The sequence below is a fragment of the Temperatibacter marinus genome (genome assembly GCF_031598375.1).
Taxonomy (GTDB): Bacteria; Pseudomonadota; Alphaproteobacteria; order Sphingomonadales; family Kordiimonadaceae; genus Temperatibacter; species Temperatibacter marinus.
On the sequence record NZ_CP123872.1, the window covers coordinates 457,586 to 572,928 of the forward strand.

The window sequence follows — 115,343 nt, forward strand, 5'->3', positions numbered from 1 at the left end:
TGAAAAACAGGCTGTGAGACAAAAATTCGCCACAGGGGAAGCCGACGAAAAAGAGCTTCTTATGAGCGAAGCGCGTGCCTATCATAGCCCTGGTACATGCACCTTTTACGGCACGGCAAACTCAAATCAAATGATGTTAGAGATGATGGGCTTGCAACTGCCTGGATCAAGCTTTGTCCAACCTACAAAGGCGTTAAGACGCGCACTCTCAGATGAAGTGGCCCGATTGATGGTGGAGAAAGCCCATGATCAGAATGCCCTTGGTCTTGGCGAAATCGTTGACGCAAGATCCATCGTGAATGGCATCATCGCCCTCCTCTCAACCGGCGGATCCACTAATCATACTCTTCATATTGTGGCTATTGCTGCGGCCGCTGGCTATAAAGTCACCTGGCAAGATTTTAGCGATATATCGGCAAACGTACCCCTTTTGTCACGGGTATACCCAAATGGAACCGCTGATGTGAATGGATTTCATGACGCTGGCGGTGTTCCCTATGTCATGAAACAACTCCTTGACGGTGGCTTTATGAATAGTGAGGCGCTCACGATTACAGGTGAGACAATCGGCAACAGCTGCTTTGAGCCTGTGTTAAACGAAAAGAAGGAACTTGCCTTTTCACCAGCGCCTAAAACGCCTGGGGATGTGACAATTGTCAGACCTCATGCTGACCCCTTCCAAGAAAACGGCGGGCTTGCCGTTCTCAAAGGAAATATAGGGGAATGTGTGATCAAAGTTTCTGCAGTAAAAGAAGAGCATCAAGTGATTGAGGCCCCTGCCGTGGTTTTCCATGATCAAGATGAAATGATCGCAGCTTATAAAGCTGGGGATCTCGAGAAGGATTTTGTTGCCGTCGTTCGCTTCCAAGGTCCAAAGGCTAACGGCATGCCTGAACTTCATAAACTTACACCTTCTCTGGGTGTTCTCCAAGATAAAGGCTTTAAAATTGCCCTCATCACTGATGGTCGGATGTCTGGCGCTTCTGGCAAAGTGCCTGCGGCTATTCACATTTCTCCTGAAGCTCTTTTAGGGGGACAGATTGGCCGGATCGAAAATGGTGATATTATTCGCCTTGATGCGAAAAACGGCACCCTTGAAGTCATGGCTGATTTAGAAAGTCGCCCACAGGCGACACCCCCTTCATTTAGTGACACATATGGACGTGATCTTTTTGCGCCGTTCCGCAATTTGGTCGGCGCAGCTGGCTATGGGGGCAGCATCTTTAATCCAAATGGCATAGAATAAATATAAAGATAGTGGAATAAATAATGACATTTACTGTAGATGATATTTTCAATGCGGGCACCGTAATTCCTGTCCTGGCCTACCAATCCATTGAAGAGGCGTTGGTCACATCAGACACCCTCTATCAAGCTGGCATTCGTGTCTTTGAGATAACCCTGCGCCATGAAACCGCCCTAGAAGGAATCAATGCTGTCGCAAAGGCGCTGCCGAAAGATGCGATGATCGGTGCAGGCACAATTATGAATGCTACCGACCTGAATAAAGCCCGCGATGCAGGCGCAGGCTTTGGCATCTCTCCGGGTTTGACACGGGATTTAGCCATTGCCATTCAAAACACTGGCCTGCCTTTTTTACCGGGCACTGCTACGCTAAGTGAGGCGATGATGGCCTCAGATCTTGGATTTAAAGCCCTTAAGTTTTTTCCTGCTTCAGTCAGCGGCGGAGCCCCCTATCTGAAGGCTGCAGGGGCTGTACTGCCTTCAATTCAATTCTGTCCTACAGGCGGTATCAACATGCAAAATAAAGAGGATTACCTTGCGTTATCTAATGTCCCTGTTGTGGGAGGAAGTTGGATTGTTGTACGCGGCGCTGACGGGGCAATCGATCAAGAACAAACTTATAAGAATGCGGTTGCTGTCGCAAAAAATAAATCTTAGGGACTATGTAAAATTATGACTATCGAATTCAATAGAGACGATTTACTGAAACAATTAGAGAAAGACGGCCTACTTGAAACTTTTCAGGGCCACTTAGAAAAAGCCGCTTCTTATGCTGTAGAAATGATTAAGACACACAAACTAGGTTGGGTGCGTATCGCTGGTGAAGACTATGACATCGACCCGATGGACGAACGCGGCACATATATCCGCGACACCTATACAGATGTTGTTATTCTCGGCACAGGCGGGTCCTCTCTCGGGGCGAAAGCTGCAACAGCAATTGCGCCTATTATGGACAAAGAAGGGGTGGCTCTACATGTACCTGACAGCCTTTGCCCCTTCGAAATGGATGTCTTACTTAGAAAATTACCCGCTGAAACAACACATATTCTAGCGATTTCCAAATCTGGAACAACCGCGGAAACATTGTCACAAACCATCGTCATGATGAACTGGTTTGAAGAAAATGCGATCACAGATTTAAAAGACCGCTTTACCTTTGTCACAGAACCAGGAGAGCGTGTTCTTCGTAAAGTGGCTGAAAAACTTGGGTCTGTCACCATGGATCACGAGACAGATATTGGCGGTCGCTTCAGTGTCCTTTCAAATGTAGGCATGTTGCCAGTGGCTGCGATGGGCCTCAACCCTCAATGCTATCGAAAGGGCGCAAAAGATGTCATTGCTTCAATCCTTGAAGATGCACAATCAAGTGCATCTGTCTTTGGTGCCGCCCTTTTACATACCCTCAATACAGAACGCGGAATAACACAGACAGTTCTAATGCCCTACGCAGAAAGCCTAAGAGATTTAACACGCTGGTGGGGGCAACTTTGGGCGGAGAGTTTAGGGAAAGAAGGACAAGGCACGACACCCTTGGTCGCTGTAGGCCCTGTTGATCAGCATAGCCAATTGCAACTCTATTTAGATGGTCCTAGAGACAAAATGTACACCTTCATCACTATCCCTTCCTTCAAACAGGGTCCTGTGATTAGTGGTCAAGCAGCCAAAGAAATGGGATTAGATTATATGGCCGATTGTACAATCGGTGATGTAGTCACTCTCCAATCAAAAGCGACCCAAAATACTCTTAAGAATAAAGGCGATATTGTCCGCGAGTTTAAAATAGATCGCTTGAACGAATATAATATTGGTGCAATATTCATGTCCTACATGCTAGAAACAGGTATCACAGCAGGCCTAATGGGAATTGACGCCTATGACCAACCTGCTGTAGAAGAAGGCAAAATTTTAACTCGTCAATATTTAAACGAGCTAAAAGGGCAAAGCTAACATAGTTGAATTTGGGAGGCCGCGGTGGCACATCAACCGATAAAGAAGATCATTCTGCCTGTTGCAGGTCTAGGCACACGTTTTTTACCTGCAACAAAGGCCATTCCAAAAGAAATGTTACCGGTTGTTGACAAGCCCCTTATACAATATGCGGTTGAGGAAGCCATTGAAGCAGGCATTGAGCAAATAATTCTTGTGACAGGTCGCAACAAACAAGTGATGGAAGATCATTTTGATCATGCTTATGAACTTGAAAAAATTCTTCAAGAACGGAGCAAGGAAGAAGGGTTGAAAGCATCGCGCTCAATGCTTCAGCCTGAAGGCAGAATTGTCTATGTACGGCAAATGCGCCCTAGGGGACTTGGACATGCTGTTTGGTGTGCACGCCATATCACCAACGGTGATCCCTTTGCTGTAGCTTTGCCTGATGACTTGATTAAAGCCCCAAAAGGCTGCCTAAAGCAAATGATCGATTCCTACAATACTGTTGGCGGTAACATCATTGCAGGTATGTCTGTCGCTAAAGAGGATACATCCAAATACGGCGTGATCACACCTGGCGCTGTCTCTGGTAAATTAACCGAAGTCTTGGGCCTCGTTGAAAAGCCACATCCTGAAGATGCACCTTCAACGCAGGCCGTTATTGGTCGTTATATCCTGCAGCCTGAAGTTATGGATATCTTGAAGGATACTGAAGCCGGCGCTGGCAATGAAATCCAGCTGACTGATGCAATGGCCAAAATGATAGGGAGACAACCCTTCCATGCGCTCGAGTTTGACGGCAAGCGGTACGACTGTGGAAGTAAAGAAGGTTGGCTGATGGCTAATATCAGCCTCGCTATGGAGGATCCCGATTTAGCAAGCTTCTTGGAACAAGAAATAAAACTAAAATGACAAATTAGATTTTTTCTATTGATTCTCTTGTCAAGAAAGACCAAATAGAGATCAAATTTAAATTGAAATCGCAGATTGACCCATGAAAAATATAACCCACCTTAAAAAACTTGAGGCTGAGAGCATTCACATTATGCGTGAAGTTGCTGCTCAAGCTGAAAATCCTGTCATGCTCTATAGTGTTGGAAAAGATAGTGCTGTCATGCTCCATTTGGCAGCGAAAGCATTTTATCCGAGCAAGCCTCCTTTTCCTTTAATGCATGTGGACACTACGTGGAAATTCAAGGAAATGATTGAATTTCGCGACGCTATGGCCAAAAAGCTGGGAATGGAATTGATTGTTCATCAAAACCAAGAAGGCATTGATAAAGGTGTGGGTCCTTTTACGCATGGATCTGCTGTCCACACGGACATCATGAAAACGCAAGGCCTGAAGCAAGCTCTTGATAAATATAAATTCGACGCTGCCTTTGGCGGGGCTCGAAGGGATGAAGAAAAATCTAGAGCAAAAGAAAGAATTTTTTCTTTCCGCACAAAGAATCATCGCTGGGATGCAAAAAACCAGCGCCCTGAACTTTGGAATATTTACAATGCACGAAAAGCGCAAGGGGAAAGCATGCGTGTCTTCCCAATTTCAAATTGGACAGAGCTTGATATTTGGCAATATATTCATTTAGAGAATATAGATCTCCCTTCATTGTATTTCTCAGCCGAACGGCCCGTGGTAACCCGCGACGGTCAGATGTTTATGGTTGACGACGACAGAATGCCAGTTGAAGAAGGCGAAATAGAAATGAAACGCGTGCGCTTTCGTACGCTCGGCTGCTATCCTCTTACAGCTGCAGTAGAATCTGATGCAGATACTCTTCCTGCTATCATTCAAGAAATGCTTCTTACCACCACTTCAGAACGAGAAGGTCGCGTGATCGACCATGACAGTGCTGCAAGTATGGAAAAGAAAAAAGAAGAGGGGTATTTCTAATGGCTCATCAATCTGATCTCATCTCATCCGATATTCTCGGCTACTTAAAAGAACAGGAGGAAAAGTCTCTCCTTCGCTTTATCACCTGTGGCAGTGTTGATGATGGAAAATCAACCCTGATAGGTCGACTTCTGTACGACAGCAAACTTCTTTTTGAAGATCAAATTGCTGCCCTAGAGGCTGATAGCAAGAGAACTGGAACACAGGGTGAAAATATTGATTTCGCGCTACTGGTTGATGGCCTTGCCGCAGAACAGGAACAAGGCATCACTATTGATGTTGCCTATCGATTTTTCAGTACAGATAAGCGTAAATTCATCGTTGCAGATACACCGGGCCACGAACAATATACCAGAAATATGGCTACTGGCGCCTCTACGGCAGATCTCGCGATCCTTCTCGTGGATGCTCGCCACGGCCTGATGACACAGACACGTCGTCATAGCTTTATAGCTTCTCTTCTTGGCATTAAACATATTGTTGTTGCTGTGAATAAAATGGATTTGGTTGAGTATGACCAACGAACATTCCAGAATATCGAAGCAGACTATAGAGACTTTGCGAAAGATCTTGGTTTTAAAGATATCGTCGTAACACCGATCAGCGCCTTAGAGGGCGACAACATCGTTTCGAGCAGTGAAAAAACACCTTGGTATCAGGGTAAAAGTTTGATGGCTCATTTAGAGTCCGTCCAAGTTGAAGAAGATCTGCAAAATAACTCAATGCGAATGCCCGTACAGTGGGTCAACCGACCTAATCTTGATTTCCGAGGATTTTCTGGAACCCTTGCCTCAGGAACTGTGAAGCCGGGTGATCGCATTAAAGTGTTACCTTCCGCTGTTGAGAGCACTGTCAAATCAATCGTCACTTATGATGGCGATTTAGAGGAAGCTGTTGCTGGGGAAGCCGTGACCTTGACTTTAGAAGATGAGATTGACGCATCAAGCGGTGATGTCATTGTCACTGCTGACGATCCATCAGAAGTAACGGATCAAGTGAAGGCAAAGATTATCTGGATGTCTGACGAACATATGATTCCAGGTCGTCCGTATCTTTTTAAAACTGCCTCTAGAACCATTCCAGGTATTATCACCGGCCTTAAACATAAGGTGGACGTGAATACGATGGAAAAGCTTGCAGCCACATCCCTTGAACTCAATGAAATTGCCTCAGTCAAGCTCGCTTTTGATAATCGCGTTGTTTTTGATGCTTACACTGACAATCGTCAAATGGGTGCATTTATCATCATTGATAAAATGACCAATGCCACTGTAGGGGCGGGCATGATTGATTACGCCTTAAGGCGCGCAAGTAATATACACTGGCAAGCCATGGAAATTGATAAGACCTCACGTGCGACACAGAAAATGCAAAAACCTGCTGTCTTATGGTTTACAGGCCTTTCTGGATCCGGCAAGTCCACAGTCGCTAATCTCGTGGATAAAGCACTGCACGCGAGGGGACGTCATACTTATGCCCTAGACGGTGATAATGTACGCCACGGACTGTGTCATGACCTTGGGTTTACGGATGTTGACCGTGTGGAAAATATTCGCCGTGTTGGTGAGGTGGCCAAACTCATGGCTGATGCCGGGCTTATTGTTACAACCAGTTTTATTTCTCCTTTTGCGGCTGAGCGCGCCATGGTACGCCAAATGCTGGATGAGAATGAATTCATTGAAGTACATGTGAATACACCGATTGATGTCTGTGAAGAACGGGATGTAAAAGGGCTTTATAAAAAGGCACGAGCGGGAGAAATTAAAAACTTCACTGGCATCGACAGTCCTTATGAAGCGCCCAAATTCCCAGAACTCACATTGGATACTACCTCAATGAGTGCAGAAGCCTGTGCAGAGTTAGTCGTGGATTATCTGGAAGAAAAAGGCTACCTATCTTCCTGATTTTAATGTAAACTTATGATGAAGAGGCTCCTCTTTAGGAGCCTTTTCTATATCTATGGGAATGATTAGGCTGGGTTTATGACACGACATTATTTTGGCACTGATGGTATTCGCGGCCGTGTATTCGACGGAAAAATTACACCTGAAATAGCCCTGAAAGTTGGCCTAGCGGCTGGGAATCTTCTCTCAAGAGGGGACCACCGACATAAGGTTATAATCGGCAAGGACACCCGCCGATCTTGCTATATGCTCGAAGCGAGTTTAGGGGCAGGATTTTCCGCCGCCGGCATGGATGTTCTATACACAGGACCCATGCCTACACCTGCCATTGCCCGTCTCGTTACAAGTTTAAAATGTGACGCAGGAGTTATGATCTCTGCAAGTCATAACCCCCACTATGATAATGGCCTGAAATTCTTTGGGCCTGATGGATATAAAATTGCTGACACTCTAGAGACGGAAATTGAACGTCTTCTACAAAATGAAAGCGCCGAGCTCTATACAGGAGATCCCGCTACAATCGGCCATGTAGCACGTGATGACGAAGTGAGAGGCCGCTATATTGAATATATCAAGGCAACAATACCCGATCATATATCTTTCGAAGGCCTAAAAATCGTCCTCGATTGTGCAAACGGTGCAGGCTATAAAGTTGCTCCGACCGCCTTAGAAGAATTAGGGGCTGAAGTGATTCCTTTAGGCGTTTCTCCTAATGGTTTAAATATTAACGACAAATGCGGCTCCACCTATCCGGAAGCCATGTGCCAGAAAGTAATTGATGAAAAAGCCCATATTGGCATTGCATTGGACGGGGATGCTGATCGCGTCATCATCTGCGATGAAGAAGGCCGGATTATAGATGGGGATAAGATTATTGCTTATCTGGCGTCAAAATGGAAAGCAGCAGGGAAACTAAAATCTAATACGATTGTAACAACGGTCATGTCTAACAAAGCTTTAGAGCTCTATTTAAATGAAAATGGCCTCTGCTTGAAACGATCGAAAGTCGGTGACCGCAATGTTTTAAAAGACATGCTTGCGTTAGGTTCAAATATTGGCGGTGAGCAATCCGGTCATATTATCTTTACTGACCATGCAAAAACAGGGGATGGTCTTCTAGCCGGCATTCAAATTATTCACCAGTTGCTTGAGAACAAGCAAACTTGCAGTGAAATATACGAGATTTTCACCCCGCTACCTCAACGGCTAACAAACATTAAATATGGCAATAAAAACCCCCTTCAAGAAAATAGGGTTCAGGAATTTATTAGCCTGACGGAAGAAGAGCTTGGGGCGCAAGGGCGTCTTCTCATAAGAGAATCTGGAACCGAGCCACTAATAAGAATTTTAGTTGAAGCCGATACTGAGCACTCTGTACAGCAAACATCAGAAAAGTTAGCCTCCTTCATTCAAGAAGCAATTGACGATTTATGACCAAAGACACAAAAGAAGCCATCCCAAAACATGACGAAAGTGACCGTCCAATTTTCATCATTGGTCGACACAGGTCACGCTCAACGTTTGTACAGCGCATTCTAAACAGTCATCCTGACACACAGATAAGCGGCGAACATGCTGGTATACTTAATCACTTGGCAGAAATGGCGTCAGCTTTCAGAGGGGATTATACGAAAGAGACCCCGCAGCACCGGAAAAGCGAAGAGTTTAATATGGCCTTCAACCCGCTATCCCTCTTGTTCGACAAAGAAGATTTAATAGCGACCACCCGCCAGTTTATCACTCAGCTGTTTAAACCCAGTGCAGCCTGCCAGAGATGGGGATTTAAAGAAATCAGGTATCATGATCAAAAGAGTTTAACTTTTCTATTAGGCCTTTATCCCGCCTGCAAAATGCTATTTCTCAGGAGACCACTTCTAGAAATGTTTTTATCGGATATCAAAGTCTATTGGTCGAACTTTACCATTAAGGACGATATAGAATTACGCCTACAAATTAAAGAATATATAGAGTTAAATCAGTTATGGGATCATGTGGAAGATCTACTGCTAGTCCAGCATCCGAAGAGTTGTACTCGCCTTGAAGTGAATAGTCTTCAATCCCCCCAATCTATTCACGACTTATATAAAATTTTGGACCTATCAACAGCAAAACTTGAAGAGGGCCTTATAGAAAAGCTATTGGCGAAAAAGATTGGAAGCGCAGACAGTCAATCGGCTCGACGCAAAGAGTTGTCTGATGCGCAGACTGAGAAAATTGAAAAAATATTCCTTCAAGAATATGAAAAATTTACTGCTGATGAATAAATTTCTTGATCTTGCACCAGCATACCCTGCTCTATTGCTTATAAAATGATGATAAAATTGAAGAATAAAGTTATGGCAAAAAAAACACTTCTATTACATATTGGCTATCCCAAATGTGGGAGTACCTCTATTCAGAACTTTTTATTTAAAAATAAAGATGAACTTATCAGCCGAGGCTATGGTCTTCTTGATCAAGAGATGGCGTTTTTTTCAAAAAATTCTACTGACCAACCACCTGTAAATTTTTTAAAAAACCTCAGAGAGTCTGATCTAGCCTCTGAGAAATTAACAAAGAATTTTGAAAGCTTATCAATTCAGGCCGATAAAAAAAATATTCACACAATCATTCTTTCAGCGGAAAATCTATCCGATGCGCGCTTCCCTGAACTTTTCCGCCCCATCTCCGAACTGTTCACGATTAAAGTTGTCTTATATTTTAGACGCCATGATGATTGGTTTCTTGCCGCTTGGAAACAGTGGTTTGTTAAATCAGGTCAGAGTCTCAAAGATTATTTTATGAAATATACCAAGAATAAAAAGTTACATATAAAAAATGTGCTAAAGAAGTGGATCGATCTTGTTGGTATTGAAAATACAAGCGTGAATATTCTTAAGCCCGAAGCACTTCATAAAGGCGATTTGTTAGAAGATTTTTGCCATAAGTCAGGCATAGACTTCGACGGTTTAGAAAGAGTTAGCAATGCGAACAAATCAATTAATTACAGCCTACTTGAGTGTTTGTCTCAAACCCCCTTTATCTTCGATGGTCCGCATGACAATACACTCTTTGAATTGATCGAAAACCTTCCTGATGCTGAGCAGTACGGTCCGAAAGGGTCCCCTCTCACCATACCACAGCGCCAAAAAATCATTGACTGTCATCAAGAAGAAAACGAGTGGCTTGCAGAAAAATTTTTCCAGGGCCAATCTTTTGACAACTGGATGCATCCAAGTCAAAAGCCATATACACCTCTGGATGAAAAAGAAGGCCAAAGATTACTCAATGGCCTTCTCTTGATGAAATTATTAGACAAATAATCTTCAGGTTTCCTAAATGCGTAGCAATACACCGGCACTAACAGCAATCTGATAGAGAACCTGAGTAATATCCTTTGTCGCTTGAAGGTATTTTGTCTGAACTTTAGGCAAGATGATAATCTCATCGCCTGCGAGTACATCTGTCTTCCGGCTATCGACTTTTGCAATTTTCTCAAATGTACCATCCTGATGCAGAATAAGCACAATTGAGTTGCCGGACTTTTGGACAAAGCCACCAGCCAAGTTAATATAATCCAAAGGCGTGCGCTCACCGTTAAAGGCCATAGAGGTCGGGAACATCACATCCCCGTTAACATGAACAAGGTTGCTCACGGCTGGAATAACGATTTTATCATTGGCCTCGAGCAGAATCCGCTGTTGATCAGCGTTCTTCCCAAGGACAACTTGACCTTTCATCTCTATTTCTTTGGCTCTACTAACCCATTGCAAGATCATCGCCGCCTCTTGGTTCCTCAGGGCTGCTTCTTCCACAGTTCCAGAGCGCGCGGTTAGAACACTGCTCTCTAAGGCACGGAGCTGAGACATCAATCTTTCTTTTTGTCGCACTTTATTCGATTCACGGTACAACTGAATAGCGCCAGGCACTGCATGCGGTCCAAACTTAATCTTACGCATCAAGTCAGATAAGGTCGCTCCGTAAGGCAATATATGTTCCTGACTAGAAAGATGCTCCCCCTCTACTCTGATTGAAATGGTTCCAGGAAGTTTGTCAGACGTGAGTTCTAACACATCTCCTTTTGAAACAGACACCGATCCTAGCTCATCAAGGGCAAAATATTCGACTTCTTCTTTTTCACGGTTGTTCCTGTTAATTTTAACATGGGTGGCTTTCGAAGTTGGGCGCGCATAGGCAAGAACATCGGCGACTTTAACCTTGTCACGATTGAACTCATAGATATATGGATTTTGCGCTAGTCCTCTGACCCCAATTTGTCCTTTAAGAGGTTTCACAAGCAAAGTATCACCGTCAAACATTTGAAATTGAGGCATCCGGCCTTGCAGAATAAAATCATATAGATTTATCACCTGCTTGGTTTCCCCGTTTCGAACCAACTGAATGTCAATATAACTTCCACGCCGAGCATCAATTCCACCAGCTAAATCAAGAAATCTCAGAACACTATCTGCTGAATGTCCAGAATAAAGCCCCGGCTTATTGACAAAGCCTGTCACAAAAATTTTCACAGGCTCCGCAGCCATTAAAGAGGCATAAATACCCACATTACTTTTAAACGTTTTAGCCGCAGCTTTAGTAATATAGGCATTCAGGTCTTTATTCTTAATCCCTCTTACAAGAATGGGTCCGATTTTGGGCAGGAAGATATTCCCCTGGGCATCCACAGTTAGGTTAAGTTGAGATTCAAAACCGCCCCACATCTGCAGAATGATAGAATCTCCAGCTGATAGTGTATAATCAGGATTAAACCCAATAAATTTCTGCTCAGAGAAAGCCCCGTTAAACAGACGGTGCCCAAAAACATTCTGCCCTGTTTCTAAAGCTTTTGTGGTTTCAATTGGTTCTGGTTCACTAGAGCCAAGTGATGCTTTAAGCTTGGGCTTCTTTTTTTTCTGGGCGGCTTGAAACTGCTTAATATCTTCCTGACTAAACCCTGCTTGAGCTGAAACAGACTGCGCCATAACACCACATAGTTGGGCCAATCCAATCATCATAATCAATTTGAGTGAAAAGCTCATCTTACCCATCTCTTTGCTCCTTAATCGTCGCGATGACTATTGCAAACACACCGTACAATAAAGACAGAACGATTAATATGGTCATTAAATTATAGAAAATTCGCGGATAGGCCGCCTCATCCGGGGTTGTCGGATTTTGTACACGTACAACATGCTTGAGTTTTCGATATGCTTCGACACGCGTTTGTTCTAAAGCGGTAATCGTTGTCGAGTAAACTTGCGTCGCAAATTCAAGGCGAAGTTTAAGGGTTTGGAACAGAGAATTTTGTGCCCCGAGGGATCCTTGCCCTTCTGCAGTTGCAGACGCTTCAAGAATATTGATCTGTTCTTCTATGGCATCAATCTTGGCCATTAAAGAAGCGACTTCCATGGTATTGTCTGATAGAAAACTTTGAGACACTTTAAGTTCTGCCCGTGCCTGCACAACTTCGCTCCTCAATTCTGCAATCACTTTTAGCTGGGTGAGGCTTTCTTCTTCAGGACTAAGGGTAGAATTATTATTCTGAAAGTCCAAAATATCCTTTTTGGACTGTTCCAGTTTAGCCTCGGCACGGTCCACCTCTTTCGCCACAAAAGCGACCTCTTCATTCGCAATCTCTTGACCCACCTTGTTAATATATTTTTCGCCCTCGAGAATAAGAAGTTCCGTTAATTTGACTGAATATTGAGGGTCATATGCTTCAGCGCGCACAAACATGATACCTGATTGCGCATCCACATCGAGAGAGAGGTGATCTCTGAAATATGCTAAAAAGTCCTCATCTGAAGACCAAGGCTTTAGGCGCGATATAAAATCAACAGTATCCGATGTATAATGCGCCCGAAGGTTCAGCTTCTCCTCGACAATCATCAACATATCCTTTGATTGCATATAGGATTGTAAGAGGTATAGATCAGGCGATGCTTGCGAAACACCCATTGCCATCAAGGACAAATTAGGGATGCCTTCCATGGTCATACTCTTCCCAGACTTTACATAGACCTGCGCCTCTGGCACATAGCGGTGAGATGCATAGAGACCGTAGTAGATTAAACATACAAGCCAAATGAATACCACAAACCTATAATTTCCTAGGCTGCTAAAATATTTCTTTCCTAAATCGAAGTAGGTCACTCCAATTTCTCCCCTGACATCTTTAGACTACACCATGTATCATGGCTATATGCTCTCGTGCGTCTTCTGCTGAACTGTATAGACGCGACTGCTCATTATCAAGAACCAAGATTGCATCAATAAAATCTTTATTCATATTCACATTAGAGCTTGCAACAATAATCTGCTGAAGAGATTGTATTTTATCACGGAACAGTGTTTCAATTTCATCATCCATCTGGTTTTTGGGATAAAGCTGATCATCAAAAAGAAAAACATCAAATGGCAAGCATATGGTAGCGGCCACAGACAGCAGCCGTTTTTGAAGCCCCGATATCTCATGAACCTTAAGCCCAAAGTCTATCTGCCCTCTCAAAAGGTGATCGACTTCCTCTCTATAAGCTGTAAAATCATTTTGACCTGCGATCCGAGCATAAAATCTTAAATTCTGCACCAAAGACATTGTTTTCTCATATTTCAGAGTGTTAGCGATCCAGGAAAGCTTTCCTTGTCTCTCAACCTTCCCCCGAGAAGGATATTCAGTGCCGCAGATGAGTTTAAGAACCGTCGATTTTCCGGTATGCTCTGCTCCTATAATCTGAAGGGACTGCTTTTCTGACAGGTGGAAAGATAGATTGTGTACGACAGGGGCCTTAGCTCCCTTCCCGTAGGATTTGCTAACCTTTATAAACTCAATCATACCTATCTCACACTCTTATGTTTGAGGCGATAAACCATCAGGGCCAGCGCAAGAAGAACCAACGTCGAATATGACCAATAGTAAGGGCTCGCAACAGGGGAGACATAATGATCGAACCAACTCTCTCGGATAAGCTCCATAGGATGAACGAGGGGGTTCCATGCTAAATAAGACCGAAATGGTTCTGGAATAGATGTCATAGGGAAAAAAACAGCTGACAAAAGTAGTAACGGCAAAGAGAGCATATTCGCAAAGAGCTCAACTTCTTTCGCACTTTCCTGAACCAGGCAAATAATCATCCCGAATGCTAACCCAAAAACTGCAAGGGAGAGGATATACAGAACAGTCGGCAGGATATCTTTTGGGATCGGATTAAGGTCTACAGTCCAAAAAAGCAGCATACTAATAAGAAGCCAACTTAAAATTCCTGTCACAATCACATTCACCAACGATGCCAAAAAATGATCAAACAAACCAATCTGATTAAAATCATTAAAACTTTTCGACGTCTTTAAAGTCTTTTGGCATTCCTTCATGGTATTATTGAAAAAATGTTTAAAGGGGAGAAAGGCTGCTAGAACAAATAAAGGAGGTTCTATAAAACCAAATTCACCGCGCCCTCTCAGTCCAAAAAGAATAACAAAAAGCAATATGAAGAACAGCGGCTCTAAAACGACCCATATTGTCCCAAATTTGAAGGCTGAATAATTCTTAGCCATATTTCGAAGAATGATAGCAAAAATTATATCATATTGTTCTTTAATAATATTTCGCTTCATAAAGTCTCCGACCTTGACCCTTCAGTCCGTTTCATTCTAAATAAACAATAAATTCAATGAAATAAACACTAATAATTTCTTCTTCGTAAGCAGACTGACTGTATGAAAATCATAATCCACATTGGAACTCACAAAACTGGCACAACAGCCATTCAAAATTTCTGCTATAAAAACAATATCTTACTTAACAATGAGGGTTTTTTTTATGCCGGACCTGTCACAAATAATCTCTTAACGCAGCATTCTGAGTTAGCGCAATTTCTTAGGGAAAATAATTCAGAAGTTCTCGAAAGTTTTTTTGTTCAGAACATCAGTTCTGCAAAAAAATTGAATTGTCATTCCCTGATCCTCTCTGCAGAAAATTTATGTCACATGGGGCCAACAGCCATTGAACGGCTGTATGACTACACAAAAGAGCATGAAGTCGTCATTAAAATATACGTAAGAAATATTTATGATTATGTGATGAGTGCCCTCAGTCAACGTGTGAAAGTCATGCATACCCTTATGGAGGGCCCAGAACCTATTTCCCCGATTATGAAGAGTATAAATTATAGCATCATCCTTAATCGTTGGGAGAAAGTTTACGGAAAGACGGCGGTGCAGGTCGATAGTTTCGACCTTCATAAACATGATATGATAACTCATTTCCTAGAATCGCTAGATTTGGATACCTCCCCCTTAAATATTCCAAAGAAAAGGGAAGTTGCTGATCCCAAGCAAAATATCAATCCTGATATCACCACTCTCTCTTTCATGGCCCTCAGTGGTTTAATTCATAAGAAGAAAGACTTACGTACCTTCATGAAAAAATATGGGAAATCTTTTGGGCAAAGCGAGCGCCTTATCTCCCCCTTTCAAGTGAGGATCAGTGAGATGATTGTCAATAAAGCCAATCACACATACGATCATCCCAAGTTGAAGGCTTTTAAAGATATCTTGCTTAAGCGCCCGGAACATAATAATACTGACGAAAGAACACAAGAGTATCTGAGTAATATGGAGAAATTTATTTTCTCTTTAAGAATGAAGCGTCTCTCATTTTACGAGAAACTCAAACTCTTATTGGGAATAAACTAGGAGTGCAGCCAATCAGATGACTTTGGACTTCAATCACCCCCCATATCAACTGCAGAATGATACAGAACATGCAGGTGAAATTCCGCTCATTCTAAGTATTCCTCATAGTGGCACTATATATCCAGAGGATATGACCACAAGGTCCCATCTCAAGACACCTGAGCTTAGATCCTCTGAAGATGCTTTTGTTGGAGATCTTCTTGAGGCTGCGAGGTCACTGCCAGTCACAATGATCGAAGCTTCTTATGCAAGAGCCTATGTTGATTTAAACAGAAAACCAACAGAGCTAGACTTTGCCATGTTTGACGGCGGCCTTACACAACAGATCGAAAGATCGAAAAATGTCCAGGCTGGCCTTGGCGTCATCCCAAAAATTGTCGGCAAGGCCCAATCAATTTACATGTCAAAAATTCCAGCCAATGAGGCCTCAGAAAGGTTGAATGCTGTCTACTACCCCTATCATCAATGTCTGCAGACCGAAATCCAGCGGCTCTATAAAAAGTTTGGGTGCCTCTACATTTTGGATTGTCATTCTATGCCCTCAATTCCAAACCGACTGAATAGAAGACGGAAAAGCCTCTCTGATATTGTTCTCGGCGACATCTGGGGCAAAACTTCTGACAGAAATCTGCTCAAAGTCATTGAAACAAGTTTTATAAACCAAGGCTACTCCGTCTCTAGAAATACACCCTATGCCGGAGGTTTTATCACTAGAAATTACTGTGAGCCGGAGCATCATATTTATACTTTACAGCTTGAGTTGTGTCGGGACCTTTATATGGATGAAGAGACAATAGAAAAAAATGCTAACTTCCCTCATCTCAAGTCAGACCTTGGACAGCTCCTGCATCTTATTTACGATCATATTCACCAAGAAATTAACCAACCCCTTCACAAAATAAACCACCCCATAGCCGCAGAATAAAAAAAAGGGCCACACGAAGTGGCCCAGGCTCAGGGAGGAAACGCCCACGGAGGGCATTAAAGGCATGAAGTCTACAACTCATGCCTCTTATTAATATAACTATGACTTGCAGTTAATCAAGATGGCTGCTCTATAAATCAAGAGAATCAAAGAACTTTTCTTTCAAAGCACTGTAATTGCAAATAAAATTAATTCACTAAATTTACAATTCTGCAATGAACCCCTCTTCTGAAGGGAAAGATAACACGATGGCAGATCAAGGTAGGGCCTTAAGACTCAACAAGTTGATGAATGCATTTCTCTAAGGATTGTTCCCAATTGGGCAATCTGATGCCAAACGTGTCTTCTAATTTTTGACAGTTCAAGCAACTATTTTCTGGCCGTTTGGCAGGGGTCGGATAGTCCGCAGTTGTGATTGCGGAAACTTCAGGGATTTTATTGCTCGTCTTTTGAGAATACAATGCAAAAGTCTTGCAGGCAAGACCGAACCATGTGGTATCGCCCGTACCGGCAAGATGATAGAGGCCGCTATAGCTTGACTGCCATCCGTTGTCAGTTATTTGTATTATAATTTTGAAAATAGCCTGCGCAATATCCAAAGCCGATGTAGGATTGCCTTTTTGATCAGCCACAATCCCCAGACTGTCTTTTATCTCAGCTAAGTTAAGCATGGTTTTTACAAAGTTTTTGCCAATCGCACTATAGACCCATGCTGTGCGTAGAATAATAACCTTGTCATGCGTGGCCAGTGCATCCTGCTCGCCTGCCAATTTTGAATGACCATAAATGCCTTGAGGGTTGGTTGGATCACTTTCTAAATAGCTGCCTTGCTTTTGCCCATCATATACATAATCCGTGCTGACATGGATGAAAGGTATATCCAACACTTTAGCAGCCTCAGCCATTTGCCTGACTGCATGCTGGTTAACAGCATAGGCCTTCTTTTGATCTGTTTCCGCAGTATCAACCTGTGTATAGGCTGCCGCATTGACCAAAACGCTAGGCTTCTCTGCAAGGATTGCATCAAAAACCCCTTGCTCATCAAATAGATCCACTTCTGGGCGGCCAATAGTATGACAGGCCAGACTAAAGTCAGGTGAAAGCTGATTTAAGGCTGAGGCCAGTTGACCTGTTTTTCCAACAACTAACAGTTTAGTCATTTTTCTTAACAATTCCCTGGCGCTGACGAGAGACTTCCCTGAGAGGAGACCACCACCATTCATTGTCCAAGTACCATTGGATTGTCTTCTTAATACCCGTATCAAAATTACACGCGGCCTTCCAACCCAACTCTGTTTCTAATTTGGTTGCATCAATGGCATAGCGGGCGTCATGACCAGGACGATCGGCTACAAATTCGATCAAATCTCTGCGCGGTGACTCCCCTGGAATTAATTCATCAAGAATATCACAGATGGTTGTTACGACTTCAAGGTTGGTGCGCTCATTGCGTCCGCCCACATTATATTTCTCACCCAAACGTCCTTTTGTCAGGATCAAATAGAGGGCCCTTGCATGATCATCAACATAAAGCCAATCTCTAACATTGGAGCCATCACCGTAAACCGGAAGCTTGCGCCCATCCATGGCATTCAAAATCACGAGAGGTATAAGTTTTTCAGGGAAATGATAAGGACCATAATTGTTTGAGCAATTGCTTATCACCACAGGTAAGCCATATGTTTCGCGCCATGCTAAGGCTAAGTGATCTGATGACGCTTTTGAAGCACTATACGGCGAAGAGGGGTCATAAGGTGTTTCTTCAGAAAAGAGGCCTTCTGCGCCTAGTTCACCGTAAACTTCGTCTGTGGAAACGTGAAGAAATCTAAACTGATCTTTCTTCTCACCGGAAAGCGCATCGTAGTAGCTGCGAGCAGCCTCTAACAACTTAAAAGTTCCAACGATGTTGGTCATGATAAATTCTTCAGCACCAGTTATTGATTTATCCACATGGCTTTCGGCCGCCAAGTGCATCACAGCATCAGGCTGATGCTGAGTAAAAATGCGGTTCAATTCTGCAAGGTCACAGATGTCCACTTTTTCGAAGATATAATTTTCATTATTCTCTATGACTTTGAGGCTGTCAGTATTACCGGCATAGGTCAATTTATCGACATTAATCACTGTCGCCTTGACCTCGCTCACCAAATATCTACAAACCGCCGAACCAATAAATCCAGCGCCACCGGTTACAATAATTTTCATTTATGCCTCGTCCTAAAAGTTACTTTGAATAAGCATAGGTAATAGCATATTCTCTATAAAATTAAACAAAATAAATCGAGACTAAATCTTTAATTCTGGATGCCTCTCATGAAGCTTTCGGGTCATTTCTTCTCGGCGCTCGAATAGCTCATAATAGACCGCAACTCGGTCTTTTATAAGAGCAGATTGAAGACGGTGCCCGATCGCATCCCAGGCTGACTTTGAAACAGCATGGAGTTGCTCTGGACTATTTAACAAAGCCATCAAAAGCTGAGTCCATTCTTCTTGAGACCGGGCAATGAAACCGTCAGTGCCATGATTAACTGTTTCCTGATAGATGCAAGGGGAGCCAATGAAAACTGTCGACGCATTAGAACATTCTTGAAACTTTAAATCTGTTTTACATTGTTCTGTCGGGGTCCCTTCTAGGGGAGACAGACAAATATGGCAGCGTCTCAATAAATCTTTATATTCTTGGTAACTTAGATAATTATAAAGAGTAATTTTTTCCTCATAACGTTTAAGCGCCTTGTGTAATCCTGCATTATTCACAACATGAAGATGAACATGCTCGTGAGCCATGGCAGCTTCAAGCGCAGGTATAATTAGAGAGTTTGCATTATCACGATGCAGAGCAGCAACAACAATATGAAGCTTATCAAGGGGCTTTTCTGCATAATGCTGCCGCTGATGAAGTGCATTAGGCATGAGATAAACATAAGGATGATGCTCTGATATCACATCTTTCAGTCTCTGAGTTGAAACCTGTACGGCATGTTGTGAGGTCATAGGGTGCCATGGATTTGCATGCCACATTTCTACAATCCCCTCGGGCAGCAAGCCCGGATGGTCATCCCATTCAGCAATGGTCATCCAATTGTTTGCGTAAATGCGCTGCATCATTCGGGTATAACGTTCTCTGTCGGGAGCCAATTGCCGCTGAATAATCATTAATTTATTCTCAACGCTGGTTCTTGGTATTACAGTGGGTTTAATATGGTTCTGAGCACTAATATTAGGGATGGAATTAATGGCATCTACCCAAGGTTTATACCGTGCAGTCATCATCGATTTGGCATAGACCATTTGGTGAGCATGGATGAGGGGTCTGCTTGGCTGCTTTTGCGCGACAAGGATACAATTTTCAAACTTCTGAGATAAAGCGGAATTTGCCTGGATTGTTTTTTGTCGATAAAGATGCACCCCCTGCTTCTCAAGGAATTTTTTCATGCCGTCTATATTGACGAAATGTCTAAATCTCACATCAGTTGATAAGCGCATGAGCGGTTTTTTACTGGCGCCCGCCTTTGGCTCTATAAGAAATTCAAAAAGCAGCGTTGTCTCTGCCTTTATTAAGGTCAATAGCCCTCTTATGAGTTTTTGAATCTCAACGGTAAATTCAAAAAGATGGCTTAAGATAATTGTATCGTATGAGGACAAGTCCAATGCAGAAAGGACGGCTAATAGCTCATCTTTTGACAGAATATCCTGATCATTCACATAGGCCGCAATTGAGAGACTGTCATAGACTACGGTAGGATTAAGCATCCGATAAAGAGACGCAATATCTTCTTCCTCGTGGCTAATTTCCAATACTTTTTCAGCAGTCACAGGTATTTTACTAGCGATATATTTTTTTCTTTTACTCATTGAATACCGTTCGTTTCCTATTCTACTAATTAAAAACGCTACAATTTCAGTATTTCAGAATTGCATATCAATATTTCTATTTCACAAAGTGTTTTTATTATATATGGTTAGAGACCAATTATAATGAAACTGCCCAGAGCGAAAAACAACTTACAATAAACTATAAAGGATGCAAATGTCCAAAATTTATCCAGTGGTTTTATCGGGCGGCGCAGGCACGCGGCTATGGCCCATATCACGCTCAAAATATCCGAAACAATTTCTCAAAATCGGCCAAGACGAAAGTCTATTTCAAGAATGCCTCGAACGGTTGAGAGCTTGTGACTTTTTAGAACAGGCCATCATAGTTTCTAATGAGGACCACCGATTTATCATCAGCCAACAGGCGGAAGAAATTAATTATCCCCTGCAAGATATTCTTTTAGAACCGCTTGCCAAAAATACAGCTGCTGCAATCGCCGCGGCTGTTGCACACGTTGAAACTCTCGATCCCAACGCAAAGATAATAATTTTACCTTCTGATCACTATATACAAGACGCCCCTCTATTTGCAGAAACAGTCTCTAGAGCATCACAATATGCTGACACTGATAACATCATTTGTTTTGGTATCACGCCAACATTTCCCAGCACAGGGTATGGCTATCTAAAGAAAGGCCCTCTGTTCAAAGATCGCCGTGAAGTCAATACCGTAGATAGTTTTATTGAAAAGCCTAATCAGGAAACTGCTGAAACTTTTATGGAGACCAATGATTACTTATGGAACAGTGGCATGTTTCTTTTTTCTATTTCTACATTTACAAAGGAAATTGAAAAATATGCGCCTGAGACACTGTCCCTCTGTAAAGAGTCCGTAAAGCAGGCTACTGTGGATCTTGATTTTATCCGCTTAGATTCTGCCCCTTACGAGAAACTGTCCTCCATATCAATCGATTATGCTGTCATGGAAAAGACCTCAAATATTCTCTTGATCGAAGGGAGGTTTGAATGGTCTGATGTAGGCACCTATGGGTCTTTTATGAATAAGGTAGCTCACAAAGATATAAATAATAATTTCCGTGTTGGCGATATTTTCTCCGAAAGAACATCTGAGAGTATAATTTATTCTGAAAGGCAAATTGTAAATACGCTCGGCGTAAAAGATTTAATCATCGTTTCCACAGAAGATGTTCTTCTTGTTGCGGATAGAGCCGAGGAACAGAAGGTCGGCCAGATGATTAACGCAATGTCTGATACTAAAGAAACACAGTTCCACGTCAAAGTTTTCAGGCCTTGGGGGAATTATCATTCACTTCATATGGATGACAATTACCAAGTAAAAAAAATTGAAGTTTATCCTGGTAAAAGATTGTCACTTCAAAAACATAATTTCAGAGCCGAACATTGGATCATTCTGGAAGGCAGAGCAACAATCACCATTGACGATAAAACCTTCGATCTTACAGTGAATGAATCTACATTTATTCCATCACAATCCACCCATCGCTTAGAAAATAAAACGAATGACCCTGTCATCATGATTGAAGTGCAAACAGGCACTTATTTCGGTGAAGACGATATCATTCGCCTAGAAGATGATTTCGGAAGGTTATAATATGGCAATATTGGTAACAGGCGGTGCAGGCTATATCGGTTCTCATACACTCATCGAAGTATGCGATGCCGGGGAAGACGTTATCGTCGTAGATAATTTATCCACAGGTTTTAAAGAGGCGATCGATAGCCGCGCAAAATTTTTGCAGGGCGACATTGGTGACCAAGCCTTCATGCAGCGTGTATTTGAGGATCATTCAATCGAAGCTGTCATTCACTTTGCAGGGTCAGTCATCGTGCCAGAATCTGTTGAAAACCCTTTGTTATACTACCGTAACAATACTGAAAACACACGTCAAATGATTGAGCATTGTGTCACTCATCAGGTGAAGAAATTTATCTTCTCTTCTACAGCTGCCATCTACGGCATGCCAGAGGAATGTCCTGTTGATGAAACATATCAGAGAAATCCCATTTCCCCTTACGGCCACTCAAAATCCATGTCTGAATTAATGCTCGAGGATGCGTCAAAGGCCTATGATTTTAATTTTATCGCGTTGCGCTATTTCAATGTTGCTGGCGCCGATCCTATGGGCAGAACTGGCCAGTCTACAAAAAACGCTACTCATTTGATTAAAGTAGCCTGCGAAGCGGCACTCGGTTACCGTGATGAACTGCTCATTTTTGGCAGTGATTATGACACTTCTGACGGAACTTGCATTAGAGATTACATACATGTCAGCGATCTTGCAGCAGCACATCTTTGTGCCCTCTCCGCCCTGCGCAAAACAGCACAATCAGAAATTATTAATTGCGGCTACGGCACAGGATACTCAGTTCTTGAGGTACTTTCTACGGTGAAAAAAGTATCTGGTGTTGATTTTAACACACGCTTTACTGATCGGCGTGCTGGTGATAGTCCTCAAGTGGTCGCCAAATGCTCAAAAATTCACGAGCATCTAGACTGGATTCCAAAGTATAATAACCTTTCTCTCATTGTAGAACATGCTATAGAGTGGGAAAGAAAAATCAGAAGTTCCGCCCCATAATGTTGAGATGAAAAGATACTGTTATGAAACCAATCACTTGTTTTAAAGCTTACGATTTACGCGGCAAATTAGAAGAACAACTTGATAACGATGTAGCCTACAGAGTAGGTCGTGCTTTCGGTCAATATTTAGAGGCGAAGAAAATTGTTGTTGGGTGTGATGCTCGTTCTTCCAGTGAGCCTCTCAAAAAAGCCTTAATAGAGGGCCTTCTCGATTCAGGCACAGATGTGGTGGATATCGGGCAAACAGGAACTGAAGAAGTCTATTTCGCGACATCTTTCCTTGATTGTTGTGGGGGAATTGAAGTCACTGCCTCCCATAATCCAATTGATTATAACGGGATGAAATTTGTTCGTGAAAACAGCAAGCCCATCTCGCTAGACTCCGGTCTAAAAGATATTAAAGAAATGGCTGAACAAGAAAAGTGGCCAAGCGACAAAGAGAGAGGCTCTCTGAGCGAACAATCTGTCCTTGATGACTATGTGACACATTTACTTGGTTATATCGACCATCAAAAGCTTTCACCGATGAAAATTGTTGTAGATTCTGGAAACGGAGTATCCGGTCATGTCATTGATGCCATAGAAGAGCGCTTTCAAAAAACCAATGTTCCCATTGAGTTCGTCAAAATCAACCATGAGCCTGATTCTACTTTTCCAAATGGCATCCCCAATCCCATGATAGAAGACAATCGTACAATGACCATTCAGGCAGTTATTGATAGCGGCGCTGATATAGGCATAGCGTGGGATGGTGACTTTGACCGTTGTTTTTTCTATGATGAGCAAGGAACCTTTCTCGATGGCTACTATATCGTTGGCCTTCTATCTGAAGCATTCCTTGCTAAATCGACTGAGTCTGCTGTCATTTTTGATCCGCGAACCTACTGGAACACATTAGACATCGCGGCCACAGCTGGCGGGGAAGCCGTCATGAGCAAATGCGGCCATAGCTTTATTAAAGAAAAAATGCGTGAGATTGACGCAGTGTACGGCGGAGAAATGAGCGCGCACCATTATTTTAGGGACTTTTATTATTGTGATAGTGGCATGATCCCCTGGCTTTTGATCATTGAACTTCTCTCGCAAAAGAAACAAGCATTCTCTACAGTCTTAACAGACCGGATTGAGAAATTCCCGAGTTCTGGGGAAATTAACTTCAAAGTCAATGATCCCGACCAAATCATCCAAACTATTCTTGATCATGAATACCATGAAGAATACAGTTTGAATGAATTAGATGGCATCGATCTCATCTTTAAGGAATGGCGTTTTAACTTGAGAAAATCCAATACTGAACCTGTCATTCGACTGAATATGGAAGCCAGAGGGGATCAAGATTTGCTTGAGGCTAAACTCAAGATGATCGTTGACTTGATTAAACAGTAACATGGCGGAGATAAAGAAGCATCGGACAAAGATTTTACATATCGGTTGTCGCGCTTTCCCATGCGGGACAGCAGAGGCCTTTAGTTTCCAAGAGGTTATTCATCTCTCTGGGCAAAATCTTGGGAATTTCTTTATAGGGGAAGCTGTATGCCGTCACCTTCGGCACTATTATGCAGATGAAGTTGATATTAGCTACTATAGCATCGACGATTTAAAGGCCTGTTCCCTCCATGAGCTTGATAACAAATTTGATCATATTGTTATGGCAGCATCAAATTTACTAAGGCCGAATGCTTATTTTAATATTTATGAAAAACTACTTTCAGCAACCACCTTACCCATAACTGTCATGGGGCTGGGTGCTCAAGCCGCTGAAATGTCTGATGAGATTGTGCTAACACCGACCACTGAACGGTTTGTAAAAATGGTTTCTGAGCGCAGCTATAAAATTGGTGTCCGAGGAGCTTATACAGCGTCAATCTTAGAAAAACTCTCCATTCACAACATTGAAATTACGGGTTGCCCTACTCTCTATGTGAACCGTGCAGAAGACTGTGATTTTAACATCCCAAAGGACAAACCTTTAAGGCTGGCGCTGAGCACCACACATGACAACCACGACTACCGCCAGTATGATCAGGCTTTAGATCTATACAGAAAAATGTTTAAATACCTGCTGAACGCTCACTCATACCATATACTTCAGACGCATACCATTGATGCTCAGCTTGCTGCGCACGCTACTCTTTCTCAAAACGATTTGATGGCTACCAAAAAATTATATGGATTAGACAGCTTAGAAGACGCCGACCAATTAGTTTCACTCTCCAAAGTCTTTTATACCTACCAACAGTGGTCAGACTTTCTCAAATGTCATATCGATCTTGCTTTTGGGACAAGGTTACATGGAAACTTAATGGCCATTACAAACGGCATTCCTGCTCTTTTTATTGCTCATGATACACGCTTACTGGAAATATGTGACTATTTCTCCCTTCCTCATCTCACATTAGAAGAGTTGAAGGACAAACCCCTGACAGACGCGCTTATTAGGCAAAATACTGATTTTACCGCTTTCAAAACAAAACTGGCGTCACAAAGGCCTCTCTTTGAAGACTTTTTGCAAAACTCCCTGAAGTAGCATATTCAGCACAAAAAAAGGAGGCCGAAGCCTCCTCTCCCTAGATCTGTAGTCTTTTCTTAGGTATATATAATGTGGCCGTCAGCACTCATCGAGACTAGATCAAAGTCGTCGATCTGATTTAAGGAAAGATAATTCCCATCACCGAGGTCAATCACACTACTATTATCCCCAGAGACTGCACTCAGTAAATCCGACACATTATTTATCGTATCGATTTGAGAAAAATCTAGAATATCCTCATCCTCGTTAAGACCAATTATATGATCGAATCCATTCCCTTCTGTGATGACAAAGATATCACTTGCATGATCTGCACCTGTACCAAGCATATAATGATCATCTCCAGCATCGAGGACGAATTCCACACTAGCGCCACCGCTTGTAGAGAAACTATCATCTCCGTTTCCACCGGTAACCCTATGATCAGAACCTCCGGTAATGGTGATGATATCGCCGTCAGCGCCGCCATCAACCTCAGCAGATCCTGCTGAGATTAGGAAGGTATCATGCCCTGAATCTCCATCTAACGTGTCATTGCCACTTGAAGAAACAATCAAATCATCACCTTCTCCACCAGAAAGAAAGTCATTTCCAGTGCCGCCATTCAAGGTATCAGCACCGCCAACACCGTAAATCAGGTCATTGTCAGCATTTCCGTACACAAGATCATCTCCGGAACCAGCCCACAATTCATCATCACCAGAGCCGCCGAGAACGGTGTCATTGCCGGCAGCACCGTAAACAACATCATCTCCTCCTTGAGCCACAATATAATCGTTACCTGATGCAGCACCAATGGTGTCGTCACCCCCTCCGGCCCAAACTGTATCTTGACCAGACCCTGCCCAGAGAACATCTCCGACATCTGAATCGTCAGAGCGTACTTCGCTCAGTTCAATGTCACCGTCATTGTCATCGTCGTTCCAATATCCGCTGACAATAAGATCATCGCCTTTAACGCCAAAGACAAAGTCTTTGTCAGCATCCGCACCATCATCATTAAAGACCATTCCATCAGATCGGGCTCCTGATGCGAAGATAGTGTCATCTCCTGCGCCGCCACCGATTGTATCTCTACCATGGCCCCCATTGATAAGATCAGCATCTTCATCAATACAGTTATCAGAGGCTGCAGCAGCGAAAATCACGTCATTTCCATCACCGCCGTCAACAGTATCTTCTCCGTCACCGTGACGAATAGCATCATTACCAGCACCGCCAATAATAAGATCATGACCCTCGTTACCGCGCAATACATCCATGCCATCTTCGCCCATAAGGGTATCATCCCCGTAACCACCTGTCAGGCTATCTCTACCTGAGCCACCAATGAGCATATTGGCAAGGGAATTACCGCCTAGATATTCACCGTCTGGATCTGTAACGACTGTGCGGGTCTCATCGGCATCAATGACCATGTCAACATTATGGAAGATGGTTTCTTTGCCAGAGCCTGCATCCGGGTCGATCAATTTCACGGAAAGCTCTTCCGAACTATCATCAACGAGGTTAGACGAGCTCTCAAAAGGATCATAATCAATAGTATCTAAACTACCGTCATTATCCGTATCCAACACTGTAAAGATCCCGTAAGCCCCTTCGATGGTGTCTCCGTTAGACAGGCCATCATAGGTGTCACCGTTCACTGTCACTTGATCAATGGTATAATCAAGACCCAGATCCGTCGCCGTTTGAATATGTCCGGCATCCGTCCCATCAGTGTTATAAAAGGCAAGGTCATCACTTGAATAGGTCCAGCGCGTGTCTGCACCGTCATCTGAGACCATAGTACCGGTTTCACTGTCTACGGCCTCTGACAGAACGAGGGCTTGATCCGCCTCACCAAAAGTGATCTTGCCATTGATAAATTCAATGGTTTCAATGCCTTTGATTTGATCATTCCCTTCACTGGTGATGAGGTCTGCACAGTTATCACCATCCGCCCCGCCTGATTTGATAATACTGGTCGATGTATCAAGGAAATCTTCTACTTTAAGCGTATCATCGCCTGCGCCGCCTGAGATCAAATCATCACCTGCACCGCCTGAGAGACTGTCGTCCCCGTTCCCAGCGATCAGCGTATCATTGTCTGCACCGCCGGAAAGACTGTCAGAATCAGCACCCCCAACAAGACTGTCAGCCCCTGCACCGCCGAAGAGACTATCGTCACCGTTCCCAGCGATCAGCGTATCATTGTCTGCACCGCCTGTAAGGCTGTCGTCGCCGTCGCCGCCGAAGAGACTGTCATCCCCATTACCACCAGAGAGGCTATCATCGCCAATATTACCTTCTAGGGTGTCCTCTAGACCTCCCCCAATAAGAGCACCGCCGTCTGGATCTGTTACTGTGCGGGCCTCATCGGCATCAATGACCATGTCAACATTATGGAAGATGGTTTCTTTGCCAGAGCTTGCATCCGGGTCGATCAATTTCACGGAAAGCTCTTCCGAACTATCATCAACGAGGTTAGACGAGCTCTCAAAAGGATCATAATCAATAGTATCTAAACTACCGTCATTATCCGTATCCAACACTGTAAAGATCCCGTAAGCCCCTTCGATGGTGTCTCCGTTAGACAGGCCATCATAGGTGTCACCGTTCACTGTCACTTGATCAATGGTATAATCAAGACCCAGATCCGTCGCCGTTTGAATATGTCCGGCATCCGTCCCATCAGTGTTATAAAAGGCAAGGTCATCACTTGAATAGGTCCAGCGCGTGTCTGCACCGTCATCTGAGACCATAGTACCGGTTTCACTGTCTACGGCCTCTGATAGAACCAGAGCTTGATCCGCCTCACCAAAAGTGATCTTGCCATTGATAAATTCAATGGTTTCAATGCCTTTGATTTGATCATTCCCTTCACTGGTGATGAGGTCTGCACAGTTATCACCATCCGCCCCGCCTGATTTGATAATACTGGTCGATGTATCAAGGAAATCTTCTACTTTAAGCGTATCATCGCCTGCGCCGCCTGAGATCAAATCATCACCTGCACCGCCTGAGAGACTGTCGTCCCCGTTCCCAGCGATCAGCGTATCATTGTCTGCACCGCCGGAAAGACTGTCAGAATCAGCACCCCCAACAAGACTGTCAGCGCCTGCACCGCCGAAGAGACTATCGTCACCGTTCCCAGCGATCAGCGTATCATTGTCTGCACCGCCTGTAAGGCTGTCGTCGCCGTCGCCGCCGAAGAGACTGTCATCCCCATTACCACCAGAGAGGCTATCATCGCCAATATTACCTTCTAGGGTGTCCTCTAGACCTCCCCCAATAAGAGCACCGCCGTCTGGATCTGTTACTGTGCGGGCCTCATCGGCATCAATGACCATGTCAACATTATGGAAGATGGTTTCTTTGCCAGAGCTTGCATCCGGGTCGATCAATTTCACGGAAAGCTCTTCCGAACTATCATCAACGAGGTTAGACGAGCTCTCAAAAGGATCATAATCAATAGTATCTAAACTACCGTCATTATCCGTATCCAACACTGTAAAGATCCCGTAAGCCCCTTCGATGGTGTCTCCGTTAGACAGGCCATCATAGGTGTCACCGTTCACTGTCACTTGATCAATGGTATAATCAAGACCCAGATCCGTCGCCGTTTGAATATGTCCGGCATCCGTCCCATCAGTGTTATAAAAGGCAAGGTCATCACTTGAATAGGTCCAGCGCGTGTCTGCACCGTCATCTGAGACCATAGTACCGGTTTCACTGTCTACGGCCTCTGATAGAACCAGAGCTTGATCCGCCTCACCAAAAGTGATCTTGCCATTTAAGAATTGGATAACTTCAACACTATGAATACTATCCCTCCCATCCTCTGTGATGATGTCCGCGCAATTATCTCCTGCTGATCCCCCTTTTCTCAGTATATCACTCGCGTCATCCAGTATATCATTGATAAAGAGTGTATCTAAACCGTCCCCCCCAAAAACAGTATCATCACCGCAGCCTGCGAGGATGGAATCGTCATCTGATCCCCCTGAAATATAATCATTATTGTTCCCACCAGAGAGTGTATTAGAGCCAGAGCTCTCAAATATATAATCTGTGCCAGAACCACCTTCTACTAGGTCATCACCCTGTCCAGAGCTGATCGTATCTTTTCCAGTCCCCCCATATAGAGTGTCATTTCCCGAACTGGCAGTAATTCTATCGTTACCAGCCTCACCATAAATAAGATTATCCCCAGAATTCCCACTTACGGTGTCATTTCCCTCACCCCCATAAATAGTGTCATCATGAGAACCGCCATCAAGATAATCATCGCCGTTGCCTCCATAAATTAAGTCATTATTAGCCTGACCATATATGAAGTCGCTATTGGCGCCGCCGTAGAGGCTGTCATCCCCTTCTCCCCCATTCAGATAGTCTCGCCCTTCCTGACCAAAGGCCTCATCAACACCATCATCTCCGTCAAAACGATCATCCCCTAATCCGCCGATAAAGGTATCATCCCCTTCATTTCCGGCCGCAGTATCATCGCCGTTACCACCAAGGATATGATCGTCCCCACTGCCGCCAAGAAGGCTATCATCTCCGTTACCCCCAGAAAGTGTATCGTCTAAATTGCCGCCCGCTAAAGTATCGTCTCCGCTGCCGCCAATGAGGCTGTCTTCACCATTTCCCCCTGAAATAAGATCGTCCCCCCCGCGACCACCTAAAGTATCAGGGCCATTCCCGCCGTATAGGGTATCAGCCACATCAGTACCGCCGAGACTATCTCCGGCAGGATTAGAGACAGTGAAAGTGTGAATAGGGTGATTCACCACATCAAAATTATGAAAAATTGTTTCTTTACCAGCCCCAGCATCAGCATCAAAAAATCTTATGGAAAGTTCATCTGACTCGTCTTCCAAAAGGTTGACAGCATTCTCGTCAGCATCATAGTCAATAGTATCTAACGTACCGTCTTGATCAGCATCTATAACAGTGTATGTCCCATGGGAACCTGCTATGGTATCACCGTTTGAAAGACTGTCATAACTTATGCCGTTTACATTGATTTGATCTATCGAATATTTAAGGCCTAAATCATGCGCGGTTTGCAGGTTTCCAGCATCCGAGCCATCTGAATTGTAAAAAGCGAGATCATCTTCAGTATATGTCCAACGTAGGTCTTGCGCCGATTCTGAGATAAGATTCCCTGTTTCGCTGTCTATACAACTGGAAACAACAAAGGCTTGATCGGCCTCTCCAAAATTAAGGGCCCCATTTGAAAACTCGATTGTTTCAATGTTAGAAATTTTATCTAGACCATAATCAGTATCAAGATCAACACAGTTGTCTCCTGATGCTCCCCCCTTTTTGGTCAGAACACTATTTGAATCTAAGACATCTGCGACTGTAATGGTATCTTCACCATCGCCCCCGTCAATAAAATCGTCCCCATTACTTGCATAGATGAAATCGTAATTGGCCTCTGCATAAACAGTATCTGCGCCGTCGCCCCCATTTATGGTATCGCTTCCTTCACCGCCGAAAATATGATCATCGCCGGCATCACCAGATAACGTATCACTGCCACCGCCCCCTAGGAGTTCATCGTCATTATTTCCTCCGACAAGAGTATCGTCCCCATTGCCCCCGTTAAGTGTATCATTACCATCACCCCCTTCTAATAAATCCTGACCATCTAAGCCAGTTAAGCTATCATCCCCTCCATACCCACGGAGGTGATCATTCGATAAGCCACCTGTGATGTCATTATTGCCATTAGTACCGAACATACTCACCATTTATTTTACTCCAAACCAGACTTACTCAATACGAATTGGGTTTGAAGCAGACCTATTCATAGTCCCAATCTAACAAACCCATAACCCCCGCAGTAATGAGTATCTTTAGAGTTTCATTTATAAAAGTTCGATTTTTTTACCTATATTAGATAGTAATTTACCTATCTAAGGATAATTCTAGATATTCTGATGAGGTGTATATGCCGCCTATTCTTAACTTATATTGTGAGTCTCAATCTATAGACAAGTCAAAGGGTAATGCTTTGGGATATATGACTTAGAGCTATCTAAAATGCTTAAATCTAAATCTAACCAGCAAGGCTGGGTATTTCTGGAAGGGCGCGTTAGTTAATCATTCATTTATAGTAAAAAAAATTCCCTGGGTCTGAACAGCCCTGTTTTTAAATGCTTTTTATGTTTAAAGCGTCGGTCTATTTCTTGGGCGATTCGGCGGAATCTGCATAAACCATTCCGAACTGAATATCATTAAGTACAAAAAAAGGAGGCCGAAGCCTCCTAATTTTAAATCGTTTATTCTAATGGTATTAGAATGTGATCTGGTCGTTGATGCTCATTGAGATCAAGTCTGATTCATCGATATCGTTCAACAGTACATAGTTACCGTCGCCGAGATCAATCACAGCATTGTCGTTTCCAGATGTAGCGTCAAGAAGATCAGCAAGGCTGTTAATGCTATCGATTGAAGAGAAGTCTAGGACATCTTCATCAGCATTGAAGCCTGTAACTTCATCAACACCACTGTCTTCAATGAAGACAAATGTATCAACACCGTGATCACCTTTAGTTCCAAGTGTGTAGGTGTCGTTACCAGCATCTGTTGTGAAGGTAGCTGTACCACCACCAGATGTTGTGAACGTATCGGCACCAGCGCCACCAGTTACTGTGTGGTCATCACCACCAGTGATGTTGATTGTATCATCATTAGCACCGCCGTCGATGTCAGAAGTACCTGCAGATACATTGAATGTATCATCACCAGCACCACCATCAAGGTCGTCGTTACCGCTAGATGAATTGATCTCATCATCACCTTCGCCACCAGAAACAACGTCATTTCCAGCACCACCGTCTAGAGTATCGTCACCGGCATCACCGTCGACAGTATCCATGCCTGCACCGCCGTCGATGTCATCATTCGCCGCGCCACCAGAAACATCATCGTTTCCTGTACCTGCGTCGATTGAGTCAGCACCTTCGCCGCCCCAGATTTCATCGATACCAGAACCACCAGTAATAGTGTCAGCACCTGTACCACCAACAATGGTATCATCGCCTGAACCACCATCGATTGTGTCAGCACCTGCACCACCGTCTAGGTCGTCGTTGCCAGCACCACCAAGGAGGGTGTCAGCGCCTTCGCCACCAGAAAGTGAATCACCACCGTCGTTACCTTCGATGTCGTCGTTACCAGCGCCGCCACTTACAGTGTCATCACCAGAACCGCCGAGGACTTCGTCGTTACCGTCGCCGCCCATGATATCGTCGTTACCGCCGTTACCTTCGATGTAATCATCACATGATCCACCGTCGATTACGTCGCCACCAGCGTTACCGTAAAGCGAGTCAGCACCTTCTAGACCGTTGATAGTATCATTACCATCACCACCGATTACAGAGTCAGCGCCTGTACCAGCCCAGATCTCATCGTCACCGTCGCCACCATAAACTGTATCTGCACCAGCAGCAGCGTAAACTACATCGTTACCGCCTTGAGCATATACGAGGTCATCATTGGCACCAGCACCGATTGTATCATCGCCGCCACCAGCATAGACTGTGTCATCACCGTCACCGGCCCATAGTACATCACCAGCATCTGTTGCGTTTGAGCGCACTTCAGATAGTTCAACGTCTTGCTCGCCGTTGTTATCATCATCGTTCCAGTAACCACCAACGAGTAGATCGTCACCTTCAGCGCCAAAGATAAAGTCTTTTTCACCGTCGTTGCCAGCATCTTGGAATTGGTCGCCATTAGCACCAGAAGCAAAGATAGTATCGTTACCATCACCACCACCGATAGTGTCTTTACCGTCACCACCGTTGATAAGGTCAGCGTCTTCGTCAACACAGTTATCAGATGAAGCAGCAGCAAAGATCACATCATCGCCGTCACCGCCATCAACTGTATCAGCACCGTCACCGTGACGGATAGCATCGTTACCTGCACCACCATTAATAACGTCATCACCTTCGTTACCACGAAGAACGTCATTACCAGCACCACCTGTCATTGTATCCGCAGCAGCACCACCTGTTAGAGTGTCATCGCCAGCATCACCAACAAGGCTATCTGCGCTATCGCCGCCTTCAAGTGCACCACCAGTTGAATCTAGAACAACTTGTGTCGTATCAGCGTCGATTAGAACATCAACATTGTGGAAGATTGTCGACTGAGCAGGATCCGCATCGTTATTAGAGAAACGAATTGAAAGTTCTTCAGTTTGGTCTGAAGACAAGTTCACTGCATCCGCATCTGTGTTGTACCAGATAGAATCAAGTGTACCATCTTTGTCATCATCACGAACTGTGAATGTACCATGCTCACCGGCGATTGTATCACCACAAGAAAGACTATCGTATGTTGTACCGTTCACAATGACCTGATCGATGTTATAAGAATAACCAAGATCGTCTGCTGTTGCTACATCATTACCGGCCTGACCATCAGTGTTAAAGAACGCAAGTTCTGAACCTGAGTAATCCCAAGCAATGTCAGCACCATCAGTAGATACATAATTACCTGTAGAATCGTCATAATCGCCATCTGTTTCAGCAACAAAATCCTGATTACCTTCACCGAAGTTGATTGTAACGTTTGTAAACTCAATGCTATCAACGTTACCAATTGTATCTGTACCTTCAGATGTGGTTAGGTCATAACAGTTAAAGTTACTAGCACCACCATTTGGTGTTAGATCGGCATTTGAATTGAATACGTCTGCAACTGTAAGCGTATCATCACCAGCGCCACCGTAGATTTCATCATCTCCAGCACCACCCATAAGGTCGTCATTACCGTCACCACCGAGAATGGTATCATCACAACCACCACCAGAGATCGTATCGTTATTCCAACCACCGACAAGACTATCTGCACCAGCGCCGCCAGTGATAGAGTCATCACCGTTACCGCCTGAGATCGTATCATCGCCGCCCATACCTGACAGAACGTCATCATCATTGCCGCCGAAGATGTTATCTGCACATGCACTACCAGTAATGGTGTCATTGTCGTCGTTACCATAGGCTGTGTCGCCGTCAGCACCACCAGAGAGAGTGATTGTATCATCACCTGCACCGCCGGCCGCAATGTTAGAGCCTGTACCAGCACCAGTAGTCAGACTATCGTCGCCTGCGCCACCGATAAGTGTATCGTCGCCGTCGCCGCCCATGATTGTATCATCATCTGTATTACCAAGGAGCTGGTCATCGCCGGCACCGCCGTCAATGTAATCAGCACCAGAGCCACCATCTACAGTGTCATTATCTTTACCGCCGCGCACTGTATCAGCACCTGCACCAGCTTCGATATTATCAGTTCCACTACCACCGATTAGGGTATCAGCACCCCCACCGCCAGATAGTACATCATTACCGCCGCTACCGTTTAGGGTATCGTCGCCAGAACTACCGAGCAGGGTATCATTGCCACTTGTTCCAAATAAATCAGCCATCTATTTTTCCTCCTAAGAAAGCTATCTTAAATTTTTCTTGGGTGGAGTTAGATTGAGACACATGTCCAAACCAACAAACCCAACAGGTAGAAATTCAATAAATAAAGTTCATAAAAAAGCCGCAAGAATACGACGGAAACCATCATATTCTATATAATACTATATTCAAGCGTATTTTCTCACTTTCAAATTTTTACCTCTACCTATTTGCTGAGGCACCCTGCAAACCAGGATTTATCAGCTAGTTTCATTGGCCTCAATCGACCACCTATAAACCGCAAACCTCTCGATTCATGACTTATTAGGTACACATGAGCCGATTTTGAAAAAAAAATCAACCACTTTCTTTTAAAAAACATCATCTTTTTTTTAAAAAAATTAATTTGAGATAGCAATGTATTAAATTTGCCACATTGCACTGCATTATGAATGTAATTTGTTGGTAATATTGTAATTTTTCTTAAAATCTTAAATTAATATTTCAATATGTCAGAAAAATTGAATCATTATAGACTTAGCTGGATATGCTTTTTGCTAAGCCTATTTTCAAGATGGCATCGACCACTGATTCATTCAGCCTTAACTGCTCATCAATAGCATCTTGACCAATGTTAAATCTATCTGCGATTGCATAACTATACTCATTTCTGTCGTTTAAGAGAAGTTCTTTTGATTTTGTCTCATCAAAGATCTGGTATCCAAAATGATTAATCAGCAAATTTGCCTCTTCCAGCATACGCTCATACTGCTGTTCTGGGGTATAGTCATGACTATGATAAACACAGGCTTTATCAACATAAACCTTTTCATAGCCAGCAGTGATACAATCCATTGCCCATGCCTGATCTTCACCGTAAGAGATTTCTCTGAAAGGTATTGTCTCCCACATTTGTCGCCTGAGACAACTATTGTTATTGCTGAGAAAATGCAGGAATAACAACCACCTCTGATCTTTTGCATGCCAAAGCTTCTCTACGGTCTTGGCGGAAAGATTAACGGGCAAATGCGCATAGAGGTCAAAATTCTTCTTAATTTCTACCTGAGTGAAAGGGTTACAGGCCTCATAAGCGATATGCCGACCAAAAGCACCGGCCGCATTTGGGTATCGCTCTAAGCCGGACACAAGGTTAAAAAGCCAGTCATCCGTGGCAGGCATGGCGTCTTGGGTTATATAGGCGATAAACTCCCCAGTCGTATGGGATGCTCCAAAATTACGCGTACCCCCATGATTAAAGTCTTCGTTGGGGATTTGCACGAGTTTGATACTAGGATAGGCCGAAATGATCTCTAGAGTTTCATCAGTGGAGCCACTATCAACAATACAAATTTCAAAATCCCACGGGGCCACCTGCCCCACAACTTTGGCCAACACTTCATTAAACAAAGGCCCAGCATTATATGTTGGGATGACCACAGAGGCTTTTATGAAAGATTTCTTATCTTGTGTACGAAGATGAAAACCATTCTCTTCTTGCAAAGCTCTATAGAAACTCTTCTCAATCCTCTCAGCGGCGCCTGTCCAGGAAAATGCAGAAACCCATTCAAGTGCTTTTTCTGACTGTCGCATCGCTCGGGGACGGTCCTGCAGCAAACTTTCTAAATTTGTCGCAATGGATGCAGGAGACGCCTCTGTCAAAGTAATACAGTCTTCAGGGAAAATTGCTTCCGTACTTTCGCCGCGTAATTCAACAAGCGGCAGCCCACAGGCCATCATTTCTTGAGGAATTAGAGAATAATTTGTACTTGAAAAAACGAGCCCAATATCACCAGCTCTAAATAAAGTCGCCATTTCATGTGGGGTCACAACACCGTGGACTGTTGCCCTGAATGGGAACTCTATGGCCATGTGCGGATCACCGAATAAATCAACCTCAAACTCAACACCACGCTCAGAGAGCTTCTTGAGACCAAGAAGCAATAATTCTACAGCTCTGCGTTCAGTTGTCATTCTGGCATAAGCAATGATGCGTGGGACAGGGTTGGGTCTTTCCTTCTTCACAGAGGGATAAAAAGTCTCAAGATCAGCAGCGAGATTGAAATAGGTTGCCTCACGACCATGGTCTTTCATCTTGGTCGCAAGCCAGGGGCTGGCGCACAAACAGTGAAAATCCTTTTTATAGGTTTCTTCCGCAATACGATAATGAGATCCCATTGGAAAGAACAGAGGCTCATAATCTTGAACAAGATAAAAACGCTTCTTGAAATTCTGCGCGGATAGGACCGGCCACACAGACCAGCAGTCCGTGGCTACAATGATATCACCGGAAGCAGTCTCAATTCCCTCATCAATAAAATGAAGAGAACCAGAAAAATGCTGAAATTCTCTAACGAGTGTTTGATACGCCTGCTCTGAGTCCTTATGGAAGGACCGAGATGTAATCCAAAGGGATAACCGATGTCCCAGGCGTTCAAGAAAATGAACCATGCGGAACAAAGTCATGTGACCACCACTGCCCTTTTTAAAATCAGGTAAGACAAAATGGATCGAAAGGGTTTCAGTGTAGCTCATGTCTGAAGGCTTGAGAGGCACTTGCTTGTCTTCATAGTCCGCATAAAGCTGCATCGCAGGGCCAAAGTCCATAGGGTGCAAGACCCTGCCCCCCTTCTCTGTCTCGGCTGTCTCCTTCAAGGGGGGCAGAAGAGCAGACTCGTCAAAATACACGTCCGGAATATACTTAGCCTCTTCAACGGTGAAAACAGGCCTTCTCTCCTGCATCCCGTGTAAAAGATAATGAGAGAGCACTGTCTTGTCGTAGATTGTTAAGTCTTGATTTTGCCTACGGTAAAGATCCACAGAAAAGTGCAGGCTTGGGTTAAAGGCCGAAGCTTCACCGTGCGCGATATAATGCAGCAAAGGATGCGCCCCTTTGACATAGGAACTATAGTGCTCGAGATAATAGGCAGTATCGAACAATGCATTGGGATTATACGCTTGGTCGCGATGAGAGCAAACATAATGCTCTACGGCACACAGAGAGTCGTCCACATTATAAGATGCGCGATAATAAGCTTCGTCGAATAGACCCGACTGAGCAATGATGTGCATATGGTGCCAAATTTGAGCTGCGTTTAAAGTTTCAGATGTCAGAGTGATTGCACTCGGCACACCACAATAATTAAGTGCCCGTCCCTTCGTCATAAAGTGCAGAAAAGCTGACAATCCACTGGTTTGTGCTTCAGGGTAGACTTGTAGATACTTGCGAGATGAAAAACCTGAACTGGTATCTACCTGATTGCCAGAGTTCTTTAAAACCCATGTGAGCACTTCTGGGCTGCTCATCTCAGATGTGAGGACTCCATTCTGATTTTTAATATAAGTAGAAGAAAAAATTGCGCATGGCTCACCCTTTCCTTCCAAATAAAGGTCAAGAAGTTCATCAGATGAATATTCCTCTCTAGAGTAGCCATATTTCTTTGAATACCATAGGGGGTCAAAGATCGGAAAGGCCTCTAATAATGTTCGGAGTTCATCATGCATTCCATCATCCAAAGTGATTGATTATTTTACAAAGTCTATTGCCTTATAAAGCTGGTTATCTAGATCTATAAAGGCGGCAATTTTATCTTTTGTCGCCTCTGAAGGATTTAACTCGCAAAGCATTTCATACCGTGTTTGTTTTCGTTGATCAGGATTGACATTAATTTTTCTGCTGGCAAATGGAAGAGTTGTCCCTACCTTCTCAGCAAACCGCTCTTCGAAAACATCAAGATGATCAATATCGCCGATAAGGTCGATATAGCGTGCGTTATCGACGGCCCGCTTCAAGAGGGTTTGGTTATAATCAACCTGATCTTTAAGAAGACGCTTCATCTCAGGTCTACTATCATAGCGTCGGCCAGCAAAGAAATAGGTATAGAAATTATCATAATGATTATCGATAAATCCCCTTTCGGGAAGGTCTGCTTTACAGAAATACTCATCAACCGATAAATTCTTCGCTAAATAAAGGCCTCTATGATCAGGACGATTTAGAACATCATCAGGCAACCCTTCAGCTTTCCTTTTTAAATACAAGTAAAAAGAAGAAAGTCGTTCGAGTGGATCTCTGAGAATTGTAAATATAACCTTAGGATCGCGGACAAAATCCAATTTTTCCCAGTCCAGGTGCCCAGAGTAGACTTTATAATTTTGTAGATCAGCGAAATTATAATTATCAAATTGCGCGTTCACACGAACCGGACATACATTCTCTCTTCCATACTGATTTATAAGGACTGAATGAATGGACTGACCCGCTGTTTTTGGGATATGCAGAAAAACTATATTCATCAGTCAGCAATCTCTTTTAATTTAACCACATCGGCCTCAAAAGGTTCAAGGTGTGGAATTTCCTTATCCAAATGATCAATGGCAGCATCAATATCATGGAACGGAATTCGCCCCATTTGCCAAGGGGCAAAGCGCCACCACTGCAACTCTTGTAATTTCTCAATCTGATCTTCAGAAAAACGGTATTTCTTAATGCGAGCAGGATTGCCTGCAACGACTGCATAGGGCGGCACATCTTTTGATACCACAGACCCTGCTGCAACAATAGCCCCGTCTCCAATAGTGACGCCAGCTCGAACCATAGCGCCATGTCCAATCCAGACATCATTTCCAATATGAGTGATTTGCAGCTTTGTAGACGGCACCTTTCCTACTAGATGTGATTTATACATCTGGTAATTTTCAGCATGGTTAAAGTCATCACCCAAGTTAAATAGCTTATCATTTAGATACTGAATTGGACTTGTACTTAACCACGTCGTTGGGTGGTCTTGGCGACCGATCTGCACCTGTTCTCCGATGGAACAATATCGCCCCATCTTCAGTCCACACGCATATCCAGAAACAGCATAAGAAAAAGCACCCGCATGATAGAGTTGTTCCACTCTGAGCCATTTAAGACTCCCTGGGGCTTCAATTTCTGTATTCTCGGGTAAATGAACGCTCCCTGCGCCAAACAGAGTTTCAACGCCCTTAGCATGCATTGTTTTCTTGAGTTTCTCAGTCAGTAATATGTTTCGCATTTTCTATGATCTTTCAATTCCATAATAATCATGCATCAAGTCATGGCTACTTTGGTTCGCCAGATCTCTCAGCAATGCTCGATGCTCCAACATAGATAAGCGAGCAGTTTCAGAGGCCATTAGGAAATTAACAACTTTCTCTGGGCTATGCATCCATTCAACAGGAAGAACATGGCCAAAGTTAGCTTTCCTAACTCTCTCTGCAGGTGCTCCAATATCGAAAACGATGGGCGGGATGTTCATCTTAAAAGCGATGCTAAGTGTGTAGTTATAAGTTTCAGGCCAAATTGAAGGAAAGAATATATAATCTGGATTATATCTTCGCAAATGCTCGACACATTCTTCTTCAGACTTATATTCCCCCGTCTCCACAAAATTATTGGCTGAAATCTTAGTCCCGCCAATGTAACCGATCAGTTGGAAATTAATCGCTTTCTTGGCAAAGTCAGCATAGGTGGTCAAACTATCAATAAAGTGTTTTCCCTTATGAGACCCAATTGCCCCAATGAAAGCAACACGCTTACTTTTACTTCGTCTAATACGGGTCTTTTGATAATTTTGATATTCCTCAAAATGCTCACGGACTTCAGTCTTATCATTGCCTAAGAAGGCATCGACTTTTGATTTTGTATTTGCTGATGGCGCATAAATACCCTGACAATGATCCAGTAATCTCTTATAGGTATCATGGTAGTCTGTAATATCGACCCAACCATTCATCGGAGGGTTTTTCTTCAGACAAGAATGACAGCCCCCAATCTCTGGTTCTCCGCAGTAGGTGAAGTCATCTGGAACAAATTGAGCATGAGGACATTTAAAGGAGAAATCATGAGCCGTATAAAAAACAGGATATTTAGTGGAAATAAGTAAATCGATTATAGACTTTCTAAGCGATTCCCTCAGAGTAAAGAGAGAGTGAATGTGGACTAAAGCAGGATCAATAACTGTTAGCAACTCAACTATCTCATCTCTATCAGCTGCCGCATGCAGTAATACTCTGTTTGCTATCGAGAATCCATCATTCAACACATCAAAAAAGACATTTTCAGTAGCGCTCCCATTAATACGAAGGATTATTACACCAATATCTTGAGCCTCTAAAAGAGCTGTCATGTCTTGAATATTTTTCTCGATCCCGCCCCCCCAGCTGTGAGAAACGAACACGCAAACTTTAGAGAAGTTCCTTTTAACACGTGCAATGTCAACTTTCAGTCGACTTATTTTAGCCGGATCTTCTTGAATATAATGATGGACATGAGACAGATAGTCAGGATGCTTTTTAATCAAAGCTTTCAACCCTGAATCTTGCATCTCTTTTGCATCATTTGCGAAGGAAACTTCACCGTAATGTTTTACATATATATCAAGGGCAAAAAGATTTCTATACCCCTGCAACTTCGAGCGCACACAAAAATCATTCTCCTCGCCGTACCCTTTTGCAAAAGCCTCCTCATCAAAATACCCAACCTCATCAAGGGCTTTCCTGCTGATATAGAAACAAAAGCCTACCCCTGTAGGAACATCTACAGAGGTTGCTTTATTCGATTCATACATCAAATCATTCAGCTCTGATCCACTTAGCTCAATCTCATAACTATTATTCAGCAAAGTATGAGGATAGCTGCAAATTGTTGCATTATTTGAGAAGGGTGTAACAGTCGCCACGTTTGGCAAACGCTCTGCATGATCAAGCAGTCGGTCGATCCAATAATCATAGACATGGGTATCAGAATTTAGAAGAACCACATCATGCTTATGAAGCATCATTCCCCTGTTCACGGTTTTAACAAAGCCAAGATTTTCTTCGTTCACAAGCAAAGTAAAAAGACCTTTTTCACTCAACTCGTGTAATTTCTCACTCAATTCAGGTTCGGGACTGCAGTCATCAATGACGATAAGATTATACGGAACATCACTTTTTGCAGCAAATACGGCGTAAATGCATCTGAGTGTCTCATCAAACCCTCTGTATACTGGGATAATAACATCTATAGTATTTTCATCTTCTATCGATCTTGATTTTTGAATGGCGTGCCACTCATCCTCAGAAGGTGCGATAGGTCTTTCCATTGGAAGATAGCCGAATTCATTTGGCACGAAATCGCCTTCCAGTCCAAATTCCATAAATTCTACGAGAGGGTTTTTATTCTCTTGGTTCTTGATTGGGCTGTTAGCCTTATAATATTTTATATCAAAAACAGCAGATGGGTTACGACCTTCCCTCCAGCCAAATTGACAGAAATGAAGCAAGGGGTTCAGTCCGCTATCCTTAAGGTCTTCATTTATCCGTGCATAATATTTAGCATCCCAATAGGCAGACTCTTGAACAAGAGTTATATCTTCCTGAAGTTTCTTGGGTAACTTTTCAATGAGCGCCTCAAGATCAACTTCATTCACGCTGCTCTCTTCGTCCGAATTATTGAGAATTTTATTCGCCATTTTTGAGACCATCCGCCCCTCGTCCATTCCCTTTGTAAGATAGTGTACAAAAGGATTAAGACCTGCCTCTTTAACATCAGGGTATAAGGCCACATAATCTTTCAATGAAAACCATTTGGCCGGATCATTGCCAATTTTCCAACCGATATCTAAAAAATGTTGGAGAGCGTCTTTGCCCGATGTCCCAGAGTTCAGATAATTAGAAGCGTAATACTCACTATCAAAATATTTATCCAGTAGCTTTTTTTCGTTTCGTTTCTTGTTCATCTTTTTCAAGAAATTCATTTTCAGACTCCATGTCTAGGGCTAAATATTTTTATAAGTATAATGAGTTGAAGGCCGTTCACCAGCCTCAACTTTATGAATAAGGTCTCGGTATAACGGCAAGAGGTCATTCTTATCATAGCTCATCAAAATTGTTTTCCGTGCATTTTGACGAATTTCTTTTAACGCGTCTTGATTATCTAGAGCATAGTTAATTTTCTCAATGAGTTTATCGACTTCAAAAAATGGGACTAGAAGACCGTTATGATTATCCTTAATGACTTCGAGAACAGGCGCCGTATCTGAAGCCACAATAAGGGCTTCGGTCGCCATAGTTTCCAATAATGACCACGAGAGAACAAAGGGCGCAGTTAAATATACATGCACCTTAGAGATACGAATCATTTGCAAAAGGAATTCCAACGGTTGATTGCCGAAGAAATGTAACCGATCATGATCATATTCAAAATTTTCGAAGGCCCAATTCTTCAACCCTTTACCGTCTGGTCGCTGGCTACCATAGGCAACTCTATCTTGCCCCAGGACCATCACATGGGCTTTTGGTCTCATTTTTTGAATTTCTGAGACAGCTTCCATGAATTGTCTGAAGCCACGATAGTCTTCCATTCCCCTGGCGATATAGGTTATAATTTCGTCCTCTTTAGTAAATTTCTTGCCATTCACATTAAGGACGATATCAGGATTTGGAGTAAAAAACTGTGTATCTACACCATCATGTATCACAGAAATCTCACTACGGAACTTTTCGGGAATCATGCTTTGTTGAAAATATGTTGGGCACTGCCCCCAATCCTGAGCAGCGATATCATGAAGAATAGGTGTATTTTTCATGCGTATTCTTAGTTCAGAGTTTGCATCAAATCTTTTTTGGGCAACGAACTCTCCGTCGCCGCCATGACAATGATAATACCACTCATAATAATTTAATAGTTTAGCCTTTGGGAAGACATCTTTAGCAAAGAGAGACGAACCCCAGCCTGAATGAGATAGGATGATATCAGGTTCAAAACCACTCTTTTTGAAATTCGTCAGAGCACCGTAGGCCGCTTGCCCCATAAGGACAGCATTTTCACTAGCATGTAGAGAAGGGTGAATATCTTTCGACGCTTCACGGTGAGGCTTGAATGTCCGAGTTTCTAAACTTGTTTTTTGCTTGTTAGTATTTAAAGTTGCCACGCGCATATCGTAACAATCTTTCTCTCTCAGGAACTGATAGATTCTTCTATACTGCCCTGGAAAGTTATTATGCATAAATAAAATTTTCATCATTCGTCTAGCTAGCCTCTTTGGGAAATATCAGCTTCTCTTTAAATCTTTATCATAACTTCAGCAATGTTAACTTCATTTTTGGAATATTTTTTCCATTAAAATATCTATAGTCAGCTTCTGATTCCAAATATAACCTCTGGATAACATGCTCAAAAGCCAGAATACTATCCCCATAGGAACAGCCCCTCACAAGGGACTGAGGCATTTTTTCTCGTTTAATAACATGCATAGAAGTCTCGTTGTTCTTTAGAACTCCTGCAGCACTAAAAGCAATTAAAGATCCAAAATTATAGAGTTCCTTGAAGCCCGATCCGAGGGAAATCAGCCTATTGCTGTAGACATGCGGCACATACGAAGCAATCTGGCTGCTGTTATAATAGCCATATTGAATCTCGCTAGAAATGACTCGGAACGGGATAATGTCGATTTGGTTGATGCCAATGAAGGCACGCATTAAAAACTCTTTTTCTTGAGGTGTTTCATACTCAAAAGAAACAGAGTGAATTTCCAGCTTTACAAGCAATTCTTTTAAGCGATCGATCTGGCTAGGATTAGCGACATAATATGCCGTAAAATCCAGACCAACATGTAACAATTTTTCCTGGTTTGTCACAGGAAAGAACGGCAAGCCTTCATGCTCTGTAAATTCCTCTAACAGTTCTTCTTCAACCTTTTGTGTAGATGGCCCCCAATAGGACAATATTTCATCATCATAGGTGTGCCCTGCCACTTCCTTTTGATCCGAATTGAACCCCTCAAAAGAGTAGCCCTCAAAATCATAGGAGGGCAGCAGTTCGATCCGCTCCCTCATAAAGGGATAGCAAAGAATAAGAGAAAGCTTTTTCTCTGATTCAACCTGTTTTGTCTTTAGAAGTTTCAAATGGCATTTCTCGAGAGGCTGCTGAGAATAGATGATACCAGGAAAGGCACCGAATCGAATTTCAATTTCAGCCTCGCTGAACTCATGGATAAATAACTCCCAAAAGAGAGCCCGCGTAAGTTGAAGATTTGATGTAATGATCTCACGACAAAGTTTAGATCCTACGAAAATCAAATCTGCAATAAAGTGCAATTGCGGGTCCTGCTTCCAACTGTCAAAATGTTCTAGAAACCCGCCGACTTCACTCTCAATCATGGGGCCGATAGGGTCGTTAAAAGTGTGAACAGTTTCCCTGTCGATTGCCACATAAGCATAGGTAGGTTTTTCTTGGAACTTTGCGGCAAGCACGGTGTCGATCGAATAGAGGGCTTTATGTTTATGTCTGAGCGATAACTTTAAATAGTCATTCATTCTATAGCTTGAGGTTAGCATACTCTCTGGGCGCCTTCGATAGAGAAACCCTGAATTCCTAACACGGCACGCTGTAAAACCTGCCTCGATGCAAAGAAGCCAAAAATCCCAATCCTCAAACCCATGAACCAAAGATTCATCGTAAAATACACCTGCATCAAAAACCTTTGCACTCACCATAGATCCAGCCTCAGAAATATTGGCTGTTAATTGTCTTAAAACACTATAGCTTTCTGACGTTAATCGCACCTCATAATGGTCAGAAAAATTTGTCAGCCCAAACTGTATAATGTCAGGATAAGCCCACCCGACACTTTCCTCATTGCGAGGGTCTGTCAGAGCTGTGTAATATGTTTCAAGTGAGTGTGGTTGTAGACGATTATCGGCATCTAAGAAAAGATAGGCTTCAATAGAAGGATACAGCTTTCTGAGGTGAGTGATCCCTTTGTTTCTTGAGGCCGGCAACTTTGAATTTTTTTGACGCACGTACAGAAGTTTATCTTTATAGGCATGCACCAAGGAGTGCACCCCTTCATATGTCTCTGGCGAAAGGCAGCCGTCATCAACAACGATAACTTTATAGGCATACTCTGTCTCTTGTTCACAGGCCGAAATAATGGCCTCACTAACCAGACGAGAGTGACCGAAGACTGGAATAACAATCCCAAATTTGGGATCTTTCTGTACAGTTTTTATCATGCGCCCTCACGTATCATCTTTAGGAAAGTGTACTATATCTGTACATTAAAACTCTCCAAAATGGCTGTGACACGCCCCCTCCCTTTCTTCAGAGGCACAAGCATCCAGGCAAGTGTTTTACTGTTGTGCAATATTTCAGGTGGACAGTCTACCTTCACATTTGAAACTGAGGAAGTGGTCGCGCCCAACCCTGCCCAGACGCATGAGTATTTTTCTGAAGTCATCCACCCTTCTTGCTTAGACTGCTGAACAATTTGGCTCTCTATGGCAGAGAGAGCTTCGGGCAACAAATCACTGTCGCCGTCAAAAACGACTGAAACCAATCTAAAGTTCTCTAAATCATCCCCTTTCAATCGAAAGTGAGTTTCAACTCTATAGGCACCCTCAGGGCATGTCTTTTCAATATATGCGTTGGCAGAACAATTGTGATCCGGCAAACTGTGCAGAAGCATTGATCCATCAAAAGACCATCCCACAGGGCCATACCCTAGAGACTCTACTAGAGCAGGTAACGCGTCTCCGTAGCTCGTTTTTGTTCTTAGTTCATATTCTTTGAACCGCTTCGTCGACAGATGAAAATATCTTAAAAAATCATCAAAATCATATGACTTTCCATGATATTGCCAGACTTTGATCGCTAACGGTTTTTGCGGTACAGCCGCTTCTATCGATTGCATGGATCCACGGGAGAATGCGATCTCTAAGCCATCCGTCTGTTCAATATGAATCGTGAAATCTGAAATAAGAAAAGATGGGTTTTCAATTGGTAGGTGGAGCCAGCCTTGAGCAATTTCTTCAGCCTTGAGACTGATCATCGCCATCTCTGTCTCATCGGCGTTTCTTATGACTTTTATCTGCAAATTTCCCTGTTTAGTTTTTACAGAGCTTATATATAAATCTATAACAGCAATTTGATATAAAGATGCCGGTATGCTTTCAGTATATGTGGGCTGCTTCTCATTAAGTTCCAGACTATTCCCTGAAACGGCCCGGGAATATTTCAAAGAAAAAGAAGATCTATCTTGCTCAATCAGTTTTGACCGTAAGAATGTCAAGTCTTGCTGCTGAATATCATTTTCAAGCCTCAGTGCAGTGATTTGCTTTTCAGCATTCGCACTTCTACTGCTCAAGGACGTTATAATCGAAGCACTGAGGCATGTTAAAAGCTGTTCAGCCGACTGCTGTTCCAGAGGAAAGTCATCAATAATGTTATTACAGCGATTGATTTCTTTCGCCGATTGAAATTCTGTCAATATAGAGCGGTGCTCTTCTTTGAGAATAAAAATCAAATGTGCAACAGGATAAGCATCCAACAAATTTATCATGCTCTCAGTTTGATCCGTCTCCTGATGACCTAGATTTAATCTGCCATCAAAGAATAGAACTGACCCAATTTGGGTGAGACATTCGATCAGAGATGCAGGCGCATCGCTAGACACGATGATGAGCAAAGGCTCTTCATAGAATCGAGAGAGTGTTTCGTTGGTTATCGCTATCATAATGCTCAATTGGGGCAATTAACTTGCTAAAGATCCCCGTGCTATTTGTGTTAATGGTCTCAGTATATAACTCAACAATGTTGTCGGCTGTCCTTTAATATAGACCGTTCCTGTATTTCCAGGCAACAAATGCTCTAAACTTTCACCTTTCTTTATAATGCCAAACCCACGGTAGTAGCCTTCTGGATCTTGGTCAGACGTGATTGAGTCTCTTGAAATAAAGGTTAGAGTACCAAGAACTGGCAAAGCCCCACGACCACTATCTGTTGCAAAAATAATATCAAACTCCTGACCAATATGGACTTCGTCAATCTTATTAACGGGGATTTTTATATCTAGCTTCAAACTATCCGATACAGGGAAAATACTCATGATCGGCTCACCCGGCTTAATAACAGCCCCAACAGTATGTGTTGAAATTTGAATGACTACGCCGTCCACAGGAGATTTCACAAAAGTTCTAGACAAGAGGTCATCAAGCGATTCCAGCTTTGTATCAATATCATTCAATTGTTTCTGTAGCTCAATTGCTTCTTTTTCTGCAACAGCGAGCCTGCTCAGCTTAACTTCCCCTTTTTTGACTTCGAGAGTTTTGATTTCATTGATTGTTTTTCCAATAGTCAGTTTTGTCGTCTCGATGCGGGCTTGCAGGCTGGCTTTATTGCGCTCCGCTTGAAACAAGCGAGTTCTTTGAATTAAGCCCTTTTTATTTAGCTCTCGATAATCTGTAACTTCTTTATTTGTCAGTTCTAGCTGAAGCTCGTAAGCCTTTTTCACTTCTTCATTGCCAAGAATAACGGCATTCTTTGTATCAATTTCACGGTCGATTGTATTTAAGCGACTTGAGATCAAGCTCATGACCGCATCAAATTCTTCGCGCTGACTTTGCAAAGCCTCTTTGACACTTGCATTAGATAATGTTTCAGGCTGGATATCTTTAGGTATCTCAAAAGCTGGCTTATCTAAAACCTCAGCCCGACGGCGTGACAATTGTATTTTTCGAATGGCTCTTTGGATCAACAAACTTTGTTGCTGCACTCTAGAACGTGTTGTATCCATAACAGCTACAATGTCGCCCTTATCAACACGCTCACCCTCATTAACGGCAACTTCTTGAAGGATCCCTCCTTCTAAGTGCTGAATAACGCGATTATTAAGGTCAGCGATTACCCGTCCTTGGGCAGTGATAGCACTTTCAAGCGGTGCAAATGCAGCCCAGAATCCCCCGAATCCAAAAACGAGAAGACCGACAAGCTTGGCAGTCTTTGTATCGGGCTTATAGTCAAGTTTAAGGCCAGAATGCCACCTCCCTAAACTCCTCCTATCCAGCACAGACGCGGTTAGGTCATCCTTTTGAGGGGCATCAGACAATGTATCATTTTGTTTTTCTTCCATTGTTCTAAGCCTTTATTTCTTTTCAATCATTATATTGCCACTAGACATCGTGTCAGTCACTGGGCCCGACTTCACGATCCGTCCACTTTGCATAACAAGCATCTCATCTGCAACCTTCAAAAGACCTGGACGTTGTGTAACGACGATTACGGTCATATTTTCTTTCTTGCATTTTTCTATACAAGCCATAAGAATCTGCTCTCCAACACCATCAAGGGCAGCATTCGGCTCATCAAGAACGAGGACTTTTGGCTTCGTGTAGACCGCACGCGCTAGGGCAAGCAATTGCGCTTGTCCACCTGACAGATTCATACCAAAATCACCAAGAACTGTGTCATAACCTTTTGGCAATCTCATGATCATATCGTGAACACCCGCAAATTTGGCCGCATCAATGGCAAAATGATCAGGATCATCTTTTCTTAACCGTGCAATATTATCCCGAACTGTACCATTAAAAAAGGTAACCTTTTGCGGCATATACCCCATGTAAAACCCTTTAAGTACAGGATCCCATGATGAGATTTCTTGATCATCCAATGTGGCATGGCCTGCAGAGGGCTTGATATAACCCACAATGACTTTGGCAAGGGTAGATTTACCGGCGCCGTTATTCCCAAGCACTGCTGTTACGGTTCCAGACTCAAACAGATGTTGTAACTTCACTAAAATAGGATCAGAGACACCTTCTGGGGCGTAATAAACCTGCTTCAACCTAACAAAGCCTTTGGGCACAGGGAGAAGCGTTGATTTTTCAGGCAATTCTAACTCACTCAAGCGGTCCTTTAACTTATTATATGTAGTCTTGATCAAAACAACCTGACGCCAGTTTCCAACAAGGGCCTCAACAGGCCCAATCGCCCGGCCCCCAATAATGACCATCGCGAAAACAACCCCCATTGATGCGCCCCCTTCAAGAACCAGCATGGCTCCTGTAAAGACAAGTAAAATTTGTACAACTTGACGCATCGCTTTAGACAAAGAGGATGTTTTAGATTGAATTTCAACCATTTCAATCTGAGTTTTTATTGCCTCATTATGTTTGGCGCCATATTCAGCAATCGCTTCTTTATACATGCCCATAGATTTTACATTTTCTTGAGATCGAGCAAAACTCTCCAAGACTTTTTGACTCTCAATGTTTTTCTCTCTTGATAAGTCAATCAAAGGCGACGTCTTTGCATTGCCTTTGATGGCTAAGTAAGACAAGAAGATTATACTTGCCATCAAGACAAGGCCTGCACCAATATGGATATAGAAAATGATGAAAAGAAAGATGGGTACCGTCATAAGATCAAAAGCACTCATTACCACCGAGGATGACAAATGAACTCTTAGAGCTTGAATGTCGTTAATGCTCTGAATGCTTGATTGCTTGTTATGATTCAACTCTGCAGCCATAACAAGCCCCATCAAATCAGCTTCAAATCTAAGGGCTGCCTTTGACAGAATAATGGTTCTAGCTTTTTCTAGAAAGTAATAAGCCCCCATAATGACAAGAACTAAAGCTAAGAGCGCGAAGAGTGTAGGTGTACTTTTTGCTGGGATAACCGTCCGATATGTATTCATCATAAAGAGCGGCATTGCCAGAAAACTTAGATTCGCTAAAAAAGAAAATAACGATACGATGCCAACTGATTTCTTGTATAAAGAAACAGCCTGATCAAAGTCGGCAGATAATTTCATGCGTTTACAACTTAATTGTTATTAATATTTCCCACCAATTAGCATATTATGCTTCGATCTGTCGATAAGTAATCTTACCATATCGACTTTTAAGAAAAAATCTTATAAGACGATGACAGACACAGAAAAATAGAAACGGTAAGCAATTATGCCTGTCCTGAGAAATAAAGAGAAATCCATTTTATACATCCACACGCCAAAAACCGGGGGAGCCTATATCGAAGACTTCTTCAAAGCCAATGGATTTAAGATGACATATTGGACCAGCATTATCGACCCAATTGAACGGTGTACAGCACAGCATTATCATATGAAGATATTGAACCAATTGTTCGACTTTTCAAAATTCAATTTTATATTCATGACCGTTCGCAACCCTATAAGTCGCCTTGTATCAGAATATAATTGGTTGATCAAAAAGAGAAAAATCCTCTCTCCCTCTATCTCCTTTGAAGAGTTCTTAAAAAAAACCCTAGAGGACTATAACAAAAACCCTTACCTCTATGACAACCATATCAGGCCGCAAACTGAATTCGCAAAAAAGGGCGTAACGGTCTTCAAGCAAGAAAACCAATTTGATGAAAAATGGGCGGAGCGACTAGAAACATTGATCGGGATTGAATTTAAAACAAAAGAGGTCGTTAAAACGCAAAACAGCCCAGACTTTCATAAAAAACTCACCTTAGGGGATGTAGATCCTGCCGTCGTAAAAGCAGTGAATGATTTTTATCACCTAGATTTTAAAAATTTCAATTACGACCCCGAGGAAGCATGGAACTCATATGGAATTCACCTTGAATAACTCACACATGCTCGAGCAAGCCATTGCAGTGCCTTGTTATGGTGCTGAAAATGGGCCTGTTTTACCAGGGGTGAAGGGTGGCATATTTACCAAAGATATGGAAAGTCTCCCCTCCTCCCTTTTGTATCGCGAATATACCTCCAGATCCTTAAAGAATAAAGCTATCACGCGCGCTTCCAGTGGCAAAATTAACAGGATAATGGATCCCTATCCTTTGAATGAGAGCGAGTTAGAGAATATCGCTTTCATTGAAGGAGAATGTATATACGGGGGGCTTCTCTTTAGCCATTTTGGACACTTCATTCTAGAGAGCCTTGCACGTCTTTGGTATATTAAAAAACACCCATCTCTAAAAATCATCTGGTTAAGCGCCCACCAGCAAAAGACATTGAGCGATTATCAAAAAGCCATCTTGGATTTACTTGGCATTAAAAATGAGATTGTGATTGTCACTGAGATTTGCCGCATAGAAAAACTTCACTGTCCAGATGCCGGTTTTCTTATTCAATCTAAAATCACCCCTGAACAACAACAGGCTTTATATGTGACCGAATCAAAAAATTTGGTTTCAGGGAAAAAAGTTTGGCTTTCAAGAGCCTCTGCCACTTTCGGAAAGGTTTATAATGAGACACTCCTTGAACCGGTTCTAAAAGAAAATGGATGGCTTATCTACGAGCCTGAAAAACATTCTGTCGGTGAACAAATAGAATTTTTAAAGGATGCTGAACATATTGCTGGTGTTGGGGGGTCTGCTTTTCATTTGTTGGTTTTCATTAAAAACTATCAAGGAAAAGTCAGTCTTTTTCCCAGAGGATTATCTCTCAGTGGCAACTATTATACCATTGCTGAGAGTTTAAACTTAAATCAAACAGAGTATTTTATTCCGTCTCTAAAGTGGTCCCATGATCAACCGAGTTGGCGCGCGAATTGGATATGGAAATCCCTGGATCCCCTTTTAAAGATCCTTGACATTCCAGAAACAGCCCCTCAAAAGCCAGGGACACTCTCAAAACCCCTAAGGGATTTTTTAGCGTCACTGGAGGGGCTGGTTGACAAAGCCATAGAGTTCACTCTTCAAGAACCTTTGATATCAGACGCGCTGCAGGTGAAAGAGAAATTTATTATTTCAGAGGGTTTCATTCGACGAAAGGCCACTCTGAAAGCGACAGATAGCTTCTTCTCAATGTCACCAATTCAATTTATGACCCTTTTGGATAAAAAGACACAATTCGACGCACTGATCCTGCCATCCTATCTGCCACTTGAAGAAAATATTAAAGTTGTGAATGCCGTCTTAAGTCATATGAAGCCATCTTCATTTATACTCTTAGAAAAGAAAAATGATGCAGCTGAGAAACTCTGTAAATTCATCTATGACTTCTATCCAACCCTGAGCGTGGATCGGATTGAAGGGTTGGAAATATACCTTATCACGAGATCGCCTAGACGGATGTTCTCACCTGCAAATAACAGCCTTGATCGGGACTCTTCAGAAGAGCCAGCCTATGAGAGAATACGCTGTCTATCACCCGCCAAGGCCCTCGCTCTACTCGAAGCTTTAAAACATTAATTTTTGTCGCAGAAAGACTCGTTTAAAATGCCAATTTTCACACGTAATAACAGTAAAATATTCTTCGTCCATATCCCTAAAACAGGGGGGACTTATGTTGAAGACCTCTTCAGGGCTAACGGTTTTCAAGTTCATTTCTGGAAGCCGCGCCGCCTTCTGCCTGTGGAAGCTATTAGTCAACAACACTACCACTTAGACATACTCAAGAACATCTTCTATATGGAAAGTTTCGACTATAAATTCGTCACTGTACGCCATCCTGTAAAGCGCCTCATCTCAGAATATAAGATGCGCAATCCGGATCAGGAAGTAGAAATTAATTCTTGGATAGACGATACTCTAGATCAAGCCTCTCAAGATCCAAGTTATTTGGACAACCATCTCAGACCCCAGCATGAATTCCATCAAGAGGGTATTGACATTTTCAAACAAGAGGATGGATTTGATGCCGCGTGGGCAAGCAGATTAGAGGCGGCCATTCAAACAGACCTCCCTCATAAACTCGTGAAGCGTAGGCGAGATAACAGAGACTTCCATCAAAGCTTTGATCCGTCACAGTTAGAACAGCGCGTTTTAGAAAAAATAAAGTCTTACTATCAAAAAGATTTTGACTATTTTGACTATGACTAAGCGTGAAATTTTACGAAGATTGTATTTTCACCTAAGACTGGCGATTTAGATAGTCTGTAATCACTGTTTGCACTTGAGGTGAAAAACCCGCAGATAATGTTAAGGCTTTACTGCGCTGCAACTCTGTCCAGGGCTTAGGACCCGCATAGAGTTCAATCTTTTGATCGACATAGGCTGATCCCAGATGCTTGAAAAGATACTTATTTTCTATAGCAATTCTTCTTTTTAAGGGCTCAAACTGTGCTTGAGTAAGCTTAAACTGATCCCCCTGTATTTGATCAAAGACATAGGTGTCATGGTTTTTTCTATGGGGATTAAGAGCTATATTTTTTGAGATTAGCGGCTCTTTAAAATTTAGATATCTGAGCATTCGGACAACTTGATCAGAGGATGATTTATTTATGTCATAATAGGGCACAGCACTTTCTTTTGCGATGCCGAGTGCCTTGTAGAAGTGATCCGTCACGCCGCCGTCCAACATTTTCACTTCTTCAAAACTAAATACTTTTACAGTTGAGAAGACAGAGCGAATTTTCTGATATTTGGCAAATGGGAGTTCAACCTGCCCTAAGGTAGTATACCGCCCTGTTTTAAGAATTTGCTGATAGTGACTAAGGAGCAGTGGATAGGGCCGTCTCAAATACATAAGGACAACAACAGTGAAGCCTTTCTGTTCGAAATAGGTTTTTAAATTTGATAATTCAACTTTTGAAAGAAGAGAAATATCTTCTCCGGAAAGAATTAAATCCTTGTCAGTCGCTGTCCATTCATCCAAAATTTGTCGGTATTTTCCTATTCGCTTTGCTAGAGGGATAGTGTGACGAACATTATTATGATAATTTTCAGGAGAAGAAGAAAAAACAGTATACATCAACGCCGAATGATTGCCTGTGGGGTTTCTAAAAAAGCGATAGATCGGCAAATAGTACCCTTGTTCAGATAAATAGTGTCGGCTATCAATCAAACTCTGTTGAATTGATGTTGTCGCAGTCTTATGAATGCCCACATGTAGGTATACTGTTTTCATGGCTTTACGTAAAAGTTTGAAGTTAAATTTAATTCTGAATAATCCAAAAGGAGCAATATAAAATTCAATACGGCATGTCAAAATATAAGTTAAAATTATCAGTCTACAATTTATTTAAAACTCCAGAAACAGCGATGTCCTGAATCCAGGAAGAAAGATTCATGTCAATTACCTCATCACTAACATTGTGCTGTAATTCATGTTTAACTATATAGAGACCCGTTCCCATTAAATTATATATTCTTTTATTTATATGCTCAGAAAACAAATATTTAAAAAACAACTCGACGGAATCATTAGTAGTAGTATCACAAGCATATATCCATATAGAATTTTTGTGTGATGCAGACAAAGTAGCATTGTAAATTTTTTTATTTTTAGCAGCATCACTATTTAGATGTATTATAAAAATATCATAATCAGTCTGGTTTGAAAGATATGTAAAGTAGTGTGATGGGCATATATCAAAATATTTATGTAGTGACGTTTCAGATGACGAAAAATTTCTATTCTCCGAAACACTAATGCCTCTAATTCCACTTCTGCGGGGAAGATAAGATATTGTATCAGCCCCGATCTCAAGCACTTTCTTGGCATATTTCCCTTTGACAATACCATCAATAGCAATTAAATTATTTTTATGAATGCTAGGAATCTTTTTTTGTGAATTCAAACCTACTCCTAATTGATTTAACATCACCTCTATATTAGTAAAAACTCTGTTGCACCGAACACGTGTTTCTCCTGGAAGTATGCAATCAAAGCTAGAAATAAACTTCACAGCCTGTTTAAATCTTTTTCTCTTTTGTATAGTTAAATAATTTCCCGATAGTGATACCCCCCTTGGGAAAATAGTTAATTTCCCTTTAAATCCTTTAAGAAATACCATTGTATGTTGAGAGGAGCTAGCTATGCCTGCAATATGACATGCGTCTCGATACATTTCGATTTGATCTCTTACAGAGTGGTCTTCGGGCTTATAGATAATCCAGCCATTTTCTTCTAAGTGACTCTCAATTACATTTTCATTGAGAACACGAGCTGATGTTTGCGATGTACGAGAAAGCCAAATTTTCTTTTTAAAATCCACCTTAGGGCAATCGATAATCTCTAATGCTTTACTCTGTTCATTAGAAAAATAATCTTGCACAATATAGCCATATTCCGGGACAATCAATTTCTCAAATTCCATAGGCTTGTCAACCAAAATAATTTCATTATTAATACAGAGCAAATCTAATATTTCTTTCTGATAAATCGAAAGTGATTGTTTACCCTCCTCTACAGCCCAAACAATAGGCAAATCACTATTTCTATAATACCAGTATCTCGAGAGACTATCTAAAATAAAATGGCCATAATGATCGAATAAGATTCCAGCATAAATATAAGTGCCTTTTCTTTTCTCAAAGAGTTCTAACTGTGGGCTCCCCGCTCCCATAGTAAGTTTGAAATTTTTTTCGATTTTTTGCGGGACAGATATCTGATTATTTTTATATTTCACAACTGCATTAATTTTATAGTATAAACTATTCTTAACCAATTCATTCTCAGATGTGAATATACCCCCTGAAAAATTACCATATCTATCTTGAGAACGAGGTAAAACTTTAGCTTTAGAATACTGAGCTATAGAATCTGGTGTTATACTAACCATTAATCAATTTCTTCAGGATCATAATTAAATGTTTTAAAATCATTTTTATATAAATTATAATATTTATCTCTGATTTTATAAGATAAATCTGAAAATAAAATTTTCTTGTGAGTTCTTTTAGCTTCTTTTCTACGAGGTACTTGCTTTATAGGCAAACTTAGGCTTGAATCATTCTCAAATTTGAAAGCCCATTTTTCATCAAAACTATCTTCCTGCTTATAATAGCGAGTGCCGCTTTGATGAAATTCTGCTTGAGGCCTTAGATGATTATCATATGCATAGGGATTATTCAAATAATTCCCATAAGCTTCATCAAGCCATTGATCAATTTGAACATCATGCAAGGGATGTCGCATTGTATATTCAGATAACAATCTTTTATATGGGTGCCTCACAGTCGCAAAGATAAAAGTAATTGCAGTTAAATCTATCACACCAGACAGTTGAGCGAGTGTATAATGCTGTGGAGTGCATAGATCAAATTGTGTAAGTCTCTTTCCTCGCCAATAAAACTGAGAATAAGAATTTGCTCTTAGTAAATCCTCAATGTAAGCCCCGCCTGTTTTTGGGATATGCATATATAATATGCTAATTTTATTATTAATATATAAAGGCATTTCTATTTCTCATAACTAGCCATTTGCAACCAATTTTCAGAGTCAATGCCATACCCCTATTGGATAGCTTCAACACTTTTTCATAAAATTTCTTGAGCCACTGATGTTGTAGCCTATAGTAGGTTTTTCGTAACTACCGACGTGCTTTTTTTGATCTGAAGATGATGCATAAGAACACTTTTGTAAACAAATAAATAACCTTAATCAATTTAAACAATTATACACTATGGTATTGATTTATCAATATATAAATAACACTCAAATTAATGCATAAGAAGGGGATATGTCTGCGAAATATTTTTGTCCCGTATATTTGCAACGAAATAAATCATAATATTTTTCTATATCCGTTAAGGCATCCAGATGAATAGCATCATTTTTTATATCTTCTATCTGCTTGATATTATCGCCAGAAATATCGCCTATTGACGTGACTTTTCTCTTAAAATTCTCGAGAAACTTATGAAAATTGTAGGGTAAATACAGTCTTGAAAAGTGATGTAATTCTTTGGTTGGTCCAAACAAGACATCCTGTGTCGATTCAAGATAGTAAGAGAGCCAGGTAGTTGCAGCTTTTTGTGCCCCAAGGCCGACAATAAATTTAGCGGATTCAAAATTCATAATTGCCTCTATAGGATATAGCCCAATTCTTTTAGATCATACTTAGTATATTCCGCCAGTTTTCGATTGTGAGGCGCAATATCCTCTGCAATTTTCTCCTGATAAAATTCCGGAATTTCAAGCTTCTCAACTGTAAAATTGGGGTTTATTTCTCTAGCTTTTTTCACAATTTTTTCTTGTGAAGATCTAAACATAAAATGATGGAATTTTTGATTTTGGAGTTGCCGATCTGGCACCTCAATATCAAATTTCTCTTTATACCAAGAGGTTTGATGAGTTGCGATTGCCCTATTATAGGTTCCGCCTCCCATTGAATAGCGCCAGCGCCTGTTAAACAACAGCATTGCTGCTCTAACCTCATCGGTGTTCTTGGCGTTTACGCTCTCTTTCTTTACATCCGGAAAGTGAGAAATTCCTAGACTTTCACAAATGGTATTTGAGAAATGCACCGCTCCTTGTTTTATCAATTCAAAAGGAATGGCGTGCACATTTTCTTGACCAAAGATATCTGCATATGTTTCGAATATTTTATCATAATATAAATTTGCGTAAGCGCCGATATCTCTATCATAGTAAAAATGATGCAAATGCTCTTCAAAAGAATTGGTGTATCCCAACTGCCAGACGCTTGTATCATAATGCGATTTAATGAAATCAAACTGATTGCGTAAAATGAAAATGATTTGAACATCATCACCCATCGCTGCTTTAAGTCTTTGCGCTCTCTGCGGAATATCTAATCGTTCAAAAAAGATATTGGTAAATAACTCTTGAGAAACGCCCGCGGCTTTAACGTCCTTATTTTCACTAACTTGAGAAAAAGCTTCGTCAAAAGTTTTGCGTGTTGCTACAGAATCGAAACAATATTCGGGCGTAGAAAGTGCATCATGCCATAAGAAGACTTTAATGGCCTCATTCAGAGCATATTTGCGAGGCCCTCTTCCCAAATGAGCAATCTCAGGATGAGAGGGGAAGAAAACATTCTGCAACCAACTTGAGGCCCCCTTTGGAAGGCCAATATGCGCATATTTAATCATCCATATATTCCACTATTAGTTTTCATCTCGGGACCAAGGGACCTCCCCTTGATATACTTGATATACATATATTTTAAAACTTCAAGATTGGCTATTGAATAAAACTATTATCTGCTTACTATATCAGAAAATGAAGTCACCCCAAATTTTCCATTGAGATCCATATGTATATCTGTTTTCACTTACCCAAATGTGCTGGCACAAGTTTACAGCGATATCTGAAGCCCAATCCACAGGTTATGTTGGATTATGGCAATAGGATCAATGCTTATGATGAGGAGTCTCTTGCTTTCAGGCGCAAAAAAAGAGAGGCCTTTGCCCAGCATTACAAGGCGGGGCGCATTCATCAGAAAATCATCTATGGACATTTTTATGCGGATCAATATCACGGCCTCGACGATACATTTAAATATTTAACCATTATTCGGGATCCTATCATAGCGTTGCAATCAGGCTGGTCTCAGCTGCAAAGGATCATCAATAACGAAGAAGTTGGGAACTTTCAAAAGGCCAAAAACAGGCATCCTTCCACTATTGAGGGGCAGAAAATTAAATGTTTTGACGACTATATTGAACACCCGTGGTTCAGCAATAAATACTCTCAAATCCTTAACCCCCTAAAAGTTGAGGATTTCACTTTCATAGGCATTCAAGAATATTATGATATTTCAGTGGACATCTATTGCGACATTATAGGCATTGATCCTCCCAAAAAGCTTGAGAAGGCCAATTCAAACCCTAAAGGGGAAACCCAGTACAATCTTGATCGTGATACTTTGAAGAAAATATGCACCCATCATGCTGCGGACATCGAGTTTTACACGAAGGCAAAAGAACGCTTCCTTAAAGAGGAGCTCTAGCGATTACACGAAGCTAGTCATTCCAGCTGGGAAGTGATCTTTTAAAGATTTCTTTTTCACAGTACCGGACTGTACTCTCGAATAGCCCTTCAAAAGAAGCATTTTGTGCTTTATTCTTCCGAAGAGATGCAATCCCTGTTCTTACAAATTTCAGAGCCTGATCGGAGGGCTCTCGTATGACTTTCTCAGTTTTTTTGGTTCGATTACTATAGCTACCAATATGACAAAATGGCTTATTTTTCACTTTCCCTCTGTTGATGAAATATCCCCAGTCTTCTCCTTTATTTCGAAAAGCAGCTGCATCTGAATCAATTGAACCCACACCAAGAAAATCACAAATTTCTTTAATAATAGAATTACGTTTTACGCCAAAATAATCTTCATACAAAATTGGGTAAATGTTCTCTTGACCAAAGGTTTCAAAAATGAACGGTAAAAAAAGCTCATATCTACTTAACCAGATATGATTTAGTAATGTAGAATTTGTGAAATGAAGGTCCGTAGCCGATGATTTTTTTTCCAACTCGATAATTTCTTGAATCGTTCTATTCTCAGCCAAATGTCTTACCGCGTGATTATAGCTAGAATATGCACGTTTAGCAGGATTGCGCATACAGAGTAAAATTTTCACATCACCGCATTTATCTTTCATCAATTTTAACCCATTGGGCATGTATGCAGTCACTGGCATAATATCCATAAGGATTTTTTCATTTCGATAGTTTTTATAATAATGAGATTCAAAAGCTGCTGGACTTCTTGCACTTCCCTCTTCCAAAACAAAAGCCTTACTTTCCTGATACCTCCCAGGGCATATTTCCGAGTGGTTGCCCAAGTCAAAATATAATGATGTGCTCCCACACTTAGGGAACCCAATAAAAGCCGCATTGGGAAGTGCCATAACTTATTCCTTTAATCCTAAACTATTGATCATCATTAGAGTGTCTATTATGGAGACAGCACCGTCGAAGCCTTCATATAATTGCGGGTAAGGCTGTAGAGGAGAATAATCTGCCCAAATAATCTCTATCCCTTCCTGCGCAAACAGCTCAACATCCATATAGGCCTGCGCAGCAGGGCCCGATATATAAGACGTGGCCTTCACGGCTTTACAGAGATTAAGTAACCTCTCTGTACTGTCAAACTCTTCAAGGGTCCTTAAGTCGAAATGATCTGTAGACCAGGTTATGTCGATGTCGACATGGGCGTATTGACAAATCGATTCCAGAAAATGCCTATTCACCATAGAGAGCGATTTTTCACCGATAACATCGTCGTATAGTTGATTTAAGAACGGCATCACCTGTTTGTAATAGGGCGCTTTTCTATACATTTGGTCAATTATAGATCTGTGACTATTCATCCAGGTGGGATCGTTTATTTCTGTATGACATATTTTATGCATCCCAAATTGACCTTTGGAATTCACAGGAACAGTGAGCCACTTCTTACCTTGTGGTGTTAATATTTGATTGCGATTACGCCAATCACGGCGCGTAAACTGGACATCGTCCAGCAGCACCAGATGATCACTCTCTTTGATATTCATGAAATAGCCGCGCCAAGGAATATAATTGGACTGGGTAACAACAACTTTTTTCATATCATTTCAACTTTGCCATCCCGAATCCAGTCAGGCCATAGGCATTGCCATTATAGAGCATATAGCGACTGCCTTTATGATCAAAAACACAAGGATATTCGACTGTTTCACTATCCCAGCCTTCTTCAGATACAGAAATGCCAACTTCCTCATCTTTTCGAACCCAAGTTTTCCCATCCTTGGATTCTGCATAGCCAATTCTATAGGCAAGACCTCTGTAGCTATACCACATCTTAAAGCCATCTGGGTCTTTGATGACACAAGGCTTAGACATAGCATACTCGCCTTCATCCTTAAAAGGCAGAGCAACATGCCCCTCTCGATTCCAATTCAGGCCATCATCTGAGCGGGCATATTTCATCAAATGGGCCATATCCTCTTGTGCGTCGCCCCATGCTAAATTAGAGCCGTACCAAATATGAAATTCTTTATCATCCTGAAGAATCCAGGGATAAGAAATTGAATATGGGTCTGCATGACAACGGTCTAAAATTGGGGCTTTGCTCACTCTGACAAAGCTGCCGTCATCTTGCTCTACAGCTGCACCAATACTATTCCGCCACGGCACTGTTACCCCCAAATTCCAACCGAGATAAAAAAGATGTGTTTTGCCGTTAATTTCTGCAAAGCACCCCATTGAAACGCCGCTGTCATCAAAGAGTCCAACGTCCCCAGGTGAAAGGACTGGCTTATCGCACAACCTCTGGACTGTCAGAGGGTCATTCATATCAATCTCAAGCCACGAAATATGAGCCTGATTTTGTTCGCTTCGCCCACTAAAATAAACGCGAACTATATCGTCGCCCATAGGGCGCACGACAGGATTAGCTGCGTGAGTTTTCATCCATTCAAGAGACCCGTCAGGAACAAAAACATGCCCTAGTTTTTCCCACTTCATTCTAAATCCTCTTAAGGGAGGTTGCCTCTAACCCCTCTATTTTATCTGTATGCTTCCCAGGATAGACTTCATTTTCACCTGTACTCTTCAATAGAATAGCGCCAGCGCCAATAATATTTTTAGGGCCAATTGTAATATGATCTCTGAGGGTCGCATTCACCCCTAAGAAGGAATATTCGCCAATATCAACACCGCCTGAGCATACAATATGAGATGCAACAAAAACATGATCTCTAATAATTGTATGGTGGCCAATATGATTGCCGCTCCATAAGACCACGTTATTTCCGACCTCAACAAAAGGTTGGATAGTGTTTTCTTCAAGGATCAGGACATTGTCACCAATTTTATCAGTTAAAACGGTAGCTTTCTCGCTGATATAGTTTGCAAGGCTATACCCTAGCCCCTTCATCCAGTGATATTTCTCAGCTCTTAGGTGATTGAGTTTATTGTAGCCTATGGCCACATATGCATCGTGAGTGTCCGGGGAAAACTGTTGAGAAATCTCTTCAGCTTCGATAACTGGTTTACCCCAAAAACTATCCTCTGAGACATGTTCGCCGTCCACGGTAAAAGCCGCAATCTCATAATCAGAATGTTTATCGAAATAATATTGAATAACTTCAGCTTGTTCGCCTACTCCGAATATTACAAGTTTTTTTGACATCTATGACCCCTTATAAAACTGATAAATTGTCTGAATAACCTGATCCAATTCATCCCGACTAATTTTGTGATACATTGGTAATCGAACCAATTGATAGGATTGTTTTTCTGTAATAGGCAATGCACCACATAAATTAGAGAATTGAACACCCCTATTAGAAGTATGAAGGGGTAGATAGTGAAATACTGCATTGACACCCTGTTCATTTAAATACTCAAGCATGTCCTTTTGCTGCTCTGAAGACTGTGTCAGCAGATAGAAAAGGTGTCCGTTTCCATTTGTTTTAGGCAAATGCTTTTGTAATTTGATCAGCCCTTGCTCTTCAAGAGGTCTTAATTGTTCAACATAATAGCTAAATGCTTCTTCACGCAGTTTGTTAATCTCATCCATATTTTCAAGCTGTGCAAAAAGATAGGCAGCCAGCATATCGGACATAACATAAGAGGAACCGATATCGACCCAGGTATATTTATCAACCTGGCCTCTGAAAAACTGCGATCTATTTGTACCTTTTTCGCGAATAATTTCAGCTCGCTCGAAATATTTAGGATCATTAATGACGAGGGCACCGCCTTCGCCGCAAATAATATTTTTTGTTTCATGAAAGCTGAAAGTTGCCAGCTCGCCGAACGTGCCTAAAGGCTTGCCGTTATAGGAACTCCCCAGGGCCTGAGCAGCGTCTTCAACCAAATAAATTTCTCTTTCAGCACAAAAACTCTTTAGGGCATCCATATCACAGCTGACGCCCCCGTAATGAACAGGCACAATAACTTTTGTCTCTTTTGTTGTAAGCCTCTCCACTTCTGCAAGGGAAATATTCATACTGTCAGGGTCGACATCTGCAAATTTGAGTACGCATCCGCGCAGAAGAAATGCATTCGCCGTCGATACAAAGGTGAATGAAGGCAGAATGACTTCATCTCCTTCTTGCAAGTCTAAGAGTAAGGCAGCCATTTCTAAGGCAGATGTACAAGAGGTCGTTAACAGTACACGACATCCCCCCCCCAAAGCAGCCTCAAGCAAGTGCTCGCATTTCTTTGTAAACGGTCCATTGCCGGATATATGGTGCCCCTTTGAGACAGCCTGATTAATATAATCAGCCTCATTTCCAATCATTGAAGGTTTATTGAAGGGTATCATTCAGCTTGCTCTTTATAAACAGACTCATCGTTGAATTCTGTGTATTTCCAAGTTTTCTTATCCGAAGCCATAATCATCTCGTGATTATAGTATATATCATTCATCGCCTTTAACATGTCTTCATTAGCACTATTTTTGTCTCTAAAGAATGCTTCCTTAGGCTTACCGTCGATAATATTTCTACTAATCTTCACCCGCAGTTTATCATTATCAATTAATTTAATCATGGCCGCATAATATTCTTCTATGGTCGATGCTGTTAGCCATTTTGGCTGATTAATTCGCTCTAGAAGATGGCTATCATTATAACTGTGCACTTCATCACCCTGCAAATTTACCACAGGCAGTCCTTGGATAGAGGCGTCCATGATACTGTTTGTTGCACCGAAAGGAAAAGTGCTCATAAAGATATCGCATTTGTTTAAGTTCGAAATGTAATCTTCATAGCTTGTTGTTGGAACAACCCTCGTATCAGGTATGTCTTTCTCTAATCTTTGACGAAGAGATTGAAAGAGTGCATTTTTTGCGTTCGGGAAAAAAACAAACTCCACCGGACGTTTTGATTGCTTATGCAGCTTCTTGCAAACTTCTAAAAAATCTGGCGACACTTTTCTCGACCAAGCTGGAACAGCAATTCGAATTTTTTCAGGCTCTGGTCTGATGATATATTTATCAATTTTCAAATCTTCGCGTGCAACATGCCGGGTTGTATTAAGTCGGAAATAAACCTTTTCAGTCAGCGTTCTCTCATGACCTAGCTGCCCTTCGGCTAGAATTACATAATCCACATACTTAGATCGAGTAGAAGCAGGGTGCCCAAATGTCATCACTTGGATAGGAGCAAGCCTGACATTTGAACAAGCAATACTCGACAACCTCATGCCGATACTTGGATAGTAAAGAATATCAGGCTTATAGCTCTTAATTTTGTCAAAAAGTGCTTTAGGGTTTTCAGAATCAAACTTTGTCGTGTCAATCTCATCGACCATATCAATGATAAGGTCATCAACACAGTTTTCCTCTATGAATAGAACTGTATGATAATTTTCTTTCAGGGCTTTAATAGAAGGCCCATAGCAACGATGCATTGCATGCTTACTATTATAAAGCTCTGCAAAGATGACGATTGTCGGTTTTTCAGGCATAGGCCTTTTAGCTGATGTCTTAAGGCCATGAATGTCAGCTTCCTTTAACCAGTTAGAGACATAATCATTTATGGCGTATTTGACATCATGTTTAAACTCGGCCTGAGCATAACTACACCCCATATAAGCTGGCCCGATAATGCCCAAGGTAGAATTAAAATAAGGCACATCACGCATGGATTGAAGCATTTTTAGCAGTTCAGTCCTCACCTCTTCAACATTTTCAGCGTATAGCATCTGTTCTGAGAGATAGCCAAGTAACAAGGAAAAGACGACCTCTTTTTGTAGCGGTCGGATAATGGGCAATAAATTTAAGGTAAGCGCATTAATTGACAAAAGGTGCAAGGCTCGGATCAGTCGATCTTTATTGATCGTATATTGCCCCACCTCACTGTATTCTTTTACCCTTTCAATAACTATATTCGTTCCTCTATATCCTGATATTTCAAATACCTGAGAGATCGTTCTTCTATACCGGCAGAGATTGAGTAAGACAGACACTCTGGTCGGTACACTTTCATCAAAAACAAGATCGATCATCGCTTGTGCCAATCGTGTTGCTGTTGAATCTAAATAATCAGACCTTTCCAAGTAGCCTTTTTCGCCAAAATGCCAGTCATTGCCTTCAAGCTTTTTTAATATTTTTAACAGCACTGCATAAGCATCTAATGGCTTTTCTTCGCGGTGCAATTTTTCCATATACCGAATAGCTACAATCAAACTTTCAGACTCAAGTAACCCCTTACTGACCTGCGTAACACCGTCTACCTTCTCAACCTTCTCAACATTCACTGGAGCAGGCTTGTTCTGCGCTTGAGCAGATACTGCCTTCTGACTACCATTCTTCTTCGGTCTTGGTGGCATTTGTTTTTTACGAGCCATTGATATTTCTCTTTACTTAATAATAGCGCAAATGTGATGAATTTGCTCATTCGTCAAAAAATTATGGAATGGGATTCCAACCAGAGAGGATTCCAAATATTCGCTCACAGGGCATTTATCAAGCCCCTGCAGACCAACTTTTATGTAGGATTGGAAAATCTCATGTTTATGAAGCGGCGGTAAATACCACTGCCGCGTTTGAATTTTATTCTCTATGCACGTCTTGATCACAGCCGCTGAGCGACCTTGCGTATTCACCATTAACGTTGCAGGCAGTTTATTTTTATGCGCCTGACAGTAATCCACAGTGTCTAGAGTATCAATACACTCTTTATAGAGGGCCCACCGTTGTTCCCGCTTCAATGTCACCGCATCCCAGCGCTCAAATTGAGTGAGCCCGACAATGGCAAAATATTCTGCCAATTTTGCATTAAAACCGATATCTTTAATCAATCCCTGCACAAAACCGAAATTCGAGTTGAGCTTGCTTGAAGAGGCCATAGCGTCAGAGGCCGTAACAATCAAGCCGCCTTCTCCAATGCCAAATGGCTTTGTGGCATGCATAGAGAAAACCGTCGGTATCTTTGGGGAAACCTCTTGCTGTCCTAGTGCTGCCGCACTATCAAAAAAGACTGGGATCCCAGTTCGGTCTATAAAAGCTTCCCATGCTCTACTGTCCAAGGCGTATCCAAAAGAGGCAACCGGCATAACAGCATCAATGTCACAATAATCAAGCATCGCTTCCACGCCAGCAGGGGTTAAGGTCCATTCTTCTTCGCAGACATCTGCAATCACAGGTTCCATTTCCGACCGAATGACAGCGAGAATAGTTGCGGGGAACGTCACAGAAGGCACCATGACTTTGGCACCTTTGGGCAGGCCTGAATTTTGCAGCATAAGTTCAAGAGCGCTCGTCGCATTATTACAACTGACAACATTCAACGGGGCCCCATCTGTTGAAGAAAGGAACTGCGCCATTTTGGCTTCGAACTTTTGCACAAATGGCCCAAAATTCGTATACCATTGATTGCTATCCATCTCCGCCAAAAGGGATGTATAAGTCTCTACGCTTGGCAGATCAGGTTTCAAGCATTCTATTGCCCATTCACTCATTTAAAATTCCAGTTATTGCCTACTATTGATTAACTTATTAAAGAAACAAAAGCTCTATAACAAGAGCTATATTCAGTTTACTTGTCATAAATCCAATAGATTGAGGAAGATGTCATTCTCCCCCTCTTAAACAAGGACTTATAAAAGCATAAAATAGTTTTCTCTTCTCTGTAATTCTTTTTGAGTATAATTATATTTTATAGTGTATGAATAATGACATTGATTGTTCTACCCAAGCACTTTTAAGCATTTTAATGCTTAGGCAATAACAACTTAAAGACAGATGAGACCATGACTGTAGATTTTTCATTCCTCGGTAAAACTTTTGAAAACTGGATCAGCCAAAGACCTGACACAAAACTTCAGTCAGACCACCTCATCGCGAGCTCCTATTTTATAGACTTAATAAGGCATAAGAAAAAACGTACTCATTTCCATAAATTTATTCGCAAGAATTTGAAGAGTACACATTCTAATTTTTGGAAAAAATTTCTAGAAGCTTTATTTTCAGAACCCGCTGTCTCATCTCTAGTTCTCTTAGAGCTCATATTTTTATTGACTGAAAACAAGCAACTCGAAGGGAGCTTGGATACCTACCTCTCTCTGTTGGGTAGACGATGCGAAAAATTCTCTGCGGACACTGAAGCCAACGATATTTTCCATTGGCTGTATACGGTCAATAGAGAATACCCCAATAAAGCAAGATCTTTTTATGCCCTAATCAACAAATTACTCTCCCCACTCAAAGACATAATTCATCCGAAAAACCCCTCGAGAAAGCATTTTGTAATTGCAGTCAATCATATCCCCTGTCTCCCTGAATCAATTTTAAGAAATTCTCACCTCTTCGTCGTCTATGCATTTATTGAAGTCCTTATCGAAGCCTATGAGGGCTGCCGAATTCTTCTTGTCTTTACAGGTGAAAATCAACGAAACTCTGAATTTTTGCAGCATCCAAACTATAAAAATCCCAGCCTTGAGGACAGCCGCAAATATTATGGGAACTCTTCGAGCCATTTTTGGGAATATCTGCCTAAGAAATGCAAAGAGAGCGTGGAGGTTTTTATTCCTTCTTCTCAGACTGGCACATACAATTTATATAATTCGTATCAACAAATTATAGAAAAGATCGAAGCTTTTAATCCGTGCGCAATTTTTACAGCAGGCGGGGTCATGGAAGCCAAATATATCGCTCAATTATACTACAAAAAGCGACCGACAATTTTTGTACCTTTCAATCAAAACAATCAACTGTTTGCCCCCTATAAAGGGTATTTAAATTATTTTAAAAAGGAAAAGCTTGCGATCGATCCAATTGCAAGCGACCGAAAATTATTTTCCCATACGAAGGCCGTTTTCATTGATCCCCCAGAACCCATTTTACCGAAACTTGGGCGTTATAAAAAAACTGATTTTGTTGAGGGTGAAAAAGCATTTCTTCTCGTTACTGCCTTAACCAACAATCGAACCAGCAAGGCGCTAAAGGCTCATTTCAAAGAAAAAGATCTGGAGCAATTCGCCGCTATTTTTGACCAGCATCCAAACCTACACTGGCTCATTTTCGGGGAAGAAGAGGCTTCTGCTATCACGGAACTGCACCCAAAACTTCACCAATTACAAAAAGATAAGAGGCTGATCATCCGAGAAAGCGAGTCAAATTTGAGAGGAGCCTATGAGCATTGCAAGATTTACTTTAATCCTTTTGGTGCTCATGGCGGCGGGAATGGAGCAAGGATGGCAGCTCTAGAAAAATGTGCTGTCATCACCTATTCATCTAGTGACCTGGACATCTTCACACCACAAGAGCTCATCGCACCATCTCTTCAAAACCAACTTGAAATATTACTTTCCCTGATTCAATCCGAGGAAAAACTTGCCGATTTTCAGGAGAGATGTTTTCATAAAACAGCGAATCGTAATCCAAAAAAATTCAAAGAAAATCTTAACACGCTCTTATTTTAGACTTTCATTCTCATTGCTGTATCAGATGATTTCATTTTATAAGCGCGGCTCCCGTTGAGGTGAACTTTTCTTCTTAATTCCTTCTTAACAAAGAAGGCTAAATTTCTATTGGTTTATCAAGTAAATATGCTAAACAGCATAAAACTCATTGGGATACGAATATGACTGACTTTAATGATAAAACGCTCCTTCTTGGCATCGGCGCTCAAAAAGCAGGCACCACGTGGCTGAGTTCGTTCTTGAACGGCCACGCAGATGTCTTTATGTCGCCGATTAAAGAGCTGAATTATTGGAATATGCTCCATGTGCCTGAGATACGCCCTATCCAAGAAGCTTATTTCCTCAGTCAAATGAAGCGCATGTCAGCCGGCATCACCAGTTACAGCGAAGTGTTAAATAAAAGCCCGCGCTATAAACAATTAGTAAATTACATCGAGCGCTTTGAGATGGCCTCAACAGATGACTATATGAATTTCTTCCAAAAACGCGTTGGCGCACAGAAAATCATGTGCGAGATCACACCTGGGTACGCACTGCTCAGTGCCGAGCATTACGAAGAAATGTATAAATTACATCCCAGCGTTAAAATCATATTCATTATGCGCGATCCCATAGATCGCTATTGGTCTAATTTGAGATTCTACCAAAAGCTCATGAAAAATTTTGATGCTAAAGAGAATTTTGTGCGCAGGCTTTCTGACAAACCCTATTATCAGCGGACCGATTATGCGCGCACAATGGTAGAACTTGAAAAGTCTGTTCCTGCAGAAGATCGCCTCTATCTCTTTTATGAGGATCTTTTTACTCAGGCCTCCATTGACAAAGTGACACAGTTTATTGGTGTTCCTTCTGAAAAAGCTGATTTCGATCGCGAGGTGAATAAATCACCCTCCATCCCCATCTCTGAAGAAGAACAGAAGTTAGCCTACGATCAATTTGCATCTATCTATAAAAAGCTCCATGATAAATTCGAGGGCAAGCTACCGAAGCGATGGTTAGAAAATATGGAAAAATTTGGCTAATGACTGAAAAAAAGCGGGATATTGATATCGGCAGATCTAAAGACTTTGAGAAGGACGCAAGTCTAGAGGATGTTCTTTCAACGTTAAATACCCTCATCAAACCTCATAAAGGCTCGCAGAAAGAAAACCAGTATCCACCGATTTTTATTGTTGGTTGCCCCAGAAGTGGTTCAACGCTCTTGCTTCAATGGCTCGCGTCGCTGGGTCATTTCTCTTATCCATCAAATCTATTGGCTCGGTTTTATGCGAACCCCTATTTCGGTGGGCTGGTTCAAAATGCCCTCATCGATTATGATGAACAGAATATTTTGAACTTTGATAAATCAATCGACTATCAGTCAAATCTAGGCCGCTCCACTGGGGCATTAGCCCCCAGTGAATTCTGGTATTTTTGGCGTCAGCATTTTTCATTGGATGAAATTAGTGTCCTAACAGAAAGTGCTAAGAAAGCGGTGGACAAGGAAAACTTTAAAGAAGCACTCGCCGGCATAGAAGAAGTATACAACAAACCAACCGTGATGAAGGCAATGATCCTAAACTGGGACATTAGCTTTTTAGCGGAGCTTGTTCCCAATGCCCTTTTTCTGAATGTTGAGCGCAGTGATTTTCACGCAGCACAATCTTTATATTACGCACGTACGAATTTTTTCAATGACGTAAAACGGTGGTATAGCTTTAAACCGCCAGAATATGAGCAATTAAAAGAGAAAGATCCTCTTGAACAAGTTGCGGGTCAAGTCATTCATACAAAACGGGCTGTGATTGAGGAATTAGCGAAAATTAACCCGTCAAATCAATTGACCCTCAATTATAAAGATTTTTGCTCTGATCCCGCAGGCATTTTCCACAAGATTACCGCGAAATTGGCGCTGCTTGGCTATGATCAGGCCATGCCCTATTCTGGCCCAACACACTATACCTACCGCGAAGAAATTAAACTTTCTACAGACCAAGAAAAGCAGCTCAACGACGCACTTGAAAAGTATCGGAATAAATAATGTCTACCATCGCCATTATGCAACCCTATCTTTTCCCCTATATTGGTTATTACCATTTATTAGCTGCCGCTGAGACTTTCGTTTTTTATGATGATGTGAATTTCATGAAAGGGAGCTATATTAACCGAAATCAAATTCTCACAAAAAATGGCCCCCTCCGGTTCACTCTATCTCTAGATGGGGCGGGATCAAACAAACTGATCAATGAAATATCTCTCAGCAATCGAAAAGATAAATGCCTCACTCAAATCGAAAACTCATACAGAAGAGCCCCATATTTTGAAGAAGCATTTGCCCTAGTGCAGCGCTGTTATAATAGTGAAAAGCGTCAGTTAAGCGATTTTTTATTCACCTCGATCAAAACCCTGTCAGATGCTCTAGGCTTAGAAACAAAAATTCTTAGATCAACTGAATTAGAGTATAACAGAGATCTCAAAGGACAAGACAAAGTTATCGAACTCTGTAAAATGCTTGCAGCAGAGACCTATGTGAATGCCATCGGTGGTAAAGATCTTTATGACCACGAAAGCTTCAACAAGAAAGGCCTCCAGCTGAATTTCATCAATCCAGTTCAAGAGGCCTATACACAATATCTATCGTCTGAAGACTTCGTGCCTTATATGTCTATCATTGATACCTTGATGTTTTGCGGTATAGAAAAAACAGCATCGATGATCAAAAAGAATTACACATTAGAAGCCTAATTCTTCTCTGCATTAGCTATACTTCATAATTTCCATAAGATATTCACCGTAACTATTCTTATAGCCTTTAGCCAATATTTCCAGGTCTTCCGTTGTGATAAATCCTTGTCTCCAAGCAACTTCCTCTGGGCAGGCAATTTTCAAGCCTTGACGCTGTTCAACAGTCTGAACAAAATGTGAGGCTTGGATAAGGCTATCAATCGTTCCTGTATCGAGCCAAGCAAAGCCGCGCTGCATTTTAATCACATTCAACTCACCCGCTTTTAAGTAAGCATCATTGACGGATGTAATTTCAAGCTCACCGCGGTGAGATGGCTTAACCTTCTTGGCAATGTCGACAACTTTATTATCGTAAAAATATAGTCCTGTCACAGCCAAGTTACTTTTCGGGTTTTCGGGCTTTTCTTCAATCGAGAGAGCTTTACCTGACTCATCCATCTCCACGACACCAAAGGCTGTAGGGTCCATAACTGGATAGGCAAAGACATAGGCCCCATTCTCGACCTTACTGGCTTTGATGAGATATTCAGAAAATCCTGCGGAATAGAAAATATTATCGCCAAGAGCGAGAGCAACTGAAGACTCCCCAATGAAGTCTTCGCCTAAAAGAAAGGCCTGCGCCAGACCTTCAGGTTTGGCCTGCTCAATATACTCAATCGTTATTCCCCATTGATGTCCGTCCCCTAATAAATCTTCATAAAGGGGCAGATGTTGCGGCGTAGAAATAATCAAAATCTCTCTAATCCCCGCTAGCATCAATGTCGTTAGGGGATAATAAATCATTGGCTTGTCATAGACAGGCAGCAATTGTTTACTGATTGATTTTGTAATTGGATAAAGTCTTGTTCCCAGTCCACCAGCAAGGATAATACCCTTCATGGTTCCACTCCATTTTCATTTTTCTAATAAATCTATGCCTTGCATTACTATAGATGCGGTGTCCATGCCACCATAAATTTAGACTTCGTAAGTAAAGGGGGAGATCAATTCCGAAAGTTTTGGATGTTTTTTGTCCTTGTCCGAAACTGTCATTTGATCAAAAGGCATAGGCCACTCAATCCCCAATTCATGATCATCATAGGCAATGCCACCATCATGGTCAGGCGAATAAAAATTTGTTACTTTATAAACAAATTCCGTATGATCCTCTAGCGTACAGTATGCATGTGCAAACCCAGGTGGTACCCAGAGTTGAGCCCAATTTTCAGCGCTCAGTTCCACTGAAAGATGTTGTCCATAGGTGGGTGATCCGGTGCGAATGTCAACAATCACATCAAGCACACTGCCGCGCGTCACACGCACAAGTTTCCCTTGATCAAAAGGCGGGGCTTGGAAATGCAACCCGCGCATCACACCCTTATCTTTTGAATAGGCATGGTTGTCCTGAACAAAATTCAAGGGCCCCAAATAGTCACCTAATGTCTGAGCATTAAAAGTTTCAGAGAAAAAGCCTCTTTCATCCCCAAATTTTTTGGGTTTAAAGAGATAGACACCAGGGATTTCTAATTCTTCAGCAATCATGCCATTCACTTTCTTTGATAATCCTCAAAACTCTGACAAGGATCTTTAATAGGGGTATCCAAGATCTATAAAATCATTCTTATAGATTTCAACAATTAAATTCTTTGTTTCGCTATTTAAAAAATATTTCTTATCCGGCGTCACCCCCTTCATCGCTATCTCCAGTGAAGAGAGCTGAGAGACAGGCCCATCGAACAGGCCCTCTTGTTCAGCATAGGTCATCTTATTGAAATTCTTAATCTCTGTTTCTTTTCCGATGAGGTCATTGATCATATGATTGGCTTTAGCCATCTCTTCAATGGGAAAGATATAATCGTATTGTGCCGCACAGATGGATACTCTTTGTTGCGGTGCCCAGTGATGATCAACAGGATGGCCAGCAGCAATTTGGTTTTTAACATTTTCTAAAAACTGGAGGAAGCTTAGCCCTGCATAAGCTTTACTGCGGTCTGCTGTCAGCGTATAGATATCTTGTGCAAACTCTTCTAAGTCATCAAAGGTTGTTAAGAATTTTTCTCGGTTAAAGATAAATTTATTGCAAAAAGCACTGACAGCACGATCATAAGGGTTTCTTACAAAAGCAATCTTCTTATAGTCACTCAGATCCTGCCTCTTAAGGTCTCGACTATCTAATAGAAACATATGCTCTTTTAACAGAACCCGCGCATCGGAAGATATTGATAGGTCAAGTGTAGCGCGTGTTGATTCAGAAAGAACCTGCCAGAGAAACCAATTGGCTATGCTGGTGCATGCAACTTTTGGGGACCAAAAAAACAGAATTTTATGTACTCTGTCAATGTAGGCATTTTTAATCAACATAGGTCGTCAATGTCCTAAAATGGGTGACCAGTCTTCACTGAAGTGGTGGCTTTAAGAAAAGATTTCATCTTTTTATTTCTTATTCCAACCAGTTTCATGTATGTAAAGAAAACATTCGGTTTCACTTATCTTTAACATACTGAAAATCCATGCGAAATAGACAATTCATATATTTCATAGCGATTATTCGACATCCTCTTAGAGCGCTGGAAGCTTTCTTTTGGTTGATGACAGGCAAAAAAGTCAGAGCCCGCAATCGATTAGGTGCTCTGCTTCATAACCTGCGATCAGATTATCAAGTCTGGCAGGACCTCAATGAGGACTTTTCCACTGTTCGGCAAAATGATAGTCTGCAGCTTAGTGCTCTCATGCAAAAGCCTCCCTATTTTCAGGTGATAATTCTCAGTGGTGCAGGGGACGATAAATTACTGGATGACTCACTCCAATCCATCGCAGATCAGTGGTATCCTCATGTTGATTACATCATCGCGAATGGCCACAATACGCCGACCCTTCATGCCCCCGGTCAAAGCCCTCATTATTATTTATGGATCACAGAAGGAGATATATTACTTCCTGATTCACTTTTTAATTTCGCTTCCGTTATAAATGAACATACAGTTCCTATTGTATATAGCGATGAAGATCAAGTGACCCGAACAGGTGAGCGATGCTTTCCGCATTTCAAGCCATCCTTTAACAAAGAATTACTGTTCTCTCAGGATTATATTGGACAGGCATGCGTCATCAATGCAGAGCTTGTTCTTGATGCTAACTTGGACCCCCTCCATAGAGAAACACGGGCAAAAATCCTCCTTGAAGCAGCTGATAAGGAAGCTGCTGTTCAGGTAGCCTCTCTAGATAAAAATGAAAAGACACAGGCTTCAATTCACCATATCCCCAGCATCACGCTCAGCCGTTTTCACCATAAATCCGTGGGCGTAGAAAAGTGGTGCAGCAGTGCTGACTATAACAAACTATTAAAGACCTTTGCCGATTCTCGGCCGTTTCGGCGCTATAAAACAGGTTCATTTGGCTTTGCCTACTTAGAACCAGCCTTACACTCTGAACCTCTCGTTAGCGTCATCATCCCAACGAAAGATACAGTACCTCTCTTAAAGAAATGCCTCAACAGTATTTTCATGCAAACTGATTATGAAAAATACGAAATACTTGTCGTCGATAACAACAGTGAGGAAGAAGAGACCTTCGATTACTTCACTACACTGGCCAATGAACCACGCGTGAGAATTCTCAGCCACCCAGGCGCTTTCAACTATTCAGCTATCAACAATGCTGCTGTGAAAGAAGCCCAAGGTAAGTATATCTTTCTCTTGAATAATGATACAGAAATACTGACCCCTACATGGATCAGAGATTGCCTTGCCTATGCGACCCGGGATGACATTGGCGCTGTCGGGGTTAAGCTATACTATCCCGATACCCGTATTCAGCATGCTGGCGTTTTCACTGGAATAGGGCGAATGGCAGGTCACGGTCACCGCTTCTTAGAAAAAGATAACCCTGGATACTATTATCGCGCTCATATTGTTCAACAAGTCTCAGCTGTGACGGCAGCCTGTCTTTGTGTAAAAAAAGACAAATTCCTTGAAGTTGGCGGGCTTGATGCCGAAAATTTAGTTGTGGCTTTTAATGATGTAGACTTATGTCTCAAGCTTGACGCTGCAGGGTATAAAAATATTTACTTGCCCCACGTTGAACTGGTGCATCACGAGAGTGTCTCCCGTGGGAAAGATCTCTTTGGCGCAAAGCGAGAACGCTATCTTGGCGAAGTGACGTATATGCAAGAAAAATGGGGCATGGATACCCAAGTTGATCGCTTCTACAACCCCAATCTCACCCTTATCACAGAAGACTTTGCCATTCGGACCACGCCACCAGAGTAGCGAGGCCGCATATTTCTCTTGCGGCAATGGCCTTACCCGCGTATAAGCCGCTTAAATTATGGGATGGTGGGCTATGAGATACTCGTAGCCCTTTTATTATGATCCATCCACAGATCACTTTTGGCCACAGCCTGATCTCATTGATAGCTCTTACAGAGTAAGACTGATTTCAATGACCAAGCTAAACCTATAGAATAAAGTAAAGGGTAGCGACATGGAACGTCGTAATATTGCAATTATCGCACACGTTGACCACGGAAAAACAACCTTGGTGGATAACCTGTTTAAACAATCAGGTACTTTTCGTGAAAATCAACGCACAGAAGAAAGAGCCATGGACAGCGGCGATCTTGAAAAAGAACGTGGCATTACGATCCTAGCAAAATGTACCTCAGTTGAGTGGGAAGGCGCCCGTATCAATATCGTTGATACACCCGGTCACGCTGACTTTGGTGGCGAGGTGGAACGGATCCTTTCTATGGTTGACGGCGTTGTACTGCTTGTTGATGCTGCTGAAGGCCCAATGCCTCAAACTAAATTCGTAACCTCTAAGGCACTGGCCCTTGGCCTCAAGCCCATCGTTGTTGTGAACAAAGTTGACAAGCCAGACGGCGACCCGGATAATGCGACAGACCTTTGTTTTGATCTCTTTGTCTCTCTAGATGCTGATGAAGAGCAACTCGATTTTCCTGTACTTTATGCCTCAGGTCGTGATGGTTGGTGTGATGAGACCCTAGACGGCTCACGTGAAAACCTTCACCCGCTCTTCCGAAAAATTATGGATCATGTGCCAGCCCCAGCCGTTGTGGACAAAGTGGATGAGCCCTTCACCATGTTGAACACTCTTCTGGATAGTGACAATTTCCTAGGTCGTATTTTGACAGGACGTATCGAAAGTGGTCGTGTGAAAGTTAACGACAGCATCAAGGCCCTAAACAGTGTGGGTGAAATTGTAGAGCAAGGCCGTATTTCTAAACTATTGTCCTTTCGTGGTCTTGAGCGTGTCCCCGTAGAAGAAGCACAAGCAGGTGACATTGTGGCTATTGCAGGGCTTCAAAAGGCCACAGTAGCCGATACACTCTGTGCCCCGTCTGTATCAGATCCAATAGCCTCCTTGCCCGTTGACCCGCCGACACTGTCTATGGAATTTTCTGTAAACAACAGCCCACTTGCAGGTCGTGAAGGTAAAAAAGTTACATCACGCTTGATCCGTGACCGCCTCCTAAAAGAAGCAGAAGGCAATGTGGCCATTAAAATTGAAGAAACGGACAATGCTGATACGTTCAAAGTATCAGGCCGCGGCGAGCTTCAGCTAGGCGTTCTGATTGAAACCATGCGCCGGGAAGGCTTTGAGTTGGCCATTTCTCGTCCGCGAGTGATTTACAAGCAAGACGAAAATGTTAAACGTCTCGAGCCTTTTGAAACAGTCTTCGTTGATGTAGATGAGGCTTACCAAGGCACTGTGGTTGAGAAAATGACGTTACGTAAAGCCGAGCTTAAAGGCATGGAACCTTCCGGAGCTGGCAAAGTTCGCCTAACCTTTGATGCACCCTCACGAGGCTTGATCGGGTATCACGGTGAATTCCTAACTGACACGCGCGGTACAGGCATTATGAACCGCTCATACGATCGCTATGATGCTTATAAAGGTGCCATCGCAGGTCGCCAGCGCGGTGTATTGATCGCCAATGCGCCAGGGAAAATTGTAACCTACGCCCTCTTTAACTTGGAGGATCGCGGTTTTATGATTGTTGACGCTGGCGTTGATGCATACGAGGGCATGATTGTCGGTGAGCATAACAGGGATAATGATCTTGAAGTGAATGTACAACGAGCCAAGCAGCTTACCAATATCCGTGCAGCAGGCAAAGATGATGCAGTGAAACTCACACCTCCAAGAAAATTGCCTCTTGAAGAAGCGCTTTCTTACATCAACGATGATGAGTTGGTAGAAGTGACCCCAGAGAGCATCCGCCTCCGTAAACGTCATTTGAAATTGCACGAGCGCAAAAAGGCTTCTCGCGGTGAAGCCCTCTAATGAAAATAAAAAAGCCCTGAGAGATCAGGGCTTTTTTTGTGTCTACCTTAACCAAAGAATTTAATCATAGCTTGGGGGTTCAGTGATTTTTCCGCGCTGATTAAGTAGTCTAAGACGCAGGGCATTCAACTTGATAAAGCCTTCAGCATCGGTCTGGTCATAGACGCTATCTTCTTCAAAGGTCACATGTTCCATGGAATAGAGACTGAAAGGTGATTTTCGGCCCACTGTTCTCACAGACCCTTTATAGAGCATCAACCGCACAGTCCCAGCAACAAACTCCTGTGACTTATCGATCAAGGCTTGTAGCATGTCACGCTCTGGCGAGAACCAAAATCCGTTATAGATGAGCTCTGCATATTTAGGCATGATGCCATCTTTCAAGTGCGTCGCGCCCTTATCAAGCGTGATTTGTTCGATTCCACGGTGCGCCTCAAGAAGAATAGTCCCGCCAGGAGTCTCATAGATGCCGCGTGATTTCATACCAATGAAACGATTCTCAAGTAGATCTAAGCGACCAATGCCATGCTTTTTGCCGTATGTATTAAGCTCAGTCAATAACGTTGCCGGGCTCATGGCAACACCGTTAATTGCAACAGGATCCCCTTTTTCAAATTCAACTTCGATATAGTCTGGCTCATCAGGCGCTGTAAGCGGATTATCAGTGCGGCTGTATACATATTCCTCAGCGTCGACCCATGGATCTTCCAGTGCTTTTCCTTCGCTTGAAGTGTGCAACAAATTAGCATCTACAGAGAAAGGACTTTCACCGCGCTTATCTTTCGGTACAGGTATTTGATGCTTTTCAGCAAAATCAAGGAGTGCAGTCCGAGACTGCAAGTCCCATTCCCGCCACGGGGCAATCACTTTGATATCAGGCTGCAGACCATAATAGCCAAGCTCGAACCGGATTTGGTCGTTGCCTTTCCCTGTGGCACCGTGACAAACAGCATCAGCCCCTGTCTCCCGTGCAATTTCAATTTGACGCTTTGAGATGAGAGGTCGCGCAATCGACGTCCCCAGCAAATATTGGCCTTCATAAAGCGTATTGGCTCGGAACATCGGAAAGACGTAATCGCGCACAAACTCTTCACGCAGATCCTCAATATAAATTTCTTTGATGCCAAGCATTTCAGCTTTTTGACGTGCGGGCTCTAACTCTTCACCCTGACCGAGGTCAGCCGTAAAGGTCACCACTTCGCAATTATATTCAACTTCCAACCATTTTAGAATGATTGATGTATCTAGACCACCCGAGTAGGCTAGAACGACTTTATTCACAGACTGTGTCATTAAAAGGGAACCTCACACCTTTAAACCCCCTTTTCCAGCTGCGGAAAAGCCGGGGTACAATGAAAAAAATTCTTCAGACTCACCTGAAGACGGGCGGAGTATAGGCTTATAATCTTTTTGGTCAATCTGAATATGAGAGAGTCCGATGAACAACATGATCACGCAGAATAATTGCCTTCGCTGCTCCGGGTAAAAAACCCGTGCAGCTGCTGAAGCTTTCACTCAAAATGTTACTCTCTATACCCCGTGAAATGGTTCTCATTATTCAACTACAATTGTTTGAAGCGCCTTATTTAAACGTTGAAGGAGGGCCTGACTGGTTTCCTTCGTGCAGGCCAAACGATAAGGGACACGATTGTGTTGCAAGTCATCAAAATCATTACGAAAAGAAAAGGCCTCAGCATAGTGTTTGTTTTGTTTGAGATAGTTCACTGTATCTTCACTCACCAAGGTGTAAAGGCTTGGGTCTCGCATGATGCTACGTAATAAGCGCTGCGGCGATATTTTCTGTTTCTCAACAGTATATTTAACAAATAATTCTTCAAGATATGCGCCTTTAGAGGCCCCGCTTATCAAAAGAAATTCTTTGGTATTCTTTGCTAGTAACGTGCTGAAATTCTTATAATGATCCAAGGTTCTATTGGTTCGATTTGTCGTCAGGAAATATGTTGAAATATACCCAATTGGAGCAGAGAAGATCAGTGTCTTTTCCCGCAAGGATGTGCGGATAAGGCCTGCGGTGCACAAATTAGCAATGGCCTGTGTTTCAAAAGCTTCTGCCCCATTATAAACGCGCCACATCAGACCCACGCGTGCCCTTTTGGCTGCTTGCTGTAAAACGGTTACCCCAGGACCATAAGGATCATTTTTCCTTCTCCCATCCTTAGAGAGGAAATTATTGTGTAAAATAACTAACGTTTGGTCGTTCTCATGTTGAATAGCCCTTAACGGAAAAGAAAAGATCATACTAATGAAGAGAGTCGTAACAATGAGGCCGTGCTCAAACTCAAACCACGCCCTAATCGGGGATCTTTTATGTGAGAAACTGTCTTTCATAACTCTCATATAAACATAAATTAGAGGGTTTGGCCACGGCCTTGTTAAGAGGAAGCCAAGTAATCAAACTGGGCTTTATTTCGAAACAAGCTGTAAAAATTGTTCGTTTAAACGGTCAATCAATTTACGATCAGACTGTTGGGTGCAAGCCAAATGAAAGGCGACTCTATTTTCCTTTAAATCTTTATAGCCCTCGCCAAAGAAAAAGGCTTTTGCGTATATAGGATCTTGGCTCATGAAATCTTTGGTCTGACTGTCGATGACAGTGAACTTCTGAGGATCTTCCTTCATGACACGAATGAGGCGCTGGGGTGAAAGTGTTGCTTTGATCAAAGAATTTTTAGCTATCACATCTTCAAGGTAAGGCCCGTATGCAGATGACTTCATAAGCAACAAATGGTGTTTGTGGTCTTCGACAAGACTTATGAAATCTTTGTATGTACGCACAAAATTATTCTCAATGCCTGCTAAAACAAAGAAAGACTCAAGATACCCCATGGGCTCAGAAAAAATAAGGGCCGCTTCACGCTCTTTCGTTTTCATCAGACTTGGCTGGCACAAATTTGGTATCACCTGTTTTTCAAAGGGCACTGCTCCATTATAAACACGCCAATTGATTTTCACCTGTGCCCTTTTGGCAGCTTCTATCATGACAGCAATTCCAGGACCTTCTGGGATCATAGACGATTGATTATTTGCTGAATTAAAATTATTATGGAGCAAGGTGAGTACATTGTCTTCGGCTCGTACTGTGTGCACAGACCCCAAAAATAAGCTGATACTTATAAAAAGAATAGTCCTTTTCATATCGTGCCCTGACCTCTCATCTAAAAAAGTAGACCACAGCTTTGTAAAGAAGGCTAGTAGGAATGTTATTCTGCGGACTGCTTTATCGTTTTGATAGCACTCTCTTTGTTCAATAAACAATCTGAAAGGGCAGACTGCAGATCCGGATATGAATATTCAAATCCTATCTTATCCAATTTACCTCCGCTCACGCGTTGACCAGAGATGAATAAATCTGACATTTCGCCAAAAAGTAGCTTAAAGAGCCCTGCTGGCGCCCATAAAAAATACGGACGTCCCAAAGTATCCGCAAGGGTGCGGTTAAAACTATCTTGAGTGTGACTATCGGGCGCGACAAGATTATAAATGCCGTCTATTTGAGCTGTATTCACGGCCCGTTCAAAAAAATCAATCACATCATCCAGATGGATCCACGGAAAATACTGAGTGCCGGTCCCAATTTTCATCCCTGCAGCAAACCGATGGGGCAGCGCAAGCGCCGGCAGTGCCCCGCCCTGAGTTCCTAAAACAACACTCAAACGGGGGATCACAAGGCGCACCCCAAATTCTGTAACTGCTGCTGCTGCCTCTTCCCAGAATTTGCACAGAGACGACATGAAAATATCTTGAGCCTCAGCTTCTTCGATCATCCATTGGTCTTGCTGCCGCCCGTAAAACCCTACAGCCGAAGCGCTGATCATCACCGAAGGTTTATCGACTAAGCCCTCCACAAGGTTGATCAAATCATTCGTGGTTTCAATTCTACTTGCCTGCAGCGATTTTTGACGGCTTTTTGTCCAGCGACCGCCTGCAATCGGTTCCCCAGCAAGATTAATGATGCAATCAAATTTTGCTGTTTTCGTAATTTCATCACAGCCTCTGTAGAGCGTGACCTTGGGGCCCAGTATTTTCGAGGCCTTATCCAGATCACGTACAACAGCACTCACGGCATGGCCGTGCTCTAGAAGATAATGACAATAATGGGTGCCTATAAAACCAGTTGCACCTGTTAATAAATATTGCATGGGTTTCCCCTCATTCATACACCCTTATTACGGCGGAATGCGCTCCTTAGATGCATCAAAAGGAAAAATAAGTTTTTTAGTGTTTGGATGGGTCAATCATCGGGAATTTTTGAATGGCCTGATTTAATCTCTCGATCATCTTTAAAGTCGTAGGTAAAGAACAAGCAATATAATATTCTGTACCTACATTAAGGTCTTCAAGGTGAGTATACGCCTCTAAGCGCCCGACAAATTGAGTGTCTGCAAGGATTTTTTGAGCTGTCACATCTGCCATCAATACATAATCAACTGCATTGTTCACAATCAGATTGGCAAGCCGTTTCGGAGTATTCACAACTCTTGGTACAGAATGTTTAGCATAAAGAGCATCGATATAAGCCCCATAAGAAGCCCCTTTCAAAGCAGCAACCTTTAAGACATCGTCTGCCAGTATCTCCTTCAGTCTAGTGTGTTTTTTCAAGGCAGTATTCTGTGGGTAAGAAAGCAGCTTATATGCGGCAACACGACCGATTGCCTTTGTGAAGTGCATTTCCTTTTCTCGGGCCGGTGACTTATAGATACCACTATAACAAATATTAGGGCGCTTGCTGCGCAGTGTTACACTGCCTTTTCCTGAGTGGATCCATAAAATTCTAAGATCTGTACCTTGCGTTATCTTCTTAATATAGTCAGGAATTATGCCAACCATTTTACCTTCAACGCGGGTCGCATAGCCAGAATGGCCTCCATACAGCATAATGATTGTGCCTTCCTCTGCAGCAGAAAGAGCCCGCACCCAGAGGACACAACCAACCACACAAAGGGTAAGACATCCCAGTATTCTATATAGTTTCATATAGCCCCCCAACACCCTGATGAGACCTCTCACCATCAGGATGCCTTAACTTTATGTCTTAAGCTAAAGAGTCATTCTCCACAGCCAATTCTTTACTTTCCGCTTCTTCGCGCTTTAACTGTGCTTTAGACTTTTTCTCAGATGCAGATTTTAACTGACCACAAGCTGCCATAATATCACGGCCACGAGGTGTTCGTATTGGGGCAGATATCCCAGCTTCAAAGACAATATCACTAAAGCGTTCAATTTGACGCCATTCGCTACATTCATACTCAACACCTGGCCATGGGTTGAAAGGAATGAGATTAACTTTTGCGGGTAATTTATATTTCCGAAGCAGTCGAACTAATTCTTTTGCGTCAGCGTCACTATCATTTTTATCTTTGAGCATGACATATTCAAATGTGATCCGACGGGCATTATGGGCCCCTGGATAATTTGCGCAAGCGCTGAGAACCTGCTCAAGATTATATTTCTTATTAATTGGCATAATGTCAGTACGCACGTCATCGAAAACGGCGTGCAAAGATACTGCCAAATTCACCCCAATTTCACTGCCACAGCGCTCCATATGAGGCACGACACCAGATGTCGACAAGGTAATCCGTCTTTTCGAAAGCTGGATCCCTTCTTCGTCCATGATAATGTCTAATGCTTTTTTGACCTCGTCAAAGTTATACAAAGGTTCCCCCATCCCCATCATCACAATATTTGTGACCATACGGCCTTCAGTTGGGTTCGCCCATTCATCTAGATCATCTCTCGCGATCATCATCTGCGCTACGATCTCTGCCGCTGTTAAATTGCGCACTAGCTTCATTGTCCCTGTGTGACAAAATTTACAGTTCAGCGTGCAGCCCACTTGAGAAGAGACACAAAGCGTTCCACGGTCTTCTTCTGGAATATAAACAGTTTCTGCTTCGTTGCCATCTTCAAAGCGGATAAGATATTTACGGGTCCCATCTTCAGAATATTGAGCACTGACAATTTCAGGGCGTTCAATATAGAAATGATCTGCAAGCTGTTTTTGTACTTGCTTGGAGACATTGCTCATAGCTTCGAAAGAAGAAACACCGTGATGATAAATCCAGCCCCAAATCTGTTTGGTGCGCATCTTAACCTGTTTTTCAGGGACGCCAATTTCAGTGAGGGATGCCTTGAGTTCTTCGCGGCTCAGGCCGAGGAGGTTTTTCTTTCCTGTCACTGCTTCTGTCTGGAGCGGACGTGGGGCAATAATAGGCTCGTGCCCATTGGGAGTAATTTGCATTCTATTTCACCTTGCCTTAGTAGATCATAGTCTAGTTCAGGACGTTTCAGGACCAACAGGCGTTCCACCCGTCAATCGGTTTGTTGAATTTGTAAGCTGGCTATATACGGTGCATAGCTTAATGTAAAGTTAATTACGTGCGCTTTAATCCGATCAACGGCCTAATATACGTTAGCCTTTTGAGTATTTCATAAAAGACAAAACAGCCTGCGAAAGTTATGAGAATGAGCAAACTTGCTTCGATACTGTCCTCTAGATCATAAGTGCGGATATAGAAAAAGCTTATGAGAAGAATAGTTTGATGAATGATATAAAATGGATAAACGGCAGAAGATAAATACTCCAGAGGCCGACTTGATTTGTTAAGATAGCGCATCCCGAGGCCAAAAATTGCAAGGATGATAGACCACCGAAACACCGCACCCACATCGTATGATGAGACATAAAAGTTATCCCCAGAGAAACGAGCGTCTAACAGTGCAAGTACCGAAAGGACTGTGATCAAGGCTACCAGAGGCAACGCTTTATATATGGTTGCCCAACTCCCTTCACGTTTTGCTATCAAATATCCTAGTATAAAGATGAAGCCATATTTTGAATGTGCGCCCCAATCGCCAACAAAAGCATGCGTCTCTGCATAGTGCGTCGTAAGAGGCACAGATATGCTAAAATAATAGAGCAACGGCAAAACCAAAAGCCGCCAACCTGACAAGGCCCAGTCTATGCCTCTCTTAATGCTCAGCAGCAAGCTTTCTGGGCAGACTTTCTTATAGAGAGAGACCATAGCGGCTAAGATCAAACTATAGATGAAAAGATAGGCAACATACCAAAGATGGTTATAAGTTGGAAACGGTGCCATCATACCTTCAGGCCACGAGCCAGAAAAATAAACAGTCCGCCAAAAAGTAAAATAATCCCCCTGAAAGATCGCTTTATCTACCGCCTCTACATAGGCTTGCGGTGGCAGAAATACCGTTACTGCAACCACCAGAGGCACCAGCAGTCTGGTGACACGAGACTGAGCAAAATATCCTGGTTGCATTTTATCGAGCATATACCGACTAACAATGCCAGAAATCATAAACAACAGGCTCAGCCGGAACAAACTGGAAAATGACATAGGAAGTTCTAGCCATCCTATGGGAGGATGGCTGTTTAAGTGGAAAGTCCAAGGCACATAGATCATACCAATATGGTAAAAAATCAAGACGCCGAAAACTAAAACTCTAATCCAGTCAAGGTCATATCGTCGACCAGCATTCATGGAACGCCTCTGAGATGTTGCTAAAAATGCACACCCTATGATGAATGTCACTCAAAATAGACTAACGGATTGGAATCATTTGTAAAGTAACTTATAAACGTCCAATTAGGAGTCTGTTATGTCATTATCTACCAAAAGCCTTCATAATCCAGTGATTGTCGCTGCTGTAACCACCCTAATTCTCGTGCTAGGGATTGTTGCAATTTTCAACATGCCCGCGCAACTTTTGCCTAATATTCAAAAACCAGTTATTACAGTGGTCAACAGCTGGCCCGGCGCTTCACCTACTGAAATGGAATCTGAAGTGACGGTAAAGGTGGAAGAAGTGCTGCGCGGCACCCCCGGCATGACGAAGATGAACACGTGGAACGGTAACAGTTTCAGCTATATGCAATTGGAGTTCTCTCTTGGTACAAATATGACCGAAACCTTGATTGATGTGATCAGTCGGATTAATCGGATGAGGCCTTTGCCGTCAAACGCCCAAAAACCTTCCGTTTTCATGGGAGAGTGGGGGGATGCCAATGATTCACTTATCGAGTATTTCATCCAACACAAACCTGATAGCACCTTCACGCTTGCCGAAAATTTGCGCTATTTGCGCAGCCAATTCTTACCTGAACTTCAATCGCTTTACGGCGTTTCAAATGTTGAATTTGATGATGGAACAGGGGGCCAGAAAGAACAAATTCAAATCATTATTGATCCATACAAAGCTGCAGAACTTGGGGTTGATATCGCACGCATAAATGGTCGCATCTCAGGCAGTGCTGACATCAGCAGCGGCGTTGTGAATGTCGGAACTAAGCAATATAATATCCGTATTGAGGGCCGCTATGACATTGAAGAATTGCAAGATATCATTGTGGATTGGCGCGATGAAAAGCCCATTCGCCTTAAGGATCTCGCAGCCATTAAACTGTCTCCAGCCAAAGCAAGCAGCTTCATCATGCAAAACGGCAATGATGCCGTTAGAATGACAATTTCCAAAACCAATGATGCTAATGTCCTTGAAGCTATTCAAGGCGTGAAAGACTTTTTCGACACTTTAGAAGTAACAGAATTTAAAAAGCGGGGCCTCACAGCTCAATATAGTTTTGACCCATCAAGCTATATTAATAGATCAATCAGTTTTCTCAGTATGAATTTATTCATCGGGATCGGACTGGCAATCTGTATTCTCTATCTATTCTTAAGGCAGTGGCGGGCAACTATTCTCATTTCAATGGCCATCCCCATTTCTTTGCTAGCGACTTTCTTCTTGTTCAGTATCACAGGACGCAGCTTAAACATCATCTCTTTAGCAGGCCTTGCTTTTGCTACCGGTATGGTGCTTGATGCAGCCATTGTAGTCCTGGAGAATATTGTTAGATTTCGCGAGAAAGGCGAACGCCCTTTTGACGCCAGTGAGAAAGGCGCAGCGGAAGTGTGGGGGGCTCTATTGGCCTCTACGGCGACGACTGTAGCGATCTTTATTCCCATCATGTTCCTTGAAGATGTCGAAGGACAGATGTTTGCTGATCTAGCTCTAACCTTGGCTATCTCAATCACCACATCTTTGATTGTTGCTGTTACTATTTTACCCACCATGGCAAGATTTTGGATGCGGGATAACCCTCCTGAACGCAATCAAGCTTTATGGGAGAAAATTAGCCAACTTTGCATGCGTTTGACCCGTACAAATGCTCATCGTGTTTTCTGGATTGCAGGTCTCATTTTCTTATCTGTCGGGCTGACTGTTTTCTTATGGCCTAAAAGTAATTTCTTGCCACCAATGAACCGCGATACAATTGATAACTTTGTCATGTTTCCGCCTGGCATTAGTATAGAAAATAGTAAAGAAACAATTGCAAAAGTTATAGACAAGCGCCTCGAGCCACACCTAAAGGGAGAGAAAGAGCCCTTTATCAATGATTATTATTTCTGGAGTTTCGGCAGCGGTGGCGGATGGCTTGCCTTAAACGGCAAAGAAGGCGCTGACCTTGAAGCCATAAAAAACTTCTCTCAGACACAGCTCATGACAGGCATTCCTGACATGATGGGCTTTGCTTATCAACGGTCCCTGTTTGGTGGCTTTGGGGGCAACGCTAGTATTGCCCTGAACATCAAATCTAAAGACATGGAAGAATCGCGCGCTGCAGCCCTTGCTGCAACTGGAATGGTCTTTCAAATGATACCGGGCGCAATCGCCCGCACCGAACCAGATCCATCCTCAGATGCTCTGGAGCTACGATTCATTCCTAATGATAGAAGACTGGCTGAAGTTGGCTGGACGCGGCGAGATTTAATGATGGTTGTTCTTGAACTGGGTAACGGCCAGTGGCTTGGTGAATATTTTGATGGATCTGAACGCCTAGACATCTATATGAAAACGATCCGCTTCAATAGCCCAGAAGAAATGCAAGCCATTCCGGTTCATACACCTTTTGCTGGGGTTGTGCCAATCGGCGATCTTGCGTCCATCGAACAAGTTCGAACTCCGTCCATGATCATCCGACGGGATGGGTCTCGTGTTTATTCTGTGACTGTTAATCCGCCAGAGGGCATGCCCATGGAAACATTATTGGAAGAGCTTAAGACAAAGATTGAGCCTGCCATCAGACCTATGCTGCCGCCTGATGCAATCATTGAGTATGCTGGAGGCGCAGAAGATTTAGCTCGGGCCTTATCAAACCTGTTCAGCAACCTTGCGCTGGCTGTTCTTATTCTTTTCTTACTCATGGCGGCTCTATTTAAGTCCATTAAAGATAGTATTTTTGTTGTTGTCTCATTGCCTCTCGCTAGTTTTGGCGGTGTCCTGATGATCTATATTATGAGCATGGTCTCCCCTCTCTCTCTAGATCTACTTGGCATGATAGGTTTTGTGATCCTCACAGGACTAGTTGTAAATAATGCTATTCTTCTAGTGGCTCAAACACGGGCCAGTGAAGCAGAGGGGAATAGTCGAACGGAGGCTGTACAATTAGCATTAAGGCGCCGCATTCGGCCAATTTTCATGTCAACGCTGACAAGTCTTTTTGGGATGCTGCCCCTTTTGATGTTCCCTGGTAGCGGTAGCGAAATATACCGCGCCATGGCTGCTGCTATTGTAGGCGGCATGACCGTCTCTACACTTTTTACCCTGCTCTTTTTACCAAGTTTATTGCAGCTTGATTTTGGATTGAGTTCCTCAAAGTCAAAAAATACAGAATTAGCTGCAGGAGAATAATCTGATGAAACACATACTTATAGCATTTTTCTGCACAGCTCTTTTGGCAAAGACCTCGCTGGCTCAAGGCATGCCGCCAGCGCTTGTTAAAGTTCAAACCGTAGAAGAAAAATCCATGGTTGCAACCAGCGAAACAGCCGCTTCGATTGTCAGCTTGAATGATGCAATGATTTCAACAGAAATCTCCGCACGACTGCTTTGGATTGCCGAAGTAGGTACCGCAATCAAGCAAGGGGATGTCATTGCAAAATTTGATAAAAGCCTGCTGCAAATTAACTTAGACCGTGCCAAAGCACAGGTCGTTCGACTAAAAGCCGACCTTGCTTTCCGTGAAGATGAATTAAAAAGACAGCAAAGCCTTTCAAAAAGTGACTTTGCTTCAAAATCGCGCCTGCAGGCTGTCCGCAGTCAAAGAGACATGACCAACGCTGATCTTATGAATGCGAAAGCTACATTAGCCCAAGCGGAAAGAGAATTGAGGTTAACTGAACTCACAGCTCCTTTTGATGGACATGTCGCTTTTAAAATGGCCAGCTCTGGTGCCTATCTGTCTCGTGGCAATAACTTGCTGCGGCTTGTGGACACAAGTGGTCGTGAAGTTAGTCTTTCAATCCCCATCCGCTTTTTGCCCTTTGTCGCGAATTTGACGACGGTCGTTGTAAAAGATGAATTTAATCGCCTCTCAGAGATGACTGTCCGTGCTCTTGTTCCTGTGAGTGATAGCAAATCAAGACAGGTTGAAATGCGCCTTGAGGCTGGTCCAAGTGGATGGCCTCTAGGATGGATTGTCGGCGCTCCTTTGACAGCCTCCATTCCTGCCTCTCCTAGCGAAAATCGCATTGCTGTTCCTCGCGATGCCATGATTATTAAAGGCAGCAGTATACTTGTCTATAAAGTGTCTCCAGATAATAAACAGGCTATTCCTCTGCGCGTTGATCTGGACTATGCATCTGGCGCTTTTATAGCCATAAAGAAAACTGACCTAAAAGCTGGTGATAAAGTACTGATTAGCGGCGCCGAAAGGCTGATGCCTGGGCAACCTATCATGATACAAGAATAAGAGTTATCTGAAACTTATGTGGAAAATCAATCCAACGAATGATCTCTATTTTCTCAACAGCTGTCGGGACCTAGTGCAGACCTTTTGGCGAAGAAATAGGCCTATTAAACGCATTGGTGATCATACATTCAAAGCTGAAAATCATTATCTGGTGATCCGTGATGATGACCCTGAAATTTTAGACCCTATTCTCAAAGACACGAGCAAAAAATTAATATATCTGATTGATGATAACATTTGGGAAGCGCAAGAAGACACCAGCCTGTCTAAAAACTATCGCCACAAAATCCAATCTTTCAAAGAACATGCAGATCGACTGATTGCCAAGGCAGACCATGTGGTGGTTTCCTCAAGTTATCTGAAAAAATTCCTGCCCGACCATCCTAAAGTTTCTCTTATGCGGCCTGCATGGGGGGCGTCTCTTCCCAACGGCAATCATTATTCTTACGCTGATAAAATCTTTAACCTCGTCCATATAGGTACAACCAGCCATAGAGCGGGCTATCGCCTGCTAAGGCCTGTTGTGAAGGCTCTTTTAGAGAGACATGATCATGTAACCTTCACTTATCATTCAAACGAACCCCTTATGGAAGAGCTGGATCAGCATCCCCGTGTAAAAAGACGTCAACATCTCAGGTGGGCCTTCTTCCAAAGGCATATTGGTAAATACCCATATCATCTCGCACTCTATCCCATCGCAGATACACCGCTCAACAAAGGACGATCGATCAATAAAATCCTTGAGCATCCACTTTCTGGATGCGCAGGGGTTTACACACAGGGTTGGATCCACGAACATTATGTCCAGGAGTATCAAGCAGGATTGTCTCTACCCGCTAGTGTGGAAGCATGGGTGGAAGGCATTCATGAAATTATTGAATCTCCGAAAAAAGCTGAGGTCTATTTTCAAAATGCTGGACAAAGTTTTGACGCTTTAAACCGCTTAGATGATCAACGTCGGTTTTGGAAAACTCACCTTCTAAGGGAATAAGCTGTCGCCTATAAGCTTTAGTCCAATCACAAACACAGATCCATACACGATTTTATAGAACAGAGCATGATCAAGTTTCTTATTGAGCCAAAGACCTGAATAAACCCCAATGGGGACAAGGGGGGCGAGCACCAGCGCCTGGATGCCTATATCGAGAGTCAACTGGCCCGAATAGATATAGGCCGGGAATTTCAAGCCATTCACTAAAGTAAAAAAATAGGTCCCCGTTGCTGCAAAACTAACTTTATCCAGTCCCTTAGGAATAATGTACATGTGATAAGGAGGGGACCCTGCATGGGCGATATAACTGGTAAATCCTGCAAACGTTCCTGCAAGTGACCCTTCTACGATCCTGGGCTTTTTGTCTAGAATCATGCCCTTAGACCGTGGGAGGTATTGATAGAGCACAAAGGCGACAGCCAGAACCCCAACGAACAATCTCACTTGTTCTGCACTGACATAGGTCGCTGTCAGCATCCCTATAATCACGCCAACGACAGCGCCGGGCAACATGGCTCTCAGGTGACCCCAGTGTGCTTTTCCCCGCCATGCATAAAACCCCATAGCATCCATCATAAGCAACAAGGGCAGAACAATGGCCGCTGCTTCTATCGGAGAGATTACCAAGGCCATGATAGGAACCGCGAACAGCGCTATTCCCCCAAACCCACTCTTTGAAACACCCGTTAAAAGAATGGCTGGAACAGCTGCTAAATAGAATAAAGGATCCGTAGAAATCATAAAAGTCTCGTCGGTGATTATTTTGATCAGCACCATAGCAGCTCTTGGCTATATATGTGATCCCCAAATATAAAAAATGAGGGGAAAAAGGCACCCTGCCTTTCTTTTCCCCAAAAAACATAGAAATTATTTTCAAAATCCTTGCAGGGCTGTTGGTGACCCGATCGTATAGAGGCAACTGCGAATATAAGAGGACATCTAATGACAAATAAATTGTTTTTGGTTTTATGCCTATCCACCTTTTTACTCTCTGCCTGCACAAGTGGTCCCGGTCGACCTGATCGCGGCGCGCACTCCAATCGTAAAGAAATGAGCGCGGAAAAATATGAAAAAATGAAAATGAAGTTTCGACAAAAATACGAAACGATCATTTCTAATTTGGACCTCAATAAAGATGGATTTCTCACGTGTGAAGATGATTATATACAAAAAGCGAACTTATTTAAAAAGCTAGATACAGATGCTTCGTATGACTTGTCATCAAGTGAATATCGAGAGGTGAATTTCATGACCAATAAATATATGTTTCATGACTTTTCTACAGTCGATAAAAACCATAGTCGCAGTATCACCCTCAAAGAATTTCAAGCCATTCCTAATGGCTATATCATCAAGTATGATCGCAACAATGATTGCACAGCGACAGAAGAAGAGGTCATGAAGGTCCTCATGAAAGAGCTGCGCTCATCAGGGTCTAAAGAGCGCGGACAGCGCAGTCAAGGCAAGCGCTCAGAAGGGAAAAGGCGCAGTCAGCGCCAACGTAACTAACCCATTCTACTCTTAAGGCTTATGCACTCTATGCATAACTGCACTCTACGAAACAACACTTGTGCTTCTAATCCGACCGTGTAAATGTACAATTACAAGGATTATAGCATGGATATCGTATTAACATCAGCCCTCCCGCTTTTTGCCCTGATAGGCCTTGGGTACTGGGTCGGTAAACTTGATAGTTTTCCAGAGAGCGGCGTAAAAGGAATTATCCTGTTTGTTTGGTATCTGGCCATGCCCGCACTTATCTATAAACTGATGAGCGTTAATCCCTTGCCGGATCTTGCGGATACATGGATGCTTTCAGGCTTTCTCATTCCCATGGTTGTCCTCTTTATGCTCACAGTTCTTATCTTGGGATCTTTTTTCAATCATGATTATAAAGAAAGAGCCATGTACGCCTATTCTATCAGTTTCGGCAACAAAGCTTACATGGGGATACCTCTCACCTACGCAACCTTCGGAGATGTAGGATTGCGCGTGAATATTTTGATCTTATCAACTCATGAAGTCATCCTAATCCTACTCGCTGTACTTGTCATGGCAGCTGATCCAAAGCAAAAGAAATCTATTTTAAACTCTCTTAAAGAAGCCGGGCTCGGGTTTATGAAAAACCCTGTCATCCTCTCGATCGCCTTTGCAATGCTGGCCTCAGCATATCAATATACTGCTCCTTCCCCGCTGTTAACTCTAGTGGATCTTCTGGCACCGGCAGCGGCCCCAGCAGGTCTCTTTGCTTTAGGCGCTTCGCTGGCCAGTGTTAATGCGAAAGGTGACCGCGTACAAGCCAGTGTTGCTGCAGGGGCAAAACTTTTCCTCTTCCCGTTAATGGTTTACACGACAACCCAGATCATGAATATTTCGGGGACGGAACAATATACATTATTACTATTATCTTGTCTGCCAACAGGATTAAATGCTTTTAATTATGCTGTGACTGTTGGGACGGGATCTCGTCGGGCAGCCTCAACAATTTTATATTCTACTCTGGTATCCATGATCACTGTTTCTCTTTTCTTACTCTTCATCTCAGGGAGGGCATAGAGTGCTGACCAATTTATCGGTAATGGCCCCTTTGTTTACAATGATGGCACTGGGATATTTCTTAGGGAAAACAACTCTCTTCAAACAAGGAAGCGGCGCTGCTCAAGCGCTCTCAAGTTATATTTGGACGGTGGCAATCCCTTCTCTTCTCATGCTGCTCATTGCGGATAAGCCTTTTCCCTCTGGGCAAGAACTCAAAGTGGTGGGCGTCTATTATTTGGCACTCTATACAATATATTTTCTAGCCGCCTTTGTGATCTCATCTCTTGCAGGTGCAAAAAAACCTGGCCGAGCAATCTTTGCCTTTTCTTGCTGTTTTGGAAATCTCGGCTTTATGGCTATTCCTGTGATCGATGGCGTTTTCGGCGACGATGGCCTGAGAATATTGTTAATGATTATGTCATTTCATTCAATGACTCTCCTCCCCATAACCATTATGCTTTCAGAAGGATATTCAGGGACCAGCGCCAGCGCGCTCGATACTTTTAAACGCAGTTTACTTTCTACAATGAAAAATCCTGTTATTATTTTCCTTGGTTTATCATTGATCTGGTCAGCAACGGGTTTTGGGCTATCCGATTTAGTCAAAAATATTCTTGCCTTGCCTGCAGGTAGTGCTGCGCCAGTAGGGCTGTTTGCCGTTGGATTAACCTTATCACGGGTGAAACTTGGGGGACTTGTCATTAGCGCCGTCCCTATTATGGTTTTAAAACTACTTGCCCTACCCGCTCTCGTTTATTTCTTCACAAGTGCTGTCTTTGACCTTCCCGATCTTTGGGTGCGTGTTGCCACAGTCACAGCCTCTCTGCCAACGGGTGTGTTGGCCTTCACAGTGGCTTCAGGGTATGAGTGCAACCGAGAAAGAGTCTCTGCTTCTATTCTTGGGTCAGCCATTGCAAGCATTGTTACACTGCCCGTGATTATTTCATTCGTGATAAATTAACTAAAAAGCGTAAAAACCTTGGACGCCTTCTAGAACATATTGAGCTGCCAAGGCTGCTAAAACAACACCTAGAACCCGGGTAATGACAGCATTCACAGACGGGCCTAAAAGCGCCATCATCTGAGGTGCGATCAAGAGCGCAATCAGCGTCAGAAAGATCACAGATAATAACGCGCTCATGACCATCACTTGTCCCATCAAATTGCCTTCCTGATTATTCATCAAGATCATAATTGTCGCGATTGACCCCGGGCCTGCCAGCAAGGGAAGGGCAATGGGAAAAACCGAGATATCTTCAAAGTAATCATCCAATTTCTCCGCAGCTTCTTGTTTGCGTTCCGTTCTTTTTTCCATCACCATTTCTAGGGCGATAATGAAGAGCATTATGCCGCCTGCAACGCGTAATCCGTCAATTGAAATACCAAGGGCATTCATAAAAGGCTGTCCTGCCCAGCCGAAAAACAATAGAATTAGAAGAGCAATGAAAGAACCTTTTATCGCCATTGTCCGCTTGAATTTCTTGGAGGCACCATCGGTTAATCCTGCAAAAATAGGTGCCATACCTGGCGGATCAATAATAACGACGAGCGTGATGAAAGCAGCAATATAAGTTTCCATGATTATCTCCGTTCTAAAAGAGCAATCTCATTGATGAGAGGTAATAGTCTTAACATTTATTTTTTAATGTCATTTTGACGGTAAGTGGCGGTCACAGTGTTTTTCAACAAACAAGCGATTGTCATAGGGCCCACACCACCCGGCACTGGGGTTATCGCCCCTGCATTTTCGCTCGCTGTTGCATACTCAACATCTCCAACAAGTCGATGCTTCCCTTGCCCGCGCTCTGGGGCAGGAATTCTATTGATACCCACATCAATGACTGTCGCATCCTGTTTAATCCAATCCCCTTTGATCATCTCAGGGCGGCCGACTGCTGCGACAACAATATCTGCCTGAGCCACTTCAGCAGGTAAGTCTTTTGTGCGGCTATGGGCGATTGTCACTGTACAGCTTGCATCAAGTAAAAGCTGTGCCATAGGCTTGCCAACGATGTTGGATCGCCCCACCACAATTGCTTTTTTCCCGGATAGATCCCCCAAATGATCCTTGAGCATCAGGTAACAACCGAGCGGTGTACAGGGCACCAATCCTTTGCCCCCAGTTGCTAGCAAACCAGAATTGACCACATGGAATCCATCTACATCTTTTTCAGGACTGATTGCTTCTATAATCGCGGTTTCATTCATATGATCTGGTAATGGCAATTGAACCAAAATACCGTTCACTGCAGGATCATTGTTCAGCTCATGCACTTTTTGCAAAACTTCTTCTTCTTGAGTGTCAGCAGGATATTCAAAATGAAATCCATTCATGCCGACTTCAGACGTTTGCTTCACTTTATTACGAACATAAACCTGGCTGGCTGGGTCCTCTCCGACAATTACCACTGCAAGGCCGGGCGTGATACCATGCTTTTGCTTAAGGCTTTGAACATCCTTAGCGACATCACTTCTTACGGAAGCTGCAAAAGCTTTGCCATCTATAATATGTGCGGACATGAGCATCCTTTAATTCTATAATTAAACAAAGGGACCTTTAGTTGTTTTCTTTAACCCAATTTTGAAGAAGTGCAAAGCGCTCATTTATATGAGAAGTTATCTTTATCATTTTAAAACGACTGGCCTCACCCCGTGCGACATGTATAGAATTTTTAGGCAGACCCCACTCTTCAGATAACAGGTTGATGATCGCCTTGTTGGCCTTTCCTTTTTCTGCGGCTTTCGTCGTATAGACGTGAATATAGCTCTCCCCCGCGTCATTCACTATAGGTTTCATGACTCTATTAATCTTTGAGGCTGGATAAGCCTTTATGGCGACAGAAATATAATCATCCAGGAGGGAAATCGCCATCTCTACATAAGAGCTCTCTGTAGGTCTCCGACAATTAAAATACGCACAAATTGGAGAAGTATGAGGGCGATCAATGGAGATAAATCTAACCCACCCATAGCTGGTAAATATCGTCTGATGGGCTGAACAATGGGATTGGTTATTCGGGAGAGAGCATCTAAGAGAGTTCTCACGACAGGTTGATAAATATTAATCACACCAAAAGCAACTAACCAGCTTGCAATCACATTGGCAATTAAACAAAAAACCATGATACCAATGACTGTATCAACCAACCAAAATAACGCACCCATAAGATATCCTCTTAATATTCTAAAACTGTCATAGTCCTTGCAATAGTATGTAGGTAACCTTGAAGAAGATTACAAGAAAAGGAATCATTTGCCTGCTTTAAGCCCTAATTAGGGGCATTTAAGCGGGTTTTATAGGCAATTATTGCCCTATGGGCATTTTTTGCCTTCTGTGCTAAACTCTAAAGACTCGTACAGAAGGGTACACGTCAGAGGAAAGAGAAGCGAAATGGCTTTTATATTAGGTGGTGGTTTTGGAAGTGTTGGCGGCCTTTTTGGCGGCGGCAACGCGACAACTTCACGCCCAATTGTCGGCATTGGCGCAAACCTTCTTTCAGCGAATTATAGTGCCCAACTCACCAATAGAACACTGGGGTCTCTCTCAAATACAGATCGCGCTGCCTTTGATCTTTCAGGTGTCAGTGAAAATGTCACAGCACCCTGGGATACAGATAACATTAATGAACAAGAAGATGGCCCCTTAAGCCTAGAACGACGCGTCAAAGAAATTCGCGAACTTTCAAGCTTTATTGACAAGGACGATTCTGCTTTTGCGGAAGTTCAAGATGATCCCGATCGTCTCGCAACATTTGCCATATACCGCGCCCTTACAAATTTACAAACCTTAGCTGAATATGCAGCGGAAGATTCCACAGTTACATCTTCTCTTGAACGACTTGATGACCAGTTTCAACAAGGCATGACTGAAATTCGCGAGTTCTTAGCCGAAGGCAGCACAGAGAAACTCGACCTCTTTCTCGGTGACAAAGAATATAAAGCAGAAACAACCACCCGGACCGGCAAGAATAACACAGAAGCAACTTTCTCCTCTATTGTGAGCAGCGCAGATGATGTTATTGAAGGGTTAACCGGCACAGAAGTATTCTCCGTTTCCATCACTAAAAGCGGTTCAACTGAAGAAATCTCTATAGATCTTTCAAATATGACTGAAGAGCTGACGTTAAACAATGTGGTCGCTTATATGAATAGCGTTATGGATGCTGAACTTATACTTGATGAGCATGGTGATCCTGAACTTGACGGAGAAGGCGAGACGCAGCCTCAATATATTACACGGTTTAATGTTGAACAAGATAGCAACGGTAAATACGGAATCAAGCTTGAAGGGGCCTTAACTGAGGAAGTCGCCTTTAGTGCAGCCGCCACAGAAAAAGCACTGTATGTTTCCAGCAATGCCACTCAACTTGATGAAGATCTTGCCATCACATCTCGGCTTGTGGAATTCACAAATATTGCGACGACCTTGACCCGAGACGACGTCACTTCTTTTGCAGCAACGGATATTGAAGCCTCTGAAATTAAGTCTCTGACCAAAGAGGAAGACGAGGAAGATGAATTAGATCCTGAAATTCAAAAGCTCAGAGACCAATTCCGTTCTGATGCTCTATCGGATGTAACAGACACAGACGATGACGATGATGAAGAAGAGGAAGATGAAGACGCCTCTTCAATCACGAATATAAACAGTGATACGCGGGTCAATGCGAATACCCAGTCGCAAGGCGTTGTTGTTGATAGCCTTGGAAACACCTATGTTGTTGGGCACTCAGAAGGTAGTTTTGGTTTCCAGCTTAATACAGCAGAGACCAACGATGTCTTTCTTAGTAAATTTGATAGCGAAGGCAATTTACAATTTTCCCGCTTACTCGGTGTATCTGGAAATGCAGAAGCCTACGGCATTACTGTCGATAATGAAGATAATGTTATCATTACGGGACAAACGGATAGTGCCGTTGTGGTTCAAACTGAAGACAATACAAACGCCGGCATCATTAACGGGGACACCATTGAAGACAGTCTCGATACATTTGTCGCTAAATTTTCCTCAGCTGGAACAGAAGTGTTTCGCTATCAGTTAGATACCACTGCTGAGACAAAAGGTCTTGCGCTGACTGTTGACAGCAACAATGATATTTATGTTGCAGGTCAATCTGCCTCTGCTTTCAGCGGAACCAATAGCTTTGGGGGCAGTACAGATGGGATGGTCATCAAACTCGATGGGACGGATGGCTCCGTTCAATCAAGCACTTTGATTGGAGATAGCAGCGGGGAAAAAATTTCTGCCATAACCATTGCAAATGACGGCGATATCCTTGTTGCAGTTGAAGATGACGGTATTGCCAGCCTTAAAAAATTAGATGCCAACGATCTAACCAGTGAACAATTCTCAATTGAATTAGGCGCAATCGGTACAACTGGTGAAATTACAGACATCGCTGTCGACGGCACGCAAATTGTTCTCTCAGGCTATAGCACCGGCGCTTCAATCGATAGTTCAGGCACAGCCACAGTCAATGGATCCTTTTCTGGCAACAGAGATGGCTTTGTCGCCAGCTTTACAGATAGTGGTGCCAGCGTAACTGCAGACTTTGTGACACTGATTGGCACGTCAGAAAATGATCAAATTAATGGTGTTGCTATTGATAATGGCAAAATATATGTGGCAGGCTCTACCGGGGGCAACTTAAACGGCGAAACGAAAACAGGCAATGTTGATGCTTTTGTTGCACGGCTTGATGCCAGCAGCGGCATCGTCGAAGATACTGAATTATTCGGCGAAGGTCTTGCCTCAATGAATGCGACTGATATTGGGTTTACTGATTTAGGAAATAGTGTTCTCGGCACCCTTGGCCTTCCCCAAGGCAGTGCAAAATTTGATCAGCAATTGGACCTGGAAACACAGACCAGTCTTAGAGCCGGTGATAATTTCTACATCTCCATAGACGGGGAAAGTAAAATCAAAATTGAAATTGAGGCTGGCGATACATACGATGATATCGCCCGTCAAATGCGCATCGCTGGTTTTGGCAAATTCACTGTAGAAGTTTCAACAACCTCTGAAGGGGACAAATTAAAGATTCAAACCCTTGATCCAAAAGGTTCTCCTACCCTTGATTTCTTAGCTGGAGACGAAGGACGGGATGCCCTTAGAAAAATGGGCCTTGAAGAGGGTCGCATTCTTTCAAAGAATGAGGTTTTCAATATCAGTGGTGACGGTGATGATGAGGTAGAACCAGATGGGCCAGATGATTTGGGCGGTGCCTTCGGCCTTGCGCTTGAAGGTGCGCTGAATATTCGTGACAAAACAACAGCGAAATATGTTCTTGGGCTTTTAGAAACAGCACTCGGCACCATTCAACGGGCTGAAAGATCGCTCACATACAATCCTCTCAAAGCCCTTATTCGTGATGGTGGCTTAAATCAAGAACCTGCCCCTGCCCGAATTACTGCACAAATTGCGAACTATCAAACTGCCTTAGCACGCCTTTCCTCAAGTTCACAATCCGGGCCAGCCAGTTTATTTATCTAATCCCAACTTTTCTATGATCGTTGACATGAATGACGTTCGTCATTGGCATTAAACGATACACCTTCTATGAGCAGGAAAGTGACCTGATCTAACTCCTGCCTTTCACAGGACAGCCACTCCATTCAATGTTTTTTAAACATTAAATTCTAAGATCCTTCATTTGGAAAGTGGGTTTCTAGGAGCTTCATCTCTGAGCGCTGACAAAAAGAAGTTAACACGAGGAAAAAAGAAGCAGAAATAATTAAACCGCCATAAAGGCGGTTTAAAAATGGCAGGACGCAAAAGTGAGTGCACGATTGGGGGTCGAGTAATAAAAAACTCTCACCTCTGCATACCTGCTCGAGAGGTACTTATATCATTACAAGCTGCGTGCCAGTTTTTAAAAACAAACATAAGATATTGATTTTATTAATTAATTTATTTATTTGTTCTTATTTCATTCCCTAATGTGGGGTAATAATTGCATTTTGCAATATTAGAATGTCGCATTGTGCAATAAAATTCTCATTATGCAACTGACACATCAAGACTTTAATTTGCCATCTTCTGCAACTAGAGAAAACTAGAATGACTTGACCTTTTACGCTAAAGTTTCCATTAAGACTGTCCGTAAGTTCTTGACGAAAGATAGAAGACTGATGATAAAAAAAATTACCCTTTTAACCCTGATGAGTTTTTTATTCATTCAATTACTGCCCGCACAGGGGTTGGCTGCTGTTTATTCTGTGAAGGCACAAGACGGCGAAGAGGGCGAAGATAAAGAAGGTCAAATTGATTTCAACCCTATCATTTACACATCGATCCGCAACGGACGCCCCTACCTTCAAATTACATTAAAGGCTGTTGGCAAGATTCAAAAGACACCGACACAACGGTATCATGACCGTAAAGACCAATTGGCTGCCTCTATGCTCACGATTATATCGCGCCTGGCGAAAAAGAAATTTCGCGTTGGAAGGCGTCTTGATCCAGACTTGATCAGGAAATACCTGCAGGCTGCTGCTGACCGCACACTTAAAGAAGAAAATGCTGTCAAAATATTCATTACCCAAATTAGCCAAAAACCACTCTAAGCCCTTCTATAAGGCCTTCTGCTCGCCTCTTAAAATGGGATAGGAGCTGAGATGTCTAAGCTTTCGGAAGTTTCGGGATGCGTGATCTTTAAGCTATTCGCATGAAGGGCTAGTCGAGGGCTTGCCGTATACGCCTCACCGCTTGCATAGAGCCTATCTCCTAGTATTGGATGACCTAAATGGAGCATATGAACGCGAAGCTGATGTGAGCGGCCAGTGATGGGGTTCAGCGTCACTCGGGTCGTTGTTTCTGTACGATCAAGAACAGTATAATTTGTTACAGCTTTTTTCCCGTGATCATAACAAATTTTTTGCAGGGGCCTATTGGGCCAATCACATATTAACGGCTCATCAACCTCCCCAGTGTCCTGAGGGAGAACGCCCCAGACCACGGCTTCATAATATTTTTCGGTCTGACGCATTTCAAATTGACGTGAGACAGCTCGATGCGCATCTTTGTGCCGTGCCATCACGAGAACACCCGAGGTCTCCATATCAAGTCTATGAATAATAGTCGCAGCAGAAAATTGCGCTTGGACACGAGATTCAAGACAATCCTTCATATCTTCATTTTTTCCCGGCACAGTCAAAAGACCACTTGGTTTGTTTAAAAAAAGAAGATCATCATCTTGATAGAGAATATCTAAAAAGGGTTCCATCGGCGGGTGATAAGGCGGTAGTTCAGGGGGCATTAAGGCAACGTCCAAAGAAATTTCACTTTTTGACGAAGTGATTTCGTCATTCGATGATGACTATTAGCATAAAGTTTAGGGTCAGCCAAACTCCCTTTTACGGGCATGTCTCCTTTATCATTCTTAGCCCTTAAAAATCCGGTTCTAACACCATAAAGATACAATCGCCCTGCCTCGCTGTCATACAGAAACACTCCTCCTCCTGAGGCGCCTTTACCACTATCACAACTATCAAGTCCTACACTCAACTGATCCCTTGCCAAACCCTTTTCTTTGTCTTTAGGGATGATCGTGCAATCAATAAGACTGGCAACAAGAGCGTTATAACTCTCCTGATAACCGATTAATAGTGCTTGGTTGGGCCGACGAATTTCTCGAGATGAACGGCTCAAGCGCGCAGCTCCAAACATTGACAAATCTGCTCTGACATGCAGCACTGCCCAATCCCCCTCAAAAATGTCAGGTTGTGCTTTCGACCGACCCAAATGCGCTACAGTGAAGGTGTAGCCCTGATACATATCATAGGGATGGAAAAGACATTGCGTCAGATTCTTTTCTTCAACAACGTGAGCCGCCGTTAGAATTAGGGCCTTTTTTGCATCTGACCTGATAATAACAGCAGAGCCAATAACCCGCGGGCCGCATCTAATCACACCAACACTTCTGATTTGCCGAAGCATTTGTGTGGGCAATTCTGATAATGGCATTCTATTATCCTCGATACCATTCTCACTATCACCGTCACCCACGACTTCGGCCTGCAGACTTTGTGACGTATTAAGAAAGAATCCCATAAGAATAAGAAAGAAGAAGGATCGCATATTTTACCCCAATATCGTTTATATTGAGGTACCACATCGGTTGGGTTATATGAAAGGGTTTTCTGTGTGGCGTTCTGCTTGCGATTTAAATTCTTCCCTGTGTAAAGTCTGTCTCTCTGACATCTATACATCGTTTTCACCATACGATATACTCGGTGAAAATTTAGAAGCAGTGCCAATTGAAAGAAGACTCTTATGCACGAAAATAGTCATATAATTACACAACTCCTAGTAATATTTGGAGCCGCTGTTGTCTTTGTTCCCTTAGCCCAGAAATCAAAACTAGGCTCAATTATTGGGTATTTGATCGGTGGGATGCTCATTGGACCCTATGCTTTTAACTTCGTGAATGACCTTGGGACAATTAACTATATCGCTGAATTTGGCATTGTCTTCCTCTTATTTTTAATTGGTATTGAAATGAAACCCCAGCGCTTATGGACCATGCGGCGAATGGTTTTGGGTCTTGGGGGGGCACAAATCATTTTAACTGGGGCTTTATTTTTTGGAGGAGCTCTCTATTTAGGTCTTACGCCCCCAACAGCTTTAATTGTTGGGCTGGGCCTAGCTCTGTCGTCAACTGCCATGGGCCTACAACTTCTTTCAGATCGCGGCGAACTTCAATCGACGACGGGCAGAACAAGTTTTTCAATCCTCTTGATGCAGGATTTATCTGTGCCTATTCTCTTTGCACTTGTATCAGTGATGGCGGGTCCAAGTCAGGCAGTTTCTGGAAGCCTTTTTATGGGGATTGTCGAAGGAGTAGCCCTATTAGCCCTCACATTCATTGTAAGTCGCTTTGCTTTGAAACCAATTATGTCCCTTGTGGCAAGTGCTGGTGTAAAAGAAGTATTCACAGCCTTTGCCCTGCTTTTAATTCTTGGCATGGCCTATCTTATGGAAACTATTGGGCTTTCGCTTGCAATGGGAGCCTTTCTTGCGGGCATCTTTTTAGCAGACAGTGAATTTCGTCATCAAATTGAAGCGGACATCCTCCCCTTTAGAGGGTTATTGCTCGGCCTTTTCTTCATGGGGGTAGGCATGGGCATAGACTTTTCCCGACTGCTCTCGGATTGGCAGATCGTCTTGGGGCTTGTCCTTGGCTTGATGCTCACAAAAGTTGTTGTCATATATTGTCTGGCCAGACTTTTCTCTTTTTCTCCTCGGGAAAGCCTGAGAACAGGTACCTATCTTTCTCAGGCGGGCGAGTTTGGTTTTGTTCTCTTCGCTTTTGCAGCCAGTAATGGCTTGATGAATAGCACCTTGTTAGGGTCACTCATGTTGGTGGTTGCCATATCCATGGCTCTCACCCCCTTTATTCTACCGCCACTATTGACCTTTTCCAATCGCTTTAGCGACAATAAAGAAGAAGAGAAAAAGTCCCATCAAGTAAACGAGGGACACGATCACGACTCCGGTCGCTTTATCATTGCTGGTTTTGGCCGCGTTGGTCAAATCATTGCCCATCAACTGGATAAAGCAGGTTATCCCTATATTGCCTTTGATACTGATCTTGAAAAAGTTAAAGCGGGGAGGGAAAAAGAATGCAATGTTTACTTCGGTGATGCCAGTAGTATCAATGTGTTGAGTGCTGCCCATGCTGACCGGGCTTCCGGCATGATTTTAACGATGGATGACCCTCAAGCCATTCGCCGGGCAGTTCATCAAGTAAGAGACCATTATCCTGGATTAGGTCTTCATTCTAGAGCCCATGATTTAAAAGAAGCAATCAACCTAAAGAAAAACGGCGTGCTTGCCTCGGTTCCCGAAACAATAGAGGCCGCCCTTCAACTCGGCCTGTGCGCCATGTCTCATCACCCTGAATGTGGTAAAGATGATATCAACACAATAAAGGATCGCATGGGGGCTATTCGGGAAGATGACTACCGAGAGTTTGCCGAGTTTTATGACCTCGAGATCAAGGCAGATTAGACCTCTATGGCAAACCCCTTCATTTTCTCATAAGGAGCCTGACAGCGATCCGCAATTTCTTGAAGGTCCTTTGTTAGTCGAATTTCTTTCGCCTCATAGGGAGAAAAACCTGTCGAAGCTTCGACAGATTTGTACCAATAGGGTGCCCAAACGCCGTCACTGTCCCGTCTTCCTGCAGGCCAATTCAACATGGCCTTATCAAAAGCAAGTCCCACTCTATCGCAAAGACTAGACAGCGCCTTTTCAGGATTCATCAAAACATCTCGACTATTCAACACAAGTGGCACCGCCCCTTTTCGATCTGCAGTTCGGTCAAATAATTCAGCCATCTGATGCAATCCTAAATCTTGCGATGTGACCTGCTCGCGTGATCGTACATAGCTTGACACCATCTCCTGAGGATCTCTAATTAAAAAAACATGCGTAAGAGCATCAAGGTCTTCCAGATTAATTTCTGGCAACAAATGATGGGTCATATGTTTTTGATAATAGAGAGTTACGCCTTCAGGTACCGGACCCAATAACTGATCTATTACCTCTGATGGGTCCGTTGATTGACTGGCAATGATGGCATCACGGCCAGGATGATCCAACCCTGAGCGATCTAAATAAAATGCATAAAAAGGTTCATCCACAACCTTGCAGTCGGATCTATTTTCAAAACTGCGCATCATGGCTGTTGAAATATTGCGGGGACCAGACCACATAGCCAATCGAGTGACTGGGGTATCGGACATCAAAGCCCCCTGCCTTTTGCAGCCTCGCTGTGCAAATATTTTTTATAAATTTCCTGCATCTGTTTGACCATTTTACCCGGCATCTGTTGCTCTTCCTCCCAGCCAATAGATCGACCATCAATGGTATGAACAGGTACAAGGCCAGCAAAAGTTCCTGTAACAAACGCTTCATCCGCACCGTAGACATCTGTGAGAGAAAAATTCTTTTCTCTAGCAACGATACCATTCTCTCTTGCTAACTTTAGAACAGTCCCACGCGTTATACCGCCTAAACAGTAATCTCCTGAGCTTGTCCAGAGTTCACCGTCCTTAACAATAAAGAAATGCGTGCTGTTGCATGTGGCTACAAAACCGTGGGGATCCAGCATCAATGCTTCATCAGCTCCAGCTTTGGCGGCTTGAATGCAGGCGGTGATACAGTTAAGTTTACTATGACTATTCAACTTTTGATCCTGAACAGCAGGGTCGCCGCGTCTCACGTGAACTGTAAAGAGACTAATCCCTTTATTGACCGTTTCAGGCAGTGGGTTTTTATATTCGGGCACAATAACGATGGTCGCATCTGAAATAGTAACGCGGGGATCTTGATAAGGTGTTGCCTTCACGCCGCGTGTGACCATTAGGCGAATATGGACACCGTCCTTAGCCATGTCGTTTCGATCAAGTGTCTCGTATAAACGCTGTTTTAGTTCATCTCGTTTGATGCCTACATCCATATCAATGGCTTTTGCCCCGGCATAGAGCCGCTGTAAATGTTCATCAAGAAGCACAATAATACCGTTATGAACACGCAACCCTTCCCACACACCGTCGCCAAGAATAAACCCACTATCAAAGACTGATACTTTTGCCTCATCCCGCGGAAATAATTCTCCATTCACATTGATTAATATGGATTGGTTCCGCGGATCGTCCACATAGTCATGCGTTCCTTTTGCCATTCTAATTCTCCCCTAAGATGCGCTATTTATTATTTCTATGGTTCGTTATTATTACTAAGAATAGTACGGTTAATACACAATAAAATACTCCCGCCAAAGGCAGGAGCAGATACATCTAATATTTTACTGGATACGATCTATTCAGCTCTATATTTATCGTGACAGGCTTTACAGTTTTTAACCGCTTTTCCAAAGGCAACTGCCCGCGCTTTTTGATCTGCATCCTCTGGCAAAGCAGCGAGGGCTTTGGTGTCTGCAATATAGGCTTCCATTCGTGCCGCAAAATCATCCCAGTTTTCCCATGCAGCAGGCTTTGTATCACCGCCCGCGATTTTAACACGTGAAGCCGCGTAAAACCCTTCTGCATTCACTGCCATCACACGGGCATGAATGCCGAAATCCGCGGATTGCCCCTTACCATTTAAGATGCCCTTCATTTGAATAAGAGAATCCTTAATCGTTTCCATGGTATGGTGGCGATATTTCACCGTTGGATGTGCTTTTTCCTGCGGCATCGCTGAGGATGTGATCAGTGTTGCTGCTGCTGCAGAAACCAAAAGTAATTTTTTCATTATGGCTCTCCCCGAAATCTATTTCCCTTAATCTTAGCGCAGAAACGTGGAAGAGCAAGGCATTAACAAAAGATTTTTATATAAAAAAAACCGTTCCCACTTGGAAACGGCTTTCTAATTTTCAACTCTGCTAAAGATTTAGCGAATAATTCGCGGCGCTTGAGGCGCAGCACTTTTTCGTTGAGGTTGAGCTTGATAAGCTTCAGCACAGTGACCTGCACAGTAAGGCATACCTGCTTCAGATGATTTCCCGCAAAAATGAAAATCATCATCACCAGGGTGACCGATAGGCCATTTGCACATCCGATCTGTCAATTCTAATAGAGAGACCTTACCCGAAATGATCTTCTTTTCTTTTGGGGGCGACTTTTTAACCGCCGGCTTTGCAGGTGCTTTTTTCTTCGCATCTTTTTTCACTGGACTAGGGCGTGATTTAAGGCCAAGGCGATGTGCTTTACCAATTACCGCATTGCGCGTAACATTTTCACCAAGTTCTTTAGCAATCTGACTTGCGCTGAGACCGTCGTCCCACAACTTACGCAATTTTTCTATACGCTCTTCTGTCCAAGCCATAACCATCCCTTTATTCTTTTTTATCACTCCTCAATTTTATGTTTGAGAAATGTTTAACGAATTCTTTATAAGATAGTTAGCTTATATCGGTCTTTTGCCCTTCTTGCCAAGACCCAAGATCGCCTCTCACGCCATAAAGCCCGTTTTTTAAGCATTTAGGACTTGTTTTTTTAGTCAACCATGACAAATTGGGGTCTAAGAATGCCCATTATGGAGTAAAAAACATGAACGACTCGGTAGAATCGACCTTTCCGGAACCTGGTGAATCGCGAATCGGTAGCATCAACAAGCGAGGATTATGGACTCTTTACGTAAAAGAGTCTCGACGCTTTACAAAAGTGTGGCTGCAAACTCTTGCAGCCCCAGCCATTACGACCATCTTGTTTATGATCATTTTCTCTCTCGCATTCGGTGGAGAAAATCGCAGCATGAAAGGGTTGGAATATTCAACATTTCTTGCTCCCGGTTTACTTGTCATGGCGATGTTGCAGAACGCCTTTGCCAATACATCCAGTTCAATCCTTATTGGCAAAGTACAAGGTAATATTGTCGATGTTTTAATGCCGCCTTTGTCTAACAGTGAGTTAATGATTGGTTTTGTCGCAGGCGGCCTGACGCGTGCCCTTGCTGTTGGCGGCAGTGTAGCAATCGCCTTTCTTTTGATGCCCAGCGTTAGTCTGACCGTCCATCATTGGTGGGCAATCCTTTATTTTGGCGTCTCAGCAGGCATTATGCTCTCCCTCGTGGGGATAATTACAGGAATTTGGGCTGAAAAATTTGACCAAGCAGCAGTTATCACGAATTTTGTCGTCGCACCGCTCTCCCTTCTTTCAGGGACTTTTTATTCCATTGAGCGATTAAGCGGGAACTGGCAACTGATTTCTCAAGCAAACCCCTTCTTCTATATGATCGATGGCTTTCGATATGGATTTATCGGCGTGGGAGACAGTGATCTAACAATCGGTGTCATTTATATTTTCATCTTGAATCTCTTCTTATGGCTGCTTGCGCATTCTCTCTTTAAGTCTGGCTATAAATTAAAGTCATAAAAGGGGTTGAATTCCCTGATAAAGAGCGTAAGAATCACCTCAATATTTCGACTTGACCGAAGCCCTACTTGACGCTTCGGTCAATGATTTTCGGTCCCAAAAAAATGCAGGCTAACTGCAGGAGATATATTGATGATAACGCCCTTAATGCCCACTTATGCACGCTTACCCATTGCCTTCGAACGCGCTGAAGGCATGTATATGTATGATACGAATGGTAAGAAATATATGGATTTCTATTCTGGTATCGGTGTCATGGCTCTCGGTCATTGCCATCCACACGTTGTGGATGCGCTCTGCGATCAGGCAAAGAAGCTTTGGCATACTGCCAACACATACCAAATTCCTCTCGGGGAAAAGCTGGCCAGCCGTATCATCGACAAATGTAATGCAGATACAGTCTTTTTTACCAATAGTGGGGCAGAGGCGATTGAATGTGCCATTAAAATGGTTCGTAAATACCACCATGACAAGGGCAATCCTGGCAAATACCGTATTGTGACCATGGCAACAGCCTTTCACGGCAGGACACTGGCTGGGATCGCGGCTGCAGGTCAAGAAAAAATGATTACAGGATTTGAACCCGTTCCTAAAGGGTTTGATTTAGTGCCTTTTAATGACATGGAAGCGCTACGGTCAGCAATTACAGAAGAAACAGGCGCCATTATGGTTGAACCTGTGCAAGGCGAAGGCGGGATCAAACCTATCCCCCTTGAAACCCTTCAGGAAATGAGAAAAATTTGCGATGAAAAAGGCATCCTGTTAGTTTTTGACGAGATCCAATGTGGCATGGGTCGCACAGGAAAACTTTTTGCTTATCAATGGGCGGATATTGACGCCGATATTATTGCATCAGCAAAAGGGATCGGTGGCGGTTTCCCACTAGGGGCTTGCTTCGCTACAGAAGACGCCGCTTCAGGTATGATTGTTGGCACACATGGTTCTACATATGGCGGTAATCCCCTAGCAATGGCTGTTGGCAATGCTGTCATGGATATTCTTCTAGAAGATGGTTTCCTTGAGCATGTTCAAAAAATGGGCGATATGCTTGGCGGTCGCCTAGCCGGACTACAGCAACGCTTTCCAGAAATTATTACTGAAGTTAGAGGTAAAGGTTTAATGCGCGGTTTACGCATGCCAGATATACCGACAAAAGCTGCAACAGTTGATCTGATCAACCGCGGCCTAATCACAGCGGTAGCTGGTGACATGGTGGTCCGCATGTTACCCCCCCTCATTGTGAATGAAGATGATATTGAATATGCAATCGGAAAATGGGAAGAAGCCCTGACCGATTGGAGCGAGAATGGAGCACCTGTTTAAAACTGCAGGTGATAGAACAATGAACAGACAAAGACCTTGGCATCACTTTCTTGATATTGCGGACTATGATAGCGATACCCTTCGCCATATCATTACCACTGCCCGTGATTGGAAAGAATTGCGACAAGGACAGTCCAAAGGTGCGCTTGATGAGGGCAGACCTCTTGATCAGCAAAGTCTTGCCATGGTCTTTGAAAAACCATCAACCCGGACCCGTATTTCTTTTGAAATGGCTATGCAACAACTTGGCGGCAAAAGTCTCATTCTATCTGGAGATAGCATGCAACTTGGGCGCGGGGAAACCGTGGAAGATACAGCACGTGTTATGAGCCGGATGGTTGATGCCATCATGATAAGGGCCAATGATCATCAGGCTGTTTTGACATTAGCTGAAAATGCGTCCGTCCCGGTGATAAATGCGCTCACTGACTTTTCTCACCCCTGCCAGCTTATGGCTGACATTATGACTTATGAAGAGCATCGCGGATCTGTTGCAGGAAAGAAATTCGCCTGGTTTGGTGATGGTAATAATGTCGCAACATCATTGATCCAAGCTGCCGTGCGCTTTGATTTTGATTTGATGCTTGCTTGTCCTGAAGCTTATTTACCGAATCCGGACGTTCTGGACTGGGCCAAGTCTGAAGGCCGCTCAATAGATGTCACCCACGATGCCAAAATCGCTGCGCGCGGGGCGGACTGTATGGTCACCGATTGTTGGGTCTCTATGGGCGATAAAGATGCAGACGCCAGACATACTGCGCTTGGCCCTTACCAAGTGACAGAAGAGTTGATGGCAGAGGCCTCATCTGACGCGCTATTTATGCATTGCCTTCCCGCCCACCGTGAGGAGGAGGTCACAACTGCTGTGATAGATGGACCTCAATCGGTTATTTGGGATGAAGCCGAAAACCGTCTCCACGCACAAAAGGCCATTCTTGCATTTTGTCTCGGTAAAATATAAAACGCGTTACACCAAAATTCTTTTTGAAAGCTCGTCAGAGCTATCATACTGCATAGGAGGATTGACCATGAGTGATCAACCAATTGTCATTAAGGATCCAGACTATAGTCGCGATAATGAGGTACGCCCCTTTCAAATTGAAGGGGAAAACTTTCGTGGCCGTGTTGTCAGACTGGGAACGGCTGTTGATGAGATATTAAAGAACCACAACTATTCCGATGCAGTCGCACGTATTCTTGGAGAATTTTTGGTACTGACATCTCTGCTAGGCTCTATGATGAAATTTAAAGGCATCGTGACCATTCAGGTTAAATCCTCAGGGGCCTTACCGATGTTGGTAGCAGACTATGAAAATTCTGGTATTGACGGTGAGCCTGGCCATTTGCGAGGTTATGCGCAAGTCGATGAAAAAATTCTTGGTCAATACGGAAAGAATCCTTCCTACGCTGGCCTTGTTGGAAGCAAAAAAGGCTATATGGCGCTCACAATTGATCAAGGTGACGAGATGGAGCGCTATCAGGGAATTGTTGACTTGAAAGGCGAGACACTCTCGGAAGTGGCTCGCAACTATTTCTTGAGTTCTGAGCAAACACCAACTGAAATTAAGCTGTCCTGTGATAAAGATCCTGTGAGTGGTTTCTGGCGCGCAGGGGGCATTATGCTACAGCATTTAGCACGCGGTGAAGAAGGTCAAGAGCGTCTATTAGAACGAGCTGAAACCGCTAATCAAGATAAAGAAACCTGGGAGCGTGCCACCATCTTCACCAATAGTGTGAAAGAGCAAGAACTCCAGGACCCAAGTCTCACATCAGACGCCCTCTTATACAGACTTTTCCACGAAGACGGCGTCCGTGTTTTTGATGCAAGCCATGTTGCATTCCAGTGTCGTTGCAGCAGAGACAAGCTTTATAATACGCTAAAGGGGTTTTCAGCTGAAGACTTGGTTGAATCCACAGTAGACGGCAAAATAACGGTTAATTGTCAATTTTGCAGCAGTGATTACGTCTTTGATCCAGAAGAGTTTTCTACACCCTAAGTTTTAACTTATCTTGACGGGTCTATTATGTCTTCCACTTTTCTCTTTTAGCTCTTTCAAAGCCTCTTTCAATGAGTTCGTGGATGTCTTTAGAGGTGAATGTTTCCCTGTCGATTTCAATCTCATCAGGCGCGGCGGGTCTAATAAGCTTATACTCAATCGGAGGGGTTTGAGTGATTAATTTATTAATATTTACAAGTTTTTGACAATCTTCATCTGAGACCTCATTGATCATAATGGACTTAGTTCGATCAAAGATTGATAGCAAACGATACATATCCTCTTGCTGACGTTCAGGATTAAGATGGTTCGCATTCAAGGCTATCGCCGCGACTTTCTTGGCCGTCACAGGATCTCCAACAAAAGGGAGGATGTCTCGTGCACCGCCGTCTCCATAGACACCTTCCTCAATGGGCAGAACATCCATCACAATGGGTTCTCTTGTGGATGCGACCATATAACGCATTAAGAGGTCTGCGCTGATCTCATCCCTATTACTGACCCGTTTATAGTCCCCACTGAGCATATCAATAACCCCGCAAGCATAATAAACAGGACTATTTTTTAGGTCATCGCCATCAACAGATTTATACATCAACTCTTCAGCTTTATCCATATTCACAAGCCCGGTAAACTTTCGATAGCTCGATGAAAAAAGTTGCTGAACTAGAACTGTCCATATTAATGAAACTGTGCTGCGGGCATAGCCCAGATCACTAAATTGAGTGACTTCTTCGGTCCAAACTTTCAAAAGACCATCTGCAATGGTAGGCCAATCAGGTTTGCCATCTTTATGGACTGTTCTAGCTAAGGACGTAAGAATACCGCCATTCAGTGCGCCCACAGAAACACCGTAGATGGCATCTGGTTCATATTTTTCTTCCTGTAGAAGATATTTAATTGCACCGGCTTGATAAGCGCCTTTTACGTTACCTCCAGACAGCGTTAATACATTTTCAAATGAATCGCTCATTAAAATTCCCCTTATTCCTGTAAAAAATACAGCCTAAGGTATCATGATTCTAAGCAGAAAGGGAGGAAGAGATTCACCAAAAAATGCTCAGGGCACTGTAGGTTATTTTTTTGCTTAAAATTGAAATCTCAAAGAGAGTTGAAGCTGGTTCACTTTTGTCTTCAGAGGGAGGTTGATCCGCAATCGATCCGGGCGTTCATTTTGAATATGCAGCCATTCTCCAATTAAGGTGAAATTATCTGATAGTGTATAGGATACAGCGCCTGTATAACTCCATCCATCTTCATTGTTATTATCTTGAAGAACATAGCTTCTATCCGTCACTTTAAACCAATCAAAACGACTGGTAAATCGCCACTGATCTATGGCCTTACTCGCAAGTATAAAGGCAGATTGATATTTGCTGTCGGCAGGGAACATGTCCGGATGAGTGGGAGAAATACCCATAACCGTCGTCCCGAGCATATACTGTGAAATGAACGTCCACTCTGTCTCTGTCTCATAGTCCGCATAGAGGTTTACAAACCGTGTGCGCCATCCATACTGACCCTCTTCTACCACCGTAGGGTCGCCCTTATTATCATAGTAATAAGCCCCAAAAGACAGGCCTTGTCTATCTGTCCAGTCAAGAGCAGCATAAAATCCTATATTATCATCAAGTTCCAGGATTGGATTTGAATATCGGGCCTGCATGCCAAACAAAGGCGGTTCAATCTCGTTGCCGCTGGAATCAGAGATCCCATAAATCGCTGGGATTTTCGGCAACGGCACATTTGAAAAAGCTCCCGCTTTAAAATCGCCCAGTGCCCATCCTCTAAAATGGAGCAGAGTCCCAGCTGTATCATTCATGCCAAAGAGAGAGGCTGTAAAGGATAGGTCAAATGTTTCAAACCGTCGTTTGATTGTGCCTTCAAGACCCATGGTTCTTATTTCTTCACCGACCCAGCTATTGATTGCAGACGGCGTAATCGAATAGGGTGTTGTCCAAGCGACCCCATCATTTTCCCGTGAGATATGAGGAAACATCAACCCCAAACGTCCCTCATATGACCAGAGGCCTTTGGGCGCTGGCTTATAGGCTATAAAGCCTTCCACGAGATCCAGATCTTGTTCATATTCAGGCGCATAAGAGGCATGAATAAAAGCAGACCAATCCCAGCCAATTTTAGCCTGCGCCAAGAGTGAGAGTTCGGCAAGTGTCAAGTCAGTGCTGCTTGTTCTATCACGCTTTTCTCCGTAGCGAGATTTCCCTAGCCACTTATCGAACCAACTGCGTTCACCAGAAACACCATAAGTCCGAACATCTCCAAAAATTTTGAAATCGACATCAATGGCCTTCTCATCCGCTGCATGCACAGAAGTCACCGCATAGTTTGATAGACTGCATAGCGATGCAGCAATGACGGATGAAAGGATATGACTATTTCTGATCACGGCAAAAATCCTCAAATTCAGAAACAAATACTGGTCGAGAGATGAAATACCCCTGCGCACAATCACAGCCATATTGTTTTAAAAGGGCAAGAGATTGCTCATCTTCCACCCCTTCTGCCGTAACTTTCATGCCTAAATTGTGCGCCAAATCAATAGTGGACTGCACTAGGATTTGATCCTCAGGACTGGTTGCAAGATTCAGCACAAAGGCTTTATCAATTTTTAACTCATGAACGGGAAGCTTTTTAATATAAGCAAGTGAACTATATCCCGTCCCATAATCATCAATCGAAAGATAAAAACCCATATCTGCAAGTTCATTTAAAATTTTGAGGGCCCGTTTCATGTCCCCCATGACGGCACTTTCTGTCACTTCTAAACAGATCCTTTCAGGGGCCACTTCAAATTCTCTTGTAATCATTCTCAGTAAATCAGGAAGATTTTCATTCTGCAAGTCTCGGGTAGACAAATTGACAGCCACAAGAAACTCAGGGAATTCTTTTTTCCATTTTCCGACCTGTTCTATAATTTGCCCCAGCGCCCATGATGTTAGATGTTTTATATCCCCTGTTTGCTCGGCCATCGTAATGAACTCATCAGGTGGTACAAACCCATGCTTTGGGCTAATCCACCGAATTAGAGCTTCAGCGCCGAACACGTCGCCAGTTTGTAAATTCAACTTAGGCTGAAACGCAAATTTTACATGGCCTTGTGACAATTCCTCCCGAAGATCACTCATCAAAGACAGATATTTCTCTTGTGAATTTTTATGCTCTTCATTGCAGATCACAAAACTCTCACCCGATGTTCGAGCAAAATCAAGGGCAGAGTGCGCATTCAACATCAAATCATTTGTGACTGTTCCGTCATCAGGGGCAATCGCCATTCCAAGTAAAAGATTGAGATCAACTTTACGGTCATCAAGTGATATAGGGGCAAGAAATCCATCTACAACGCCGCGCATCAGCGTCTTTGCCATATCAGCATTGGGGATTAAAAACCCAAATGTATCAGTGGACAATCGCGCGACTTCTACGCCTGTTAGCTTTTCAAGGCGGTGACCAGCGGACTGCATCAATGTTGTTAAATGGCCGTGCGGAAGAACAACGCGCAAATCGTGAAAATTTTGAATCTCAGCAATGACCAGAGCAAAAGACTTATTCTGCTGTAGATAGCCTTGCATCACTTGATCCATATATTGGCCATTGGGCAGTCCAGTATCCTGATCATGACTGGCCTGATGGGTAATTTGTTTCTCACGTTCTTTGACCGCCTTAATCATATGATTAAAACTTTGTCCCAAATTATTCACCTCGCGGTAACTATCGGACACTTCAAGGGGGGCATATTTGCCTTGAGCGACTTTGGCCGCCGCAGAAGCAAAACGGGTAATCGGTGCGCTAATACGGTCTGACAAAAGATAACTACCAACAAAGAGGCTAATCAATCCTAAAAATCCAACGCCGACAAGAGCAATAAAGAGAAGAAGATATTCTTCCATAGCCAAATCAAGAGAGGTGGAAAGCAAGAGATATTGTTGCGTATCAAACCCTACGCCTGTCAGAGGTAGAAAGCGCACCATATACTCATCATTTTGGAAACGAATGCGATCCCGACTG

The 115,343-nt window shown here is 42.9% G+C and carries 92 protein-coding genes (2 of these 92 running past the window's edge); 38 read left to right on the top strand and 54 right to left on the bottom strand.

Translation table 11 applies throughout. The features are described from left to right. From edd to QGN29_RS02175, 9 genes are all read left to right on the top strand, one after another. On the top strand, positions 1 to 1,246 hold the 3' portion of the coding sequence (edd, locus tag QGN29_RS02135; RefSeq protein WP_310799014.1) for a phosphogluconate dehydratase. It extends 566 nt beyond the left edge of the window; the window shows 1,246 of its 1,812 coding nt (coding positions 567-1,812); its start codon lies beyond the left edge, outside the window; its stop codon occupies positions 1,244 to 1,246. Positions 1,247 to 1,269: 23 nt separating this feature from the next. Next, positions 1,270 to 1,902, top strand: coding sequence for a bifunctional 4-hydroxy-2-oxoglutarate aldolase/2-dehydro-3-deoxy-phosphogluconate aldolase (gene eda, locus QGN29_RS02140; protein WP_310799015.1), 633 nt, complete (start codon positions 1,270 to 1,272; stop codon positions 1,900 to 1,902). 15 nt (positions 1,903 to 1,917) lie between these two features. Next, positions 1,918 to 3,195, top strand: a complete 1,278-nt coding sequence (locus QGN29_RS02145) for a phosphoglucose isomerase-related protein (protein WP_310799016.1) — start codon at positions 1,918 to 1,920, stop codon at positions 3,193 to 3,195. Between the two features lie 24 nt (positions 3,196 to 3,219). Further along, positions 3,220 to 4,089, top strand: a complete 870-nt coding sequence (galU, locus tag QGN29_RS02150) for a UTP--glucose-1-phosphate uridylyltransferase GalU (protein ID WP_310799017.1) — start codon at positions 3,220 to 3,222, stop codon at positions 4,087 to 4,089. 82 nt (positions 4,090 to 4,171) lie between these two features. After that, positions 4,172 to 5,071: a sulfate adenylyltransferase subunit CysD gene (cysD, locus tag QGN29_RS02155; RefSeq protein ID WP_310799018.1), complete on the top strand. Its 900-nt coding sequence runs from the start codon at positions 4,172 to 4,174 to the stop codon at positions 5,069 to 5,071. Next, a complete protein-coding gene (cysN, locus tag QGN29_RS02160; RefSeq protein ID WP_310799019.1) occupies positions 5,071 to 6,975 on the top strand; it encodes a sulfate adenylyltransferase subunit CysN in 1,905 nt (634 codons plus the stop codon). The genes cysD and cysN overlap by 1 nt, the downstream gene beginning before the upstream one ends. Positions 6,976 to 7,053: 78 nt before the next feature. Beyond that, on the top strand, positions 7,054 to 8,409 hold the full coding sequence (gene glmM, locus QGN29_RS02165; protein ID WP_310799020.1) for a phosphoglucosamine mutase: 1,356 nt from the start codon (positions 7,054 to 7,056) through the stop codon (positions 8,407 to 8,409). After that, positions 8,406 to 9,239 (top strand): sulfotransferase, encoded by an 834-nt coding sequence (locus QGN29_RS02170; RefSeq protein ID WP_310799021.1) that lies wholly within the window; start codon positions 8,406 to 8,408, stop codon positions 9,237 to 9,239. The genes glmM and QGN29_RS02170 overlap by 4 nt, the downstream gene beginning before the upstream one ends. 72 nt (positions 9,240 to 9,311) lie before the next feature. Continuing rightward, on the top strand, positions 9,312 to 10,277 hold the full coding sequence (locus tag QGN29_RS02175; protein ID WP_310799022.1) for a hypothetical protein: 966 nt from the start codon (positions 9,312 to 9,314) through the stop codon (positions 10,275 to 10,277). Between the two features lie 12 nt (positions 10,278 to 10,289). Here the strand turns inward: QGN29_RS02175 and QGN29_RS02180 are convergent, their stop codons facing one another. The 4 genes from QGN29_RS02180 to QGN29_RS02195 are packed head-to-tail and all read right to left on the bottom strand — an operon-like array spanning position 10,290 to position 14,565. Next, on the bottom strand, positions 10,290 to 12,002 hold the full coding sequence (locus QGN29_RS02180) for a polysaccharide biosynthesis/export family protein (RefSeq protein WP_310799023.1): 1,713 nt from the start codon (positions 12,000 to 12,002) through the stop codon (positions 10,290 to 10,292). Then, positions 11,995 to 13,107: a KpsE/RkpR family capsule polysaccharide export protein gene (locus tag QGN29_RS02185; protein WP_310799024.1), complete on the bottom strand. Its 1,113-nt coding sequence runs from the start codon at positions 13,105 to 13,107 to the stop codon at positions 11,995 to 11,997. Before QGN29_RS02185 ends, QGN29_RS02180 begins: the two co-directional genes overlap by 8 nt. Positions 13,108 to 13,129: 22 nt before the next feature. Next, positions 13,130 to 13,786: an ATP-binding cassette domain-containing protein gene (locus QGN29_RS02190; RefSeq protein WP_310799025.1), complete on the bottom strand. Its 657-nt coding sequence runs from the start codon at positions 13,784 to 13,786 to the stop codon at positions 13,130 to 13,132. 2 nt (positions 13,787 to 13,788) lie between these two features. Next, positions 13,789 to 14,565, bottom strand: coding sequence for an ABC transporter permease (locus QGN29_RS02195; RefSeq protein ID WP_310799026.1), 777 nt, complete (start codon positions 14,563 to 14,565; stop codon positions 13,789 to 13,791). Between the two features lie 102 nt (positions 14,566 to 14,667). On the opposite strand from QGN29_RS02195, the gene QGN29_RS02200 reads away from it, so the two are divergent. Together QGN29_RS02200 and QGN29_RS02205 are read left to right on the top strand one after the other, a co-directional pair. Beyond that, positions 14,668 to 15,645 carry a hypothetical protein gene (locus tag QGN29_RS02200; RefSeq protein WP_310799027.1) on the top strand — a complete coding sequence of 326 codons (978 nt, stop codon included), beginning with the start codon at positions 14,668 to 14,670 and terminating at the stop codon, positions 15,643 to 15,645. Positions 15,646 to 15,661: 16 nt separating this feature from the next. Beyond that, positions 15,662 to 16,570, top strand: a complete 909-nt coding sequence (locus QGN29_RS02205) for an N-formylglutamate amidohydrolase (protein WP_310799028.1) — start codon at positions 15,662 to 15,664, stop codon at positions 16,568 to 16,570. A gap of 269 nt (positions 16,571 to 16,839) precedes the next feature. On the opposite strand, the gene rfbD is transcribed toward QGN29_RS02205, so the two are convergent. The 3 genes from rfbD to QGN29_RS02220 all read right to left on the bottom strand — a co-directional run bounded on the left by rfbD (position 16,840) and on the right by QGN29_RS02220 (position 20,425). After that, positions 16,840 to 17,730 (bottom strand): dTDP-4-dehydrorhamnose reductase, encoded by an 891-nt coding sequence (rfbD, locus tag QGN29_RS02210; RefSeq protein WP_310799029.1) that lies wholly within the window; start codon positions 17,728 to 17,730, stop codon positions 16,840 to 16,842. Further along, on the bottom strand, positions 17,723 to 18,775 hold the full coding sequence (rfbB, locus tag QGN29_RS02215; RefSeq protein WP_310799030.1) for a dTDP-glucose 4,6-dehydratase: 1,053 nt from the start codon (positions 18,773 to 18,775) through the stop codon (positions 17,723 to 17,725). The genes rfbD and rfbB overlap by 8 nt, the downstream gene beginning before the upstream one ends. 81 nt (positions 18,776 to 18,856) lie before the next feature. After that, positions 18,857 to 20,425 carry a glycosyltransferase gene (locus QGN29_RS02220; RefSeq protein WP_310799031.1) on the bottom strand — a complete coding sequence of 523 codons (1,569 nt, stop codon included), beginning with the start codon at positions 20,423 to 20,425 and terminating at the stop codon, positions 18,857 to 18,859. Positions 20,426 to 20,600: 175 nt separating this feature from the next. On the opposite strand from QGN29_RS02220, the gene QGN29_RS02225 reads away from it, so the two are divergent. From QGN29_RS02225 to QGN29_RS02240, 4 genes are read left to right on the top strand one after another with little or no spacing between them, the layout of a single operon-like run. Beyond that, a complete protein-coding gene (locus tag QGN29_RS02225) occupies positions 20,601 to 22,019 on the top strand; it encodes a mannose-1-phosphate guanylyltransferase/mannose-6-phosphate isomerase (protein ID WP_310799032.1) in 1,419 nt (472 codons plus the stop codon). 1 nt (position 22,020) lies between these two features. After that, positions 22,021 to 23,007, top strand: coding sequence for a UDP-glucose 4-epimerase GalE (gene galE / locus QGN29_RS02230; protein WP_310799033.1), 987 nt, complete (start codon positions 22,021 to 22,023; stop codon positions 23,005 to 23,007). 23 nt (positions 23,008 to 23,030) lie between these two features. Further along, on the top strand, positions 23,031 to 24,395 hold the full coding sequence (locus tag QGN29_RS02235) for a phosphohexomutase domain-containing protein (protein WP_310799034.1): 1,365 nt from the start codon (positions 23,031 to 23,033) through the stop codon (positions 24,393 to 24,395). Between the two features lies 1 nt (position 24,396). Further along, complete coding sequence (locus QGN29_RS02240) at positions 24,397 to 25,536, top strand: polysaccharide pyruvyl transferase family protein (protein WP_310799035.1); 1,140 nt, start codon at positions 24,397 to 24,399, stop codon at positions 25,534 to 25,536. A gap of 59 nt (positions 25,537 to 25,595) precedes the next feature. On the opposite strand, the gene QGN29_RS02245 is transcribed toward QGN29_RS02240, so the two are convergent. The 11 genes from QGN29_RS02245 to QGN29_RS02295 form a co-directional block, all read right to left on the bottom strand. Next, entirely contained in the window at positions 25,596 to 31,280 is a 5,685-nt protein-coding gene (locus QGN29_RS02245; protein WP_310799036.1) for a calcium-binding protein, read from the bottom strand. Between the two features lie 545 nt (positions 31,281 to 31,825). Further along, a complete protein-coding gene (locus tag QGN29_RS02250; RefSeq protein WP_310799037.1) occupies positions 31,826 to 34,975 on the bottom strand; it encodes a calcium-binding protein in 3,150 nt (1,049 codons plus the stop codon). Between the two features lie 514 nt (positions 34,976 to 35,489). Next, a complete protein-coding gene (locus QGN29_RS02255) occupies positions 35,490 to 38,453 on the bottom strand; it encodes a rhamnosyltransferase WsaF family glycosyltransferase (RefSeq protein ID WP_310799038.1) in 2,964 nt (987 codons plus the stop codon). Between the two features lie 21 nt (positions 38,454 to 38,474). Next, the gene (locus tag QGN29_RS02260; RefSeq protein WP_310799039.1) at positions 38,475 to 39,245 is read right to left on the bottom strand and encodes a sulfotransferase family 2 domain-containing protein; all 771 of its coding nucleotides are present in this window, start codon (positions 39,243 to 39,245) and stop codon (positions 38,475 to 38,477) included. After that, positions 39,245 to 39,988: a CatB-related O-acetyltransferase gene (locus QGN29_RS02265; RefSeq protein WP_310799040.1), complete on the bottom strand. Its 744-nt coding sequence runs from the start codon at positions 39,986 to 39,988 to the stop codon at positions 39,245 to 39,247. The genes QGN29_RS02260 and QGN29_RS02265 overlap by 1 nt, the downstream gene beginning before the upstream one ends. A gap of 3 nt (positions 39,989 to 39,991) precedes the next feature. Continuing rightward, positions 39,992 to 42,712 carry a glycosyltransferase gene (locus QGN29_RS02270; protein ID WP_310799041.1) on the bottom strand — a complete coding sequence of 907 codons (2,721 nt, stop codon included), beginning with the start codon at positions 42,710 to 42,712 and terminating at the stop codon, positions 39,992 to 39,994. Positions 42,713 to 42,733: 21 nt separating this feature from the next. Further along, a complete protein-coding gene (locus QGN29_RS02275) occupies positions 42,734 to 43,894 on the bottom strand; it encodes a glycosyltransferase (protein WP_310799042.1) in 1,161 nt (386 codons plus the stop codon). Between the two features lie 136 nt (positions 43,895 to 44,030). Next, the gene (locus QGN29_RS02280) at positions 44,031 to 45,971 is read right to left on the bottom strand and encodes a glycosyltransferase family A protein (RefSeq protein WP_310799043.1); all 1,941 of its coding nucleotides are present in this window, start codon (positions 45,969 to 45,971) and stop codon (positions 44,031 to 44,033) included. Positions 45,972 to 46,003: 32 nt separating this feature from the next. Further along, positions 46,004 to 47,470 (bottom strand): DUF6212 domain-containing protein, encoded by a 1,467-nt coding sequence (locus QGN29_RS02285; RefSeq protein WP_310799044.1) that lies wholly within the window; start codon positions 47,468 to 47,470, stop codon positions 46,004 to 46,006. A gap of 18 nt (positions 47,471 to 47,488) precedes the next feature. Continuing rightward, entirely contained in the window at positions 47,489 to 48,865 is a 1,377-nt protein-coding gene (locus QGN29_RS02290; protein ID WP_310799045.1) for an HlyD family type I secretion periplasmic adaptor subunit, read from the bottom strand. Positions 48,866 to 48,877: 12 nt separating this feature from the next. Continuing rightward, positions 48,878 to 50,551 (bottom strand): type I secretion system permease/ATPase, encoded by a 1,674-nt coding sequence (locus QGN29_RS02295; RefSeq protein WP_310799046.1) that lies wholly within the window; start codon positions 50,549 to 50,551, stop codon positions 48,878 to 48,880. A gap of 148 nt (positions 50,552 to 50,699) precedes the next feature. On the opposite strand from QGN29_RS02295, the gene QGN29_RS02300 reads away from it, so the two are divergent. From QGN29_RS02300 to QGN29_RS02310, 3 genes are read left to right on the top strand one after another with little or no spacing between them, the layout of a single operon-like run. Continuing rightward, positions 50,700 to 51,353 (top strand): sulfotransferase family 2 domain-containing protein, encoded by a 654-nt coding sequence (locus tag QGN29_RS02300; protein ID WP_310799047.1) that lies wholly within the window; start codon positions 50,700 to 50,702, stop codon positions 51,351 to 51,353. Beyond that, a complete protein-coding gene (locus tag QGN29_RS02305; protein WP_310799048.1) occupies positions 51,334 to 52,923 on the top strand; it encodes a glycosyltransferase family 61 protein in 1,590 nt (529 codons plus the stop codon). Before QGN29_RS02300 ends, QGN29_RS02305 begins: the two co-directional genes overlap by 20 nt. A gap of 27 nt (positions 52,924 to 52,950) precedes the next feature. Continuing rightward, positions 52,951 to 53,553, top strand: a complete 603-nt coding sequence (locus tag QGN29_RS02310) for a sulfotransferase family 2 domain-containing protein (RefSeq protein ID WP_310799049.1) — start codon at positions 52,951 to 52,953, stop codon at positions 53,551 to 53,553. A gap of 31 nt (positions 53,554 to 53,584) precedes the next feature. Here QGN29_RS02310 and QGN29_RS02315 read toward each other — a convergent pair whose 3' ends face one another. The 5 genes from QGN29_RS02315 to QGN29_RS02335 all read right to left on the bottom strand — a co-directional run bounded on the left by QGN29_RS02315 (position 53,585) and on the right by QGN29_RS02335 (position 58,512). Next, positions 53,585 to 54,580: a hypothetical protein gene (locus QGN29_RS02315; protein ID WP_310799050.1), complete on the bottom strand. Its 996-nt coding sequence runs from the start codon at positions 54,578 to 54,580 to the stop codon at positions 53,585 to 53,587. A gap of 103 nt (positions 54,581 to 54,683) precedes the next feature. Beyond that, positions 54,684 to 56,237: a glycosyltransferase family 61 protein gene (locus QGN29_RS02320; protein ID WP_310799051.1), complete on the bottom strand. Its 1,554-nt coding sequence runs from the start codon at positions 56,235 to 56,237 to the stop codon at positions 54,684 to 54,686. Beyond that, on the bottom strand, positions 56,237 to 56,854 hold the full coding sequence (locus QGN29_RS02325) for a sulfotransferase family 2 domain-containing protein (RefSeq protein WP_310799052.1): 618 nt from the start codon (positions 56,852 to 56,854) through the stop codon (positions 56,237 to 56,239). The genes QGN29_RS02320 and QGN29_RS02325 overlap by 1 nt, the downstream gene beginning before the upstream one ends. Before the next feature lie 258 nt (positions 56,855 to 57,112). After that, a complete protein-coding gene (locus tag QGN29_RS02330; RefSeq protein ID WP_310799053.1) occupies positions 57,113 to 57,475 on the bottom strand; it encodes a hypothetical protein in 363 nt (120 codons plus the stop codon). A gap of 8 nt (positions 57,476 to 57,483) precedes the next feature. Continuing rightward, positions 57,484 to 58,512, bottom strand: a complete 1,029-nt coding sequence (locus QGN29_RS02335; protein ID WP_310799054.1) for a hypothetical protein — start codon at positions 58,510 to 58,512, stop codon at positions 57,484 to 57,486. Between the two features lie 164 nt (positions 58,513 to 58,676). Here QGN29_RS02335 and QGN29_RS02340 point away from each other — a divergent pair, with 164 nt between their 5' ends. Further along, positions 58,677 to 59,372, top strand: coding sequence for a hypothetical protein (locus tag QGN29_RS02340; RefSeq protein WP_310799055.1), 696 nt, complete (start codon positions 58,677 to 58,679; stop codon positions 59,370 to 59,372). 13 nt (positions 59,373 to 59,385) lie between these two features. Here the strand turns inward: QGN29_RS02340 and QGN29_RS02345 are convergent, their stop codons facing one another. From QGN29_RS02345 to QGN29_RS02375, 7 genes are read right to left on the bottom strand one after another with little or no spacing between them, the layout of a single operon-like run. Next, positions 59,386 to 60,273, bottom strand: coding sequence for a sulfotransferase domain-containing protein (locus QGN29_RS02345; protein ID WP_375164621.1), 888 nt, complete (start codon positions 60,271 to 60,273; stop codon positions 59,386 to 59,388). A gap of 3 nt (positions 60,274 to 60,276) precedes the next feature. Further along, the gene (locus QGN29_RS02350) at positions 60,277 to 60,975 is read right to left on the bottom strand and encodes a WbqC family protein (RefSeq protein WP_310799057.1); all 699 of its coding nucleotides are present in this window, start codon (positions 60,973 to 60,975) and stop codon (positions 60,277 to 60,279) included. A gap of 1 nt (position 60,976) precedes the next feature. Then, positions 60,977 to 61,873 carry a glycoside hydrolase family protein gene (locus tag QGN29_RS02355; RefSeq protein ID WP_310799058.1) on the bottom strand — a complete coding sequence of 299 codons (897 nt, stop codon included), beginning with the start codon at positions 61,871 to 61,873 and terminating at the stop codon, positions 60,977 to 60,979. Between the two features lies 1 nt (position 61,874). Further along, complete coding sequence (locus QGN29_RS02360; protein WP_310799059.1) at positions 61,875 to 62,540, bottom strand: acetyltransferase; 666 nt, start codon at positions 62,538 to 62,540, stop codon at positions 61,875 to 61,877. Then, entirely contained in the window at positions 62,541 to 63,680 is a 1,140-nt protein-coding gene (rffA, locus tag QGN29_RS02365; RefSeq protein WP_310799060.1) for a dTDP-4-amino-4,6-dideoxygalactose transaminase, read from the bottom strand. Beyond that, entirely contained in the window at positions 63,677 to 65,707 is a 2,031-nt protein-coding gene (locus QGN29_RS02370; RefSeq protein WP_310799061.1) for a hypothetical protein, read from the bottom strand. Before QGN29_RS02370 ends, rffA begins: the two co-directional genes overlap by 4 nt. A gap of 12 nt (positions 65,708 to 65,719) precedes the next feature. Then, positions 65,720 to 66,820 carry a DegT/DnrJ/EryC1/StrS family aminotransferase gene (locus QGN29_RS02375; RefSeq protein ID WP_310799062.1) on the bottom strand — a complete coding sequence of 367 codons (1,101 nt, stop codon included), beginning with the start codon at positions 66,818 to 66,820 and terminating at the stop codon, positions 65,720 to 65,722. Between the two features lie 291 nt (positions 66,821 to 67,111). Between QGN29_RS02375 and QGN29_RS02380 the strand changes: the two genes are divergently transcribed. The 4 genes from QGN29_RS02380 to QGN29_RS02395 all read left to right on the top strand — a co-directional run bounded on the left by QGN29_RS02380 (position 67,112) and on the right by QGN29_RS02395 (position 71,506). Beyond that, positions 67,112 to 68,782, top strand: coding sequence for a hypothetical protein (locus tag QGN29_RS02380; protein ID WP_310799063.1), 1,671 nt, complete (start codon positions 67,112 to 67,114; stop codon positions 68,780 to 68,782). Between the two features lie 161 nt (positions 68,783 to 68,943). Further along, a complete protein-coding gene (locus QGN29_RS02385; RefSeq protein ID WP_310799064.1) occupies positions 68,944 to 69,804 on the top strand; it encodes a sulfotransferase in 861 nt (286 codons plus the stop codon). Further along, positions 69,804 to 70,802 (top strand): sulfotransferase, encoded by a 999-nt coding sequence (locus QGN29_RS02390; protein WP_310799065.1) that lies wholly within the window; start codon positions 69,804 to 69,806, stop codon positions 70,800 to 70,802. Before QGN29_RS02385 ends, QGN29_RS02390 begins: the two co-directional genes overlap by 1 nt. After that, on the top strand, positions 70,802 to 71,506 hold the full coding sequence (locus QGN29_RS02395; protein WP_310799066.1) for a WbqC family protein: 705 nt from the start codon (positions 70,802 to 70,804) through the stop codon (positions 71,504 to 71,506). The genes QGN29_RS02390 and QGN29_RS02395 overlap by 1 nt, the downstream gene beginning before the upstream one ends. A 12-nt stretch (positions 71,507 to 71,518) precedes the next feature. On the opposite strand, the gene rfbA is transcribed toward QGN29_RS02395, so the two are convergent. The 3 genes from rfbA to QGN29_RS02410 form a co-directional block, all read right to left on the bottom strand. Further along, positions 71,519 to 72,385, bottom strand: coding sequence for a glucose-1-phosphate thymidylyltransferase RfbA (rfbA, locus tag QGN29_RS02400; RefSeq protein WP_310799067.1), 867 nt, complete (start codon positions 72,383 to 72,385; stop codon positions 71,519 to 71,521). Between the two features lie 78 nt (positions 72,386 to 72,463). After that, the gene (gene rfbC / locus QGN29_RS02405) at positions 72,464 to 73,027 is read right to left on the bottom strand and encodes a dTDP-4-dehydrorhamnose 3,5-epimerase (protein ID WP_310799068.1); all 564 of its coding nucleotides are present in this window, start codon (positions 73,025 to 73,027) and stop codon (positions 72,464 to 72,466) included. Between the two features lie 45 nt (positions 73,028 to 73,072). Then, positions 73,073 to 73,846, bottom strand: a complete 774-nt coding sequence (locus tag QGN29_RS02410; RefSeq protein WP_310799069.1) for a sulfotransferase family 2 domain-containing protein — start codon at positions 73,844 to 73,846, stop codon at positions 73,073 to 73,075. 149 nt (positions 73,847 to 73,995) lie between these two features. On the opposite strand from QGN29_RS02410, the gene QGN29_RS02415 reads away from it, so the two are divergent. Continuing rightward, the gene (locus tag QGN29_RS02415; protein ID WP_310799070.1) at positions 73,996 to 75,753 is read left to right on the top strand and encodes a glycosyltransferase family 2 protein; all 1,758 of its coding nucleotides are present in this window, start codon (positions 73,996 to 73,998) and stop codon (positions 75,751 to 75,753) included. A gap of 214 nt (positions 75,754 to 75,967) precedes the next feature. After that, positions 75,968 to 77,791, top strand: coding sequence for a translational GTPase TypA (gene typA / locus QGN29_RS02420; protein WP_310799072.1), 1,824 nt, complete (start codon positions 75,968 to 75,970; stop codon positions 77,789 to 77,791). 60 nt (positions 77,792 to 77,851) lie between these two features. On the opposite strand, the gene QGN29_RS02425 is transcribed toward typA, so the two are convergent. The 7 genes from QGN29_RS02425 to QGN29_RS02455 form a co-directional block, all read right to left on the bottom strand. After that, on the bottom strand, positions 77,852 to 79,084 hold the full coding sequence (locus QGN29_RS02425; RefSeq protein ID WP_310799073.1) for an argininosuccinate synthase: 1,233 nt from the start codon (positions 79,082 to 79,084) through the stop codon (positions 77,852 to 77,854). 261 nt (positions 79,085 to 79,345) lie between these two features. Beyond that, on the bottom strand, positions 79,346 to 80,140 hold the full coding sequence (locus tag QGN29_RS02430) for a hypothetical protein (protein ID WP_310799074.1): 795 nt from the start codon (positions 80,138 to 80,140) through the stop codon (positions 79,346 to 79,348). A 75-nt stretch (positions 80,141 to 80,215) separates the two neighbouring features. Next, a complete protein-coding gene (locus tag QGN29_RS02435; protein WP_310799075.1) occupies positions 80,216 to 80,899 on the bottom strand; it encodes a type 2 periplasmic-binding domain-containing protein in 684 nt (227 codons plus the stop codon). A 113-nt stretch (positions 80,900 to 81,012) separates the two neighbouring features. Next, complete coding sequence (locus QGN29_RS02440; RefSeq protein WP_310799076.1) at positions 81,013 to 81,951, bottom strand: TIGR01777 family oxidoreductase; 939 nt, start codon at positions 81,949 to 81,951, stop codon at positions 81,013 to 81,015. 76 nt (positions 81,952 to 82,027) lie between these two features. Further along, entirely contained in the window at positions 82,028 to 82,786 is a 759-nt protein-coding gene (locus tag QGN29_RS02445; RefSeq protein ID WP_310799077.1) for a transporter substrate-binding domain-containing protein, read from the bottom strand. 58 nt (positions 82,787 to 82,844) lie between these two features. Next, complete coding sequence (gene rlmN / locus QGN29_RS02450; protein ID WP_310799078.1) at positions 82,845 to 84,053, bottom strand: dual-specificity RNA methyltransferase RlmN; 1,209 nt, start codon at positions 84,051 to 84,053, stop codon at positions 82,845 to 82,847. Between the two features lie 133 nt (positions 84,054 to 84,186). After that, a complete protein-coding gene (locus QGN29_RS02455) occupies positions 84,187 to 85,317 on the bottom strand; it encodes an acyltransferase family protein (protein ID WP_310799079.1) in 1,131 nt (376 codons plus the stop codon). 118 nt (positions 85,318 to 85,435) lie between these two features. Here QGN29_RS02455 and QGN29_RS02460 point away from each other — a divergent pair, with 118 nt between their 5' ends. Genes QGN29_RS02460 through QGN29_RS02470 form a run of 3 tightly spaced genes read left to right on the top strand, consistent with a single transcriptional unit; the run spans position 85,436 to position 90,576 of the window. After that, the gene (locus QGN29_RS02460; RefSeq protein WP_310799081.1) at positions 85,436 to 88,525 is read left to right on the top strand and encodes an efflux RND transporter permease subunit; all 3,090 of its coding nucleotides are present in this window, start codon (positions 85,436 to 85,438) and stop codon (positions 88,523 to 88,525) included. A 4-nt stretch (positions 88,526 to 88,529) separates the two neighbouring features. Next, complete coding sequence (locus QGN29_RS02465) at positions 88,530 to 89,585, top strand: efflux RND transporter periplasmic adaptor subunit (protein WP_310799082.1); 1,056 nt, start codon at positions 88,530 to 88,532, stop codon at positions 89,583 to 89,585. A gap of 16 nt (positions 89,586 to 89,601) precedes the next feature. Further along, entirely contained in the window at positions 89,602 to 90,576 is a 975-nt protein-coding gene (locus QGN29_RS02470; protein WP_310799083.1) for a glycosyltransferase family protein, read from the top strand. On the opposite strand, the gene QGN29_RS02475 is transcribed toward QGN29_RS02470, so the two are convergent. Next, positions 90,565 to 91,353 (bottom strand): sulfite exporter TauE/SafE family protein, encoded by a 789-nt coding sequence (locus tag QGN29_RS02475; RefSeq protein ID WP_310799084.1) that lies wholly within the window; start codon positions 91,351 to 91,353, stop codon positions 90,565 to 90,567. The two genes, QGN29_RS02470 and QGN29_RS02475, sit on opposite strands and share 12 nt — an antisense overlap. A gap of 165 nt (positions 91,354 to 91,518) precedes the next feature. Here QGN29_RS02475 and QGN29_RS02480 point away from each other — a divergent pair, with 165 nt between their 5' ends. The 3 genes from QGN29_RS02480 to QGN29_RS02490 all read left to right on the top strand — a co-directional run bounded on the left by QGN29_RS02480 (position 91,519) and on the right by QGN29_RS02490 (position 94,075). Next, entirely contained in the window at positions 91,519 to 92,085 is a 567-nt protein-coding gene (locus QGN29_RS02480; protein WP_310799086.1) for an EF-hand domain-containing protein, read from the top strand. A 108-nt stretch (positions 92,086 to 92,193) separates the two neighbouring features. Further along, a complete protein-coding gene (locus QGN29_RS02485; protein ID WP_310799087.1) occupies positions 92,194 to 93,132 on the top strand; it encodes an AEC family transporter in 939 nt (312 codons plus the stop codon). A 1-nt stretch (position 93,133) separates the two neighbouring features. After that, positions 93,134 to 94,075, top strand: a complete 942-nt coding sequence (locus QGN29_RS02490) for an AEC family transporter (RefSeq protein ID WP_310799088.1) — start codon at positions 93,134 to 93,136, stop codon at positions 94,073 to 94,075. On the opposite strand, the gene QGN29_RS02495 is transcribed toward QGN29_RS02490, so the two are convergent. The 4 genes from QGN29_RS02495 to QGN29_RS02510 form a co-directional block, all read right to left on the bottom strand. Continuing rightward, complete coding sequence (locus QGN29_RS02495; protein ID WP_310799089.1) at positions 94,076 to 94,693, bottom strand: MarC family protein; 618 nt, start codon at positions 94,691 to 94,693, stop codon at positions 94,076 to 94,078. Between the two features lie 56 nt (positions 94,694 to 94,749). Next, entirely contained in the window at positions 94,750 to 95,634 is an 885-nt protein-coding gene (folD, locus tag QGN29_RS02500) for a bifunctional methylenetetrahydrofolate dehydrogenase/methenyltetrahydrofolate cyclohydrolase FolD (RefSeq protein WP_310799090.1), read from the bottom strand. Positions 95,635 to 95,671: 37 nt separating this feature from the next. Next, on the bottom strand, positions 95,672 to 95,911 hold the full coding sequence (locus QGN29_RS02505) for a DUF167 domain-containing protein (protein ID WP_375164622.1): 240 nt from the start codon (positions 95,909 to 95,911) through the stop codon (positions 95,672 to 95,674). Positions 95,912 to 95,988: 77 nt separating this feature from the next. Next, positions 95,989 to 96,279, bottom strand: a complete 291-nt coding sequence (locus QGN29_RS02510; RefSeq protein WP_310799092.1) for a YggT family protein — start codon at positions 96,277 to 96,279, stop codon at positions 95,989 to 95,991. 226 nt (positions 96,280 to 96,505) lie between these two features. Between QGN29_RS02510 and QGN29_RS02515 the strand changes: the two genes are divergently transcribed. After that, entirely contained in the window at positions 96,506 to 99,607 is a 3,102-nt protein-coding gene (locus QGN29_RS02515; protein ID WP_310799094.1) for an SBBP repeat-containing protein, read from the top strand. Between the two features lie 638 nt (positions 99,608 to 100,245). After that, entirely contained in the window at positions 100,246 to 100,680 is a 435-nt protein-coding gene (locus QGN29_RS02520; RefSeq protein WP_310799095.1) for a hypothetical protein, read from the top strand. A 29-nt stretch (positions 100,681 to 100,709) separates the two neighbouring features. On the opposite strand, the gene QGN29_RS02525 is transcribed toward QGN29_RS02520, so the two are convergent. Together QGN29_RS02525 and QGN29_RS02530 are read right to left on the bottom strand one after the other, a co-directional pair. Then, the gene (locus QGN29_RS02525; protein WP_310799096.1) at positions 100,710 to 101,372 is read right to left on the bottom strand and encodes an RluA family pseudouridine synthase; all 663 of its coding nucleotides are present in this window, start codon (positions 101,370 to 101,372) and stop codon (positions 100,710 to 100,712) included. Next, positions 101,372 to 102,193, bottom strand: a complete 822-nt coding sequence (locus QGN29_RS02530; protein WP_310799097.1) for a S1 family peptidase — start codon at positions 102,191 to 102,193, stop codon at positions 101,372 to 101,374. Before QGN29_RS02530 ends, QGN29_RS02525 begins: the two co-directional genes overlap by 1 nt. Positions 102,194 to 102,388: 195 nt before the next feature. On the opposite strand from QGN29_RS02530, the gene QGN29_RS02535 reads away from it, so the two are divergent. Continuing rightward, the gene (locus QGN29_RS02535; protein WP_310799098.1) at positions 102,389 to 104,125 is read left to right on the top strand and encodes a cation:proton antiporter domain-containing protein; all 1,737 of its coding nucleotides are present in this window, start codon (positions 102,389 to 102,391) and stop codon (positions 104,123 to 104,125) included. Here QGN29_RS02535 and QGN29_RS02540 read toward each other — a convergent pair. The 4 genes from QGN29_RS02540 to QGN29_RS02555 all read right to left on the bottom strand — a co-directional run bounded on the left by QGN29_RS02540 (position 104,122) and on the right by QGN29_RS02555 (position 106,948). Next, the gene (locus QGN29_RS02540) at positions 104,122 to 104,862 is read right to left on the bottom strand and encodes a sulfotransferase-like domain-containing protein (protein WP_310799099.1); all 741 of its coding nucleotides are present in this window, start codon (positions 104,860 to 104,862) and stop codon (positions 104,122 to 104,124) included. The two genes, QGN29_RS02535 and QGN29_RS02540, sit on opposite strands and share 4 nt — an antisense overlap. Next, positions 104,862 to 105,803, bottom strand: coding sequence for an aminotransferase class IV (locus QGN29_RS02545; protein ID WP_310799100.1), 942 nt, complete (start codon positions 105,801 to 105,803; stop codon positions 104,862 to 104,864). The genes QGN29_RS02540 and QGN29_RS02545 overlap by 1 nt, the downstream gene beginning before the upstream one ends. Positions 105,804 to 105,940: 137 nt before the next feature. After that, on the bottom strand, positions 105,941 to 106,375 hold the full coding sequence (locus QGN29_RS02550; RefSeq protein WP_310799101.1) for a c-type cytochrome: 435 nt from the start codon (positions 106,373 to 106,375) through the stop codon (positions 105,941 to 105,943). 138 nt (positions 106,376 to 106,513) lie between these two features. Beyond that, positions 106,514 to 106,948 carry a GcrA family cell cycle regulator gene (locus QGN29_RS02555; RefSeq protein WP_310799102.1) on the bottom strand — a complete coding sequence of 145 codons (435 nt, stop codon included), beginning with the start codon at positions 106,946 to 106,948 and terminating at the stop codon, positions 106,514 to 106,516. A 224-nt stretch (positions 106,949 to 107,172) separates the two neighbouring features. Between QGN29_RS02555 and QGN29_RS02560 the strand changes: the two genes are divergently transcribed. From QGN29_RS02560 to QGN29_RS02575, 4 genes are all read left to right on the top strand, one after another. Further along, the gene (locus QGN29_RS02560; protein ID WP_310799103.1) at positions 107,173 to 107,997 is read left to right on the top strand and encodes an ABC transporter permease; all 825 of its coding nucleotides are present in this window, start codon (positions 107,173 to 107,175) and stop codon (positions 107,995 to 107,997) included. Between the two features lie 132 nt (positions 107,998 to 108,129). After that, entirely contained in the window at positions 108,130 to 109,320 is a 1,191-nt protein-coding gene (locus QGN29_RS02565; RefSeq protein ID WP_310799104.1) for an aspartate aminotransferase family protein, read from the top strand. Continuing rightward, complete coding sequence (argF, locus tag QGN29_RS02570) at positions 109,304 to 110,281, top strand: ornithine carbamoyltransferase (RefSeq protein WP_310799105.1); 978 nt, start codon at positions 109,304 to 109,306, stop codon at positions 110,279 to 110,281. The genes QGN29_RS02565 and argF overlap by 17 nt, the downstream gene beginning before the upstream one ends. Positions 110,282 to 110,348: 67 nt before the next feature. Further along, positions 110,349 to 111,317 (top strand): Hsp33 family molecular chaperone HslO, encoded by a 969-nt coding sequence (locus QGN29_RS02575; RefSeq protein ID WP_310799106.1) that lies wholly within the window; start codon positions 110,349 to 110,351, stop codon positions 111,315 to 111,317. A gap of 25 nt (positions 111,318 to 111,342) precedes the next feature. Here QGN29_RS02575 and QGN29_RS02580 read toward each other — a convergent pair whose 3' ends face one another. From QGN29_RS02580 to QGN29_RS02590, 3 genes are all read right to left on the bottom strand, one after another. Next, positions 111,343 to 112,290 carry a patatin-like phospholipase family protein gene (locus QGN29_RS02580; RefSeq protein ID WP_310799107.1) on the bottom strand — a complete coding sequence of 316 codons (948 nt, stop codon included), beginning with the start codon at positions 112,288 to 112,290 and terminating at the stop codon, positions 111,343 to 111,345. A gap of 114 nt (positions 112,291 to 112,404) precedes the next feature. Next, positions 112,405 to 113,724 (bottom strand): outer membrane beta-barrel protein, encoded by a 1,320-nt coding sequence (locus QGN29_RS02585; protein WP_310799108.1) that lies wholly within the window; start codon positions 113,722 to 113,724, stop codon positions 112,405 to 112,407. Further along, a protein-coding gene (locus QGN29_RS02590) for an EAL domain-containing protein (protein WP_310799109.1) crosses the window boundary here: on the bottom strand, positions 113,711 to 115,343 show its 3' portion. 758 nt of this gene lie beyond the right edge of the window; 1,633 of the gene's 2,391 nt are visible here — the last part of the coding sequence; its start codon lies off the right edge, out of view; the stop codon is at positions 113,711 to 113,713. Before QGN29_RS02590 ends, QGN29_RS02585 begins: the two co-directional genes overlap by 14 nt.

Bases quoted from the DNA above. Each gene is read 5' to 3' on its own strand.
- eda (WP_310799015.1), top strand. From the start codon at position 1,270: ATGACATTTACTGTAGATGATATTTTCAATGCGGGCACCGTAATTCCT.
- QGN29_RS02145 (WP_310799016.1), top strand. From the start codon at position 1,918: ATGACTATCGAATTCAATAGAGACGATTTACTGAAACAATTAGAGAAA.
- cysD (WP_310799018.1), top strand. From the start codon at position 4,172: ATGAAAAATATAACCCACCTTAAAAAACTTGAGGCTGAGAGCATTCAC.
- cysN (WP_310799019.1), top strand. From the start codon at position 5,071: ATGGCTCATCAATCTGATCTCATCTCATCCGATATTCTCGGCTACTTA.
- glmM (WP_310799020.1), top strand. From the start codon at position 7,054: ATGACACGACATTATTTTGGCACTGATGGTATTCGCGGCCGTGTATTC.
- QGN29_RS02170 (WP_310799021.1), top strand. From the start codon at position 8,406: ATGACCAAAGACACAAAAGAAGCCATCCCAAAACATGACGAAAGTGAC.
- QGN29_RS02175 (WP_310799022.1), top strand. From the start codon at position 9,312: ATGGCAAAAAAAACACTTCTATTACATATTGGCTATCCCAAATGTGGG.
- QGN29_RS02180 (WP_310799023.1), bottom strand. From the start codon at position 12,002: ATGGGTAAGATGAGCTTTTCACTCAAATTGATTATGATGATTGGATTG.
- QGN29_RS02190 (WP_310799025.1), bottom strand. From the start codon at position 13,786: ATGATTGAGTTTATAAAGGTTAGCAAATCCTACGGGAAGGGAGCTAAG.
- QGN29_RS02195 (WP_310799026.1), bottom strand. From the start codon at position 14,565: ATGAAGCGAAATATTATTAAAGAACAATATGATATAATTTTTGCTATC.
- QGN29_RS02200 (WP_310799027.1), top strand. From the start codon at position 14,668: ATGAAAATCATAATCCACATTGGAACTCACAAAACTGGCACAACAGCC.
- QGN29_RS02205 (WP_310799028.1), top strand. From the start codon at position 15,662: ATGACTTTGGACTTCAATCACCCCCCATATCAACTGCAGAATGATACA.
- rfbD (WP_310799029.1), bottom strand. From the start codon at position 17,730: ATGACTAAACTGTTAGTTGTTGGAAAAACAGGTCAACTGGCCTCAGCC.
- rfbB (WP_310799030.1), bottom strand. From the start codon at position 18,775: ATGAAAATTATTGTAACCGGTGGCGCTGGATTTATTGGTTCGGCGGTT.
- QGN29_RS02220 (WP_310799031.1), bottom strand. From the start codon at position 20,425: ATGAGTAAAAGAAAAAAATATATCGCTAGTAAAATACCTGTGACTGCT.
- QGN29_RS02225 (WP_310799032.1), top strand. From the start codon at position 20,601: ATGTCCAAAATTTATCCAGTGGTTTTATCGGGCGGCGCAGGCACGCGG.
- galE (WP_310799033.1), top strand. From the start codon at position 22,021: ATGGCAATATTGGTAACAGGCGGTGCAGGCTATATCGGTTCTCATACA.
- QGN29_RS02235 (WP_310799034.1), top strand. From the start codon at position 23,031: ATGAAACCAATCACTTGTTTTAAAGCTTACGATTTACGCGGCAAATTA.
- QGN29_RS02240 (WP_310799035.1), top strand. From the start codon at position 24,397: ATGGCGGAGATAAAGAAGCATCGGACAAAGATTTTACATATCGGTTGT.
- QGN29_RS02245 (WP_310799036.1), bottom strand. From the start codon at position 31,280: ATGGTGAGTATGTTCGGTACTAATGGCAATAATGACATCACAGGTGGC.
- QGN29_RS02250 (WP_310799037.1), bottom strand. From the start codon at position 34,975: ATGGCTGATTTATTTGGAACAAGTGGCAATGATACCCTGCTCGGTAGT.
- QGN29_RS02255 (WP_310799038.1), bottom strand. From the start codon at position 38,453: ATGCATGATGAACTCCGAACATTATTAGAGGCCTTTCCGATCTTTGAC.
- QGN29_RS02260 (WP_310799039.1), bottom strand. From the start codon at position 39,245: ATGAATATAGTTTTTCTGCATATCCCAAAAACAGCGGGTCAGTCCATT.
- QGN29_RS02265 (WP_310799040.1), bottom strand. From the start codon at position 39,988: ATGCGAAACATATTACTGACTGAGAAACTCAAGAAAACAATGCATGCT.
- QGN29_RS02270 (WP_310799041.1), bottom strand. From the start codon at position 42,712: ATGAATTTCTTGAAAAAGATGAACAAGAAACGAAACGAAAAAAAGCTA.
- QGN29_RS02275 (WP_310799042.1), bottom strand. From the start codon at position 43,894: ATGCGCGTGGCAACTTTAAATACTAACAAGCAAAAAACAAGTTTAGAA.
- QGN29_RS02280 (WP_310799043.1), bottom strand. From the start codon at position 45,971: ATGATAAAAACTGTACAGAAAGATCCCAAATTTGGGATTGTTATTCCA.
- QGN29_RS02285 (WP_310799044.1), bottom strand. From the start codon at position 47,470: ATGATAGCGATAACCAACGAAACACTCTCTCGATTCTATGAAGAGCCT.
- QGN29_RS02290 (WP_310799045.1), bottom strand. From the start codon at position 48,865: ATGGAAGAAAAACAAAATGATACATTGTCTGATGCCCCTCAAAAGGAT.
- QGN29_RS02295 (WP_310799046.1), bottom strand. From the start codon at position 50,551: ATGAAATTATCTGCCGACTTTGATCAGGCTGTTTCTTTATACAAGAAA.
- QGN29_RS02300 (WP_310799047.1), top strand. From the start codon at position 50,700: ATGCCTGTCCTGAGAAATAAAGAGAAATCCATTTTATACATCCACACG.
- QGN29_RS02305 (WP_310799048.1), top strand. From the start codon at position 51,334: ATGGAATTCACCTTGAATAACTCACACATGCTCGAGCAAGCCATTGCA.
- QGN29_RS02310 (WP_310799049.1), top strand. From the start codon at position 52,951: ATGCCAATTTTCACACGTAATAACAGTAAAATATTCTTCGTCCATATC.
- QGN29_RS02315 (WP_310799050.1), bottom strand. From the start codon at position 54,580: ATGAAAACAGTATACCTACATGTGGGCATTCATAAGACTGCGACAACA.
- QGN29_RS02320 (WP_310799051.1), bottom strand. From the start codon at position 56,237: ATGGTTAGTATAACACCAGATTCTATAGCTCAGTATTCTAAAGCTAAA.
- QGN29_RS02325 (WP_310799052.1), bottom strand. From the start codon at position 56,854: ATGCCTTTATATATTAATAATAAAATTAGCATATTATATATGCATATC.
- QGN29_RS02330 (WP_310799053.1), bottom strand. From the start codon at position 57,475: ATGAATTTTGAATCCGCTAAATTTATTGTCGGCCTTGGGGCACAAAAA.
- QGN29_RS02335 (WP_310799054.1), bottom strand. From the start codon at position 58,512: ATGATTAAATATGCGCATATTGGCCTTCCAAAGGGGGCCTCAAGTTGG.
- QGN29_RS02340 (WP_310799055.1), top strand. From the start codon at position 58,677: ATGTATATCTGTTTTCACTTACCCAAATGTGCTGGCACAAGTTTACAG.
- QGN29_RS02345 (WP_375164621.1), bottom strand. From the start codon at position 60,273: ATGGCACTTCCCAATGCGGCTTTTATTGGGTTCCCTAAGTGTGGGAGC.
- QGN29_RS02350 (WP_310799057.1), bottom strand. From the start codon at position 60,975: ATGAAAAAAGTTGTTGTTACCCAGTCCAATTATATTCCTTGGCGCGGC.
- QGN29_RS02355 (WP_310799058.1), bottom strand. From the start codon at position 61,873: ATGAAGTGGGAAAAACTAGGGCATGTTTTTGTTCCTGACGGGTCTCTT.
- QGN29_RS02360 (WP_310799059.1), bottom strand. From the start codon at position 62,540: ATGTCAAAAAAACTTGTAATATTCGGAGTAGGCGAACAAGCTGAAGTT.
- rffA (WP_310799060.1), bottom strand. From the start codon at position 63,680: ATGATACCCTTCAATAAACCTTCAATGATTGGAAATGAGGCTGATTAT.
- QGN29_RS02370 (WP_310799061.1), bottom strand. From the start codon at position 65,707: ATGGCTCGTAAAAAACAAATGCCACCAAGACCGAAGAAGAATGGTAGT.
- QGN29_RS02375 (WP_310799062.1), bottom strand. From the start codon at position 66,820: ATGAGTGAATGGGCAATAGAATGCTTGAAACCTGATCTGCCAAGCGTA.
- QGN29_RS02380 (WP_310799063.1), top strand. From the start codon at position 67,112: ATGACTGTAGATTTTTCATTCCTCGGTAAAACTTTTGAAAACTGGATC.
- QGN29_RS02385 (WP_310799064.1), top strand. From the start codon at position 68,944: ATGACTGACTTTAATGATAAAACGCTCCTTCTTGGCATCGGCGCTCAA.
- QGN29_RS02390 (WP_310799065.1), top strand. From the start codon at position 69,804: ATGACTGAAAAAAAGCGGGATATTGATATCGGCAGATCTAAAGACTTT.
- QGN29_RS02395 (WP_310799066.1), top strand. From the start codon at position 70,802: ATGTCTACCATCGCCATTATGCAACCCTATCTTTTCCCCTATATTGGT.
- rfbA (WP_310799067.1), bottom strand. From the start codon at position 72,385: ATGAAGGGTATTATCCTTGCTGGTGGACTGGGAACAAGACTTTATCCA.
- rfbC (WP_310799068.1), bottom strand. From the start codon at position 73,027: ATGATTGCTGAAGAATTAGAAATCCCTGGTGTCTATCTCTTTAAACCC.
- QGN29_RS02410 (WP_310799069.1), bottom strand. From the start codon at position 73,846: ATGTTGATTAAAAATGCCTACATTGACAGAGTACATAAAATTCTGTTT.
- QGN29_RS02415 (WP_310799070.1), top strand. From the start codon at position 73,996: ATGCGAAATAGACAATTCATATATTTCATAGCGATTATTCGACATCCT.
- typA (WP_310799072.1), top strand. From the start codon at position 75,968: ATGGAACGTCGTAATATTGCAATTATCGCACACGTTGACCACGGAAAA.
- QGN29_RS02425 (WP_310799073.1), bottom strand. From the start codon at position 79,084: ATGACACAGTCTGTGAATAAAGTCGTTCTAGCCTACTCGGGTGGTCTA.
- QGN29_RS02430 (WP_310799074.1), bottom strand. From the start codon at position 80,140: ATGAAAGACAGTTTCTCACATAAAAGATCCCCGATTAGGGCGTGGTTT.
- QGN29_RS02440 (WP_310799076.1), bottom strand. From the start codon at position 81,951: ATGCAATATTTATTAACAGGTGCAACTGGTTTTATAGGCACCCATTAT.
- QGN29_RS02445 (WP_310799077.1), bottom strand. From the start codon at position 82,786: ATGAAACTATATAGAATACTGGGATGTCTTACCCTTTGTGTGGTTGGT.
- rlmN (WP_310799078.1), bottom strand. From the start codon at position 84,053: ATGCAAATTACTCCCAATGGGCACGAGCCTATTATTGCCCCACGTCCG.
- QGN29_RS02455 (WP_310799079.1), bottom strand. From the start codon at position 85,317: ATGAATGCTGGTCGACGATATGACCTTGACTGGATTAGAGTTTTAGTT.
- QGN29_RS02460 (WP_310799081.1), top strand. From the start codon at position 85,436: ATGTCATTATCTACCAAAAGCCTTCATAATCCAGTGATTGTCGCTGCT.
- QGN29_RS02465 (WP_310799082.1), top strand. From the start codon at position 88,530: ATGAAACACATACTTATAGCATTTTTCTGCACAGCTCTTTTGGCAAAG.
- QGN29_RS02470 (WP_310799083.1), top strand. From the start codon at position 89,602: ATGTGGAAAATCAATCCAACGAATGATCTCTATTTTCTCAACAGCTGT.
- QGN29_RS02475 (WP_310799084.1), bottom strand. From the start codon at position 91,353: ATGGTGCTGATCAAAATAATCACCGACGAGACTTTTATGATTTCTACG.
- QGN29_RS02480 (WP_310799086.1), top strand. From the start codon at position 91,519: ATGACAAATAAATTGTTTTTGGTTTTATGCCTATCCACCTTTTTACTC.
- QGN29_RS02485 (WP_310799087.1), top strand. From the start codon at position 92,194: ATGGATATCGTATTAACATCAGCCCTCCCGCTTTTTGCCCTGATAGGC.
- QGN29_RS02495 (WP_310799089.1), bottom strand. From the start codon at position 94,693: ATGGAAACTTATATTGCTGCTTTCATCACGCTCGTCGTTATTATTGAT.
- folD (WP_310799090.1), bottom strand. From the start codon at position 95,634: ATGTCCGCACATATTATAGATGGCAAAGCTTTTGCAGCTTCCGTAAGA.
- QGN29_RS02505 (WP_375164622.1), bottom strand. From the start codon at position 95,911: ATGAAACCTATAGTGAATGACGCGGGGGAGAGCTATATTCACGTCTAT.
- QGN29_RS02510 (WP_310799092.1), bottom strand. From the start codon at position 96,279: ATGGGTGCGTTATTTTGGTTGGTTGATACAGTCATTGGTATCATGGTT.
- QGN29_RS02515 (WP_310799094.1), top strand. From the start codon at position 96,506: ATGGCTTTTATATTAGGTGGTGGTTTTGGAAGTGTTGGCGGCCTTTTT.
- QGN29_RS02520 (WP_310799095.1), top strand. From the start codon at position 100,246: ATGATAAAAAAAATTACCCTTTTAACCCTGATGAGTTTTTTATTCATT.
- QGN29_RS02525 (WP_310799096.1), bottom strand. From the start codon at position 101,372: ATGCCCCCTGAACTACCGCCTTATCACCCGCCGATGGAACCCTTTTTA.
- QGN29_RS02530 (WP_310799097.1), bottom strand. From the start codon at position 102,193: ATGCGATCCTTCTTCTTTCTTATTCTTATGGGATTCTTTCTTAATACG.
- QGN29_RS02535 (WP_310799098.1), top strand. From the start codon at position 102,389: ATGCACGAAAATAGTCATATAATTACACAACTCCTAGTAATATTTGGA.
- QGN29_RS02540 (WP_310799099.1), bottom strand. From the start codon at position 104,862: ATGTCCGATACCCCAGTCACTCGATTGGCTATGTGGTCTGGTCCCCGC.
- QGN29_RS02545 (WP_310799100.1), bottom strand. From the start codon at position 105,803: ATGGCAAAAGGAACGCATGACTATGTGGACGATCCGCGGAACCAATCC.
- QGN29_RS02550 (WP_310799101.1), bottom strand. From the start codon at position 106,375: ATGAAAAAATTACTTTTGGTTTCTGCAGCAGCAGCAACACTGATCACA.
- QGN29_RS02555 (WP_310799102.1), bottom strand. From the start codon at position 106,948: ATGGCTTGGACAGAAGAGCGTATAGAAAAATTGCGTAAGTTGTGGGAC.
- QGN29_RS02560 (WP_310799103.1), top strand. From the start codon at position 107,173: ATGAACGACTCGGTAGAATCGACCTTTCCGGAACCTGGTGAATCGCGA.
- QGN29_RS02565 (WP_310799104.1), top strand. From the start codon at position 108,130: ATGATAACGCCCTTAATGCCCACTTATGCACGCTTACCCATTGCCTTC.
- argF (WP_310799105.1), top strand. From the start codon at position 109,304: ATGGAGCACCTGTTTAAAACTGCAGGTGATAGAACAATGAACAGACAA.
- QGN29_RS02575 (WP_310799106.1), top strand. From the start codon at position 110,349: ATGAGTGATCAACCAATTGTCATTAAGGATCCAGACTATAGTCGCGAT.
- QGN29_RS02580 (WP_310799107.1), bottom strand. From the start codon at position 112,290: ATGAGCGATTCATTTGAAAATGTATTAACGCTGTCTGGAGGTAACGTA.